This window comes from Ciceribacter sp. L1K22, assembly GCF_017599385.1.
Taxonomy (GTDB): Bacteria; Pseudomonadota; Alphaproteobacteria; order Rhizobiales; family Rhizobiaceae; genus Allorhizobium.
On sequence record NZ_JAGFPK010000002.1, the window covers coordinates 57,672 to 173,014 of the forward strand.

At 61.9% G+C, this 115,343-nt stretch carries 100 protein-coding genes, 1 pseudogene and 1 riboswitch (2 of these 102 cut by a window edge); of the genes and pseudogenes, 56 read left to right on the top strand and 45 right to left on the bottom strand.

Annotated elements, in window-relative coordinates; translation table 11 throughout:
- On the top strand, window positions 1–596 hold the 3' portion of the coding sequence (locus tag J5J09_RS18305) for a FadR/GntR family transcriptional regulator (RefSeq protein WP_208553677.1). 127 nt of this gene lie to the left of the window's left edge; the window shows 596 of its 723 coding nt (coding positions 128–723); its start codon lies off the left edge, out of view; the stop codon is at window positions 594–596.
- A 44-nt stretch (window positions 597–640) separates the two neighbouring features.
- Here the strand turns inward: J5J09_RS18305 and J5J09_RS18310 are convergent, their stop codons facing one another.
- Genes J5J09_RS18310 through J5J09_RS18320 form a run of 3 tightly spaced genes read right to left on the bottom strand, consistent with a single transcriptional unit; the run spans window position 641 to window position 3,907 of the window.
- The gene (locus J5J09_RS18310; RefSeq protein WP_208553678.1) at window positions 641–1,756 is read right to left on the bottom strand and encodes an iron-containing alcohol dehydrogenase; all 1,116 of its coding nucleotides are present in this window, start codon (window positions 1,754–1,756) and stop codon (window positions 641–643) included.
- A 5-nt stretch (window positions 1,757–1,761) separates the two neighbouring features.
- Window positions 1,762–2,718: a 4-hydroxythreonine-4-phosphate dehydrogenase PdxA gene (gene pdxA / locus J5J09_RS18315; RefSeq protein ID WP_208553679.1), complete on the bottom strand. Its 957-nt coding sequence runs from the start codon at window positions 2,716–2,718 to the stop codon at window positions 1,762–1,764.
- A 1-nt stretch (window position 2,719) separates the two neighbouring features.
- On the bottom strand, window positions 2,720–3,907 hold the full coding sequence (locus tag J5J09_RS18320; RefSeq protein WP_208553680.1) for an exo-alpha-sialidase: 1,188 nt from the start codon (window positions 3,905–3,907) through the stop codon (window positions 2,720–2,722).
- A 371-nt stretch (window positions 3,908–4,278) separates the two neighbouring features.
- Here J5J09_RS18320 and J5J09_RS18325 point away from each other — a divergent pair, with 371 nt between their 5' ends.
- The 5 genes from J5J09_RS18325 to J5J09_RS18345 all read left to right on the top strand — a co-directional run bounded on the left by J5J09_RS18325 (window position 4,279) and on the right by J5J09_RS18345 (window position 10,237).
- Entirely contained in the window at window positions 4,279–5,778 is a 1,500-nt protein-coding gene (locus tag J5J09_RS18325; RefSeq protein ID WP_208553681.1) for an ABC transporter substrate-binding protein, read from the top strand.
- Window positions 5,779–5,861: 83 nt separating this feature from the next.
- Window positions 5,862–6,776 (top strand): ABC transporter permease, encoded by a 915-nt coding sequence (locus tag J5J09_RS18330; protein ID WP_208553682.1) that lies wholly within the window; start codon window positions 5,862–5,864, stop codon window positions 6,774–6,776.
- A 9-nt stretch (window positions 6,777–6,785) separates the two neighbouring features.
- Window positions 6,786–7,709 (top strand): ABC transporter permease, encoded by a 924-nt coding sequence (locus J5J09_RS18335; protein WP_208553683.1) that lies wholly within the window; start codon window positions 6,786–6,788, stop codon window positions 7,707–7,709.
- Entirely contained in the window at window positions 7,702–9,321 is a 1,620-nt protein-coding gene (locus J5J09_RS18340; protein ID WP_208553684.1) for an ABC transporter ATP-binding protein, read from the top strand. Before J5J09_RS18335 ends, J5J09_RS18340 begins: the two co-directional genes overlap by 8 nt.
- A 25-nt stretch (window positions 9,322–9,346) precedes the next feature.
- Entirely contained in the window at window positions 9,347–10,237 is an 891-nt protein-coding gene (locus J5J09_RS18345; protein ID WP_208553685.1) for a dihydrodipicolinate synthase family protein, read from the top strand.
- A 40-nt stretch (window positions 10,238–10,277) separates the two neighbouring features.
- Here the strand turns inward: J5J09_RS18345 and J5J09_RS18350 are convergent, their stop codons facing one another.
- From J5J09_RS18350 to J5J09_RS18360, 3 genes are all read right to left on the bottom strand, one after another.
- Window positions 10,278–11,102: a cobalamin-dependent protein gene (locus J5J09_RS18350; RefSeq protein ID WP_246746014.1), complete on the bottom strand. Its 825-nt coding sequence runs from the start codon at window positions 11,100–11,102 to the stop codon at window positions 10,278–10,280.
- A 207-nt stretch (window positions 11,103–11,309) separates the two neighbouring features.
- Window positions 11,310–13,217, bottom strand: a complete 1,908-nt coding sequence (locus tag J5J09_RS18355; RefSeq protein WP_208553686.1) for a 1-deoxy-D-xylulose-5-phosphate synthase — start codon at window positions 13,215–13,217, stop codon at window positions 11,310–11,312.
- Window positions 13,218–13,396: 179 nt separating this feature from the next.
- Window positions 13,397–13,786: a cytochrome c family protein gene (locus J5J09_RS18360; protein ID WP_208553687.1), complete on the bottom strand. Its 390-nt coding sequence runs from the start codon at window positions 13,784–13,786 to the stop codon at window positions 13,397–13,399.
- 163 nt (window positions 13,787–13,949) lie between these two features.
- On the opposite strand from J5J09_RS18360, the gene J5J09_RS18365 reads away from it, so the two are divergent.
- Window positions 13,950–14,411: a TspO/MBR family protein gene (locus J5J09_RS18365; protein WP_208553688.1), complete on the top strand. Its 462-nt coding sequence runs from the start codon at window positions 13,950–13,952 to the stop codon at window positions 14,409–14,411.
- 248 nt (window positions 14,412–14,659) lie between these two features.
- Here J5J09_RS18365 and J5J09_RS18370 read toward each other — a convergent pair whose 3' ends face one another.
- The 5 genes and pseudogenes from J5J09_RS18370 to J5J09_RS18390 form a co-directional block, all read right to left on the bottom strand.
- Entirely contained in the window at window positions 14,660–15,856 is a 1,197-nt protein-coding gene (locus J5J09_RS18370; RefSeq protein WP_246746041.1) for a geranylgeranyl diphosphate reductase, read from the bottom strand.
- A 129-nt stretch (window positions 15,857–15,985) separates the two neighbouring features.
- Window positions 15,986–17,278, bottom strand: a pseudogene (locus tag J5J09_RS18375) (BCD family MFS transporter); the annotation flags it as partial.
- An 11-nt stretch (window positions 17,279–17,289) separates the two neighbouring features.
- Window positions 17,290–18,210, bottom strand: a complete 921-nt coding sequence (chlG, locus tag J5J09_RS18380; RefSeq protein ID WP_208553689.1) for a chlorophyll synthase ChlG — start codon at window positions 18,208–18,210, stop codon at window positions 17,290–17,292.
- Between the two features lie 116 nt (window positions 18,211–18,326).
- Window positions 18,327–19,763, bottom strand: coding sequence for a transcriptional regulator PpsR (gene ppsR, locus J5J09_RS18385; protein WP_208553690.1), 1,437 nt, complete (start codon window positions 19,761–19,763; stop codon window positions 18,327–18,329).
- Window positions 19,760–20,542, bottom strand: a complete 783-nt coding sequence (locus J5J09_RS18390) for a cobalamin-binding protein (RefSeq protein ID WP_208553691.1) — start codon at window positions 20,540–20,542, stop codon at window positions 19,760–19,762. The genes ppsR and J5J09_RS18390 overlap by 4 nt, the downstream gene beginning before the upstream one ends.
- A gap of 396 nt (window positions 20,543–20,938) precedes the next feature.
- Here J5J09_RS18390 and bchF point away from each other — a divergent pair, with 396 nt between their 5' ends.
- The 15 genes from bchF to idi are packed head-to-tail and all read left to right on the top strand — an operon-like array spanning window position 20,939 to window position 37,280.
- Window positions 20,939–21,475, top strand: a complete 537-nt coding sequence (gene bchF, locus J5J09_RS18395) for a 2-vinyl bacteriochlorophyllide hydratase (RefSeq protein ID WP_208553692.1) — start codon at window positions 20,939–20,941, stop codon at window positions 21,473–21,475.
- A complete protein-coding gene (locus J5J09_RS18400; RefSeq protein WP_208553693.1) occupies window positions 21,472–22,773 on the top strand; it encodes a ferredoxin:protochlorophyllide reductase (ATP-dependent) subunit N in 1,302 nt (433 codons plus the stop codon). Before bchF ends, J5J09_RS18400 begins: the two co-directional genes overlap by 4 nt.
- Window positions 22,770–24,320 carry a ferredoxin:protochlorophyllide reductase (ATP-dependent) subunit B gene (bchB, locus tag J5J09_RS18405; RefSeq protein ID WP_208553694.1) on the top strand — a complete coding sequence of 517 codons (1,551 nt, stop codon included), beginning with the start codon at window positions 22,770–22,772 and terminating at the stop codon, window positions 24,318–24,320. The genes J5J09_RS18400 and bchB overlap by 4 nt, the downstream gene beginning before the upstream one ends.
- On the top strand, window positions 24,292–28,065 hold the full coding sequence (locus J5J09_RS18410) for a magnesium chelatase subunit H (protein WP_208553695.1): 3,774 nt from the start codon (window positions 24,292–24,294) through the stop codon (window positions 28,063–28,065). Before bchB ends, J5J09_RS18410 begins: the two co-directional genes overlap by 29 nt.
- Complete coding sequence (gene bchL, locus J5J09_RS18415; RefSeq protein ID WP_246746015.1) at window positions 28,062–28,991, top strand: ferredoxin:protochlorophyllide reductase (ATP-dependent) iron-sulfur ATP-binding protein; 930 nt, start codon at window positions 28,062–28,064, stop codon at window positions 28,989–28,991. The genes J5J09_RS18410 and bchL overlap by 4 nt, the downstream gene beginning before the upstream one ends.
- Before the next feature lie 7 nt (window positions 28,992–28,998).
- The gene (bchM, locus tag J5J09_RS18420) at window positions 28,999–29,715 is read left to right on the top strand and encodes a magnesium protoporphyrin IX methyltransferase (RefSeq protein ID WP_208553696.1); all 717 of its coding nucleotides are present in this window, start codon (window positions 28,999–29,001) and stop codon (window positions 29,713–29,715) included.
- Entirely contained in the window at window positions 29,712–31,154 is a 1,443-nt protein-coding gene (locus J5J09_RS18425; protein ID WP_208553697.1) for a BCD family MFS transporter, read from the top strand. The genes bchM and J5J09_RS18425 overlap by 4 nt, the downstream gene beginning before the upstream one ends.
- A 34-nt stretch (window positions 31,155–31,188) precedes the next feature.
- Complete coding sequence (gene puhA, locus J5J09_RS18430) at window positions 31,189–31,974, top strand: photosynthetic reaction center subunit H (RefSeq protein WP_208553698.1); 786 nt, start codon at window positions 31,189–31,191, stop codon at window positions 31,972–31,974.
- Entirely contained in the window at window positions 31,971–32,642 is a 672-nt protein-coding gene (gene puhB, locus J5J09_RS18435) for a photosynthetic complex putative assembly protein PuhB (protein ID WP_208553699.1), read from the top strand. The genes puhA and puhB overlap by 4 nt, the downstream gene beginning before the upstream one ends.
- 11 nt (window positions 32,643–32,653) lie before the next feature.
- Window positions 32,654–33,148, top strand: coding sequence for a photosynthetic complex assembly protein PuhC (gene puhC, locus J5J09_RS18440; protein ID WP_208553700.1), 495 nt, complete (start codon window positions 32,654–32,656; stop codon window positions 33,146–33,148).
- Window positions 33,145–33,450, top strand: coding sequence for a hypothetical protein (locus J5J09_RS18445; protein ID WP_208553701.1), 306 nt, complete (start codon window positions 33,145–33,147; stop codon window positions 33,448–33,450). Before puhC ends, J5J09_RS18445 begins: the two co-directional genes overlap by 4 nt.
- Window positions 33,451–33,506: 56 nt before the next feature.
- A complete protein-coding gene (gene acsF, locus J5J09_RS18450) occupies window positions 33,507–34,556 on the top strand; it encodes a magnesium-protoporphyrin IX monomethyl ester (oxidative) cyclase (RefSeq protein ID WP_208554438.1) in 1,050 nt (349 codons plus the stop codon).
- A gap of 10 nt (window positions 34,557–34,566) precedes the next feature.
- A complete protein-coding gene (puhE, locus tag J5J09_RS18455) occupies window positions 34,567–35,475 on the top strand; it encodes a putative photosynthetic complex assembly protein PuhE (RefSeq protein ID WP_208553702.1) in 909 nt (302 codons plus the stop codon).
- Window positions 35,475–36,692: a 5-aminolevulinate synthase gene (hemA, locus tag J5J09_RS18460; protein WP_208553703.1), complete on the top strand. Its 1,218-nt coding sequence runs from the start codon at window positions 35,475–35,477 to the stop codon at window positions 36,690–36,692. The genes puhE and hemA overlap by 1 nt, the downstream gene beginning before the upstream one ends.
- Before the next feature lie 54 nt (window positions 36,693–36,746).
- Window positions 36,747–37,280, top strand: coding sequence for an isopentenyl-diphosphate delta-isomerase (gene idi, locus J5J09_RS18465; protein WP_208553704.1), 534 nt, complete (start codon window positions 36,747–36,749; stop codon window positions 37,278–37,280).
- Between the two features lie 81 nt (window positions 37,281–37,361).
- Here idi and pufC read toward each other — a convergent pair whose 3' ends face one another.
- From pufC to J5J09_RS18525, 12 genes are all read right to left on the bottom strand, one after another.
- The gene (gene pufC, locus J5J09_RS18470; RefSeq protein WP_208553705.1) at window positions 37,362–38,531 is read right to left on the bottom strand and encodes a photosynthetic reaction center cytochrome PufC; all 1,170 of its coding nucleotides are present in this window, start codon (window positions 38,529–38,531) and stop codon (window positions 37,362–37,364) included.
- Between the two features lie 12 nt (window positions 38,532–38,543).
- Complete coding sequence (gene pufM / locus J5J09_RS18475) at window positions 38,544–39,446, bottom strand: photosynthetic reaction center subunit M (protein WP_246746042.1); 903 nt, start codon at window positions 39,444–39,446, stop codon at window positions 38,544–38,546.
- 79 nt (window positions 39,447–39,525) lie between these two features.
- Window positions 39,526–40,371 carry a photosynthetic reaction center subunit L gene (gene pufL / locus J5J09_RS18480; RefSeq protein WP_208553707.1) on the bottom strand — a complete coding sequence of 282 codons (846 nt, stop codon included), beginning with the start codon at window positions 40,369–40,371 and terminating at the stop codon, window positions 39,526–39,528.
- 105 nt (window positions 40,372–40,476) lie between these two features.
- Complete coding sequence (gene pufA, locus J5J09_RS18485) at window positions 40,477–40,671, bottom strand: light-harvesting antenna LH1, alpha subunit (protein WP_208553708.1); 195 nt, start codon at window positions 40,669–40,671, stop codon at window positions 40,477–40,479.
- A 12-nt stretch (window positions 40,672–40,683) separates the two neighbouring features.
- A complete protein-coding gene (gene pufB, locus J5J09_RS18490) occupies window positions 40,684–40,905 on the bottom strand; it encodes a light-harvesting antenna LH1, beta subunit (protein WP_208553709.1) in 222 nt (73 codons plus the stop codon).
- A 118-nt stretch (window positions 40,906–41,023) separates the two neighbouring features.
- The gene (locus J5J09_RS18495; protein ID WP_208553710.1) at window positions 41,024–41,257 is read right to left on the bottom strand and encodes a hypothetical protein; all 234 of its coding nucleotides are present in this window, start codon (window positions 41,255–41,257) and stop codon (window positions 41,024–41,026) included.
- 47 nt (window positions 41,258–41,304) lie between these two features.
- On the bottom strand, window positions 41,305–42,759 hold the full coding sequence (bchZ, locus tag J5J09_RS18500; RefSeq protein ID WP_208553711.1) for a chlorophyllide a reductase subunit Z: 1,455 nt from the start codon (window positions 42,757–42,759) through the stop codon (window positions 41,305–41,307).
- Window positions 42,753–44,249: a chlorophyllide a reductase subunit Y gene (bchY, locus tag J5J09_RS18505; RefSeq protein WP_246746043.1), complete on the bottom strand. Its 1,497-nt coding sequence runs from the start codon at window positions 44,247–44,249 to the stop codon at window positions 42,753–42,755. Before bchY ends, bchZ begins: the two co-directional genes overlap by 7 nt.
- 102 nt (window positions 44,250–44,351) lie before the next feature.
- Complete coding sequence (locus J5J09_RS18510; RefSeq protein WP_208553713.1) at window positions 44,352–45,359, bottom strand: chlorophyllide a reductase iron protein subunit X; 1,008 nt, start codon at window positions 45,357–45,359, stop codon at window positions 44,352–44,354.
- Window positions 45,356–46,291, bottom strand: coding sequence for a chlorophyll synthesis pathway protein BchC (gene bchC / locus J5J09_RS18515; protein ID WP_208553714.1), 936 nt, complete (start codon window positions 46,289–46,291; stop codon window positions 45,356–45,358). Before bchC ends, J5J09_RS18510 begins: the two co-directional genes overlap by 4 nt.
- A gap of 110 nt (window positions 46,292–46,401) precedes the next feature.
- Window positions 46,402–47,604, bottom strand: coding sequence for a methyltransferase (locus tag J5J09_RS18520; RefSeq protein ID WP_208553715.1), 1,203 nt, complete (start codon window positions 47,602–47,604; stop codon window positions 46,402–46,404).
- Window positions 47,605–47,612: 8 nt separating this feature from the next.
- Window positions 47,613–48,482 carry a polyprenyl synthetase family protein gene (locus tag J5J09_RS18525; protein ID WP_208553716.1) on the bottom strand — a complete coding sequence of 290 codons (870 nt, stop codon included), beginning with the start codon at window positions 48,480–48,482 and terminating at the stop codon, window positions 47,613–47,615.
- 103 nt (window positions 48,483–48,585) lie between these two features.
- On the opposite strand from J5J09_RS18525, the gene crtD reads away from it, so the two are divergent.
- Entirely contained in the window at window positions 48,586–50,178 is a 1,593-nt protein-coding gene (gene crtD / locus J5J09_RS18530) for a 1-hydroxycarotenoid 3,4-desaturase CrtD (protein WP_208553717.1), read from the top strand.
- Entirely contained in the window at window positions 50,061–51,020 is a 960-nt protein-coding gene (locus J5J09_RS18535) for a carotenoid 1,2-hydratase (protein ID WP_210388086.1), read from the top strand. The genes crtD and J5J09_RS18535 overlap by 118 nt, the downstream gene beginning before the upstream one ends.
- Here J5J09_RS18535 and J5J09_RS18540 read toward each other — a convergent pair.
- From J5J09_RS18540 to bchI, 6 genes are read right to left on the bottom strand one after another with little or no spacing between them, the layout of a single operon-like run.
- Complete coding sequence (locus tag J5J09_RS18540) at window positions 51,017–51,169, bottom strand: hypothetical protein (protein ID WP_208553718.1); 153 nt, start codon at window positions 51,167–51,169, stop codon at window positions 51,017–51,019. The genes J5J09_RS18535 and J5J09_RS18540 overlap by 4 nt on opposite strands.
- Window positions 51,162–52,331: a phytoene/squalene synthase family protein gene (locus tag J5J09_RS18545; RefSeq protein ID WP_246746016.1), complete on the bottom strand. Its 1,170-nt coding sequence runs from the start codon at window positions 52,329–52,331 to the stop codon at window positions 51,162–51,164. The genes J5J09_RS18540 and J5J09_RS18545 overlap by 8 nt, the downstream gene beginning before the upstream one ends.
- The gene (locus J5J09_RS18550; protein WP_208553719.1) at window positions 52,331–53,890 is read right to left on the bottom strand and encodes a phytoene desaturase; all 1,560 of its coding nucleotides are present in this window, start codon (window positions 53,888–53,890) and stop codon (window positions 52,331–52,333) included. The genes J5J09_RS18545 and J5J09_RS18550 overlap by 1 nt, the downstream gene beginning before the upstream one ends.
- Window positions 53,887–54,795 carry an alpha/beta fold hydrolase BchO gene (gene bchO / locus J5J09_RS18555; protein WP_208553720.1) on the bottom strand — a complete coding sequence of 303 codons (909 nt, stop codon included), beginning with the start codon at window positions 54,793–54,795 and terminating at the stop codon, window positions 53,887–53,889. The genes J5J09_RS18550 and bchO overlap by 4 nt, the downstream gene beginning before the upstream one ends.
- On the bottom strand, window positions 54,792–56,648 hold the full coding sequence (locus J5J09_RS18560) for a VWA domain-containing protein (protein WP_208553721.1): 1,857 nt from the start codon (window positions 56,646–56,648) through the stop codon (window positions 54,792–54,794). Before J5J09_RS18560 ends, bchO begins: the two co-directional genes overlap by 4 nt.
- A complete protein-coding gene (bchI, locus tag J5J09_RS18565; RefSeq protein WP_208553722.1) occupies window positions 56,641–57,675 on the bottom strand; it encodes a magnesium chelatase ATPase subunit I in 1,035 nt (344 codons plus the stop codon). The genes J5J09_RS18560 and bchI overlap by 8 nt, the downstream gene beginning before the upstream one ends.
- Window positions 57,676–57,950: 275 nt before the next feature.
- Window positions 57,951–58,059: riboswitch (guanidine-I (ykkC/yxkD leader) on the top strand.
- 73 nt (window positions 58,060–58,132) lie between these two features.
- On the opposite strand from bchI, the gene J5J09_RS18570 reads away from it, so the two are divergent.
- The 9 genes from J5J09_RS18570 to J5J09_RS18610 all read left to right on the top strand — a co-directional run bounded on the left by J5J09_RS18570 (window position 58,133) and on the right by J5J09_RS18610 (window position 69,331).
- A complete protein-coding gene (locus J5J09_RS18570) occupies window positions 58,133–59,206 on the top strand; it encodes a putative urea ABC transporter substrate-binding protein (RefSeq protein ID WP_208553723.1) in 1,074 nt (357 codons plus the stop codon).
- A 65-nt stretch (window positions 59,207–59,271) separates the two neighbouring features.
- Window positions 59,272–60,090, top strand: coding sequence for an ABC transporter permease subunit (locus J5J09_RS18575; protein WP_208553724.1), 819 nt, complete (start codon window positions 59,272–59,274; stop codon window positions 60,088–60,090).
- Window positions 60,087–60,875: an ABC transporter ATP-binding protein gene (locus tag J5J09_RS18580; protein WP_208553725.1), complete on the top strand. Its 789-nt coding sequence runs from the start codon at window positions 60,087–60,089 to the stop codon at window positions 60,873–60,875. The genes J5J09_RS18575 and J5J09_RS18580 overlap by 4 nt, the downstream gene beginning before the upstream one ends.
- 40 nt (window positions 60,876–60,915) lie before the next feature.
- On the top strand, window positions 60,916–61,743 hold the full coding sequence (locus J5J09_RS18585) for an urea amidolyase associated protein UAAP1 (protein WP_208553726.1): 828 nt from the start codon (window positions 60,916–60,918) through the stop codon (window positions 61,741–61,743).
- Between the two features lie 11 nt (window positions 61,744–61,754).
- Window positions 61,755–62,408, top strand: coding sequence for an urea amidolyase associated protein UAAP2 (locus J5J09_RS18590; RefSeq protein WP_208553727.1), 654 nt, complete (start codon window positions 61,755–61,757; stop codon window positions 62,406–62,408).
- Window positions 62,408–65,944 carry an urea carboxylase gene (gene uca / locus J5J09_RS18595; protein ID WP_208553728.1) on the top strand — a complete coding sequence of 1,179 codons (3,537 nt, stop codon included), beginning with the start codon at window positions 62,408–62,410 and terminating at the stop codon, window positions 65,942–65,944. The genes J5J09_RS18590 and uca overlap by 1 nt, the downstream gene beginning before the upstream one ends.
- Window positions 65,944–67,743: an allophanate hydrolase gene (atzF, locus tag J5J09_RS18600; protein WP_208553729.1), complete on the top strand. Its 1,800-nt coding sequence runs from the start codon at window positions 65,944–65,946 to the stop codon at window positions 67,741–67,743. The genes uca and atzF overlap by 1 nt, the downstream gene beginning before the upstream one ends.
- 210 nt (window positions 67,744–67,953) lie before the next feature.
- On the top strand, window positions 67,954–68,520 hold the full coding sequence (locus tag J5J09_RS18605; protein WP_208554441.1) for a cytochrome b: 567 nt from the start codon (window positions 67,954–67,956) through the stop codon (window positions 68,518–68,520).
- Window positions 68,521–68,527: 7 nt separating this feature from the next.
- Window positions 68,528–69,331 carry a RibD family protein gene (locus J5J09_RS18610; RefSeq protein ID WP_208553730.1) on the top strand — a complete coding sequence of 268 codons (804 nt, stop codon included), beginning with the start codon at window positions 68,528–68,530 and terminating at the stop codon, window positions 69,329–69,331.
- Here the strand turns inward: J5J09_RS18610 and J5J09_RS18615 are convergent.
- From J5J09_RS18615 to J5J09_RS18630, 4 genes are read right to left on the bottom strand one after another with little or no spacing between them, the layout of a single operon-like run.
- On the bottom strand, window positions 69,287–70,078 hold the full coding sequence (locus tag J5J09_RS18615) for a class I SAM-dependent methyltransferase (RefSeq protein WP_208553731.1): 792 nt from the start codon (window positions 70,076–70,078) through the stop codon (window positions 69,287–69,289). The two genes, J5J09_RS18610 and J5J09_RS18615, sit on opposite strands and share 45 nt — an antisense overlap.
- Complete coding sequence (locus J5J09_RS18620; RefSeq protein WP_208553732.1) at window positions 70,075–71,118, bottom strand: glycosyltransferase family 4 protein; 1,044 nt, start codon at window positions 71,116–71,118, stop codon at window positions 70,075–70,077. The genes J5J09_RS18615 and J5J09_RS18620 overlap by 4 nt, the downstream gene beginning before the upstream one ends.
- Window positions 71,115–71,513, bottom strand: coding sequence for a 6-carboxytetrahydropterin synthase (locus J5J09_RS18625; protein ID WP_208553733.1), 399 nt, complete (start codon window positions 71,511–71,513; stop codon window positions 71,115–71,117). Before J5J09_RS18625 ends, J5J09_RS18620 begins: the two co-directional genes overlap by 4 nt.
- Window positions 71,514–71,519: 6 nt before the next feature.
- Window positions 71,520–72,425: a zinc-binding alcohol dehydrogenase gene (locus J5J09_RS18630; RefSeq protein WP_246746017.1), complete on the bottom strand. Its 906-nt coding sequence runs from the start codon at window positions 72,423–72,425 to the stop codon at window positions 71,520–71,522.
- A 342-nt stretch (window positions 72,426–72,767) separates the two neighbouring features.
- Here J5J09_RS18630 and ribA point away from each other — a divergent pair, with 342 nt between their 5' ends.
- From ribA to J5J09_RS18645, 3 genes are read left to right on the top strand one after another with little or no spacing between them, the layout of a single operon-like run.
- Entirely contained in the window at window positions 72,768–73,868 is a 1,101-nt protein-coding gene (ribA, locus tag J5J09_RS18635) for a GTP cyclohydrolase II RibA (protein ID WP_208553735.1), read from the top strand.
- 7 nt (window positions 73,869–73,875) lie between these two features.
- Complete coding sequence (locus J5J09_RS18640; protein WP_208553736.1) at window positions 73,876–74,649, top strand: CDP-alcohol phosphatidyltransferase family protein; 774 nt, start codon at window positions 73,876–73,878, stop codon at window positions 74,647–74,649.
- On the top strand, window positions 74,646–75,398 hold the full coding sequence (locus J5J09_RS18645) for an FkbM family methyltransferase (protein WP_208553737.1): 753 nt from the start codon (window positions 74,646–74,648) through the stop codon (window positions 75,396–75,398). Before J5J09_RS18640 ends, J5J09_RS18645 begins: the two co-directional genes overlap by 4 nt.
- 13 nt (window positions 75,399–75,411) lie before the next feature.
- Here J5J09_RS18645 and J5J09_RS18650 read toward each other — a convergent pair whose 3' ends face one another.
- A complete protein-coding gene (locus J5J09_RS18650) occupies window positions 75,412–76,335 on the bottom strand; it encodes a lysylphosphatidylglycerol synthase transmembrane domain-containing protein (protein WP_208553738.1) in 924 nt (307 codons plus the stop codon).
- A gap of 107 nt (window positions 76,336–76,442) precedes the next feature.
- Between J5J09_RS18650 and J5J09_RS18655 the strand changes: the two genes are divergently transcribed.
- Complete coding sequence (locus J5J09_RS18655; RefSeq protein ID WP_208553739.1) at window positions 76,443–78,059, top strand: sulfatase-like hydrolase/transferase; 1,617 nt, start codon at window positions 76,443–76,445, stop codon at window positions 78,057–78,059.
- Between the two features lie 5 nt (window positions 78,060–78,064).
- On the opposite strand, the gene J5J09_RS18660 is transcribed toward J5J09_RS18655, so the two are convergent.
- The gene (locus J5J09_RS18660) at window positions 78,065–79,927 is read right to left on the bottom strand and encodes an adenylate/guanylate cyclase domain-containing protein (RefSeq protein WP_208553740.1); all 1,863 of its coding nucleotides are present in this window, start codon (window positions 79,925–79,927) and stop codon (window positions 78,065–78,067) included.
- The gene (locus J5J09_RS18665) at window positions 79,924–80,442 is read right to left on the bottom strand and encodes a FecR domain-containing protein (RefSeq protein WP_348646490.1); all 519 of its coding nucleotides are present in this window, start codon (window positions 80,440–80,442) and stop codon (window positions 79,924–79,926) included. The genes J5J09_RS18660 and J5J09_RS18665 overlap by 4 nt, the downstream gene beginning before the upstream one ends.
- A gap of 117 nt (window positions 80,443–80,559) precedes the next feature.
- Between J5J09_RS18665 and J5J09_RS18670 the strand changes: the two genes are divergently transcribed.
- The 4 genes from J5J09_RS18670 to J5J09_RS18685 all read left to right on the top strand — a co-directional run bounded on the left by J5J09_RS18670 (window position 80,560) and on the right by J5J09_RS18685 (window position 83,824).
- The gene (locus J5J09_RS18670) at window positions 80,560–81,252 is read left to right on the top strand and encodes a Crp/Fnr family transcriptional regulator (RefSeq protein ID WP_208553741.1); all 693 of its coding nucleotides are present in this window, start codon (window positions 80,560–80,562) and stop codon (window positions 81,250–81,252) included.
- A gap of 124 nt (window positions 81,253–81,376) precedes the next feature.
- Window positions 81,377–81,772: a hypothetical protein gene (locus J5J09_RS18675; RefSeq protein WP_208553742.1), complete on the top strand. Its 396-nt coding sequence runs from the start codon at window positions 81,377–81,379 to the stop codon at window positions 81,770–81,772.
- Window positions 81,769–83,109 carry an MFS transporter gene (locus J5J09_RS18680; RefSeq protein ID WP_208553743.1) on the top strand — a complete coding sequence of 447 codons (1,341 nt, stop codon included), beginning with the start codon at window positions 81,769–81,771 and terminating at the stop codon, window positions 83,107–83,109. The genes J5J09_RS18675 and J5J09_RS18680 overlap by 4 nt, the downstream gene beginning before the upstream one ends.
- Window positions 83,110–83,128: 19 nt before the next feature.
- Window positions 83,129–83,824 (top strand): SDR family NAD(P)-dependent oxidoreductase, encoded by a 696-nt coding sequence (locus J5J09_RS18685; RefSeq protein WP_208553744.1) that lies wholly within the window; start codon window positions 83,129–83,131, stop codon window positions 83,822–83,824.
- An 8-nt stretch (window positions 83,825–83,832) separates the two neighbouring features.
- On the opposite strand, the gene J5J09_RS18690 is transcribed toward J5J09_RS18685, so the two are convergent.
- A complete protein-coding gene (locus J5J09_RS18690; RefSeq protein ID WP_208553745.1) occupies window positions 83,833–84,756 on the bottom strand; it encodes an AraC family transcriptional regulator in 924 nt (307 codons plus the stop codon).
- A 141-nt stretch (window positions 84,757–84,897) separates the two neighbouring features.
- Between J5J09_RS18690 and J5J09_RS18695 the strand changes: the two genes are divergently transcribed.
- The 8 genes from J5J09_RS18695 to J5J09_RS18730 all read left to right on the top strand — a co-directional run bounded on the left by J5J09_RS18695 (window position 84,898) and on the right by J5J09_RS18730 (window position 94,467).
- Window positions 84,898–86,331, top strand: coding sequence for an aldehyde dehydrogenase family protein (locus J5J09_RS18695; RefSeq protein WP_208553746.1), 1,434 nt, complete (start codon window positions 84,898–84,900; stop codon window positions 86,329–86,331).
- A gap of 35 nt (window positions 86,332–86,366) precedes the next feature.
- Complete coding sequence (locus J5J09_RS18700) at window positions 86,367–87,569, top strand: amino acid ABC transporter substrate-binding protein (protein ID WP_208553747.1); 1,203 nt, start codon at window positions 86,367–86,369, stop codon at window positions 87,567–87,569.
- 63 nt (window positions 87,570–87,632) lie between these two features.
- Window positions 87,633–88,499: a branched-chain amino acid ABC transporter permease gene (locus tag J5J09_RS18705; RefSeq protein WP_208553748.1), complete on the top strand. Its 867-nt coding sequence runs from the start codon at window positions 87,633–87,635 to the stop codon at window positions 88,497–88,499.
- The gene (locus tag J5J09_RS18710; protein ID WP_208553749.1) at window positions 88,496–89,437 is read left to right on the top strand and encodes a branched-chain amino acid ABC transporter permease; all 942 of its coding nucleotides are present in this window, start codon (window positions 88,496–88,498) and stop codon (window positions 89,435–89,437) included. Before J5J09_RS18705 ends, J5J09_RS18710 begins: the two co-directional genes overlap by 4 nt.
- A complete protein-coding gene (locus J5J09_RS18715) occupies window positions 89,434–90,162 on the top strand; it encodes an ABC transporter ATP-binding protein (protein WP_208553750.1) in 729 nt (242 codons plus the stop codon). The genes J5J09_RS18710 and J5J09_RS18715 overlap by 4 nt, the downstream gene beginning before the upstream one ends.
- Entirely contained in the window at window positions 90,155–91,396 is a 1,242-nt protein-coding gene (locus J5J09_RS23040; protein WP_208553751.1) for an ABC transporter ATP-binding protein, read from the top strand. Before J5J09_RS18715 ends, J5J09_RS23040 begins: the two co-directional genes overlap by 8 nt.
- Before the next feature lie 12 nt (window positions 91,397–91,408).
- The gene (locus tag J5J09_RS18725) at window positions 91,409–92,887 is read left to right on the top strand and encodes an aldehyde dehydrogenase family protein (protein WP_208553752.1); all 1,479 of its coding nucleotides are present in this window, start codon (window positions 91,409–91,411) and stop codon (window positions 92,885–92,887) included.
- A 23-nt stretch (window positions 92,888–92,910) separates the two neighbouring features.
- Window positions 92,911–94,467: a flotillin domain-containing protein gene (locus tag J5J09_RS18730; protein WP_208553753.1), complete on the top strand. Its 1,557-nt coding sequence runs from the start codon at window positions 92,911–92,913 to the stop codon at window positions 94,465–94,467.
- Between the two features lie 24 nt (window positions 94,468–94,491).
- On the opposite strand, the gene J5J09_RS18735 is transcribed toward J5J09_RS18730, so the two are convergent.
- The 7 genes from J5J09_RS18735 to J5J09_RS18765 all read right to left on the bottom strand — a co-directional run bounded on the left by J5J09_RS18735 (window position 94,492) and on the right by J5J09_RS18765 (window position 105,285).
- Entirely contained in the window at window positions 94,492–95,409 is a 918-nt protein-coding gene (locus J5J09_RS18735) for a phosphotransferase family protein (RefSeq protein WP_208553754.1), read from the bottom strand.
- Complete coding sequence (locus J5J09_RS18740) at window positions 95,406–97,823, bottom strand: FAD-dependent oxidoreductase (protein ID WP_208553755.1); 2,418 nt, start codon at window positions 97,821–97,823, stop codon at window positions 95,406–95,408. The genes J5J09_RS18735 and J5J09_RS18740 overlap by 4 nt, the downstream gene beginning before the upstream one ends.
- An 8-nt stretch (window positions 97,824–97,831) precedes the next feature.
- A complete protein-coding gene (locus J5J09_RS18745) occupies window positions 97,832–100,273 on the bottom strand; it encodes an FAD-dependent oxidoreductase (RefSeq protein WP_208553756.1) in 2,442 nt (813 codons plus the stop codon).
- Complete coding sequence (locus J5J09_RS18750; RefSeq protein ID WP_208553757.1) at window positions 100,270–101,178, bottom strand: choline kinase family protein; 909 nt, start codon at window positions 101,176–101,178, stop codon at window positions 100,270–100,272. The genes J5J09_RS18745 and J5J09_RS18750 overlap by 4 nt, the downstream gene beginning before the upstream one ends.
- The gene (locus J5J09_RS18755; protein ID WP_208553758.1) at window positions 101,175–103,199 is read right to left on the bottom strand and encodes an ABC transporter permease subunit; all 2,025 of its coding nucleotides are present in this window, start codon (window positions 103,197–103,199) and stop codon (window positions 101,175–101,177) included. The genes J5J09_RS18750 and J5J09_RS18755 overlap by 4 nt, the downstream gene beginning before the upstream one ends.
- Window positions 103,200–103,203: 4 nt before the next feature.
- On the bottom strand, window positions 103,204–104,220 hold the full coding sequence (locus tag J5J09_RS18760; RefSeq protein ID WP_208553759.1) for a betaine/proline/choline family ABC transporter ATP-binding protein: 1,017 nt from the start codon (window positions 104,218–104,220) through the stop codon (window positions 103,204–103,206).
- Between the two features lie 99 nt (window positions 104,221–104,319).
- Entirely contained in the window at window positions 104,320–105,285 is a 966-nt protein-coding gene (locus tag J5J09_RS18765; protein WP_208553760.1) for an ABC transporter substrate-binding protein, read from the bottom strand.
- A gap of 247 nt (window positions 105,286–105,532) precedes the next feature.
- On the opposite strand from J5J09_RS18765, the gene J5J09_RS18770 reads away from it, so the two are divergent.
- The gene (locus J5J09_RS18770; protein WP_208553761.1) at window positions 105,533–106,288 is read left to right on the top strand and encodes a DeoR/GlpR family DNA-binding transcription regulator; all 756 of its coding nucleotides are present in this window, start codon (window positions 105,533–105,535) and stop codon (window positions 106,286–106,288) included.
- Window positions 106,289–106,301: 13 nt separating this feature from the next.
- On the opposite strand, the gene J5J09_RS18775 is transcribed toward J5J09_RS18770, so the two are convergent.
- Window positions 106,302–109,904: a hydantoinase B/oxoprolinase family protein gene (locus J5J09_RS18775; protein WP_208553762.1), complete on the bottom strand. Its 3,603-nt coding sequence runs from the start codon at window positions 109,902–109,904 to the stop codon at window positions 106,302–106,304.
- Between the two features lie 194 nt (window positions 109,905–110,098).
- Between J5J09_RS18775 and J5J09_RS18780 the strand changes: the two genes are divergently transcribed.
- The 6 genes from J5J09_RS18780 to J5J09_RS18805 all read left to right on the top strand — a co-directional run.
- The gene (locus J5J09_RS18780) at window positions 110,099–110,686 is read left to right on the top strand and encodes a TRAP transporter small permease (RefSeq protein WP_208553763.1); all 588 of its coding nucleotides are present in this window, start codon (window positions 110,099–110,101) and stop codon (window positions 110,684–110,686) included.
- A gap of 1 nt (window position 110,687) precedes the next feature.
- The gene (locus J5J09_RS18785) at window positions 110,688–112,004 is read left to right on the top strand and encodes a TRAP transporter large permease subunit (RefSeq protein WP_208553764.1); all 1,317 of its coding nucleotides are present in this window, start codon (window positions 110,688–110,690) and stop codon (window positions 112,002–112,004) included.
- A gap of 19 nt (window positions 112,005–112,023) precedes the next feature.
- The gene (locus tag J5J09_RS18790) at window positions 112,024–113,013 is read left to right on the top strand and encodes a TRAP transporter substrate-binding protein (RefSeq protein WP_208553765.1); all 990 of its coding nucleotides are present in this window, start codon (window positions 112,024–112,026) and stop codon (window positions 113,011–113,013) included.
- A gap of 64 nt (window positions 113,014–113,077) precedes the next feature.
- Window positions 113,078–113,599, top strand: coding sequence for a winged helix DNA-binding protein (locus J5J09_RS18795; RefSeq protein WP_208553766.1), 522 nt, complete (start codon window positions 113,078–113,080; stop codon window positions 113,597–113,599).
- A gap of 5 nt (window positions 113,600–113,604) precedes the next feature.
- The gene (locus J5J09_RS18800) at window positions 113,605–114,579 is read left to right on the top strand and encodes a hypothetical protein (RefSeq protein WP_208553767.1); all 975 of its coding nucleotides are present in this window, start codon (window positions 113,605–113,607) and stop codon (window positions 114,577–114,579) included.
- Window positions 114,580–114,865: 286 nt separating this feature from the next.
- Window positions 114,866–115,343 carry the beginning of a murein L,D-transpeptidase family protein gene (locus J5J09_RS18805; protein ID WP_208554443.1) on the top strand. 527 nt of this gene lie beyond the right edge of the window, so the window shows 478 of its 1,005 coding nt (coding positions 1–478); its start codon is at window positions 114,866–114,868; its stop codon lies beyond the right edge, outside the window.

Sequence of the window (115,343 nt, forward strand, 5' to 3'; positions counted from 1 at the left end):
TCGAATTCGAGGTCTCCCGCCCGATCATACGCGAAGCGCTTCGGCGCCTGCGGGAGCAGGGGCTCATCTACTCGAGACGCGGTGCGGGGAGCTTCGTGCGTGCGGTCGGCATGAAGCAGCCGCTCGGCTTCGGGCAACTCGAAAACGTGGCGGACCTGCTCAACTGTTACGAATTCCGTCTGACCCTGGAGCCCGCGGCTGCCGAAGCCGCGGCTGACCGGCACAATACGGCGACGCTGGCGGCGATCCGCGAGGCGCTCGAACTCATGCGGGATGCGACGAATCGACAGGCACACCGCGAAGACGCGGATTTCCAGTTTCATCTCGCGATCGCCCGGGCGGCGCAAAACAGCTATTTTTCAACGGCCATGGAAGCCCTGAAGGACCATATCGCCGTCGGCATGCGGTTCCATGGCGCGTCGGTCAAGCGCGATAGCGCCGGGCTGGCGCGCGTCTTTGCCGAGCATGAGGCGATCGCGGAAGCCATCGCAGCGGGCAATGGGGCTCGGGCAAAGGAGCTGATGTTTTCCCATCTCACCGGATCGAGGGCGCGGCTTTTCCAAGCCAGTGCCTCGGTCTCGGGAGAGGATGCCTGACACCGAGATAACGGGTAGGCGTGCTGTTAGCGACAGTCCGACACTCAGTACGACGCGTTGTAGATTCCGAGAATGTCATCGACCGACATATCGGCGGGGTTGTTGTCCATCAGGCGCCGGTTCGCGTGGGCCTCGCTGGCATAGACAGCAAGATTTTCCTGGCTCGCCCCGTGTTTCGATAGCGCCATCTCGATGTTCAGATCGGCGCAGAAGCGACAGGCGTTATCAAGAAGCTGTTCCGGCGAGCGGATATCGCCGAACCCCAATGCGTCGGCGACTTCGGCCGTCTTCTCTGCGGCGACCGGCTGGTTGAAGGCGAGCACGTGCGGAAAGACGATCGCGTTTGCAAGGCCATGTGGCAAGCCAAGGCGGGTGCCCAGGGGATAGGCTATGGCGTGGCCTGCGGCGGTGTTGACCGGGCCGAGGCAGATGCCGCCGTAGAACGAGGCAAGCATCATGCCTTCACGAGCCTCGGTGTCGCTTCCGTCCTTCACGGCGCGCGCAAGATATCTGCCGACGAGACGGAAGCCCATACGGGCGAAACCATCGATCATCGGATGGGCGCGCTTGTTGGTGAAGGCCTCGACACAATGGGCCATGGCATCGACGCCCGTTGCCGCAGTAACCGCTGGCGGAACGGTGAACGTCAATTCCGGATCGAGCACCGCCACATCGGCGATCATGTGTGGGCTCTCGACCGCAACCTTGGCTCCCTTGACGGGATCGGTAATCAGCGAACGGATGCCAGCCTCCGATCCGGTGCCAGCGGTCGTCGCGATCTGGACAAGTCGAGTATTGCGTCCGGCGACCTTGTTGGGGCCGGCGACGTCGGCGAGCGTCTGTTCGGAGTCCCAGAGCACGGCAACCAGTTTCGCGACGTCGAGCACAGAGCCGCCGCCGAGTCCTATCACGACGTCCGGGCGAGCGCGTCGCGCCGACACAAGCGCTGCGTCAAGGGTCGCCATATCGGGTTCTCCGGGAATGGCATCGAAGACCTCCAGCTTTCCTCTGATCCTCATTCTGTCGATGAAGCCTGCCGTGATCGGCGTTGCGAGAACGAAGACCGACGAGGCGGCGCCGACGAGATCGCCGATCTCGTCGATCGTGCCCGCACCGACAATCAGGCGGCGCGGCTGATGAAGAGTGATGGATGCGGTCATCGGTGTTATCCTTGCTTGCGGCGGCCCGCCACCAGCTTGCGGGCATAGGCGATGGCGGAATTCATGTTGCCGTGGTTGGCGATGCCCTTGCCGGCGATATCGAAGGCCGTGCCGTGATCGACGGACGTGCGGTCGATCGGCAGTTCAACCGAGACGTTGACCGCGGTGTCGAAGGCGACGAGTTTGATCGGGATGTGCCCCTGGTCGTGATACTGCGCGACCACGAGATCGAAGGCGCCGGAATAGGCGCGGTGAAAAACCGTGTCGGCGGAAATCGGTCCTTGGACATCGATGCCTTCGGCGCGAGCAGCGGCGACGGCGGGCGCGATCTGATCGTCATCCTCGGTACCGAAGAGCCCGTTTTCGCCGCAATGTGGGTTGACCCCGGCCACCGCGATGCGCGGTGTATCGTAACCTATGCGCTTCAGATGGTCGTTGCCGGCCCGGATGGTTGCCAAGACCCGTTCCGTCGTTGCGCGGCGGATTGCTTCCTGCAAAGACACATGGGTCGAGACGTGGATGACCTTGAGACGCTCAGACGCGAGCAACATGTAAGCGGCCTTCGCGCCTGTGAGGCTGCGGAGCATGCCGGTGTGGCCATCGTAGTGATGGCCTGCGGCATTGAGCGCTTCCTTGTTGATCGGCGCGGTAACAATGCAGCCGATCTGGCCTGCCTCCGCGTCCCGCACCGCCTTTTCGATGAAGCGGAAGGCCGCGTCGCCTGCCACCGGGCTCAGTTGCCCCCAAGGCAGGGGCGCCCCGTTCACAGCAAGATCGACGACGAACGGAGCTAGCTCCATGTCGAGGCCAATCGCATCGCGAGCGGCCTCGAGCGTCTTCAGGTTTCCGTATATCCGTGTGGCAGCCCGGTCGGCGTCCGACATCTCGGCAAGTGCCTTGACGCAGATCTCGGGACCAACGCCGCACGGATCGCCCATCGTGATGCCAATAATTCCGCTCATATCATTCTCCATTGTCGAGGCGATCCCAGCCGGGTGCCAGCCGAACATATTTGATCGCGCGTCGATGGTAGGTGTAGGCGAGATGCAGGCTTCCGTCGCGTCCTTCCAGTATCCACGGGTAGGACATTTCCTGATTGCGTCCGTCGGCGGAATCGTTGGAGAGGCAAGAGCCCGGACCATCCTCGATCAGGATACGGCGCGGAAAGGTGATCCCGCCGTCGTCGGAAAGGCAGACCGATACGGGCGCACGCGGCACTCCCCAGACAGGCACGATCCCTCCGGCAGGGTCGGCCTCCGGCCTATCGTCATTTTCCCCCAGTTCATCATAGAGGGATGTGCGCCGGTCGGCGGAGTGCTCCGCATTGACCGGGTTGCAGATGATCGCGATGCGTCCATCCTTCAACGTAATGGCCGCGATCGACGAATTGTTGTTGGGAATGTCGGTCGCGGCTGGAGCGACCCAGCTTCGCCCGCCGTCGGTGCTTTCGGTTCTATAGACGAAATCTGCCTGACGTCGCCTGAAGAAGGCTGCATATCTGCCACCGCCGAGCGCGACCGGTGACATGTGAACGCAGCCGGTCGACCCGTCCAGTTCCTCCAGCCGCCATGTCTTTCCGGCGTCTTCGCTGATTCCGAGCGCAGCCGTGTCGTGGCTTCCATTCCATTTTTGCCCGGGGCGTTGGACGCAGCGGAAAATCGGCAGCAACCAGGCGCCGTCATCCCGGATCGTCAGTGGCGCGCGGATGAAGCATCCTCGGGGCAGATCGAGATACGTTTCCGCCGCCGTCGCAAGCTGATGCGGGTCGCCTTGGTCCACGACGACTTCAGCCATCCGGATACGGCATTCATCCTGATTGCCTGAGGGCTGCGACGTGTGAAACAAAAAAAGGCGGCCATCAGGCGCATCGAACAGGACGGGATTCTGTTCGGAGTGGTTGGGATCGGAACTCAAGCGCTGTGGGGCGCCCCAGGTCATGGAGTCGGAAAGAACCGAGGCGTAGATCGAGATATCGGATTTCCCCTCCAGCGATCCGCCAAACCATGCGCAGATCAGCGAACCGTTTCTGGCCCTGTGGAGAAAGGCTGCATGATTCTGAATCATCGGAGACGGCAGGTATGCCTCAACGCGTCCGTCTGCTGCCGTTTCCAATCTGCCGTTCATCCGGCGCGCGATTTCATCAGGTGTCATGGAATGCTCCTCTTGCATTCGAAATCGATCTTTTCCAAAAAGTTGTCAAGTTTTTTTATGTTTCCTTATTTTGAGTTTCTGAATTATTTTCAGTTTAAACATATGATTTTAAATCATAAAATAATCTACCGTCTCCGGGACTTCTTTTTACATCCCGAAAATAATTGACAAAGTTCGTAGGAAATTGGATGGTCTGGTCAGGAGGCGGAGTGTCGGACATAGAGGTGTTCCGGGTGCCCGGTCTTGTCCACCTGCTTTGTAAGGGGCGAGCGTTGGCGCTGTTGCTTTGGCTCGTCGGCACGGTGCCGATGCAATTCTTGCGGCGTGTTGCCGCTGCACATACGAACGAGTTTATCTGGGAGGAGAATGACATGAAGAAAACTGCTCTGCTGTGTGCCTTGGTTATGGGCACTGCTCTGTCGCCGGCCTATGCCGGTTCGGGCCCGATCAAGGTGGTTCTGCCGGAGGAGGCTGATCTGCTCGAGCCTTGCATGGCGACGCGTTCCAATATCGGCCGCATCATCATGGAAAACGTCAGCGAGACGCTGACGGAGCTCGATGTCCGTGGCGACAAGGGCGTCATGCCGCGCCTTGCTGAAAAGTGGGAACAGAACGAAGACGGCAGCTGGCGTTTCCACCTGCGGCAGGGTGTGACATTCTCGGACGGCACGAGCTTCGACGCGAAGGACGTGAAGCACAGTTTCGACCGCATCATGAGCGACAAGAACACCTGCGAGTCTCGCCGTTACTTCGGCGGCATGACTGTCACGCCGACAGTCGTCGACGACTACACCATCGACTTCAACGCAGATCCGGTGCAGCCAATCCTGCCGCTCCTGATGTCGCTGGTGACCATCGTTCCGGAAGAGACGCCGCTCGAATTCATTCGCGAACCGATCGGGACAGGCCCGTACAAGCTCACGAACTGGACACCTGGCCAGCAGATCGTGTTGACGGGCCGCGACGACTATTGGGGTGAGAAGCCGGAGGTAACGGAGGCGACCTATGCTTTCCGTGCGGATCCATCTGTGCGCGCGGCAATGGTTCAGGCGGGTGAGGCTGACCTTTCCCCTTCGATCTCGCAGCTTGAAGCGACAAATCCGGCTACGGACTTCTCCTATCTCGACAGTGAAACCGTCTATCTGCGTATCGATCACAACATCGAACCGCTGAACGACGTCCGTGTTCGCCGCGCTCTCAACCTGGCCGTCGATCGCGAGGCGTTCCTCGGCACGCTGGTGCCGGATGGCGCGTTGCTGGCAACAGCCATCGTTCCTCCACCGACGCTCGGCTGGAACCCTGACGTCAAAGTATTCCCCTATGATCCGGACGCTGCCAAGAAGCTGATCGAGGAGGCCAAAGCCGATGGCGTGAAGGTCGACACGCCGATCACGATCATCGCCCGTTCGGCGAACTTCCCGAACGTCACTGAAATCATGGAGGCGATCCAGCAGCAGTTGCAGGAAGTCGGCTTCAACATCGAGCTGAAGTTCGTCGAGGTCGCCGAGCACGAGCAGTATTATTCGAAGCCCTTCGCGGAAGGTCGTGGTCCTCAGATCGTCGCCGCCATGCACGACAACTCCAAGGGCGACCCCTCGTTCTCCATGTTCTTCAAGTATGCGAGCGACGGAACCCAGTCGGGCTTTTCCGATCCGAAGGTTGACGACCTGATCAAGCGGGCTTCGGCAGCGGTGGGCGACGAACGCGCCAAGCTTTGGTCCGAGCTGATTGCTTATCTGCATGACGACGTGGTCGCCGATGTGCTTCTCTTCCACATGGTCGGCTTCTCCCGGGTTTCCGAGCGCCTGGATTTCAAGCCCACGATGGCGACGAATTCCATGCTCCAATTGTCCGAGATCACGATCAAGTAAGCGCGGGCTACGGAACGTCGCGAACTTTTCAAAGCAATCATGCGGCGGGATGATCCTGCCGCAGCGTTTTCTCCGAGGGTGCGATGCTGAGCTTCATCCGAAAACGTGCCGTGGCCAGTCTGATCTCGCTCATCGGGCTTATTGTCATGGTCTTCTTCCTCTCCCGCCTGACCGGCGATCCGGCGGCGCTTTTCCTGCCGGTCGAGGCCTCCGAGGAGATGAAGAACCAGTTTCGCGAACTGCATGGTCTCAACGATCCGCTGATGGTCCAGTTCGGCCGCTATGTCGGCGATGTTCTGACGGGCGATCTTGGTGAATCGCTGCGCAAGGCGCGGCCGGCGCTCGACGTGGTGCTTGAAGCCTTCGTCTGGACCCTGTGGCTCGCCGTCATCACGATGAGCCTCGTTACCGTCGCCGCGATCGTGGTCGGCTCTCTTGCCGCGTTTCGGGCTGGCGGATTCTTCGACCGTTTCTCGTCAATCGTCTCGCTCGTCGGCGCGTCCGTGCCGGACTTCTGGCTCGCGATCGTTGCGATCGTCGTTTTCGCGGTCAATCTCGCATGGTTGCCGACATCTGGCACCGGCTCGATCTGGCATTGGATCTTGCCGATCGCTGTACTGTTCGTGCGGCCATTCGGTATCATCGTGCAGGTGGTGCGCGGCTCGATGATTACGGCTCTGTCGTCCGCCTATGTGAAGACGGCGCGTGCCAAAGGCGTGAAATCGACCCCAATCATTTTCGTCCATGCGCTGCGCAATGCCATGTTGCCGGTTATCACCGTGATCGGTGACCAAGCCGCGAGCCTGCTCAACGGTGCCGTCATCATCGAGACGATCTTCGGTTTCCCCGGCGTCGGCAAGCTGATGATCGATTCCATCCTGCAGCGCGACTTCAACGTGGTGCTTGCCGCGATCCTCGTGACGGCGCTTGCCATCTTCCTGTTGAACCTGCTGATCGATCTCGCTTATGCAATTCTCGATCCACGAATTCGGCATTGAGGAGGGGCTATGACACTCGAAACCTCCATCGTTGCGATTGCCGATGAACCGCCGTTTTATCGGCGTATGTTCCGCATGCTGCTGGCCGACAAGTTCGCCCTCTGCGCAGCGGTTTTCCTGCTGCTGGTCATATTGATGGCGTTGATGGGGCCCAGCTGGTTAGGGGATATCGCCACCAAGCAGAACCTGCGCGGTCGGAATGCTGCGCCTTTCGACTTTGAGAAGGCCTGGGTTTGGTGGATGGGTGCGGATGCGCTCGGACGCCCGCTGCTTGCACGCATCATCGTCGCGACGCAGAACACGATCATGGTGGCAGCCGGCGCGGTCTTGATCTCCTCTGTAGTGGGAACCGTGCTTGGACTGATTGCCGGCTTTTCTTCGCCGCGCGTCAATCAGGTCATCATGCGTCTAGCTGATGTCATCATGTCCTTCCCGTCGCTGCTGATCGCTGTCATCGTGCTCTACATTCTCGGATCTTCGATCCTAAACCTGATGATGGTACTGGCGATCACCCGCATCCCCGTCTATCTGCGCACAACACGGGCCGAGGTGCTGGAAATTCGCGAGCGCATGTTCGTCCAGGCGGCGCGCGTCATGGGCGCCTCCAGCAAGCGCATCCTGTTCCGCCATATCTTGCCGGTGGTTCTCCCGACGTTGACCACACTCGCCACCCTCGACTTCGCCTATGTAATGCTGGCGGAAAGCGCGCTTTCGTTTCTCGGCATCGGCATCCAGCCACCGGAGATCACGTGGGGTCTCATGATCAGCCAGGGTCGGCAATACCTGACCAATGCATGGTGGCTTTCCTTCTGGCCGGGGCTTGCGATCATCCTGACGACGATGTCGCTGAACCTGCTCTCGAACTGGATGCGGATTGCGCTGGATCCGGTGCAGCGCTGGCGTCTGGAAATGAAAGGGGCCAAGAATGGCTGAGCATCTGCTCGAGGTCCGCAACCTTTCGGTCGAGTTCCACACGGCTGGTGGCGTCGTGAAGGCCGTGCGCGACATGTCCTATCATCTCGACCGGGGCGAGACTCTCGCGATCCTGGGTGAAAGCGGTTCGGGCAAGTCCGTGTCGTCGTCGGCGATCATGAACCTCATCGACATGCCGCCAGGGCGTATCAGTGGCGGCGAAATCCTGCTTGACGGCGTCGATCTGCTGACGATGCCGCTGTCAGAACGTCGAGAGATCAACGGACGCCGCATTGCCATGATCTTCCAGGATCCGCTCAGCCACCTGAACCCGGTCTATACCGTCGGATGGCAGGTTCGCGAGGCGCTGACAACGCACGGAACCGACGCCGCCAGGGCTCAGGCCGAGGCGCTGCGGCTTCTCGGTCGCGTCGGTATTCCGGACCCGGAGCATGCGCTGGCCAAATATCCGCATGAGTTTTCCGGCGGTCAGCGTCAGCGCGTCATGATCGCGATGGCGCTTGCACTTCGGCCCGATCTGCTGATCGCGGATGAGCCGACCACTGCTCTCGATGTCACCGTGCAGGCCGAAGTGCTGGCGCTTCTCAAGGAGTTGCAGCGCGAGACCGGAATGGCCGTCCTTATCATCACGCATGATCTCGGCGTCGTCGCCGAGATCGCGGACCGTGTCGTGGTGATGGAGAAAGGCGTTCTGGTCGAGGCCGGCACGGTGCGCGAGGTCTACAAGAACCCGCAGCATCCCTACACGAAGAAGCTCATCGCGGCGGCCCCTGGCAAGGGCGAGATGCATGAACCGCTAAAAGGCCACGAACCGGTCTTGAGCGTGCGGGACATCCGCAAGAACTACGGTGCGTTTGCAGCTTTGAAGGGTGTTTCCTTCGATCTCCTTGCCGGAGAGACTCTGGCCGTGGTCGGGGAAAGTGGATCGGGCAAGTCGACACTCGCCCGCGTATTGCTGCGGCTTGATGAACCGGATTCCGGTTCTGCGCAGTGGAAGGGCAGGGACCTTTTCCAATTGTCGGCCGCTGAACTCTACAAGCTCAGGCGCGATTTGCAGATGGTCTTCCAGGACCCGACACAATCGCTCAATCCGCGCATGACGGTCTACCAGCTGATTTCGGAAGCATGGGTCATCCATCCCGACATCCTTCCTAAAGCCAGGTGGCGCGAGCGCGTCGCCGAACTGCTGACCCAGGTCGGGCTCGGACCGGAGCATATGGGGCGTTACCCGCACCAATTTTCGGGTGGCCAGCGCCAGCGCATCGCGATTGCCCGGGCACTCGCGCTCGAGCCGCAGCTGATCATCTGCGACGAGGCCGTATCGGCACTCGACGTGTCGGTGCAGGCGCAAGTCATCGCGCTTCTCGACAAACTACGGAAGGAAATGGGCATAGCCTTCATCTTCATCGCGCATGACCTGCCCGTGGTGCGCGACTTTGCCGACCATGTGATGGTCATGCAGAAGGGCGAGGTCGTCGAGCTCGGCACTGTGCGCGAGATATTCGAGACACCGCAGAAGCCCTATACCCAGGCGCTGCTCGCCGCCGGCCTCGATCCGGATCCGGACGTTCAGGCCCAAAACCGTGCGAACCGGTTGAGCCGGGCGTCCTGACAACAAGAATACCGGAGAACATCACATGTCGAAAAAGGCCTTCGTCGCGCTTGTTACCTGCTTCAACGAGGACGAGACGATCAACTACGAGGCGACGCGCGCGCAGGTCCGCCGTCAGGTCGCGGCCGGCAACAACATCATGTGCGCCGGCACCAACGGTGACTTCACCGCGCTGACTTTCGAGGAGAAGGTGAAGCTGGCGGAGGCTGTGGTCGACGAAGTCGGCGGCAAGGTCGACGTGATCGTCAATGCCGGCATGCCGGCGACGTTCGAGACGGTCAAGCTCGCCCGTGAGTTCGACCGGATTGGCGTAACCGCAATTGCCGTCATCACGCCCTTCTTCATCGCTTGCACACAGGACGGTCTCATACGGCATTTCTCGACGGTTGCGGATGCCGTGAAAACGCCGATCTATCTCTACGATATTCCCGCCCGCACGCAGAATCACATCGAGCCGGAAACGGCCCGCAAGCTCGCCGCCCACGGCAATATCGCCGGCATCAAGGATTCCGGTGGGGCGAAGGAAACGTTGGAGGCCTATCTCGCTGTTTCGCGCGAAATGCCCGGATTTCATGTCTACTCCGGCCCCGACCACCTGGTGCTCTGGGCGCTGCAGAATGGAGCGGCCGGCTGCATCTCCGGTCTCGGCAATGCCCTTCCGGATGTCGTGGCTGGCATTCTCAAAGGATACAACAGCGGTGATATACCGGAAGCCGAGCGGCAGCAGGCGATCTTTACGGCGTTCCGCACGGATCTTTATGCGCTCGGCTTCGCACCGGCCATGGTCAAGCGGGCACTTTATCTTCAGGATGTATCAGTAGGTGCAAGTCGCCAGCCCGCCCTGTTGCCTGATCCGGAGCAGGATGCCAGGATTGGCGGTATCCTGCGTCGCTACGGTCTGGTTCCGGTGGTGTGAACGGGTCGCTGGCCTCCCGCTGTCAGTCAGGAGGCCCATTCTAGACGTGGCTTGCAAGCTGCATGACATCCAGCGCCGAACGCGTGACGAAGTCGGCGCCAATACGATTGAAGGCCTTAGGAGAGGCAATTACCGCCGGACCGCCTACAGCGATCTTCATGTTACGGGTTGGGCGACTTGTCTGTACCCGGTGGATCGCTTCGGAACATTCCAGGACTTCGTCAACGCGGCCGACTGAAATGCCAAGAAGATTGTACGGCCTGTTCGATAGCCGCATGTAAAGACTGTCGCCGATCTCGAGGTCGGAGCCGCCGTCGACCGTCCAGCCCATATCGCGGAAGCATGACGCAACGATCGATATACCGATCGTGTGCATGGCGCCCGATGTCCTTGCCAACAGGACACGTCTGTTCTCCTTGGCATCGACCGGCGGATTGATGCCGAGATGGGAGACGTGGTTCACAATCATGCTCAGCCGGGTAGATGCCACCGCGACCTGCATGAAATCGGCTTCGTCGGTGCACCACAGATCACCCAGGCGAGCTGCGACCGGTGCAAACAGGTGGACTGCGAGAGTTGGAACCGGAATCGACGCCTGGAGAAGCTCCTCAATGAAGCTTCTTTGATTGCGGGGGTCAGCGTCGACCAGACAGTTCAACAGGCTGTCGCGATAATCGAGCGCCCGCTCGGTGCCCGGCATCTGCCGGGCAACAGGGTGAAGCTCCGGATTCATGATCAGATCGTGCTCGTGGACGATAGCAACATCACGAGCCCCCGCAGACAGCTCCGCGTGGTTGGAACCAACCTTGTTCGGCACCGAACGACGTATCGCTTTCTCAAGCAAGTTGTGGTCGCTCGAACTCAACTGGGCTCCGGTCCCAGCGCCCGCCGACGACTCAGATCGCCCGTCAGCTTTTTCGCTCAGGGACCGCTTTGGGTCTGCTGTTTCTTTATCGGCCATGTCCCCCTCCCGAAGATAGGCCTAAGGAGCTTTGCCCCTTGTATGACGAACATACTGCATCGTGACGTTTCCGCAAATTCTTTAATATCTGCGGGTGCGCCTAACCGGCTCCTATCGATCCTCCGGTCGTTGTAGCGCCGAAAGGCCCTTCTGCTTTCCACCAAGACCATGGCGTCCATGGCCATGGCGCGCCCTTGGCCGTGGTAATGTTGAAAGAACCAACTGCTCTATGTGACGTGAGGTCAAGCCGGCAGCGTCGTACATTTGTTCGGGCGAGCCCTGGGCGATGAAGATGTCGGGGAGCGTCATGGTGCGTACGCCACACCGACCGTCCAACATTCCTCTGCCTGCGAGATGATGAAGAACGAGCGACCCAAACCCGCCTGTCGCCCCTTCCTCGATCGTGATCAGCAGGTGATGATTTGAACACAGGTCTTCTATAAGCTCGGTGTCGAGCGGTTTGGCAAAGCGCGCGTCGGCTACGGTGGCCGAAATGCCGTGCGCAGCCAATGTCCGGCGAGCGGAAAGACAGTGCGACAGGCGCGTTCCGAACGACAGGAGGGCTACCGTTGTTCCATGTTCGACGATCCGCCCCTTGCCGATCGGGAGGACTACGCCGCGTGGCGGCAAGGCTATGCCAGCGCCTTCGCCGCGCGGATAACGAAATGCGATCGGTCCTTTGTCGTGCGCGGCAGCGGTCGCGATCATATGCACCAGTTCGGCCTCGTCGCTCGCTGCCATCACCGTGAAACCCGGAAGGTTCGCGAGATAGCCTATATCGAACGAACCGGCATGCGTGGGGCCGTCAGCGCCGACCAGGCCCGCCCGGTCTATCGCGAAACGGACGGGGAGGCCCTGCAGCGCCACATCATGGACAATCTGGTCATAGGCCCTTTGCAGGAATGTCGAGTAGATCGCACAGAATGGCTTCAGGCCGCTCGCGGCCAGGCCGGCTGAGAAGGTGACTGCGTGCTGTTCGGCTATTCCCACATCGAAGGAGCGATCAGGGAATACACGCGAGAAAACGTCTATGCCGGTGCCTGCCGCCATCGCTGCGGTAATTGCAACGATACGCGGGTCGCGTTCGGCTTCGGCAACCAGCGCCGTCGCGAAGACCTTTGTGAATGTCGGCGCCTTGGCGACACCCTTTTCCTGGATGCCCGTCGCGATATCGAACCGATTGACGCCGTGGTATTTGTCCTCGGCAGCTTCGGCGTGGACATATCCCGCGCCCTTCCTGGTCACAGCGTGCACGAGGATCGGACCCTGGCCGTCATTCTTCAGGTGGCGCAGCGTTGCAAGCAGACCCTTCAGATCGTGACCGTCAATGGGTCCGTGATAGGTGAAGCCCATCTGCTCGAAGAGGTTCGACACGCTACCGTCGAGATATTCAGTTGCGTCTTCAAGCCGCCCTGAAAGTTTAGCAAGGTGCGAGGACAGCGCTCCGGTCGGAGGGGAGATGGACATGGCGTTGTCGTTGAGGATGACGAAGACCCGTTTCCCCAACGCGCCCGCATTGTTGATCGCCTCGAACGCCATGCCGGCTGACATAGCGCCATCGCCGATCACGCATACCACGTCACCCACATCCGCTCCCAGGTCGCGGCCGACGGCGAAACCGAGGCCGGCGGAGATGGACGTCGACGAATGGGCGGCGCCGAATGTGTCGTAGATGCTCTCGGCGCGGCGCGTGAAACCTGAAGGCCCGTCCTGTTTGCGCAGCGTGCGCATTCTTTCGCGTCGGCCGGTCAAGACCTTATGCGGATAGCATTGATGACTGACGTCCCAGATCAGCTTGTCGCGGGGTGTGTCGAACACCGTGTGAATGGCGATGGTGAGTTCGACCACGCCAAGGCTTGATCCTAGATGACCGCCTGTCTGCGACACAATGCTCAAGGTTTCGGATCGGAGTTCATCGGCCAGATGGACGAGTTCGTCGTCACTCATCGCCCGGAGATCGGATGGATCGCGTATGCCATCGAGAATCGGGGTTGCGACCGACGCGGATATCAAGCCCATGTTTTCCTCCCGCCCTGACGCTTCCCGGTTGTCGCTGCCGGGCTGTCGAATCTATCGACCTGCACCCAGGTGTCGGGAATGGAAAGTCATCTTCCGGCAAATCGGGCGATGTGTAAACTTTTTTTTACACATCGCCCGATCTGTATTATCACGGGTCAAGCTCTTGGCCTTGACCAAGCTCATTGCGGCTCGCTGAACTGCTTCAGGTAGGCAATCACGTCGGCGACCTCCTTGTCGGTCTTCAGGCCGGCAAATGCCATCTTGGTCCCCTTCACGAGGCCGCGCGGGTCGGGCAGATACGCGGTCAGGAGTGCCTCATCCCAAACCTTGCCGGCGCCGAAATCGACCATGGCCTTGGAATACTTGAAGCCCTCCACGGTGCCGGGCTGCCGGCCGATCACGCCCTTCAGAGACGGGCCGACCTTGGCCTTGTCGGTGTCCACGTTGTGACAGGCCATACATTTGTTGAAGACAGTCTTGCCGGCGGCGGCGTCTCCCTCCTGGGCAAGAGTGAGTGTCGGCGCCAATACAACGGCCATGCTGAATGCGAATGCGAAAAACTTCGACATTGGTTACCTCCCGTAACGAAGCTGCGGATAAAGAAGTAGGGCCGCCGAACGGGCGATCAAGAATGTGTTCGAGCACACTGTGCAACGATCTTGTTCCGGCGACGTTGCGCAATAGCCGACGATGTGTAGTGTCGGGCGTCGTTCCCAATCACAGGAGCAGGTCATGGCCGCTGTCGCCTTTATCGTCATTGTTCTTATCGCGGCCTCGAGTGGCGCGGTGTTCAAGCCGGGCCAATGGTACGAAACCTTGCGCAAGCCATCCTGGACGCCGCCAAAATGGGCGTTCCCGGTGGTATGGTCGCTTCTCTACGCTGGCATCGCCTATGCCGGTTGGAGTGTATGGACGCTGGCGGACTGGTCTCTGCCGCTCGCTTTCTGGTGCGCTCAGATCGTGTTCAATGCCATGTGGTCCTGGCTGTTCTTTGGACTTCGCCGTATGGATCTGGCGCTTGCCGATATCGCGCTGCTGTGGATCTCCATCCTCGGGTTCATCATGACCGCGTGGCCGGTTTCCGTCATCAGCGCAATTTTGTTTATTCCCTACATTGCCTGGGTCAGCACCGCTGGCATGTTGAATTACTCCGTGTTGCGGCTGAACACGCAGCCGATCGATGGGCGTGCGTGACAGGATATCGAGGCCGTGCGCGACAAGCGACCCGGCGAGCAAAATGAGTATCGCGCGCGGATCATCGCCACGCAGAGCCAGCCCAACGGCCAGTAGCAGGAAGGTTCCCGAACAGGCGTTGGCGGCGAGAGAGCGGAAGCGACGCCCTGGCTCATGGGAGAGCCATGACAGCACGAGGGTTTCAGCCCACAGGATCGCGACCGCGATCGCGCTGATCCAGCCCGAGGCGAGTAACTCGGTCAACAGTTTCATTGTTGACCCGCCGTGATGCCGAGCAACTGGCCGAGATCCTTGAAAAACACCCTGACATGGGCAAGCGGGTCGCGCCGTACGATCTTCTTGTTGATGTAGGATTCCCAGGTCAACCGCTGGACATCTGGGTCCGCGCACATGGCAACAAATTTTTCCCGCAGCCGGTCACTGCGGTACCAGACCGCTTGCATGATGCCGAGGATCAGGAAAACCCGTCCGTGCGCTCGCATGAAGATGCGGCGGGCCTGCCGCAGGGAAGATGCCTTGCCGGTCCTCAGACAGGTATCGACCGCGTCGGCGCAGAGTTTACCGCACACCATGGCGTAGTGGATGCCTTCGCCCGATGACGGCGCGACCGTCCCGGCCGCGTCTCCGGCCAGAACAACATTTCGGCCATTGTCCCAGCGCCGCATCGGTTTGAGCGGCAGCGGTGCGCCTTCTCGGCGGATGGTCCGGCAACTAGCCAGGCCTGCCGCTCGCCGCAAATCCGCCGTCGCCTGCCGCAGGTTATGACCCTTGACAGCCGAACCGCAGCCGACCGACATCGTGGTGCCGTGCGGAAAGACCCAGCCGTAGAAGTCCGGAGAAATCCGTCCGTCATAGAACACATCGCATTGATCGGTGGCGCAGGGGGTTGTCTCCGTTTCCAGCGGGCTTTCAAGGATTTCGTGATAGGCAAACACATAGGGAGGACGTTTTGCGCGCGGAAACATCAGTCGCCTGACGGCCGAATTTGCGCCGTCCGCGCCGATCAACATTCGGGCGCGAAGTTGCAAATTCTGTGACGATGCATCACCGTCGTTCTGCGAAAATGTCATTTGCAACGTGCCATCTTTGCCGTCTTCGACCGAGATGAGCTTTCCATTTAACCGTCTCGCACCGGCATGTTCGGCTCGTTCACGCAGATAAGGGTCGAACGTGGCGCGATCCACCATTCCGACAAAGCCGATATTGCCGATCCGCATCTCGACTACTCGTCCCGAGGGTGCAATCACGCGCGCTGCATTTGCCTTCGCCACCAACATGTCTTCGGAAATGCCAAAGTCCTTGAGGGTTCTCGACGGAATGGCGCCGCCGCATGGTTTGATGCGGTTGCCGGGATCGACGAGAAGAACACTGCGGCCAACCGTGGCAAGTCTTTCCGCGGCGATTGCGCCGCTTGGACCACCGCCGATCACGGCGACGTCGAACATTTCCGGAAATATCGGTTCTGCCGGACTCTGTTGGTTTCGACGAATTTGCGTTTCCATTCGGTCACTCCGCCGGCTGCAGTAAGGGTGAGCAGGATCGGTCGATGCCGACCGGTTGCCGATAGCCAATGCGAGGCCCGCCGACGCCATGAAAAGGATCGCTTCGAAACCGAATACCGTTGCGAAGGCATGTCCGTCTGTCATCGCGAGACCGCGACCGAGGTCCAAGGCAAAACTTCCGAACAGGCCGCCAAGACCAAATGCAAGGGCCTGAGCCGCGCCCCAGACACCGATCCGCATCCCCGCATTGGCGTGCGCGCCGGCTGCGGCAAGCGACATCATCGTGCCAATGGCAGCGACTGAAAACATACCATTGGCGAGGCCGAGCAAAAACACATTGTAGGGTAGCGGCCAGTTCGTCGCGATTGTTGCGGCGATACAGAGAAATGCAAGCGCGCCGGCAGAGCCCAGACAGCCGATGATGATGAAGAGCCTCGGGAGATTGGCAACTCGTTTGCCAAACACAATGCCTGCCAGACCGAAGGCTGCCATGCCAAGAAGGACGCCCCCATGCTGTAGTCCCGAGAGTTGGGTCGACTGGCCCGGTGTCATGCCGAAGAGCAGGCCGGCAAACGGTTCGAGAATGAGGTCCTGCGTCGAGAAGGCGAACATCGACAGAAAGATGAACAGGGTTAGTATCCGCGCTTGTCGATCGCCCCACACGTCGCGCAGGCTGTCACGGAAGCGCTGGGGCGGCATGGACTGATCCGGAGCGGCTGCCACTATCGGTTTTTGTTCGATGCCTCTGACCGCAAGCCAGGCGACAAATAACGCGATGATTCCCGTCGCGGCAGTCACCGTCACCAGCCGGCCATGGGAATAGGGCTCCAAAGCTATTCCGGTGGCGATCGAAGTGACGATGATACCAAAGATCATCATCATCCAGGTGATCGTTGCCGCCGCCGCGCGACGTTCGGTCGCCGTGCGGGTTGCGAGAAGCGCGAGCAGGGAGGTGCCGCTTGCCCCGATGCCCATGCCGATCATCACATATGCGAGGACGGCGATCACAAAACCCAGGTTTGGATGCTCAGCAAAGAGGTAGGTTGTCGACGAAGCGAGGGTGCCTGCGAGTGCCAATGTGCCCAAGCCAGCGAGAATCCAGACCGTGCGCGAGCCGCCGGTGTCGGACCGGTGCCCCCAAATCGGACGGCTTAGCTGTACCGCGTAGTGTATGCCGACGAGTAAGCCCGGCACGACAGCCGCGAGACCGAGTTCTACGATCATGACACGGTTCAGCGTCGAGTTGGTCAACACCACGATCGATGCAAGGGCTGCCTGTACGATACCAAGGCGTCCAATATCGATCCAGCTCAACCCTGACCGTATCGCTTTGTTCGCTTCGATTGCCGGTCGAGGGTGAGACATCGGAGAGTCCTTCAACCCAGGGAATTGACGAGTGCGAGATGGCGGAGACCGAACGCCGCCACCATCATGCCGCTGACGTAGAGGCCCACTCCGATCGACGAGTACCAGACGGCGCGTCCGACGGGATCGCGAAGGAAGCGGATCATGCACACGACCTGGATCGCCAGAAGGAGACAGAGGCCCGCGGCGTGGTAGGCAAGGTTCTGATGTGCCAGCAAGCCGATCACGCCGATCTGCGGCAGTGCCATGACAATGCAGGCGATCAAGGCTGCATTTCTGGCTCCATGCAGAACCGGAAGTGTGGCGATGTTCATTTCCCGGTCGCCGCGCATGGACTTGAAGTCGTTGAGTGTCAGGATGCCGTGGGCGCCGAGACCGTAAAGCAGGGCAATCGCAAGATTGTCAGCATCCGGAACAAGGCCGGTCATCGCGGTGGTCGCCGTAATCCAGGGAAGTGTTTCGTAGCTCAGGCCTACAACCCCGTTGCCGATCCAGCCGTTCTGCTTGAAGCGGAAAGGCGGTGCGCTGTAGGCCCATGCGAAGACGAGGCCGATCAGGGATGCGATGAGCACAAAAGGGCCAAGCAGCGCCGCGACAAGCGCCGACAATATCGACATCAGAATGGCGATGTACAGACCCCAGCGACCCGGCATGCGTCCCGATGGGATGACGCGGTGCGGCTCGTTGATCGCATCGACATGACGATCGAACCAGTCGTTGACAGCCTGGCTTGTACCGCACAACAGCGGGCCGGCGAGAACGATGCCGGCCACAGCCGCAACGGCGGCTGATCCGAAGCCCTGTCCGGATGCAATCGCCCCACAAGCATAGGCCCACATCGGGGGAAACCATGTGATCGGCTTCAGCAATGCGATCACCGCCGGAAAGCTCGGCCAGTCGTGATGCTGAGTCTCTGCGCGGGTGATCTCCATGTTCCGAATGCTAGGCCCGCTCCTCGCCATGTGTCAACAAAAATTGACACTCCGTTGACGACGCGCGACGTCCCGCGATGAAATTCCGCCGGAAACCTTCGGTGATTTGTCTGGGTTCAGTTTGCCGGACGGTAGTCTTCGAGCCCGTGACGGCGGAGCTTTATGTAAAGGCTCTGGCGGGAAAGGCCGAGAATCTCCGCGGCGGACGCGCGGTTGTTGTTCGTCTGATCCAGGGCGGCCTCGATGCAGATCTTTTCGATCACGTCGAGGGATTCTCTCATCAGTTCCTTCAGCGGAACTTTTCCGACGAGGTTGGCAAAACCATCCGCCTGTTCGGGGGCGCCGGGTGACGGAATCGACAATCGCTCGCCTGCGTTTGCTTGGGCAACGATGACCATTTGCGTCTGGCTGGTATCGGGATTACGCCGCGCTGAAATTAGCACCGGACGTTCTCCGGCCAGATTGTCGGTCAGCGTGGATGAAAAGCCTCGCACGTTCTGTTCTTCCGCAAGGCGGGAATAAAGCACATGGATGTCCAGCGACGACTTGGAGAACCAGGTCGCGATATTGCGTCCCAATACCTGCGCCAGCGATGGGGCGTGAACGAGATCGAGGAAAATCGCGTTGGCTGCAACCACTTGTCCCTGACCATTGGTCTGCACGGCGGCCTCCGGAAATCCCGAAAGGTCCACCGTCGTCGGCTCCATCTTCTCGATATGCTGACGCCGGGTTTCGGCCACATCCGCTGTAGACCAGGCTGAGACGATAAGGTTGGTAACGCCGTTCTCCCTGTAGGAGCGCAAGGTCAATGAGACCGGCTCGCCATTCGCCGTCTTCAGCGTGTCGAGTTGCACCGGGTCGGGGCTGTGGCGTGCTTCTGCGATCGCGTCGCTCAGCAGATCGCGGTCCTGCTTTCTAAAGAGGTCGCGGAAGGGTTTGCTGACCATGCTTGCGTTGCCGGTGCCCAGCAGCGCGATCGCCGCGGCATTGGCATCCAGGACGCTCTTTCGCTCGCCGTCGATCATCAGGTGAGCGATACTGGAAACCCGGAAGGCCGTGCGGTAGCGGGCTTCGGCCTCCTGGAGCTCCCGGTAGTCCGCCTCCAGTGCCATCTGCGTTTCGACCAGCCGCTGCTGGTCGCGCATCTGCTGGCGCAGGTCGCGCCCGACCACCAGTGTGTAGGGGAAATCATCCGAGGAGAAGGCGGAGTAGACAACCGGCAGGTCCGGCCTGCCGTCGCAACTGTGATTGACCTGGTAGCCGCGCGAATGCCGCTCCTGGTCGAGACCCGATAGCATTGAGTCGATCTTCGGCACGGATTCAATGGTGACGATATCCTGCAGGCGTCGCCCGACCGATGTCGCCAAGCCGCAACTTCCAATTTCCGGATCGGATAGATGAATGCTCGCGACCTTGCCGGTTTTGTCGACCAACATCACGATGTCGGCGCCAAGTCCGACGAGGGCACCGATGGATTCGATGTCGAGAGATTTCAGCAGGCTGACTGCTATCTCGAACCCAAGTGTCGCGTTCTTGCCGTTGAGAGGCTTCATCGCGTCAGCCAATCGATTCCACTGGCATTTACAGCAGTCCTCCGAGGCGATCCTGTTGCCTGCCGGCCGATCGCTTCCAACTCGTAGAACCTTTCGCAGATTCTAGCGGCGGAGTAAACGCTGTCACAAATGCAGTCAATCCCCAAACTGACAAGAAAATCAACGGAATCCAGCGCCGCAATGCCTCCGGCGATGATCGGCGGCCGACGATCTCTTTGGGTGGATCGGACGGCAGCCACAAGATCATGGAACTCGCTGCGCAGGCGTTGGTTGCTCCATCCGATGCAGACAATATCTGCATGGTCGAGCGCTGATCGCAGCCTCGGACTCCTCAGGTCCGCGCCTTCCACGATTCGTGTCGACCATCCCATCGCATCAAACAGCAGGCCCAGGAGATACGGCATCAGCGTATGCTGTTCTCCGTAGGGTGTTGCCAGCACCACGAAGGGAAGGTTGGCGTCTCCGTGCAGGCTTCGGAATTCAAAGGATAGTAGCCTGATGATATCCTGCAGGCGCGCGACCGCGACTGTCACGTCGACAAAGTCGCAATCATCCCCTTCCCACCGCCGCCCCAGCTCCCGTGTCACCGCCTCTATGAACAGAACTTTGGCGAAATCGGGCTGGTCGGCAGGAAGTTCCGTTCGCAAAAAATCCAGCAGGATCGGAGTGCGAACCCCCGGGCTGGTGACAAGTGGGCAAAACGCATCGATAGCACGAGCGTAGCGGCTGTCGTGCTCCAGTCCCATGTCGTACCGCGCTGCCAGTCTGTCGGCGGTCATAGGCGCCACCGTTCCCTGAATGAAGCTCTGTAGCGTTTCCCGTTCGCGCGTCAGTAAGTACCCTGCCAAACCTAGCCGGGCAAGTGATCCGTTGGATGTAGGTTTGCTCACTGCGGCCGATGCTGACGGCAGTGGACATGCTGTGTCGTCGCTTAAGGTCGTGTCCATAGTGCCCGCGCGGAACGCCTCCCTCACCGAGCCTGACATATGTGGCGCGCGGTGCTGACGTGGCGAGGCCATGATGCACATGTGCGAGCCTCTATAGCATGCCGGGTCAATGCGATTATGTAAATAAAAATTTACGTCAATCTAGGTTGACACTCTTGCGATCGCGAGACTACTCTTTCACATCCCGATGAGCCCTGCGGGACGACTCCGGGAGAAGGAACGAACGTAATGGGCAATATCTACCAGCCGACCACAGGTAACGTCCTCTACACAAGTGAAGAGCGCACTCGACGCGATCGTAGCGTCTGGACCAAAGTCCAGGCCGTGCTTGCGCCGGTTCAGTTCCTCGTCTTCTTGGTCAGTCTGGCCCTTATTCTCAACTACCTCGCGACAGGCGCCGGGCAATCGGTGGCTGAATTCTCCGTCGTGGCCAAAACACTTACCCTCTATGCGATCATGGTGACTGGCTCGATCTGGGAGAAGGAAGTCTTTGGTCGGTATCTCTTCGCTCGACCGTTCTTCTGGGAAGACGTCTTTTCGATCGTCGTTCTGGTCCTGCATACTTTGTATCTCGTTGCGTTGTATCAGGGCGCACTCACCGGCGGGCAATTGATGGCTCTCGCGCTGGCCGCCTACGCGACCTACGTCATCAACGCCGCGCAGTTCGTGTGGAAGCTGCGGATGGCGCGGCGGGAGGCTGCTTCGCTGCGAACCATCGGAGTTGGCGACGTCCGACGCCTTCCTGTTGCCGGGAGTGCGTCATGAACCGGCCCCTGCCATCGGCCTGCGCGACCCCTGCGACCATCCGCGAACGAGGCCAGCATGAGGTTTTCTGCGGCCTCACGTCCATCATATGGCTGCATCGCAAAGTGCAGGACGCATTCTTCCTGGTGGTCGGATCCCGCACGTGTGCACATCTCATTCAGTCGGCGGCAGGCGTCATGATCTTCGCCGAGCCCAGATTCGCGACCGCCATCATGGAGGAACGCGATCTCGCCGGCATGGCCGACATGCATGATGAACTGGACCAGGTCGTTGCCCGCCTGCTGGAGCGCAGGCCCGATATAAGAATGCTGGTGCTTGTCGGATCCTGCCCGTCGGAGGTGATCAAATTTGATCTGGTTCGGGCCGCCAGCCGACTCAATGCGCAGCACGCACCGCGCCACCGCGTGATCGCCTACTCCGGTAGCGGAATTGAGACGACATTCACACAGGGTGAGGATAATTTTCTGGCGTCGCTTGTCGAAGACCAGAAATTGCAGACGACAGATCGTCCGGCCGCCAAGCTGGTCGTCGCGGGTTCTCTTGCCGATGTCGTCGAGGATCAGTTTTCCCGGATTTTTTCGGAATTAGGCCTGCCGGATGTTGTCTTCCTGCCGGGACGTCACGCGACCGATGGCTTTGCGATCGGAACTGAGACCCACTACGTCCTCGCGCAACCGTATCTTGGCGCAACCGCGGCCGCACTGGAGTCTTGCGGCGCCAAGCGTATCGACGCGATTTTTCCGCTTGGCGGGGAAGGCACGACCGCCTGGCTTTGGGCCGTCGCCTCTGCCTTCGGTGTCGCCCGTGCGCATTTCGATAAGGTGATCGCACAGCCTCGCAAACGCGCCCGGCAAGCTATCGCGCACTACCGTCCGACGCTGGAGGGATCGAGGATTTTCCTGTTTCCCGATTCCCAGCTTGAGCCGTCGCTTGCCCGGTTTCTGCATAGCGAACTCGGGGCGGAGATCGTCGAGGTCGGCAGTCCTTATCTCCACCGGGAGCATGTCGCCGGGGAACTGGCCCTGCTCCCGCCCGGTGTTTCGATCTCGGAAGGCCAGGATGTCGACATCCAGATCGATCGTTGCCGTGCGGCTGAACCTGATCTGATCGTCTGCGGGCTCGGACTTGCCAATCCGTTTGAGGCCGAGGGACGGACCACCAAATGGTCGATTGAGTTCGCGTTCACGCCGATACAGGGGTACGAGCAGGCTGGAGACCTCGCGGAACTTTTCGCCCGTCCCCTCATACGCAGCCAGCTCCTCGCTGGCCGGGCCGCTTTCCCGGAGGCGGCGCAATGAAGCTCTCGATGTGGACCTACGAGGGACCTCCCCATGTTGGTGCGATGCGGATCGCGGCCTCCATGACCGGCGTCCACTACGTTCTGCATGCGCCGCAGGGGGATACCTACGCCGACCTGTTGTTCACGATGATCGAGCGCCGCCAGTCCCGTCCGCCGGTGACATACACAACGTTCCAGGCGCGTGACCTCTCGGGGTCCACGGCCGACATCTTCAAGGCCGCGTGTCGTGACGCGGTGGCCCGGTTCCAACCGGAGGCCCTTCTGGTGGGTGCCTCCTGTACGGCAGAATTGCTGCAGGACGATCCGGCTGGACTGGCGAGAACCCTGGACGTGCCGGTGCCGGTGGTACCGCTCGAATTGCCGTCCTACCAGAAGAAGGAACACTGGGGCGCCGCAGAGACCTTCTATCGGCTCGTTCGTGCCTTTGCCGGGCAAGTCGCACGGCCGAAGGATATTGCCGCGAACACTTGCAACATTCTCGGCCCGACCTCGCTTGGGTTCCGTTGCAGGGACGATGTTACCGAGATCGTGCGGCTGCTCGCGAGCGAGGGACTGGACGTTCGCGTCGTCGCGCCGCTGGGCGCCAGTCCGGCCGACCTTGCAAGGCTGCCTGAGGCCGCGTTCAACATCGTGCTATATCCGGAAATCGCCGACACCGCCGCGCGCTGGCTGAAGAAGCAACACGGCATGCCGTTCGTCTGCACCGTGCCGATCGGCGTCGGTGCGACCGAGGCATTTCTGGCGGAGGTTCGGGACCTGGCGGATATTCGCCCGAAGGTGGTAGCGGGTGAGGGGAGTTCCGGCCGAGACCGACTCACTTGGTATGCCCGTTCGGTGGACAGCAACTACCTCACCAACAAACGCGTTTTCATCTTTGGTGATGCTACGCACGCGATCGCGGCGGCGCGCATCGCGTCCGAAGAGCTGGGCTTCCGCGTCTGCGGTCTCGGCACCTATATGCGCGAATTCGCTCGCGACGTCCGCGAAGCGGCGGAAAAGTACGGGGTCGACCCGCTGATCAGCGATGATCACCTGGAGGTCGAGGCTGCGATTGTGGCTGCGCGTCCCGAACTGGTGCTCGGCACGCAGATGGAGCGTCACATCGCAAAGCGCCTGCGTGTTCCCTGTGCGGTGATTTCGGCGCCGGTCCATGTTCAGGATTTTCCCGCCCGCTATTCGCCGCAGATGGGTTTCGAAGGCGCGAACGTGATCTTCGACAACTGGGTTCATCCGCTGATGATGGGGCTCGAGGAGCATCTGCTGCAGATGTTTCTCGACGATTTCGAATTCAACGACGGCGCCTCTGCCTCGCATCTCCATTCGCATGCGCCAGCTGAGGCCATCGCCCCGGAAGAGACATTACAGCCTGAAACCGCCGACGAACGTCAGGTCTGGACCATCGATGCCGAGAGGGAGCTGAAGAAGGTCCCCTTCTTCGTTCGCGGAAAGGCACGACGCAATACCGAACTCTTTGCCGAGAGCAAAGGCATCCGCCCCATCACCGTGGAGACGCTGTATGACGCGAAAGCCCATTTCGCCCGCTGACAGCACCCCGGTTCGGGTGGTGCTGGTAACGCTCGACAACCATATCGCGGCTGCGGTCGATGACGCCCGCCGCGTGCTCGCTCGCGAGTTGCCGGGACTGACGATGTCCGTCCATGCAGCAACCGACTGGAACGACAATCCTGAAAGTCTCACAGCATGCCGCGCCGCGATCCTGTCGGGCGACATCATCATCGTCTCGATGATCTTCGTCGAAGAGCATGTGAACGCCATTGCCGACGTGCTTGAAGCGCGCCATCGTGAATGCGATGCAATGGTCTGCTGCATGTCGGCCGGCACCATCATGAAATACACGACGATGGGCCGTTTCCGCATGAGCGAGGAGCAGAAGGGTCCGCTTGCGCTCCTGAAGAAATTGCGCGGCTCCAGTTCGCGAAATGGCCGGGACAGCGGAAAGACCGCCGGCGAGCGGCAGCTCGCCATGCTTCGGCGCTTGCCGCAATTGCTGCGCTTTATCCCGGGAACCGCCCAGGATGTGCGCAACTACTTCCTGACCCTCCAGTATCGGATCGCAGCTTCCGATGAAAATATCGCCAACATGGTCCGGTTGCTGGTTGGCAAATATGCCAGAGGCGACCGTCGGGCTCTGCAGGGTAAGATCGCCATTGGAGATCCGGTCGAGTACCCCGATGTCGGGCTCTACCATCCGCGCCTGAAGCCACGTGTCACAACGCAGCTGAAAACCTTGCCGCAAGCGGCAGGATCGCGCGGCACAATCGGCTTTCTCCTGCTTCGGACGTACATCCTCTCCGGCGATACCGGTCATTACGACCGCGTTATCTCGGCGCTCGAAACGCGCGGCTTCTCGGTTGTCCCGGTCTTCTGCAGCGGGCTCGATATGCGCTCGGCGATCTCCCGTTACATGGATCCGGCAGAGGGCGGACTGAAGGTCGATGCGCTCTGCTCGCTGACCGGCTTCTCACTTGTGGGCGGGCCGGCCTACAGCGATGCCAGTGCGGCCGCCCGCACGCTTGAGCATCTCGACGTGCCTTACGTCTCCGCCTTCGTGACGGAATTCCAGTCCAAGGAAGGCTGGCAGTCGTCATCGCAAGGGCTGACGCCGATCGAGACGACGCTGATGGTGGCCATCCCGGAACTTGATGGTGCTACCGGTTCCATGGTCATCGGTGGGCGTTCCGACTGCGGCGGCAAGGCGAAAGCCTGCATCTGCGCCCGCGAGCTTGGCGAATGCCCGTCGGGCCGGGCCTGCATGCAGCCGGATGACGAACGCGTCAACCTGCTGGCGGATCGACTGGCTGCGCTGGTCGACCTGCGTCGCAGCACGCGCCGGGAGCGCCGGGTTGCCATTACGATCTTCAACTATCCGCCAAACAGCGGTAGCATAGGCACCGCGGCATTCCTGTCCGTGTTCGAAAGCCTCCACCAGACCATGCTGCGTCTTTCGTCGGAGGGCTATGACGTCTCCGTGCCGGACACACCCGATCTGTTGCGGGAGATGATTCTGGAAGGGAACTCCGCGCTCTACGGCGCCGAGGCCAATGTTCACGCCGTCATTCCCGCGGACGATCACATCCGTCGCGAACGTCATCTGGGCGAGATCGAGGCGCACTGGGGCATGGCGCCCGGTCGCGTCCTCAGCAATGGCCGTGGCCTCTTCGTCCTTGGTCGCCAGTTCGGAAATGTGTTTGTCGGCATTCAGCCACCCTTCGGCTATGAGGGTGATCCGATGCGGCTGCTGTTTGAGGGTGGGTTCGCGCCGAACCACGCCTTTGCCGCCTACTACAGCTATCTGCGCGAGGTTTTCCGCGCCGACGCCGTTCTGCATTTCGGAACGCATGGTGCGCTGGAATTCATGCCCGGCAAGCAAACGGGTCTCTCCGGCACGTGCTGGCCGGATCGAATCCTTGGAGCCTTGCCGAATTTCTATTTCTATGCGGCCAATAACCCGTCCGAGGGGTCGATTGCCAAACGCCGCTCCGCTGCAACATTGATTTCGTATCTGACGCCGCCGATCACCCAGGCCGGGCTCTACAAGGGTCTGAGCGAACTCAAGGCGAGCCTGGATCGCTATCGCTTGACGCAGCCAGAGTGTGTCGCTGAGCGCGAACGGTTGGTCGCACTCATCCGGATACAGGCCCAGCAACTCGATCTTCTGCCAAAAGGGGTTGGCGACAGCGATTCCGACTTCGTTCGCGACCTTGCCGGTGCGGTGACGGAACTCGAATACGCTTTGATCCCGCATGGCCTGCATGTCGCCGGCAAAGCAATGTCGCGCCAGGAACGGCTTGAGTTGCTCTGTCACGTCGCTGCCGGGATGGACGATGCGCGTTCGTTTGCGGAAAACGCTACTCTTATGGCTGCGCTTGTCGACGGCGACCTAAAGGCTGTAGCGACCGCAGTTCCGGGGGCAACCGAGAGCCAGCAAGCGGCCATCTCTATGCTATCGGACATGAATACAGGCCTCATGGAAAATTGCGAACTGGACGGCATCCTCAGGGCGCTGGATGGACGATTCGTCTCGCCATCGCCGTCCGGCGATCTGTTGCGCACGCCCGAACTTCTGCCGACCGGCCGAAATATCCATGGGTTTGACCCCTTCGGCATACCGAGTGCCTTCGCCGTGCAGGACGGCGAGCGGCAGGCGGCGCGGGTGCTGGAACGCTACATGAAGATCGACGGGCGCCTGCCGGAGACCGTGGCTATCGTGCTCTGGGGCACGGACAATCTCAAGACCGGCGGCGCCCCGCTGGCCCAGGCCATGGCGCTTATGGGCGCGCGGCCCAGGCTCGATTCCTACAATCGCGTTTGCGGTGCCGTGCTCATTCCGCTTGAGGAACTGAAGCGCCCCCGCATCGATGCGGTGATGACGCTCTCTGGAATTTTCCGCGACCTGCTGCCGATCCAGGCAAGCATGCTGGCCGAGGCCAGCTATCTCGCGGCCGTCGCTGACGAGCCGGTGGAGATGAACTTCATCCGCAAACACGCGCTCGCCTATTGCGAAAGTCATGGCTGCGACATCGAGGCGGCAGCCTATCGGGTCTTTTCGAACGCTGACGGTGCCTATGGCGCCAACGTCAACATGCTGATCGGATCGTCGTCCTGGACGGATGACCAGGAGATCGCGGAAACCTATACCAACCGGAAGAGCTTCGCGATCAACCGCAAGGGCAAGACGAGCAATCAAGCCGAGGTTCTCGATGCCATGCTCGGTGAGGTCGACATGGCCTACCAGAACCTCGACTCGATCGAGATCGGGGTGACCACCATCGAAAACTATTTCGATACGCTGGGCGGTCTTACCAAAGCCGTCAATCGCGCCAAGGGCGGCGCTTCTTTGCCCGTGTTCATTTCGGACCAGACCCAGGGCGAGGGCAAGGTGCGCACCTTGGGCGAGCAGGTCGCGCTCGAAACCAGGACGCGGACACTCAATCCGAAATGGTTCGAAGGCATGCTGAAGCATGGCTATGAAGGCGTGCGGAACATCGAGACACAGGTGACCAACACGCTTGGCTGGTCCGCGACGGTGGGCGATGTCGATCCTTGGGTCTACCAGCAGATGACCGAGACCTTCATGCTGGATCCGGCAATGCGCGACCGGCTCTCGACACTCAATCCCGCCTCAACGTCGCGGCTCGCCGCCCGTCTGATGGAGGCGCACGAACGCAATTACTGGCAGCCCGACGCAGAAACCCTCGCCGCCCTCAAGCTGGCCGGTGAGGAACTGGAAGACCGTCTGGAAGGCCTATTCAGGGAGGCTGCCCAATGAATATCTTTACCCATGCCAAGACAGCGGAACGCGAGGCGCGCCTCGCCGAAAAGCTGCGTGAACGGGCTGATGGAGAAGGAAGTGTTCAGGTCCATCTCGACCCGACCATGGAAATCGACGGTGCAAAGGTCTTCGCCGTCTACGGCAAGGGCGGCATCGGCAAGTCGACCACATCCTCCAACCTTTCGGTGGCGTTCTCCAAGATCGGCAAGCGGGTGCTGCAGATCGGCTGCGACCCCAAGCATGACTCCACGTTCACGTTGACCAAGAGCCTGATCCCCACTGTCATTGACGTGCTCGAGACCGTGAATTTCCACACCGAGGAGATGCGGCCTGAGGACTACATGGTCGAAGGCTATAACGGCGTGCAGTGTATCGAGGCGGGCGGGCCGCCGGCCGGGACAGGGTGCGGTGGCTATGTTGTCGGCCAGACCGTCAAGCTGCTGAAAGAACACCACCTTCTTGACGATACCGATGTCGTGATCTTCGACGTTCTCGGCGACGTCGTCTGCGGCGGGTTTGCTTCACCGCTGCAGCATGCCGAACGCGCCGTGGTCGTGGCTGCAAACGACTTCGATTCCATCTTTGCGATGAACCGGATCGTGGCGGCGATCAAGGCCAAGGCGAAGAACTATGATGTGCGCCTCGGAGGCGTCATTGCAAACCGTTCGCGCGAGACGGACCAGATCGACCGCTACAACGAGGCGATCGGCCTGAAACGTCTGGCTCATATCCCGGATAGCGATCAGGTCCGTCTCAGCCGGTTGAAAAAGAGCACGCTGTTCGAAATGGGCGACAGCCCGGAGATCGTGGCGATGCAGAATGAATACCTGCAACTGGCCGAGCGGCTCTGGGCGGGTACGCCGGCGCTCGAGGCCGAACCGATGAAGGACCGGGAAATTTTCGAATTTCTCGGTTTCGAGTGAGGTTCCGATGAGCCAGACAGAGTACATGAGGCGGACCGGTGAAATCGAACATTACTTCGATCGCACGGCGCTCGATGCGTGGAAGAGGTTGACCGGGGACCAGCCTGTCAGCGGAATTCGCGCGACGGTTCGCAAGGGTCGCGACGCGATGCGCGCAACGCTGGTCAGCTGGTTGCCGCAGGATCTTTCCGGCTGGCGCATCCTCGATGCCGGCTGCGGATCCGGTGTGCTTTCGATGGAGCTCATGGACCGGGGCGCCGACGTGCTCGGGATTGATCTCTCAGCGCAGATGGTCGCGTTTGCCCGGCAGCGTGCCCTTGATCGCCATCCTTCGGGCAACCGCCCAACTGGCTCGGTTCGCTTTGAAAGTGGCGACATGCTCGATGCGCGCCACGGACATTTCGATGCGATCGTGGCGATGGATGTCCTCATCCACTACCAGCCTGCGGATGCGATGCGCGTGCTCGAAAAGATGGCATCGCGCACATCGCGCAAGCTCGTCTTTACCCTTGCTCCCGGCTCCCGCTTCCTTCGCACCATGCTTGCAGCAGGTCGCGTCTTTCCGCGCGGCAATCGTTCGCCCTCGATCTATCCTGTGGATGCCCGGGCGCTGGTCAGCAATCTCGTGGCAAAGCCGGCGATGTCCTCGTGGTCGGTCGGTCGCTTCGAACGGATTGCCGTCGGTTTCTACACCTCCCAGGCCATGGAGGTAAGCAACTCATGAGGATCAGCGCTGCAAACCGCAAGATGATCGGGCTCTGGCAGAAGCTGGGGACGCGGTTCATGCCGTTTGCGGATGCGGCCAGCATTGACATGCCGCTGTCGCGTCTTCTGCGGCTGTCGCTTTTCCAGATCTCCGTGGGCTTCGTTCTGGTGCTGCTCAATGGCACGCTGAACCGCGTTCTGATCGTCGAGCTCGGAGTGCGGGTGGATCTGGTGGCGGCGGTCATTGCCATTCCGGTGCTGGCGGCTCCGCTTCGGCTCTTTTTCGGCTACCGTTCGGACACATACAGGTCCGTGCTGGGCTGGCGGCGCGTCCCCTATGTATGGCTGGGAAGCCTGCTGCAGTTCGGTGGCCTTGCGATCATGCCTTTCGCGCTCCTGCTTCTGCAGTCGCAGACGGTGGGACCCGAGTGGGCGGGTGCCGTAGGCGCCTGTCTCGCCTTCCTGCTCACAGGGTTTGGCATGCACATGTCGCAGACGGCGGGTCTTGCGCTCGCCAGCGATCTCGTTCCGGCGGACAAGCGGCCGCGTGTGGTTGCCTTGCTTTATGTCATGCTGCTTTTCGGCATGATCGGGGCCTCGGCTTTCTACAGCGTCGCGCTTTCGGACTTCTCCGCCAAGCATCTCATTCAGGTGATCCAGGGGACCGCCGTTTTCACGATCGCCCTCAATGTGGTTGCGATCTGGAAGCAGGAGGCCCGCAACCCAAAACTGACAACGGTCGACCGTGCGTCTGTCGTCGGCTTCCTTGCCGCTCTCGAAACCTATCGCCGCGATCCCGGCACGATGCGCCTGCTGCTCGCCGTCGCGGTCGGCTCGGCCGCCTTTTCGATGCAGGATGTTCTGCTGGAACCCTATGGCGGGGAAATCCTCGGCATGTCCGTCGATCGTACCACGTCGCTGACCGGACTGTGGGCGACGGGTGCCATGATCGGTTTCGCTTGGGCCGCGCACAGCTTGCAACGTGGCGGAGACATGTACCGGATCGCAGCACGCGGACTTTTGATCGGCATCGCCGCGTTCTCGGCGGTTATTCTCGCCGAACCGCTGGAGATGCACGGCCTGTTCTATGCCGGGGCGGGAGGCATCGGCCTCGGTGGCGGATTGTTCGCCGTCGGCACGATGCTGGGCGCCATGGCGATCTCCGGGCGCTCCGACAGCGGTGTCGTCGTCGGCGCCTGGAGTGCCGCGCAAGCAACCGCGATTGGTTGTAGTCTGGTCGTTGCGGGCGTTCTCAAGAACGGCATCAATACGCTGGCTCTCAACGGAAGCCTTGGAGAGGCCATGGTCAGTAGGGCTTCCGGATATATCGTCGTCTATTCGTTCGAAATCATTCTTCTGTTCGCCTGCCTTGCGGTGATCGGTCCTCTTACGGGACCTCGTTACCGAGGCAACGACCAGGAGGAGATGCGCTTTGGTCTGGCGGAGTTGCCCGGCTGATCGCCGGCACGCGCCACAAATTGGAGGGACAAACATGATCGGATCTCTCGGAGGCAATCTCGATGTAGCCCAGGTGGTGCTCTACGCCTTCTGGATCTTCTTCGCCGGCCTCATCTGGTATCTGAGGCAGGAAGACCGTCGCGAGGGTTATCCCCTCGAGGAGGACGTCACGGGGCGTTTCAACAAAAGTCCCTTCCTGTTCGTCCCTCCCAAGAAGACCTTCGTCTTGCCGCACGGGCAGGGGACGAAACAGGTGCCCGATTTCGTGCGCGATACGCGGCCGCTCGCCGCCAGGCGCGTCGCTCCGGCCGCGGGCTATCCGATCGAGCCAGTCGGCAACCCTCTTCTGGCGGGCGTCGGGCCGGGATCGTGGGCCGAACGTGCAGAAAAGCCCGACATGACGGCTCATGGCGATGCGCGCATCGTGCCATTGCGCGTGGCGGAGGGATTTGCGATCGCCGAAGGGGAAACCGATCCCCGTGGACTGGCGGTTGTCGCATGCGACCGCCGGCAGGCGGGAACGGTGACGGACGTCTGGGTCGACCGGTCGGAACATCTGATCCGATACTATGAAGTCCAGACCGGCACCGGGGAGGGCGCCCGCACGGTGCTTGTGCCAAACAATTTCGTCGTGGTCCAGGGCGCCAGGGGCGGGGGCCGCCAACTCTACCTGCATGCGATAACCTCCGACCAATTCGCGGATGTGCCAGCAACGGCCAAGCCCGATACCATTACCCTGCGCGAGGAAGACCAGGTCGCCGCGTATTATGGCGCCGGCCTGCTTTACGCTTTGCGTGAACGGCAGGAGTCGGTGCTGTGAAACAGTTCGTCACACGCGAGCACGAGATCGAGCCCGTACCCGGCCTCCCGGGCGAACTGCCGGAGGGCGAACAAATCCTCTGGCAGGGCCTGCCCTCGGCGGGGCTCGTGGCACGCCATGGCCTGAAGAGCCGCTGGATCGGCGCCTATTTCCTGATCCTCGCCGTCTGGGCCGCGGCATCGGGACTTTCCGATGGCCAGCCAATCGGCGGGATCGTCTTTTCCGTTGCCGTGTTGACGATGCTGGCAGCAATCGTGCTTGGCATGATCGAGTTCTTCGCCTGGGCAGTGGAGCGGACGACGCTTTACACGATCACGAACGAGCGCGTCGTCATGCGCTTTGGCGTGGCGCTGTCCATGAGCCTCAACCTGCCTTTCAACCAAATCAACGCGGTCTCGCTCGGGAAGCTCGGCGGCAAGGCGGGTACGATCGCGATCGGGCTTCGTCCCGGCCAGCGTCTGTCCTGGCTTGTGCAATGGCCGCATGTCCGGGGGTGGCGTTTCGCGGCTCCGGAACCGAGCCTGATCTGCCTGCCGGATGCCGATGCCGTCTGCGACATTCTCGCGGTTGCCTATGCCCGCTATGCCAGTGCTCATTCGGGACATCCTCGGCTTGTCGTCACCAACGAACCGATCGAAGCGAGCGGTCACGTCGCGGCGGCGGAATAGGGAGAACGATCATGCGATCCGCGCTCAGCCTCGGCTATCTCGATGGACGGAGAGCAAAGGGCACGAACAGTCTGCCCACTTGGTTGTTTATCTCGGTCGTCGTGCTCCTCGTCTTCTCGGCCGGCGCGGTCCTGTTTGGCCAGGCGACGGGTCTTGGACTGGTGAAACAGGAGGCGGGGCGTCCGGTTGCCGTCCGCGACGTCATCATCAGCCGCGGGTCCGGCGATATCGTCGTTGTCACGGATGCGGTGAGTGGCGAGATGATCGCATCCTATCCGCAGGATGCCGGTGGCTTCGTTCGGGGATCGCTACGGGCTTTCGAGCGGATGCGTCAGGTGGCGGCGATGCCGGCCGATGCCGCCTATCGCATCATCAAATGGGACACCGGTCGCATCAGCCTTTCCGACACCGCAACCGGAGAACGCATCTATCTCGAGGCATTCGGTCGGGACAACGCCGCCGCATTTGCTGCACTGCTTGATACCCAAGGAGGCACACGGCCATGAATCCGTTATTCTCTCTGATGCGCCGGCGCGAAGTCGTCGACTGCACTGTCGAGATCAACAATACCTTCGAGGCGCTCGGCGCGCATCTGCGCTTCGACAACGGCATCGTCGTCCATCCGGGCGACGAGGTGCTGGTGCACGGGGCGCCGGTCTCGATCCCCTACGGTTCGACACAGAATTTCCGCCGCAAGGCGACGATCACGCGTGCCGGCGCACTCGAACGCGCCTGGATTCGCGCCACCGGCGATCTCGACATGATGGAATTGTGCGAGTTCAGCTTCACCGAGAGGGCACTGTCATGAACAATCATGTTTCCCCCGGCGATCTTGCCGATCACGAGCAGACGGTCGAGGAGCGGATGGCCGGCGTCAATGACACGACGCGCAGCGCGTTGGTCTCGACCATGCTCGCCCCCCGATTCTACACGACGGATTTCGAGGAGATGGACCGGATCAATGTCGAGCCGGTGCGGGCAGAATGGGACGTGTTGATCGCGCAGATGAAAAGCGATCCGAACCGTGGCCACTTCAAGCGCAACGAGGCGTGGGAAGACATCGATATCGATGCGCTGCCTGATGATCTGCGCGAAGAGTTCATCGATTTTCTCGTCTCCTCGCTCACCTCGGAGTTCTCGGGCTGCGTTCTCTACAAGGAGATGAAGCGGCGCGGCAAAAACCAGGAGATTTGCGAGCTCTTCGGCTACATGAGCCGCGATGAATCCCGCCATGCCGGCTTCATCAACGATGCGCTGAAGGATTTCGGAATCGGCGTGAACATGGGCTTCCTGGCGAAGGCGAAGAAGTACACCTTCTTCAAGCCCAAGTTCATCTACTATGCCACCTATCTCTCCGAAAAGATCGGCTATGCCCGCTACATCACAATCTTCCGGCATCTCGAAAAACACCCCGAGAAGCGATTCCATCCGATTTTCAAGTGGTTCCGCGAGTGGTGCAATGACGAGTTCTCGCATGGAGAAGCCTTCTCGCTGATCATCCGTTCCGACAAGCGGTTGATGGAGGGTGTGAACAAATACTGGATCAAGTTCTTCCTGCTAGCCGTCTTCGCGACCATGTATGTGCGCGATCACATGCGGCCGGCCTTCCACAAGGGGCTCGGCGTCGACATCGACGACTACGACATGAAGGTCTTCCGCCTCACCTCCGAAATCTCGCGGCAGTGCTTTCCCCTCGTCCTGGATCTCGACAATCCCGCGATGCGTGAGGGCTTCCGCCGCATGGAGCGGATCAACAGGAAAATGCAAGCCGCCGGTGCGCGCGGGGGTCTAGCGGGGCGGGTCGGCAAGGCCTTCTGGTCAGGCGCCGCTGCTGTGAATTTCGTCAGGATGTACATGATCCCGACGAAATCGAACGCCATTCCGGCGACGTCTCGCCTGCAACCGGTCTGGTAAGGGGCGTTCCATGACACTGACGCACCCGCTCGCCGTCGTTCTCGTCGCCATATCCGTGTGGTGGCTTTCGACCGGGCTGGTGCTTGCTCTGGTGAACCGCTCCGGCACGACCGGCCGGTATTTCGCCATGATGTCGATGATGACCGTGGTCGGCCTTGGTGGTTTTGCGTTGATGGTCCATGGCAGCGGCGAACAGACGCCGCTCGGTTCCTATGCCGGGTTCTTTGGCGCGCTGTTGGTGTGGGCCTGGCACGAGGCTGCTTTTCTGACTGGGTTGGTGACCGGGCGTCGGCGGGAGTGCCCGCCAGGCGTTTCCGGGGTCGCGCGGTTCAAGGCCGCGTGGGACGCCGTGCGTGACCACGAGATCGCCATATTGCTCACGGCGCTCTTGCTCTGGACAGTCCTGGCTGATGCTCCCAACCAATTCGGCCTTGCCTCGTTCGGTCTCCTCTGGGGCATGCGCATTTCCGCCAAGCTGGTCATCTTTCTCGGTGCCCCACATGCGGTCAGCGACCTGATGCCGAAGGGGATCGTGCATCTGAAGAGCTACTTCAAGACGGACCGGTTGACCCCGCTGTTTCCATTGTTTCTGGCGGTCGCCGGCAGTCTTTTCGTCATGCTCGTCGTCGGCGCGTCGCGGGCCACGCAGGGCCATTCGATCGTGGGTCATACGCTGCTCGCAACATTCATGGCGCTGGCGATCGTCGAACATCTGGTCCTGGTGCTGCCTGTCTCCGACACAGCGCTCTGGCGATGGGCCATGGCCAGGCAGGATCGGGCAAAATTGGCGGTTTGTACGCCGGTGGATGGTACCGCCGCCTTCGGGGTGCCGGGAATGAAGGAGGGGGTACCGGTATCCATGCAACACCCCTCCTGGACAACAATTGGACATGACACGATCGGGAAGAGGAAAGACTGATGGATGTTCTTCAGCACATGCAAGAGGCGCTGACGGGCCTGCATAATGCCGGCAATTATCGCGTCTTCGCGGATCTCGAACGCCATTGCGCGGCCTTCCCAAAAGCGTCCTTCCATCATGACGATGGCACAAAGCGGGACGTGACCGTCTGGTGCTCCAACGACTATCTCGGCATGGGCCAGAACCCGCTTGTCACCGATCGCATGGTTGAAGTGATCCGCAAGTGCGGTGCCGGCGCTGGCGGCACGCGCAACATCTCCGGCACCAATCACTATCATGTGCTTCTCGAGAAGGAACTCGCGGACCTGCACGGCAAGGAAGGTGCGCTGATCTTCACCTCAGGTTATGTGTCGAATTGGGCAGCGCTCGGCACGCTGCTATCGAAGATCCCTGGTATCATCTGCTACTCCGACGCCCTCAATCATGCCTCCATGATCGAAGGGATTCGCCATTCACGATGCACCAAGCGGCAGTTCCGCCACAACGACTGGAGGCATCTGCGCGAACTGATGGCGGCCGACGATCCGGCAGCGCCAAAGCTCGTCGCCTTCGAAAGCGTCTACTCGATGGACGGCGATATTTCGCCGATCCGGGAGATTTGCGACGTCGCGGACCAGTTCGGGGCGATGACCTATCTCGATGAGGTGCATGCGGTCGGCATGTACGGGCCGCGCGGCGGGGGTGTCGCGGAGCGGGAAGGTTTGATGGACCGGCTGACGGTTATCGAGGGGACCCTGGGCAAGGCTTTCGGCGTGATGGGTGGCTACATCACCGGACCTGCCGTCCTCGTCGACTTCGTCCGCTCGTTTGCATCAGGTTTCATCTTCACGACCGCGATCCCGCCTGCGCTTGCAGCTGGAGCGACTGCGTCGATCCGCCACCTGAAGGAAAGCAGCCTCGAGCGCCATATGCATCAGGTGGCCGTTGCGAAGGTGCGGCGGGCGCTCGACGTTCGCGGCATCCCGCATATGCACAATCCGAGCCACATCGTGCCGGTGATGGTGGGCAACGCGGCCAAATGCAAATGGATATCGGATGTCCTGCTCGACGACTTCGGCATTTACGTGCAGCCGATCAATTATCCGACCGTTGCTGTCGGCAAGGAAAGGCTGCGCATCACGCCCACGCCGCTGCACAGCGACGGTGATATCGAACACCTGGCCGAGGCGCTCTGTTCACTCTGGTCCAAGTGCGCGCTGGCTCGGGCCGTTGCCTGACAGGCTTTCAGGCGTTATGCGCTCGGACCGCAGGAGCAGTATGGAACACGTGAGATGAGCGACAACACCCTAATACCGGCGATTGCGGGCGACGGCTCGCTGTATCCGATCGACAAGATGAAGGCTCACGTCGACGGGCTGCTGCATCTTGCCGTTTCGGCGTTCGTATTCGATGGCGACCTTTTGCTCATCCAGAAACGTGCCGCCACCAAATACCATTGTCCGGGACAGTGGGCCAACACCTGCTGCACGCATCCGCATTGGAACGAGACGCTTGAACATTGCGTGGAACGTCGTCTCGTCGAAGAGCTCGGTTTCACCACTCCACTCATCCGTCACCAGACCGTCGAGTACGCGGCGGAGGTCGGGTCGGGGCTTCGGGAGCATGAGCGCGTGACGCTCTTCAGTGCCCAGGTCGACCGCAAGACTTTGCGGGTTGAGCCGGTTGCAAGCGAGGTGGAGGCAGTCCGCTGGATCTCGCAGACGCAGTTACTGAGGGAGGTTTATGAGCAACCCTCTTTATTCACGCCCTGGTTCCGGATCTACCTCCAGCGATTTCCCGGGCTCAGCTTTGCGCAGGCGGCCTAAAACGCTTCCCCACATATCCTGGTAAAAAGAAAGGGGAGCCCGAGAGCTCCCCTTCCTCGTGCGGCCTGCCTTGGGAGGCCGTCAGTTGTTCGCCGGGTCGGTGGTGGCCGGCAGGTCGGCTGCGGCCTGCTGGTTGGGAGCTGCCGCCGGCACTGCGCTGCTTTGCTGCGCCGGCGCCATCCGCTGTGTCGTTCCCGGCTGGTATGTCGTGAAATCGGGAACGTCCGTCGGCCCCTTCTTCGCAAGCGAGTCCACATAGTCCTTCAGCATGGACACGCCATAGAGCGGTTTCTGCACACCGGCATGGCAGGTAGCGCAACCGACCTTGAAGACATCCCCTTGAGGTCCCTTGCGGATATCCGGGAAGACCGGCGTCAGTCCGACCATGTAGTTGGCGTTGATGTCGCGCGCCATGCGGATACCGTGCCATGCGGTGACGCGCTGGGGCGGGCTCTGGTCCCAGTCATTGAAGGCACGGGAATTGTGGCAGGTGACGCAATTCACACCGAGAGATTCCGACATGTGCATCATCAGCGACCACGTGGCTTCCGTTTCCTTCGTGCCGGCGAGATTGGTTCCGGTGGGAAGGGCGGTCGTGGAGTGAACACGGATCTGAGCGTCCCCGAGCAGATAGTCCTTGAGGACATTTTGCGGCAGCGATGAATTGCCGCCGAAGCGAGCGACCACATTCTGTCCCTGACGGTTCTGGGTCATGTTGCCGGCCGGCTTCGGTTCCTGGTCTTCGTACCAATAGTTGGCGGGAATCCCTTGGCCGCGGTGGCATGTATAGCACGTGACGCCGACCTGACCGACATGGGCATTCCAGTCGACGTTGACCGCCTGGGTCATTTGTATCATGCGGCGGGCGACGACCTTCTGGTAGACTTCATCGGACGCCAGGTTCTCGGGGTTGTGACAGTAGTTGCATCCCGCTTCAGGCGCGATCCATTCGGTGATCGAGGCCATGAACTGGTTGAACTGGTCATCGGACAGATCCCGCAGGACCTGTACGTTCTCATAGATATCGCCGGCCCTGTCACCGGCTGGATCAGCTTCCCATGGCGCTGCGGGGACGACATTCGCAAGCTTCAGCGCCTCCTGCGTTTCCATGTCGCTATGATGGTTCATGCCGGTGCCGCGATAACCGATCTGCACGGTTTCAACCGGCGGCGCGTCCCAGCCGGCGCCGACGAAGCTCGCGATCGTCAGCAAGGCTCCTGCGGAGGCGGCAAATGGAATCCAGAGTCTCATTGTCCTTCTCCCTTATAGCGCCGGATCGACCACATCCGGCCACAAGGTCGGAAGTGGGGATACGAGCCCATGGTTGACGCCCCAGAGGTACCAGTTGTCGACGACCGTGCCGGTGAGCAGGATGCCGATGCCACCTGTCAGCGGGGTCAGGATGGCGAACCACCAGGCCCAGCGATGGACGGATTCCATGGTGGCGTTAAAGCCCATGGTCCAGCGCCAGAAGAGGGCCGCGCGTTCCGATGCCGTGCCGCGGTCGGTGATCTGCTCCAGCTCCCGCTCGCCGCCGTATTTGCCAACGGCGAGGATCGTTGCGCCATGCATGGCGAACAACAGTACGGAGCCGTAGAGAAAGACGATCGAGAGGCAGTGGAACGGGTTGTAGTAGAGGTTGCCGTAGCGGATCGACAGCGCCGCCGTCCAATCGAGGTGCGGGAAGATGCCAAATGGCACGGCTTCGGAAAAATTACCCATCAGCAGCGGCCGGATGAAGCCGAGCACAAGGAAGAGCCAGATTGCCGATGCAAACGCCCAAGCGACGTGCGTGCCGAGTTCGAGCTGCCGCGCGCGACGATAGACGCGCACCCACCAGAGAAGAACCGACAGGGTCAGGAAGAAGCCGGCCATCAGCCACCAGCCGCCTTCGGCCAGTGGCGGAAGAACCTTCAGTCCATATTTTGCCGGTGGTGGTTCCAGCCCGAGCCAGAAGAGCTGCCTTACGAACTGGATCGGATCCCAGCCGACGGACGCCAACATGTTGAGGCCGATGATCTCGAAGCCGATGAAGCCGAAAACCAGCGACAGCGTACCGAGATAACCGAGATAGATCGGGCCGATCTGCGCGTTGCCGATCATCCCGAACAAGCGGACAAAGAATGGCTCTCCCGTCCGCGGGCTGTCGCCACGCGGTAGCGGCATGCCTTCTTCGGCCGGTCCGCTGATCTGTATCGGCGTGATGATGTTTTGATACTGTGCAAAGAACATTGTCCGGTCCCCCTCAGTTCCAGATCGGTAGCTCGAGCCACCAGTTCCACCACTGGGGCCAGCCTTTGTTCCAGAAGGGACCGCTGATCACGATACAGACGGCGCTCCAGAACCCGGCGTTGAGCGCAAGGATCAGGCCCAGCCGATGGATGCCGAGCGTGCCGATCGAGTAACCGATGATGTCGCGGAAGAAGGTGTCTTCATACTCCGGCGTCTTGACCTCCGCCTGCTTGCCGGCTTCGTCGATCGACGCGCCCGGGTTCGCCGCCGAGAGAATGAGGCCGCCGTGCAGCGCCAGCGCCAGCGTCGTCGTGAAGAAGAACGACACGGCAATCATGTGGGCCGGGTTATAGTGGAAGTGGAGATACTGGTAGCCGACATTCGACACCCAGTCGAGGTGACTGAAAATGCCGTAGGGAAAGCCGTTGCCCCAGGCGCCAAGCAACAGGGGGCGTATGACCACAAGGGTGGTGTAGGCGAGGATCGCGAAGGAGAACGCGAAAGGCACGTGATAGCCGATACCCAGTTTGCGGCATATCTCCACCTCTCTCAGGGCCCAGGAGATGAAGGCCCCCAGCGCACAGACCGTGATGATCTGCCAGAGCCCGCCTTCCTTCAGGGGCGCGAGCGCGAGACCGTAGGACAAGTCAGGCGGAGCAATCGAGATCTGCCAGATGTTCCATGTTGGGCCAATCGCCGCGCCGTATATGATGAGCGCCGTGCCAAGAGAGGCAAAGAAGGCGGTCGTTACGCCGAAGAAGCCGACATAGAAGGGACCGACCCAGAAGTCGAACAGATCGCCGCCGATCAGCGTTCCGCCTCGCACGCGATATTTGCGTTCAAAACTCAGCAGCGCCATTTTCGTATCCTCCAGGGGTGGTCAGCCGGTTGGCGATGTCCGTGCGTAAGAGATTGGCGGCGGGCGGGATCGTTGAACCGATCGCGCCCGCTGCCGGTTCGAGCTTCAGCCGACAAGCTGATCCGCGTCCCATGAGATGGAGTGCTCGATCGCACTGGTCCGGAGGGGTTTGCCCTCGAGCCAGTTGAACCGCTCCGTGCTCAACAGGATGAAGTGGATCAGGATTGCGAGCGTGAACAGGAATACAGACAGTGCGACCAGCGCCTTGCGCGGATCGAACATGAGCCAGATTCTCCACATGTTGCGCTCTCCTTATGCCAGCATCGGCAGAAGCGCTTGGGCCGTCTGGTTGATGCTCTCCAGGGAGACATAACCTTCCGGCCCTGGAATCCAGGGACGCCACATCCAAACCAGGATATGCGCGACGATCGCAATCGCCGTGAATATCATGAAGCCTTGGATGAAGAACCCATGGACCTCCCGAGCTTCGCTTTCGGTCAGACCCGAAAGTGAAACATTTGATGTTTCAGCCATCAAACTCACCTCCTAGTCTCGAACGCCGCGGCACCCCCGCGGCGGGGTTCCGGCAAAGCCGCCCGAACGGCATCACCGGGTTTTTTGCCGGTGTCGAGAACACCGGCAAACCAGGAGGTCACGCGTGGAACGCGTAACCGACAGCCGCGTAGGCGGCCGAGCGGGCTTCAGCAAAGACCGACTGCTCCGGCCGTGTGGATCCCGCCGTGAAATGGAGAGCGATCCGGTGGCTCGTCGCCGCGATCAGGCAAAGCGGATATGAGATCAGGAACAGTTGCCGCATCAGCGCGCGCTCCGACTGCCTGTCTCTCAGCGCGTGCGATGGCGCCGAATACTTATTGGTGGGAAGCATGCTGTCACCTCCTTGCCGTCCCCCGGACGGGCCTGTGAATGTCGTCTTCATGCGTATGCTCCCGTCGCCGTTCGCGACGCGTGTTCCAGATGCCGGGTTTCGACCTCGGACGCGTTCTCACGGCGCGCCTCACGCTCCGCGGCATCGCGAAGGCGTTTGGCGGCGGAAATGCGGACCAGTACGGGTTCGTCGTTGATGCGCCGATCCAGCAGTGACTGGGCGTCCAGCGACCACGGCAGTTCGCCGGCTCGACGCGTCGTCGTAGGCTCTATTGCATCGAGCTCGCCTGCCTTCGGCAGGATCTCGAAAAGCATATCGAAGAGTGCGTTGCAGACTTCCTGTATGAGCCAGGCGGCGCCCGAATAGCCCATGACCGGCGTTCCGATATGGCGGCGCACGATGGCGCCGGGGTAGGACAACTGGACAAACTTGCCGCGGGCACCGCGCTCGGCCATGTACATGCGTTCGTTGAACGAGCCGAACATGATCATCGGCGGCTTGTTGCCGACAAGGTCGATGACCGCTGCGTTGTCGGTCTTCGTGCCTGGCTTGCGGGGCACCGCGAAGGTGCAGGGAAGCCCCATTTCCTCCTCAAGGAAATTGCGCACGCCGCGCACATAAGTCTCGTTGGCGACGATGGCGAAGCTCGCGGTCGCGAAGAAGTCCTGGGTAACGGAGCGCCAGAGATCCCAGAGCGGCTTCAGCGTCGTGTGCTTTTCTCTGGTGATGAAGGGTTCCGGATCGAGCCCCAGCATACCCCCGAGCTCGCGCAGGAACGCGGTCGTCGAATGGATGCCGATTGGTGCCTGCAAGTAGGGGCGATCCAGCGTCTCGCAGAGCAGGCGGCCAAATTCGCGGTAGAGGCAGATGTTTACATCTGCGTCGGCGAGCTTGCGCACGTCCTCAATATGACTTCCCAACGGGAAGATCATGTTGATCTCGGCACCGATGCCTTCCACCAGGCGGCGAATCTCCGCGAGGTCGGAGGGCATGTTGTAGGTGCCGTAGATCGGGCCGATGATGTTGACTCGGGGCTTTGCGCCCTCGGCGCGCCGGCGCGGCGCCGGAACCTTGCCACCCTTCGGTCCAAATTCGGTCCAGAGCCACTTCAGCGCGCGGTCCGCGCTCTGCCACTGGTCTTCGTCGATGGTGCGCGGCAGGAAGCGGACGATGTTGGAGCCCTCAGGCGTCACGCCGCCACCGATCATTTCGGCGATCGAACCGGTGACGACGACCGCCGGCAGGTCCGGATCGAGGGCCAGGCGGGCCCGTTTCATCGCGCCTTCGGTTCCATGCTGGCCGAGTTCATCCTCTGACAGGCCGGAAACGACGATCGGCAGTTCGTGTGGCGGAAGCGCGTCGGTGTAATGCAGCACCGAGGTGACCGGGAGGTTTTCACAGCCGACCGGGCCATCGATGATGACCTGCAGGCCCTTGATCGCCGTGAAGGCATAGACGCTGCCCCAGTAGCCGCCGGCTCTATCGTGGTCGAGGATCAGCATCCGACACTATCTCCGTTATCGACGGCGTTGCGGGACTGCTTAACCTTGGCTGCATACTTCTTGCGGTAGGCGCTGCGATCCTGGGGAACCTCCTGCCAGACACCGGCGGTGTCTCCGCTGCCGACACCCTCGAAGAATGCGTTCATCGCGATGAACCGGTCCTTGTTTGCAATGGCGGCATTGATGACCGAGGGCAGCGAGCCCGGACCGGCCGGTCCCATGAGCGGGCGAGCGGAAATCAGGTTGGTGAAGTAGAGCGCCGGTGTCGCGGCCTCCTTGGCCTTCTGCACGACCGGCGTCGTGCCGATCGCCAGATCGGGGCGGAATTCCTCAAAGGCGGCGATGTCCTGCTCGAGCGAGGCGCGGAAGCAGAGGGTTACGCCACGGGCTTCGAGCCAGTCGGCGTCCTCACCGTTGTAGGGGGTCCGGGGACAGGCGGTGCCGACATAGCGCAGATCGGCGCCAAGCTCGACCAGCAGTCGTCCAACAATGAGCTCGGAGCCTTCGTAGCCGGAGAGAGTAATGCGCCCTTTGATGCGGTTTGCGGCAAGCCCGGCGGAGATTGCGGCGCGCATGGCGTTGCGGGTGGCGTCGATGCGGGCCTGCGGCACGGAACAGTTCCGTCCTATGGCGGAGAGCCAGGCGTCCGTGCCGTCCAGGCCGATCGGGGCCGAGCCGACGATGCTGCGGCCGGCGGCAGTAAACTCGCGGAAGGTCGCCGTGTAGAACGGGTGGATCGCGGCCACCGTCGCGCAGTCGAGGGCCGCATAAAGATCGCGCCACTCACGCACGGGAACCGTCGGCCCAACCGCCAGTCCCATCGGCTCCAGCATGCCCCCGATGACGATCGGGTCCGCCGGGAACATCTCGCCGACAAGGGTCACAGTCGGCTTGTCCTTCAGACCGCCACGGGGGCGCTGCACGGGCCCGGCTTCCGCTTCCTGCCGGGCATAGGCCAGCATGGCGGCCGACAGCACATCCTTGGCCTCCGCATGGGTGGGCACGCCGAAGCCCGGTACGTCGATGCCAACGATACGCACGCCATCGATTTCGCGCGGCAGCATCTTCAGGGGGACGCCCGATGCTGTCGGAACACAGAGGTTGGTTACGATTACCGCATCATATTTTTCCGGGTCGGCCATCTGATGCACGGCCTCCACGATGTCCTCGTAGAGCTTGCCGGTGACCAGCGTCTCCGAGCTGAACGGAACGTAGCCGACCGAGCGCTTTGCACCATAGAAATGCGAGGTGAAGGTCAGGCCGTAGACGCAGCAGGCTGAACCCGACAGGATGGTGCCGACGCGGCGCATGCGCAGACCGACGCGCAAGGAACCAAATGCCGGGCACATCGATTGCGGCTGGTCGTGCGGTCCCTTGGGATAGTCCGCCTCGAAGCGATCCATCAAGTCGCCCTGGCCGGCCGCTCGCGCAGCGGCTTTGGACAGTTCGACGCCGCCATGGCAGCCGATGCCGGACGCATCGGCTGCCATGGCGTCTGCAAAGAACGCGGTGTCAGTTCCGGCGGTGGCGGACCGGCCGGTTTCTTCTGCCTCGAATTCCTTGCGAAGATCGTCCATCTGTTCGTCTCGCTCTCACACGTTGTCGTAGACGACTTCCAGCGACGGCCGGGTCAGGGCGCCCGCGGCGCACATGTCTTCCGGCAGGGCTGGCTGGAGCTTGTAGTCGGCGCCGGTTTCGCTTGCGTCGAAGAGGCCAAGAAGGCCGTCTTGATCGAGCGGTCGGGGGAGAACTGGCGGGGCTTCAGCGAGATTGATGGAGAGCGCCTCGAACAGGGGGCCCCATTGGCTGTCGTGGGTTCCGATGATCTGGTAGTTGGCGCTTTTGCGTCTGATATCCTCGTGCTGCGGGATCGAGGCCAATACCGGGATGCCGACGGCTTCCGCGAAGGCCTGCGCCTCTCCGGTGCCGTCGTCCTTGTTGATGACGAGGCCGGCGACGCCGACATTGCCGCCGAGGTTACGGAAGTATTTGACCGCCGAGCAGACATTGTTGGCGACATAAAGCGATTGCAGATCGTTGGAGCCGACGACGACCACCTTCTGGCACATGTCGCGGGCGATCGGCAGGCCGAAGCCACCGCAGACGACATCACCGAGGAAGTCCAAGAGGACGTAGTCGAAGTCCCAGTCGTGGAAGCCAAGCTTCTCGAGCGTCTCGAAGCCGTGGATAATGCCGCGGCCACCACAGCCACGGCCGACTTCAGGTCCACCGAGTTCCATCGCGAAGACGCCGTCGCGCTTGAAGCAGACGTCGGAGATCGAGACCTCCTGGCCTGCTTCCTTGCGGCGCGAGGCCGTCTGGATGATCGTCGGGCAGGCGCGGCCGCCGAAAAGCAGCGATGTCGTGTCGCTCTTCGGATCACAGCCGATCAGCAACACCTTTTTGCCCAGCTGGGCCAGCATGTAGGAGAGATTAGCGAGCGTGAAGCTCTTGCCGATGCCGCCCTTGCCGTAGATCGCGATGATCTGCGTTTCCTTGGTGACCTTGCCAGTTGCCGGCGCATCGGGTTCGATGGCGGCTTCTTCGCGAAGGTTCTCCTGCAGGCGCTCCAGTCCGTCCTGTGCGAGGTCGAGGCTCATGCGGCTTTCCTCCAGTCGATGATCATTTTCAGGCAATTTGGATCGTTGAACGCGGTCCGATAGGCGAGCGGCACTTGGCCCGGAGATGCTCGATGGGTCACAAGACCCTTGAGCGAGAGACGACCCGAGTTGGCGAGATCGATCACGGCAACAACGTCTTCTGGTCGAAATTCGGCGGCTATGGATAGCGTGAGTTCCCGCATGAAAGCCGGAGCGAATGCGCAGCTGATCCGGTCTCCGTAAAATCCTGCGAGGACGAGTTCGGCCGGCCGGTTGAGCCGGGCGACAACCCGGTCGATCACTGCGGGGTCGCCGCTGGCATCGATAGCCGTATCATAGCGTGTTTCGGTGTCGTCAGCCGGATCGACGACCGCGTAGCCGTCGCTGCAATCCCTGCGCGATGCCGCAATCTCCCAGACGACCGGTGACGGATGACCGAGGGCCATTACAACCCGCGCGATCAGACGTCCCAGGACGCCATGACCGATGACCAGGCCCACCGCACCCTTCGCGCGGCGGACGGCATGATGCGCCGTTGCTGCCAGCGCCAGAAGAACGGCGTCCTCATCAAGTGCGCCCACATCGTAGACCCGGTTTGCCGGCACCACCAGGCGGGAAGCCGTGGCGCCGAACAGGCCTGCCGCGTCGGGAAAACAGCTTGAGCCGGGGACAAACACCTTCGTGCCAATCTTGAGCCGCGACCCGGCGCCAGCCTCAACGACGCGGGCAACCGATTCATAGCCCGGCACCAGCGGGTAACCCATCCCGGGGAAGGCTGGCATCGTGCCTTCGAAAAGCATCTTTTCGGTGCCGGTGGATACGCCGCTGACCAGTGTTTCGACCACCACGTCATCTTGGGCCGGCGCACAGAGTGTCAGCTGCCGCAAGGCTACTTCTCCGGGTCTTTCGAAAACGACGGCTGACGCGTCCATGGCGTGCCTCCCAGCACAGGATCGCCTGATCCCTAATGTGTCATCTTAATTTGACATATCTGACTGTCAATTAATATTTACACTCTTCGACAGGTTAGGCCCGTATCGTGTTACCGCACAGCGGTCACAAGCGTTGCGATCAAAGGGTTTGGTGATGAAATTGTCCGTATCGCCGCAAACCCGGCCTTTGCCAGCAATTTGGAAATCTCCTGGTCGCTACGGCATCGCCCGGACCCCATGGCGAGAAAATAGATGCTGAAATAGGCAGAGGAGAGTCGGGCCCCCTCCGAGGAACCCGCCATCGCTTCGGCAACGATCACTCTGGTGTTCGGCCGCAGCGACCGGTGCAGATTTCCCAGGATGGCAGCGACGCGCGCGTCATCGTGATCGCACAGCACGCGAATGAGCGTGACGCAATCCGCCTCGGCGGGAATGTCGTCCTTCACAAAGTCGCCGCCATGAACACGGCTTCGCGCTGCCAGCCCCAAGGTCGCAAGATGATGGCGCGCGCGCTCGGCGACCGACGGCAGATCGAAAAGCCTGAGATCGAGCTCAGGGTGCGCGGCGGCAGCCGCCGCCAGGAAAGCGCCATCCCCGCCGCCAATGTCGAGCAGGATGCGGACCTGGCCAAAATCGTAACTGGCCAGGATGCAATCCGACATCATCGTCTGGCTTTCGCGCATCAAGGTCGAATAGTCGGCAGTCGAGGCGGCGTCGAGATTGCCCGGTTCGGCGCCCCGCACATAGGCCCAATAGCGCCGCAGTTCCGTCTCCTCGTGGTCCGGGGTCAGCAATTGCTGGGGCTCGATCAGGTCGCGGTAAAGCATCTCGTGATGAAGGATCATGGCGGCAAGGCCACGGTCGGCCGCGACGACGACGCCGGCATCGTCTAGAATCCAAAGATCGGTTGCGACCTCCCTGACAATGCCGAGATCGGCATTGACTCGCAGCAGGGTGCGAAGTCGGTCGTGAGGCAGGTTCATGGCGGTGGCGAGGCTTTCGCTCGTGAGGGCCTTGTCCACCAGCCTGTCATAGAGGCCGGTCCTCACGCCGGTCAGCAGAACCTGCGAAAAGATGAAGCCGCCTGTCAGCCGGAACAGCGCGTTTGCTTTGCGATTGGATATCTGACGCAGTATCGGAAGACGCGCGATATTTCGTCTGAAGGCGCGTGAGGCGATTAGCCGATTACGCCACAGGCGAAGGCGGGCGCCGAACGGCAGTGCTTCGTGCTGATGCGTCGAGGCCGCCTCCTGATTACGCGTTCGCCACCTTTGCGAGATGCTGGTTTTATCCTGTCCGGCGGGGTTTGCCATCGGCGCGCCTAGGCGGCGCTTGCGGCAAGTTTCTTCGGCATCAATCGCGTCGCCTCATTGCGGATCATCGCCCGGAATGCATCGCGTCCGGGGCAGTCCGGGACGCTGTCTGCAGCGGAGTCGACCATTGTGCGCAGATGCTTCAAGGCGCCCTCGATTCCGAGGCGAATGGCGATGTTCGGCTTTGCGTTTCTGGCATCCTGGCCAACCGGCTTGCCCATGCTGCCGCCCTCGCCGATCACATCATAGAGGTCGTCGGCCACCTGATACGCAGAGCCCAGTGCGTCGGCCAATGGCAGCCAATCCTGGGGGCTTCCGCCAGATGCCAAGGCTCCTGTCGAAACGGCACCAGCGAAGAGCGAGGCCGTCTTGGCACGATGATACTGATCGATATTGATCTCGGCTTCGCTTTCCCAGGCCTGCCCGGCGACCAGTCCGTAAGGCGACCCAACCGCTTTGGCAATCGTGGCGATGAGGGGCGCGGTCAGTCGGGGTGCGTGCATGGTCTCGCGCGCGACCGTTTCGAAGGCCGCCACGATCAGACCGTCGCCGACCAGAAGTGCGATTTCTTCCCCGAATTCCGCATGCACCGAGGCTTGTCCGCGTCGGGTGGCGGCGTTGTCGAAGCAGGGCATGTCGTCGTGAACCAGGGATGCGCAGTGCAGAAGCTCGATCGCGGTGGCGGCGGCGTCGGCCGCTTGCGGATCGCTGTCGCCGCAGGCGGTAGCAACAGCGAGGCAGAGCTTTGGCCTGATGCGAGCGCCTCCCGGAAAGACCGCGTGGCGAATGGCTTTGGCAAAAAGCGGCGGGCATCCATTCGCCGTGGCAAAGCGAAGCGACAATTGCATTCCGGCTTCAATACGCTCGGGCAAATCCATGGGAAACCTCCTCCCAAACTGGATCGTCAATGAAAGTTGACTATCCTATGTGTAAAGATAAATTGACACATGAATTTCGAATGTCAATCTGGAAGGACAGTTCGTGCCCGACCATGCAGAGGAGACGGTTGTCATCGTCGGCGCCGGCATCGGCGGACTTTCCGCCGCGCTGGTCCTTGCCTGCGCCGGCCTTCGCGTGGTGGTGGTCGAGACTTCCGATGCGCCGGGCGGGAAGTTGCGGCAGGTGAAAACATCCGGGAGGACATTTGACGCTGGCCCCACCGTTCTGACGATGAAATGGGTTTTTGACGATCTACTTTCCCGCTGCGACACGTCGCTCGGCGATGAACTTGACCTTGCGCGTGCCGACGTCATTGCGCGCCACTTCTGGCAGGGAGGGGAGTGCCTCGATCTCTTTTCCGATCGCGCGGAATGCCGTCGCGCCATCGCAGATTTCGCGGGCATGCGCGAGGCGGAGGGGTTCAGCCGTTTCGCTGATGACAGCGCCCGTGTCTATCAGTTGCTGGAGCGAAGCTTTATCGATGCGACACGTCCAAACCCGCTGTCGCTTTCGAGCCGTATCGGCCTTCATCGGCCAGCGTCGCTTTTGGCGCTGAAACCGTTTTCGTCTCTCTGGGCCGCACTGGGAGGCTACTTCAACGACATTCGCCTCAGGCAATTGTTTGCCCGCTACGCCACCTACTGTGGCTCCTCGCCTTTCCTGTCGCCGGCCACACTCATGCTGGTGGCGCATGTCGAACAGGCGGGGGTCTGGATCGTCAATGGCGGGATACATGCCTTAGCGCTTTGTCTCATGCGGATCGCGAGCGATCTGGGCGTGGCGTTTCATTTCGGGGAAAGCGTCGCGCGAATAGAGAGGGATGCATCTGGGCGGGCGGTGACTGGCGTTATAACCGATCGCCAACGGCATCTGGCATCTCATCACGTCATCTATAACGGCGATGTGGCGGCGCTCCCGCAGCTGACGGGCGGCATAGGAAAGCCTCGCACTCCGCCCGAGCGCTCGCTTTCGGCGCTGGTGGCTTGCGGCGCGCTCGTGCCGCAAGGCGTGCCGCTCCGCCACCACACCGTTTTCTTCGCAGATGACTACGAGCAGGAATTCAACGCGATCTTCCGGCACCAAAGGCGGCCGGCCGATCCTACGGTCTACGTCTGTGCCCAGGACCGATCCGCCGACGGGAGGCATGATCCGCGCGTCGACAACGGTCCGGAGCGTCTCTACTTCCTCATGAACATGCCGGCGGATGGCGATCGCCGACGTTACGACGAAAGAGAGGTTGAACAATGCCTGACGTCGATGGAACGTCGCCTGGCCCGGAACGGGCTACAGATAGATCTCGACCCGGCGAAGCTCTCGACGACGGCGCCGGATCAGTTCAATCGGCTCTATCCCGCAACCGGCGGAGCACTCTACGGCATGGCATCGCACGGGTGGATGGCTTCCTTTCAGCGCCCGACGGCGAATACGCCCCTGAAGGGGCTGTACCTGGCGGGCGGCAGCGTGCATCCCGGGCCGGGGGTGCCGATGGCCGCCCTTTCGGGCAAGATCGCGGCGGAATGCCTGCTGGCGGACAGGGTTTCGCACGGCCGGTCCCGCCCGGTGGCTATCACTGGTGGTATGCCGACGCGATCAGCGATTGCGGCCGCTTCGCCTTCACGGTCATCGCCTTCGTAGGCTCGGTGTTTTCGCCTTACTACCACTGGTCCGGCCGCCGCCGCCCGGAGAACCATGTCGCTTTCAACATCGCGCTCTATGCGCCCGGACGAAATTTCTGGGCGATGACGGAACGTGGTGTGACGAGCCTGACTCGGGACGCGAAGCGCCTGACAATCGGCGACAGCAGCATGGAGATGGCAGATGGGCGGCTGTCGATCCGCTTCAACGAGACGGCCCTGCCATGGCCGGGGCAGCGGGCTTGGCCAACGCCGATCTCCGGCTCGATCGACATCATGTCCAAAAGCGTATGTGGGGAGGTATTCTCGCTCGACGAGGCCGGGCATCATTTCTGGTCGCCGCGCATGGCCAAGGCGTCCGCGTCCATTGCCTGTTCCGCTCTGCCTGGCGGTGGATGGCGGGGCAGGGCTTATCATGACATGAACTTCGGCGATCGGCCTGTCGAAGAGGATTTCATTGGCTGGGACTGGGCGCGCGGCAGCGAAAGCCCAGAGGACGACACCGTCATTCTCTATGATGCGCTGTTGCGCGGCGGCGGACGGAAGCGACTTGCGCTTCAAACGGACGGGCAGGAACTGCGCCGGATCGGGATGCCGCACCGCCGCAATCTGCCGAGGGGATTCTGGGGCGTGCGTTGCGGTGTTCCATGCGATGATGACAGGAGTGCCGTGATCACACGTCGACTTGAAGATTCGCCGTTTTACATGCGGTCGATCGTCGACACGGTGGTGAATGGCAGGAGGCTGCACATGGTGCATGAAACGCTCGATTGCGTGAGGCTTGGAAATCCCCTGGTCCGGCTGATGCTGCCGTTCCGCATGCCGCGCCGGACAGGGCGCTAGGCGCCTTCATCCTTGCCGGGGTCTTTTCCTTGAGGTGTCTTGTCCTCGCGATCGTATTTGCGAAGGTCGCGCATCTGCCAGATGTAGAAGGCGATGGCCAGGCCGAAGACGAAGGCCGCTTCGACGAGGCCGTAATGATTCTCAAGCAAGTCGACCCGCCCTTTCCCATCGCTCAAGACGGCGCAATCTGCGATCCTCGCGACTTCGTCTCTGGAGCTCGATCATGATCGAGGTGAACCGTTCCACTCTCGCTGAGGCATTTGGCGATGACCTCTGCCCCCCTTGGGACGGAGCGGCTGCATCGGCGGCCATAGCGACGAGCCGCGCGACGCTCGCATCGATTGTCGACGCGTTCGTGTCCGTAGCGGCAAGCGCTATCGGTCTTGCAGCTTTCATCATCAGGATGAGCTTGCGCGGCAGCGTTGTCCGTGCCCGAGACGAGACCGTGTCATAGCCGTTTGCCACGATGGTGCGGCCGATGTCCTGATAGATCAGGGCGGCAGTCCGGATCGCGTGGCGGCAGTCAACGGGCAGGTGCTCGATTCCTGCGTGGGCAAGGGCATAGTGGCGGTCGGCTTCGGCGAGCAATCGCTTTATAACCTCGGCCAGTTGGCGAGAAAAACAGGGTGCGCGCAAGAAGGCATCGGCATGCAGACCCACCTCGTCCAGCCATTCCAGCGGCAGGTAGAGCCGGCCGTTGCGGGCATCCTCGCCAACATCGCGGGCAATGTTGGTCAGTTGCATGGCAAGGCCCAGATCGGCCGCCCTTGCCAATGTCCAACTATCCTTGGCGCCCATGACGAGCGACATCATCAGTCCGACGGTCGCGGCGACGCCAGCCGCATAGTCCTTCACCTCTTCGATCGTTCGGTAATGCCGGTCCTCTACATCCATGGCAAACCCGTCCAGGAGCGCCGCCGGTATGCCCTTCGGGATGCGATGGTCGTGCACGAGGCGGGCAAAGGCCCGATCGCAGGCGTGATCAGAGGGCCTACCCTCATAGATGTGGTCAAGCCGCTGACGCAGCCGCTTCAGCGCATCGGGCCTGCGCCCCGTGTCGTCGATGATGTCGTCCGAATGACGACAGAAGGCGTAGAGCGCATGCGCAGCCCGCCGCGTCTGGCGCGGCAAGATGAGCGAGGCGATATGGAATGATTTCGACCCGCGCCGGATCGACGCGGTGCACGACTGCAGATCGGTCTCGTCGCCTGTGAAGCCATAATTCAGAATGGCTGATCGACTGCGGAAAGGCCGCGCCAAGGCCTCATCATCGCGCTCGGTCGCCGCCATTCCAAATGCCGTCTCGGTCATCAGCTTATCCTCGAGGGGGCTCGGCCAACGTATGCGGATGGATCCGGCACAAGCTCGGACACGATGCGGGCCGACGAGACAACGCCGGGCAGGCCAGCGCCGGGATGGGTGCCGGCACCGCAGAGATAGAGGTTGTCGAGTTCCTCACTGCGGTTGTGCGGCCTGAACCACGCGCTCTGAAGAAGCTTGGGCTCGAGAGCGAAGGCAGCGCCCTGCCATGACTGCAGCCTGTCACGGAAATCAATCGGCGTGGCTATCCGCGACGTGACGATGTGCTTGCTCAGGTTTGGCAGCACCGTGTTTTCCAGACGCTTCTCGATCCGCCTCCGGTATACTTCGGCCATCTCGTCCCAGTTGGTCGAACCGCCAAGATTGGGAACGGGGCTGAGCACATAGAACGCATCGCATCCATCGGGCGCGACCGTCGGATCGACCGCGCTCGGCCGGTGCAGGTAGAGGCTGAAGTCTTCGGCAAGGTGCTGGCGGTGGAATATGTCGCTCAGCAGCGGGCGATAGCGCGGCCCGAACAGCATCGTATGGTGATAGACATCATCGTAACGCCTGTCGGTTCCGAAATACCAGACGAAAAGGCCCATGGAGTAATCTCCGCGGCCGATCTTGGCGTCGGTCCAGCGGCGGCGCGGATGATCCTTGAGCATCTTGGCGTAGAGGGTGGCCGGGTCCGCGTTGGAGACCACGATATCCGCCGCCACGGTTTCGCCGGAGGAAAGCCGGACTGCGGTCGCCCGCCGTCCCTCGGTCACAATCGTCTCGACACTTTCGCCGAGCCGGATCGTACCTCCGTTTCGCCGCACGAGATTGGCTATGCCGTCGACCAGGGCATTGGTCCCGCTCATGGCATAGTGCACGCCATAGCGGCTCTCCAGATGGGCAATCAGGCAGTAGAAGGAGGTGGCCGAAAAGGGATTGCCGCCGATCAGCAATGGATGAAAGGAGAAGATCGTCCTGAGCTTTTCGTTGCGGAAATGCCGGGCGACAACCGAGTAGACCGAACGATACCCGCCCAGCCTCACGAGACCCGCAAGCGTTCGCGCCGTAAAGGCGAGGCTGTGGAAAGGCTGGTCGGCCAATTGTTCGAAGGCGACCTCGTAGATCCTGCGGCTTTCGTCCATGAAGCCACGATAGCCGGCAACATCGCGAGGTTCGAAGCGGGCTACCTCCGCTTCCATCGCGGCCTTGTCGCCGGAATAGTCAAACCAGGTGCCGTCGTCGAACCGGATTCGGTAGAATGGATCGCAGGCCCTGAGTTCGACATCGTCCTGCATCCGGCCGCCGCAATCGCGCCAAAGCTCTTCGAACAGCCAGGGTGCTGTAATGATCGTGGGCCCGGCATCAAAGACGAAGCCATCCTGACGGTGGGCGTAGGCGCGTCCGCCGGGTGCGTCGAGCGGATCGAAGATCGTGACGCGGTAGCCGCGCGCGGCCAGAAGCGCGCCAGACGAAAGACCGCCGACCCCGGCGCCTATTACCACCGCGTGCGGCCGCGACGGGTCGTGGTTTATTGAGTCCGGTCGTGGAAAGCGTTCTGCGACATTCATGCTGCATCGACCCCTTGGCATCGTCGCGGTTCCACGGCATCCAAGATCACCTGGCATACGAAGCCGGGATCGCGCTCATGCAGCAGATGACCGCCATGATCCGATATGGCGAGCCGCGCGTTTCTTGCGATTTTGGCCGCATGCTCCGAATTGCGGATCGGAACCATCGGGTCGTCCCTGCTGGCAATCAACGTCGCCGGTGCCGAGAGCTCTTGCAGCATTCCGTCAAAACGGGTCAGGTCCCATGCGGCCATCATGCCGAGTGCTCCGCGTACATGGCCAGGGGATGCGAGAAGCCGCCGGTAGAGTGCGGCGCCGAAGGCGTCTATCTGGGAACCCGTTGCCGACAGAAGGTTGCCGCCGAGGGGCGTGCTGCGTGCGAGCAGCGAGAACATCGAGGCTGAAAACGGATTGGCAAATAGCAGTTTTGCCATGGGGGAAAACAACCGGTCGCCGCGGATGGGAAGGAAGGCGCCGTTGATCCCGACGACAGTTGGCTGTGTGTCGGACCGCGTCGTCGTTGCGAGCGACACGGCTATCGCTGCGCCCGCGGAATGGCCGATAACCGCGGCGGGTTTAAAGGCGAGAGTGGTGAGCAGCGCTGTGAGCGAGCGCGTCATGCCGGGAAGGGAAAGATCGGCGGTGGCGTAAGGACGGGTAAAGCCATGGCAGGGCAGATCGACCGCAACGACACGATAACGCTCTGCCAGGCGTGGCAAGACGTGCCGCCAGGAATGGGTCGATGCGCCGGTGCCATGCAGGAGGAGAAGGCCGGGATTTTCCGTCGGACCCATCATCTGTACGTGCCACCTGAAGCCAGCAGCCTCGACGAACCGGCTGGCCGAGTGGTTCGGCCAGTCCCGTCCGTCCCGCTCCCAGTCCAGCCATGTCTCACTGATCGTCATGTCCGTGCCGCCTCCATCGAGGCATTCACGAGACCGGACATCCGGGCCGAATCCGCCTGGCGTAGAATATGCAATTCGGCACCGAGCTGTCCCGCCAGAAGCGTGACGCTTTCACGCGGTCGTCGAGCGATGTCGATACAGATCGACGGTATTCCCTCCGTCCGGCAAAGACCTGCGAGGTGCCCGGTCTGCCGCGAAGCGAGCAATCTGTCGGGCGTGCCGTCAAGCGCGACGTTACCGCTGCCGTCGGTCATGACGACCAGTACAGGCGTGTTGCCCCGCCGTCGTTCCGCGAGAGCAAGCCCCAACCCCTTTTCAAGACCGGAGGCAAGCGGCGTAGGACCGCCGCCTGGCAGGGCCGCGAGCTTGCGCTTGGCGGCAACCAGCGAGCGTGTCGGTGGCATGACGATCTCCGCGCTTGTTCCACGAAAGGCGATCAGCGCCACCTCGTCGCGTCGGATGTAGCATCTGGCGAGCAGCTGCTCGATCGCCCCCTTTGTTTCGCCCAGCCGTTCAAGCGCCGTCGAGCCCGAGGCGTCGACGACGAAGATCGCTGTCGAGGGGTTATGGTGTTGCCGCCGCCGGTAGCGAAAATCCTCCTTGCGGATCAGCAATCTCCTGGGCAGCCCTGCGTCTTTCAGCTCGGCCCCGTCCTCATGTCTTGATCCTTGGTTCAGAAGATGAGCCCGGATCACCTGCCAAGGCGCTGCTGCCCTCAGCGTGCCGACGATATCAGGTCTTGCATCCGGATAGGGCTGGTTGCGGCTTTCCCCGTAAGGTCGGCCGCGCCGCGCATTCTTCGATCGGCTTCCGGCCTTGCCGGCGCGATTGCCATTTCGGGTCGGGCGCGCGACACTGGCAAGAGACAGGCCCTCGATCGTTCCGCGTTCCACCGCCGCCAGCACTTCCGTCAGGCTATCGAGTGCGGCCGCCGGAGGTTCGCGCTCGGTCTCATGAGGTGCTGTCGAATCGGCATTGCCTGCCGCCTGATCTGGCGTGTGCTCGCTGCCTGGGGGTTCGATCTCGCTGCGTCCTTCGCTCTCAACCAGTCGGATACCGAGGCAAAGCCTCAATGCAACCAGTCCATCCTTGGCATTGACCTCGTTGCGCCCGGCTTTCGCGGCGAGGATGCGGCTGGTCTTCAGCAGGTGCAGGAGCGTTCGTAACGAGGCGTGGCCGGCGGAAACGGCGATCGCGGAAAGTTGCCCCGCCAGATCATCGCTGACCGTCACGACTCGCCAATCGTCGGACAGCCAGTTTCCGTCGATCGGCGGCGTCTCCAAAACGGTCCGCCAGGTTATGCCGTCGAGGTTCACATGCAGGCCAAGACGATCAGCCAACGCCGCGGGTGGCCGCTCTTCCGGTTCCGCCGCTTCATCGAGCGCCACAATCGCGAACGATGCAGGAACCGGTGCATCATTGTCATGGGTCACGCGAAGGGTCGGGCAAAACCCGGTGTCCATCGCTTCGGCAATGATCGCGGCTGGCCCGGCCTCCAGGCGTTCAGCCATCGGAACGATCAGAACACCGTCGTTGGCCGCGGCCAGGATGCCGCGATCCCAGACCAGTCGGCCCTGTCTCGTCGTTGCAGCAAGATCGAGGTGGCCGCACAGCATGCTTGCGGAAGCGCCAACGGGAAGGCGCAGGAACGGGATGCTATCCCGCATGAGCGATCGCAAGTGATCGAGAAAGCGATCGCGGACACCGCCGGCGCGCGCCGTCAGCCATAGGCCGCCAAGATCGTGACCGCCGACCGCAAAAATCTCGGCCGCCAGAAGGGCGTCGCGCCATCGGTCTTCGCTATGCCGAAGCATGGCTTCATGAAGACCGTCCTCGGCGCCGACGTCACGCATGAGCGTATCCGCTTTCGAGGGAGGCCAGTGCCCGCTCAATTCTCGGCGTGCTTCCTGCGTCGTCCAATGGATCGCGGCGCAATCGGTGGCAGAGAACCATCGGTGCGATCGCCTCGACATCCGCCCAGGTGATCGCCGAGCGGCCGTCCAGCGCTGCGGCAGCGCGACCGGCGCGCATCAAGGTCAGTTCACCGCGCATTCCATCGATGCCGAGCCGCATGCACAGCTGCGACATCCGCGACAGGACAGCTTCCGGGATTTCTACCTGCCGAAGCATCTTTCTGGCCGCGACGACGCGATTTCGGATCGCGGCTTCGCGTTTCCCCCATTCCGCGGCAAAGGCGGCGGGGTCTGTTTCATAGGCGTCGCGGCGTCGGATGACTTCGATGCGCATCGAAAGGTCGTTGATGGTTCGGACATCGACGGCGAGGCCGAAGCGATCCAGCAGCTGTGGCCTGAGGTCACCCTCTTCAGGATTGCCGCTCCCGACGAGAACGAAACGGGCGGAATGGCGAACGCTCAGTCCCTCACGCTCGACGACATTGACACCCGACGCTGCCGCATCGAGCAGGAGGTCCACGAGGTGATCCTCGAGAAGGTTGATTTCATCGATATAGAGAAAGCCGCGATTGGCAGCGGCGAGCAGACCGGGCTCGAAGGCCTTTTCCCCGGCAACGAGGGCCTTCTCTATGTCCAGCGAACCACACACCCTGTCCTCGGTCGCACCGAGCGGCAGGTCGACCATCGGTGTGCGGATCTTGATGGAGGGCGGCTTGTGTTTTCCTTCGCCTCGGCAATGGCGACAGGCTTCCTGTGGCTCTCCCGGCAGGCAGTTGTAGCGGCAGCCCTGGCGCGTTTCGATTTTCGGAAGAAGCTCTGCCAGCGCGCGTACGGCGGTCGACTTGCCCGTGCCGCGGTCGCCAAAAATCAGCACGCCGCCAAGCATCGGCTCAACTGCCGCCATCAACAGAGCGTTCTTCATATCCTCCTGGCCAACGATGGCTGCAAATGGAAACGGCAGTGTCATGGAAACCGTCCTCTCTTGGAGTGTCAATTTATATTGACACTTATCGGGCCATGTTTGAAGGGGTTTATTGACACTTTGTGTGGAGCTGCTGCGATTAGGCCGCCCGACATGCCTGGAGCGCCCGGCGGGATGAAGACACCATGGCCATGATCGGCGGTGCCCGTTGACGTGCAAACCTGCTGCAAAACTGTGCAGCTCTGGGCCTGCCGGTACCGCAAAACACTAGAGTTCACTGCCTTCCTCAGTTTGGCATGAGGCTTGCTTCCTAGTGAGGCAGAGTTAGCCGCTAGGGTTCCGGCGCCGTCAGGCGTGGCTGGTCCGAGAGCGGCTACCGGCCGGGGAGATATCCGGCCGGGTGCACGGCGGGACAAAAGCCCGGGAGACCTCGTAAGCCAAGGGATTGGCACGATGGTCCATGCCGATCCCTTTTTGAGAAGAGCAAAAAGGGGAATTTCATATGCAGACTTTCAAGCGTTTTCTGTCGATCAGTATCCTTTCGGCCGGGATAGCCCTGGGGATGTCGACCGTTGCCCAGGCGGAGGCCAAGAAGGATTTCAAGGTCGCCTGGTCGATCTATGTCGGCTGGATGCCATGGGGTTACGCAGCCGAGCATGGCATCGTCAAGAAGTGGGCCGACAAGTACGGCATCACGATCGAGGTCACCCAGTTCAACGACTATGTGGAGTCGATGAACCAGTATACCGCTGGCGCCTTCGACGCGGTGACCCTCACCAACATGGACGGGCTTTCGATCCCGGCGGCCGGTGGTGTCGATACCACTGCTGTGATCGTCGGCGATTTCTCGAACGGCAACGATGCGCTGATCCTTAAAGACAAGGACAAGCTTGAGGACGTCAAGGGACAGACCGTCAATCTGGTCGAGTTCTCGGTGTCCCACTATCTGCTGGCGCGGGCTCTCGAGAGCATCGGCTCGAGCGAGCGGGACGTGACAGTGGTCAATACATCGGATGCGGACATGGTGGCTGCCTACGAGACAAGTGACGTCACCGCCGTCGTCACCTGGAATCCGCTTGTTTCGACAATTCTTGAAAACCCGACGGCCAAAAAAGTGTTCGACAGCTCGCAGATACCGGGCGAGATCATCGACCTTATGGTCGCGAACAGCGACGTGCTGAAGGATAATCCGGACTTCGGAAAGGCCCTGGCCGGCATCTGGTACGACACGATGGCCGTCATGACCGCCGACAGCGCCGAAGGAAAGACCGCACGGGAAGAGATGGGCAAGGCTTCCGGCACCGATCTCGCGGGCTTCGAGGCGCAGATGTCGGCGACCAAACTTTTCGACAAGCCGGCGGATGCCGTTGCCTTCACCGCTTCGCAGGATCTTCCGAAAACAATGGATCTGGTCCGGTCCTTCCTGTTCGAGAAGGGACTGCTGGGCAGCGGAGCCCCTTCCGCTGACGTCATCGGGATCGAGATGTCGGACGGTTCTGTTCTCGGCGACAAGGCCAACGTGAAGTTCCGCTTTACGACGACCTACATGGACGCGGCGGCCAAGGGCACGCTCTGATCTTCCCGGACGCCGGACACAAAAGGGTTCCGGCGTCCCCACCCCCTCACTGACCGGAGCCGCATATGCGCTGGATCAATGCACGCCCGAGCAATGGCGCCCGGCTGGCGCTGATCGTCACGCCGTTTGTGCTGACGCTGATCGCCTATGCAATGGGATCGGCCGCGCGCCTGGCGGAGAACCCAGCCGACAAGCTTCTCCCAAGTCTCGACGGTTTCCTCGACGCCATCGATAGAATGGCCTTCACCGCGGATATCAGGACCGGCGACTATCTCCTGTGGGTCGATACGGCAGCGAGCCTGATGCGGCTGTTCTCCGGTCTTGGCATCGCCACCGTGATCGCGCTTCTGCTGGGTATGCTCATCGGGATGCTCCCATATCTCCGGTCGCTTCTGGCACCCTATGTGGCTGCCGTTTCCATGGTTCCGCCGCTCGCGCTGCTGCCGATCCTCTTCATCATCGCCGGTCTCGGGGAAGCGTCGAAGATCGCCCTGATCGTTATCGGCGTCACACCCATCATGGTCCGCGATCTGGCAATGACCGCCACTGGCCTGCCGCGAGAATTGATCATCAAGGCCGAGACACTCGGTGGCTCGTCCTGGCAGATCGCCTTGCGCGTCGTCCTGCCCCAGATCCTGCCGAGGCTCATCACCACGCTCCGGCTGCAACTCGGGCCAGCCTGGCTGTTCCTCATCGCGGCGGAAGCAATCTCCTCGGACAGCGGCCTCGGCTACCGCATCTTCCTCGTCCGTCGCTACCTCTCGATGGATGTCATCTTCCCCTACGTGCTCTGGATCACGCTCCTCGCCGTGCTCGCCGATTGGCTGCTCGACCGGCTGCGTGTCTCCCTCTTCCCGTGGTCCGAGCTGGAGGCGCAGAAATGAGCGCACTGGCGGTGAAACGGGTCTGGAAGGAATATGGCGACCAGATCGTTCTGGAGGATGTCTCGATCGACATCGAATCCCGTGCCTTCGTTGCGCTGGTGGGACCATCGGGCTGCGGAAAGACGACGTTCCTGCGCATGCTGTTAGGCCAGGAACGTCCGACGCGCGGCGAGATCACGATCGATGGCCTGCCCCTTCCGCAGGAGCCGGGCCCCGATCGAGGCGTCGTCTTTCAGCGCTATTCCGTCTTTCCGCACCTGACGGTGCTCGGAAACGTGGTGCTCGGCAGGGAGATGCTCTCGGCACCCCTGACCGGGAGGCTGTTTGGCGCCGCGAGAAAGGCAGCCATCGATGAAGCGCGGGAAATGATCGCGGCCGTTGGCCTGTCCGGGTCGGAAAGCAAGTATCCCGCCCAGCTTTCCGGCGGCATGCAACAGCGCCTCGCTCTTGCCCAGGCGCTCATCATGAAGCCGAAGGTCTTGCTGCTCGACGAGCCGTTCGGTGCGCTTGACCCCGGCATTCGGGCGGAAATCCACACGCTTATGCGCTCCCTCTGGCATGCCAATCCGATGACGGTCGTCATGGTAACCCACGACATGCGTGAGGCGTTCACCCTCGCCACCCGGGTTGTCGCCTTCGAGCGCCCGCGCGACCGTCCGGAGGAAAAGCTTCGGTATGGGGCCACCATCACCCGCGACATCGCCATCTGGCCACCCCGCACGGCCGGCCAGGCATCCCTCATCAGACCCGACCGGGACGGCCCGGTTTCCCACAAGGGTCAGTAGCCGGGACGACCCGGGCAAGACGTCCAATGGAGATACAGAAATGCATATCCGCCGCTCAGCCGAGGAAATCGCCGCGAACCGCGCGCGCTACGAGGAGCATCAGAAAAAAGGCCTGGAATTTGCGCCCAAGTCACTTCCGGGCAGAAGCGCAAAGCCTGCGCCTGCCGTTGCCGATCATAAGATCGTGCATCAGGAGAGAATCCCTGGCGGCTGGTACTGGTGGACTCGAGTGAAGGCCAACGAAGTGCTGCGGGTCTCGCTGGACGAGGGATTTTCAACCGTTTCGCTGGTTGCGTGGAATGCGCTCGACCCGAGCGAACGGATGAACCTCCCGGATACGGTCAAGGTGCAGTGGACCACGGGTCTCGGAAAAGGCCGTGTGATCTTCTCCGATATGGGGAAAGTGATGTTCTCCATCGTCGAGGACAGCTCGGGGGCCCATGACTGCCTGATGGGTGGGTCGACCGCCGCGTCGAACGCAAAGAAGTATGCCGGAGCCAATGGCGCGACGCTGCGCAATACACGGGAGAATTTCGTGCTCGTTGCCACCAAGGCGGGGCTGGACAAGCGCGATATTCCGGCAGCACTCGCGCTCTTCGCGCCGGTTCGCGTCGATGCGGATGGCAAGTTCGAGTGGAAGGCTGATCTGGTCGGCGATGGCGACTACGTCGATCTTCGGGCCGAGATGGACATGATCGTCGGCTTCTCCAATTGCCCGCACCCGCTGGATCCGAACCCGGTCTATGGCCCCCGTTCCGTCACCGTAACGCGGATCGCGGCGAGCAAACCCGCTCTCGACGACCTGTGCCGGACCGCGACCGCCGAAGCCGTCCGCGGCTTCGAAAACAACGCGTTCGCGGCACTCTGAGGGAGGCAATCATGACCACATTCGTCCAGACTTCTCCCGCGCGCACGCTGCAGAACACAGTTCAGGATCACTACATCGCCGCAGAGGCGCCGTTTTCGACCTTCGTGAACAAGGGACAGGTGATCCGCATCGAGGATACCTATGGCCAGCAGGCCGTCGACACGCTGTTCTACAACGCCCACGACTTCTCCGAACGCTATTCCAGCCAGGATACGATGCGCGAGCAGGGGGCGGCCTACATCTCCACCGGTACAAAGGTGATCTCCAACGAAGGTCGGGTGATGCTGACGATGACGGCTGACAGTTGCGGCCGCCACGACACCTCCGCCGGCGCCTGCTCGTGCGAGAGCAACACGGTGCGTTTCGGCCACTACACCAAATACCTGCATGCCTGCCGCGACAACTTTGTCATCGAAGTCTCCAAGCACGGCATGAGCAAGCGCGACGTGGTGCCGAACATCAACTTCTTCATGAACGTGCCGATCGAACCATCAGGCGAAATGACGATCGTCGATGGCATTTCCGCGCCTGGCGACTATGTTGAGCTAAAGGCGGAAATGGACGTGCTTCTCGTCATTTCCAACTGCCCGCAGATCAACAACCCCTGCAACGGCTTCGATCCGACGCCGATCCGCGTTCTCGTCTGGGATGACGAGGCGATCTGATGTTCAGGAAAGTCCTGATCGCCAATCGCGGCGAAATTGCCGTGCGCGTCATCAAGACGCTGAAGAAAATGGAGATCGCGAGCGTCGCGGTCTATTCCGATGCCGACCGGTTCACAAAAGCCCCGATGATGGCGGACGAGGCAGTTCGCCTCGGCCCCGCAGCGGCCTCGGAGAGTTATCTGAACGTCGATGCCGTCATTGCTGCCTGCAACGAGACCGGGGCTGAGGCCGTACATCCGGGCTACGGCTTCCTGTCCGAGAACATCGGATTTGCCGAACGGCTAAGACAGGAGGGCATTGCCTTCATCGGGCCGACGCCGGAAAACATTTCGGTCTTCGGCCTCAAGCATACGGCGCGCGAACTTGCTGAAGCAAGCGGCGTCCCGCTGTTGCCCGGCTCCGGGCTTCTGGACACGGTGGACGCAGCGCTCACGGAAGCCGAGCGGATCGGCTATCCGGTCATGTTGAAATCCACGGCCGGTGGCGGCGGTATCGGAATGCAGCTTTGCGAGACGCCCGAGGCGCTTGCCGCCGCGTTCGACAGCGTCCAGCGCACCGCCACGGCAAGTTTCGGTGATGCACGGGTCTACCTGGAACGTTTCGTTGCAAAAGCCCGGCATGTCGAGGTGCAGATCTTCGGCGACGGCAGGGGACGGGTGATCGCGCTCGGCGAACGCGATTGTTCTTTGCAGCGCCGCAATCAAAAGGTCATCGAGGAAACCCCCGCGCCGGGCTTGCCCGATACGGTTCGCCAGCGCCTGCATTCCGCAGCCGTCGCGCTCGGTCGCCAGGTTCGTTACGCCTCGGCCGGGACGGTCGAGTTTATCTATGATCCGGCGCGAGAGGAATTCTACTTCCTTGAGGTCAATACGCGGCTCCAGGTCGAGCATCCGGTCACGGAAGCGGTGTTCGGCGTGGATCTCGTCGAATGGATGATCCGTCAGGCGGCTGGCGAGGACGTTCTGACGGGTAACGAGAACCTTGCACCCAAGGGCGCCGCTATCGAGGCGCGCGTCTATGCGGAGATGCCGCATGCCGGTTTCCGTCCGAGTGCCGGCCTTCTGACAGAAGTCATCTTCCCGGAGAATGTCCGCATAGACGGTTGGATCGAAACCGGCACGGAGGTGACGCCATTTTACGATCCGATGCTGGCGAAGGTCATTGTCTCAGGCGAGGATCGTGCCGCGGCCATCGCAGCCCTCTCGTCCGCGCTGGCAGGGACATCGATCTGTGGTATCGAAACCAATCTCGAATACCTTAAGGCGATTGCGGATTCCGATCTTTTCGCCAGCGGCGACGTGGCGACGACGGCGCTCAAGGATTTCCATTTCGTTCCGGACATTGTCGAGGTCATCGCCCCCGGCGCCCAGTCCAGCCTTCAGGAACTGCCGGGCCGGCTCGGCCTTTGGCACGTCGGTGTGCCTCCGTCAGGTCCGATGGACGACCGTTCGTTTCGCCATGCGAACCGGCTGGTTGGCAACCACGACGATACAGCCGCGCTCGAGCTCACGGTCAATGGACCGGTCCTGAAGTTCTTCTCTGACAGTGTCGTCGCGCTAGCCGGGGCCGAGATGCCGATGAAGCTCGACGGCGTTCCCGTTCCGCATGGCGCGCCTGTCAGGATATCTGCCGGACGGACGCTTTCCATCGGCGCCATCAACGGCCCTGGACAGCGCGCCTATCTGGCCGTCGCGGGTGGCTTCGATGCACCGGTTGTCCTCGGGTCGCGCGCGACTTTCGGGCTTGGGCAGTTCGGCGGCAATGCCACAGGGACCTTGCGGGCGGGGGATGTGCTTCGGCTTGCGCGAGCGACGCAGGCGGATGTGAAGCCGGCCGACGAACCGGCTTCACTTGCTCGCGAATGGTCGGTGGGGGTTTTCTATGGCCCCCATGGCGCTCCGGATTTCTTTGTCGATGACGATATCGAAACCCTATTCTCCACCGACTACGAAGTACACTTCAACTCGGCCCGCACCGGTGTGAGGCTGATCGGTCCAGCGCCGAAATGGGCGCGGCGGGATGGCGGGGAGGCGGGTCTGCACCCCTCCAACCTCCACGACAATGCCTATGCGATCGGCGCGATCGATTTCACCGGCGACATGCCGATCATTCTCGGCCCCGATGGTCCCAGCCTCGGCGGTTTCGTGTGTCCGGCGGTGATCGCGCGCGACGAGCAATGGAAGATGGGGCAGTTCAAGCCGGGCGACAAAATTCGGTTCCGTCCGGTCAGGCGGATCGGCGATCCGCTGGCCGGACCCGTGGTCGCGAGGCTCGCCGAGGAAGTCGGTTCCGCGGTGGTCGGATCGAGTGACGATGGTCCCGTCCCCGTGGTCTATCGTCGGCAAGGCGATGACAACCTGCTGGTCGAATATGGTCCGATGCAGCTCGACATCGGCATCCGCATGCGGGTTCACCTGCTGATGCAGGCGGTTCATGCGGCCAAGCTGCCGGGTCTGATCGACCTGACACCCGGTATCCGCTCGCTGCAGATCCACTATGACGGTGCCGTGCTTTCGCGGACAAGACTGATCGCGCTGCTCGCCGATCTCGAACGCAACCTGCCGGATGTCGCGGATGTCAGGGTGCCGAGCCGCACCGTGTGGCTGCCGCTGTCGTGGAACGATCCGCAGGCCGAGCTGGCCATGAGGAAGTATCAGGAGCTGGTACGACCCAATGCGCCTTGGTGCCCCTCCAATATCGAGTTCATCCGCCGCATCAACGGCCTTGCCGACGAGCAGGCCGTCAAGGATACGATCTTTGATGCCTCCTACCTCGTGATGGGCTTGGGAGACGTCTATCTCGGCGCGCCAGTTGCGACACCCATCGATCCCAGACATCGTCTGGTGACGACCAAGTACAATCCGGCACGGACGTGGACGCCCGAAAATGCCGTCGGCATCGGCGGGGCCTACATGTGCATCTACGGAATGGAAGGGCCGGGGGGATACCAGCTCTTCGGGCGGACGATCCAGATGTGGAACACATGGCGGCAGACCCCGGTTTTCGGACCGGGCAAACCTTGGCTGCTCGACTTCTTCGACCAGATCCGCTTCTTTCCCGTCTCGCATGAGGAATTGACAGAGGCGCGCGCCGCGTTTCCGCACGGAGGCTACCCTGTCCGCATCGAGGACGGCACATTCTCGTACGCGGACTACCAGACGGAAATCACCAACAATGCCGCCGGTATCGCGGCCTTTAAACAGAGCCAGCAGACGGCTTTCGAGGCCGAGCGGCGGCGATGGAAGGAGCAGGGGCTCGACAGTTTTCAAGTCGACGACGGTTCCGGACCGGGGCTCGCCAGCGATGTTCCGGAGGGTTGCTTCGGGGTCGAAAGCGCCGTTCCCGGAAATGTCTGGAAACTGTTGGTCGAGGAAGGCCAGACCGTGCAGGCTGGCGAAACGCTTGCCATAATCGAGTCTATGAAGATGGAAATTGCCGTAACCGCCCATGCATCCGGACGTGTCCGGAACCTGAGGGCGGGACCGGGCAGGACTGTAAAGGCCGGCGATGTCCTGGTCATATTGGAGGATATTTGATGCTACCAGCCATACTCGATCTCACCGCTGTCAAAGCGGCATACGCCACGGGCCTGACGCCCCTGCTGATGGCCGAGGAGATCATAGCCAGGCGCAATGCCTCCGACGATCCGGCGGTCTTCATCACCGCGACGTCTGACGACGATCTACGCTCTGCTGCAAGGGCTCTGATGGAACTGGCTCCTGAGCCGAACAGTCTTCCCCTCTGGGGAGTCCCGTTCGCGGTCAAGGACAACATCGATGTTGCGGGTCTCCCGACAACAGCGGGGTGCCCCGCATATGCCTACACGCCGGAGACGGACGCGACCGTCGTTGCCCGTTTGAAGGCGGCAGGTGCGATCGTCATCGGCAAGACCAATCTCGACCAGTTCGCCACCGGTCTCAACGGTACCCGGTCCCCGTATGGCGCACCGCGCTCCGTATTCAACAAGGACTATGTTTCGGGCGGGTCTTCCTCGGGCTCCGCGGTCACGGTCGCGTCGGGCATGGCGAGCTTCGCGCTCGGCACCGACACCGCCGGCTCCGGTCGTGTGCCGGCTGCCTTCAACAACCTCGTCGGCATCAAGCCCACGCCGGGTCTCGTCCCCAATGTCGGCGTCGTTCCTGCCTGCCGCAGCGTCGACGTGGTCACGGTGTTCGCCGCCACTGTCGGCGATGGCGTGGCAATCCGCAAGGTGATGGATGGGGTCGACGCCGGCGACCCCTATTCACGCCCGGCTTTGCCCGCAAGCCTGCCTGCTTCGGGGCTGCGTATCGGCGTTCTCGACGAGGCCGAGCGGGAATTTTTCGGCAATACGGATTACGAGGCGATCTATGACGCGGCGATCGAGCGGGCAAGATCGCTGGGTGCCACCATCGTCCCGTTCGACTATGCGCCATTCCGTCAGGCCGCGGAACTTCTCTACAACGGTCCCTGGGTTGCCGAACGCCTTGCCGCGGTGAAGGATTTCATCGCAACCAACGCGGACGACTTCGATCCGACCGTTCGCACGATCATCGAGGGCGCGCGGGGTTATGACGCCGTCGCAGCCTTCGAGGGCCAGTACAGGCTCGGCCATCTGCGCCAGAAGACGCTCGGAGAATGGGCCAAGGTCGACGTGCTGATGCTGCCCACCTCGCCGACGACCTACACCGTCGAAGCGATGATGGCCGATCCGATCGTCAAGAACAGTCATTTCGGCCGTTACACCAACTTCGCCAACCTCTTCGGCTACGCGGCGATCGCCATCCCCGCAGGTTTTGGTAGCAACGGCCTTCCTGCCGGCGTGACGCTCTTCGGCCCTTCCTTCTCCGATGACGCCTTGGCGCCTTTCGCCGATGCGATGCATCGCGCGGTCGCCTGTGGCATGGGCAAGGACCGTGCGGCGGTGCTTCCTGAAAGTGCCAAGGTGTCCGAGGCCGAGGACGGGCTTGTCACGATCATGGTGGTCGGCGCGCATCTCACAGGCATGCCACTCAATCACGAGCTTACCGGTCCCGGAGGCAAACTGGTGAAGTCCTGCCGCACTGCTGGCGACTACCGTCTCTTCGTGCTGCCCAATACCACGCCGCCAAAGCCGGGACTGATCCGCGAACCGGGATTTGCCGGCAAGGGGCTCGAGGTCGAAGTGTGGAAGGTGCCGGCTGATGTCTTCGGCCGCTTCGTGCAGAACATTCCTGCTCCGCTCGGCATCGGCAAGGTGACCCTCGATGACGGCAGCCAGGTTTCCGGTTTTCTCTGTGAGCCCTACGCTATCCAGGGGGCGCAGGAAGTCACCGAACTCGGCGGTTGGCGCGCCTACATCGCCTCGCGCAAGTAGATGGTCGGGGCGGAGAGACTTCTCTCCGCCTCCCTTCCATGGTTGACGCTCAAACGCCTTAGCGCTTGCCACCTGTGCTCTTCGTCACATGCACGGGCGATCCAGACGGATTATCTTGCGTAGAACTGATAATTAACTGCGCAACCAGCTTTGGCTTCTCCCGTTCAGCGGAGATGCGAGGGCGCTCCTGTGGAGAAGATCGTGACCAAGATGACCGACAATCTTTCGCTGTCCGGCGTCGTTTCACCTACCGATGCTGTCATCAACGTTCAGCGGTATCCGGCGACGTCCCGTATTCTTCACTGGATCGTCGCTGCGCTGGTGCTGGCCACCTGGCCTCTCGGCTTCTTCATTCAGTTCACGAAGCAGCAGGTGACGCTCGACTTCTACATGATCCATGAGAGCTTCGGTTTTCTGGCCTTGTGGTTGATGCTGCTGCGCGTCGGCAACAAGCTGATCGCCCGGCCGCCCCATCCGGAGGGTCCGGCCGTCGAGCGGATTGCGGCTGCCACGGTCCACGGACTTCTCTACGCGTTCCTGATCATCATGCCCGTCAGCGGGTTCCTGGCGACCAACGCCCATGGGTTTCCGCTTGTCTGGTTCGGGCTGCTGCCCGTGTGGAGTCCGATTGGCAAGACACCGGACATCGCCTGGACGCTGTCTGCGATCCACGCATGGAGTGCATGGATCCTTTTGCTTCTCTTTGCGTTGCATATCGGTGCCGTGCTGCTTCATCATGTGATCAAGCGCGACAATACGCTCTACAGGATACTCTAGGCTTTTCATGCGCAGCATCGACATGACAGAAGCGACGTGGAACCGGCTGCTTGCATTGCGGCAGGGGAAAGTTGCGGCCATGCCGGCAGACGATGCCTATCGACTTTACGCTCCGATCGCCGGCGCACGGCGGCAGTTCGTCCTCGCGCAGGTCGGGCAGTCGCTGGACGGACGCGTGGCAACACCGGCAGGCGACGCCCGAGATGTGTCCGGTCCGGATGGCCTTGCACATCTTCATCGCTGTCGCGCTCTGGTCGACGCCGTCATCGTCGGCATTGGAACGGTAAAGGCCGATGATCCGAAGCTTTCCGTTCGGATGGTCTCCGGACCGGCACCTGTGCGGGTGGTCATCGACTGCCATGCCGATCTCAGTGGTGACGAGGGCCTTTTCCATGACGGTGGTGCGCCGGTGATTGTTTTCCGCAGCTCGACTGTGAAAGCTCATTCGCTACCCGCTTCAGAGGTCATCAGCCTGCCGCAGACGAGTTCGGGACTGGATCCCTATGACATCCTTGATGCGCTGGCGCGCCGCAATCTGCTGCGCGTGCTTGTCGAAGGCGGAGCCAGAACGATCGCTCGGTTCATCGACGCCGGGCTTGTTGACCGCCTGCATGTCGCCATCTCACCAATCATCATCGGATCCGGACCGTGCGGCATCATGTTGCCGCCGATCGAGCGTCTCAGCGGCGCGCATCGCCCCAAGGCCGATGTCTACAGCCTTGGCAGCGACATTCTGTTCGATTGCCATTTCGAACGTGACAATCTCTCAGGCCGGCAAAGCGAGCAGATCCTTGTGGCCAACCCGGGATGAGCTGCCGGGTTCCGTGATGGCATCCATCCGATAGGCCAGCCACTCGTCTACACGATCCTCAGCCGTTCCGGAGATTTCGAGGATTGGTTGACGCAGGCCCTTCAGCAATTCGCGTTGAAGATCGCCGAAGGTCGCGTCGAGAACCCAGGGGCTGTCTTCAACCTTCACGTCGAAACCTTTTGCCTTGAACACGCGGACGAGGCAATCCGTAGCATCAGGTCCAAGCGCCCGCCCGAAGCCCTTGTCGGTGCGCTGGTGATCATTGAAAAAGCCTACCATCTGTTCGTCGAGCGGATGGGTAACGGACCAGCGCATGATGCCGTCGTAGTTGAGTGCCGCGTATAACCCGGTGCCTGACGCCGCCAGCCTGTCGGCAACGGTACGACAGAAATCTTCCGAGCAGAGGTCAAACACGGCGGATGCGGTCATCACGCCGATACCCTCCAGTGGCAGGCCGTCCAGGTCGTTGAGATCGTGCTGACGGAACCGCACGCGATTATCGGTTCCGATCCGCCGGGATGCTTCTTTCAAGAGGGTCTCGTCATAATCGAGCAGAAGCCAGTCGATTCCGGGCAGGCGGGAATTGAGGCCGCGCCAGGTCGAGCCCGTTCCGCAGCCGATGTCCATGATGCTGCGGGTTTGTCTTTTCGCCAGATGCGTTGCAAGACTGCCTACGAGCCCAGCATGGCGCGCGGCGTGGTCGGCGGGTTCGCGGAGCGCCAGCCAGTCCTTGTCGAATCCGCTCATGGCACCATCCTCAATGTGTTCGATATAATCTCTGCGGTCGTGTCCCATCCCGGTAGTTGAGCTCCAGCGCGCCTGGATGCTTCCGCCTTCTGCTTCCTTAACGGAATATCGGCAATGAGGCTCCGCAGTGCTTCGGCGAATGCATCGACATCGTCGACAGGCACGAGGAGTCCTGCCTCGTCGGGCACAACGTCCGGCACGGCACCGGTTCTGCAGGCAACGATCGGAAGCCCCTGCGAAAGCGCTTCGGCGAAGACCATCCCATACCCCTCGTAGCGGCTTGCGAGGGCGAATATATCGGCCTTGGCCAGTTGCTCCCGCGTGTCGGCGCATTCACCGGCGAGCGTTATCCGTTCCGCGAGACCGGAGACGTCCAGCTGACGCTTCAGGCGCTCGGTCGTCGAAGGATTGAGCGTGGGACTGCCGATGATCGTGGCGCGCCAGTCGAGATTCTCAAGCTGCCTCAGGGCGGCGATGAGGATATCGTGGCCCTTTCGAGGCGTAAGCGTACCAATCGAGAGAATATGCGGGGGGCTACCGTCGCCGCGCGCGGCGGGCGCCGGGGCCGTCCCGGGAAGGGCAACGGTTATCCGTGCACTTTCGACGCCATAGGATGCGTTCAGCTCCCGCGCTGTCATCTCGGACGTCACGAGCACGTGGCGAACCACGGCGAGAGCCCTCCGCTCACTCTCGCGAAGCAAAGCCTGCTCGCGTTCGTGGATACCCGTCTCCAGCGCGAGAGGGTGATGAACGAGGGCAACGATCCTCAGCCGCCGTGCCTCTCGGACCGCCCAGTCGTCGAGCACCCCAAAGGCCAGTCCGTCGATCATCACGAGCGTGTCGTCCGGCAGGTTCGACAGGCGCCGTTCGGCGTCCGCTTTGACCACCGCCGATGGCGCAGGAAAACCCTCGCCAAGCGGAAGGGGTGCCACGGACCAGCCTATCTTTCCCAAGCCGTCGATCACCCGCCTGTCGTAGGCATAGCCCCCCGTGTTGAGTGCCAGGTTGCCGGGGTAGGCGAAGACGAGGCTTTGGCTCAAAGGTCCGCCTCGTACCAGCCTCGCGCGGCGTGCGATTCATGCAGAGTGACTCTAAGCCGGCAGATCCGGTGACTGCCGGGTCCCAGCCGCTTGTCTGCCACGGCGCGAGCGAGCTCGTCGAAGATGTGCTTGGCGATCACCTCTGTCGTGGAGACCTTGCCGGCGAACACCGGCAGCTCGTCCAGATTCTGGTAGTTGAGTGGCTTCAGCACCTCGCCGAGAACGGTTGTCGCGGCGCCGATATCGACCGCCAGGCCATCCTCGTCGACGTCGCGCGTGAAGAACGCAGCGTCAACGACGAAGGTCGCGCCATGCATACCCTGTGCGGGACCAAAGACGGGGCGGGGGAGGCTGTGGGCGATCATGATGTGATCGCGGACTTCAACTGCAAACATGGGGTCTCACTCTTCGTAACAGATACGGTGGCAAAGGGTATTTGGATCGGCAATGATCCTCGGATAGTCGGCTTCAAGGTCGGCGAAGCGGGTTTCGCCTGACACCAGAACGTCGAGACGGTCGTCCCGAAGAAGATCGAGCGCCTTGCCCAGCCGGCGCGCATAGCTCCAGCGGACGCGCCGGTCTGGCGGCACCGAACCAACCTGGGAGCTGGCGATCGTCAGCCTGCGCGCGTGGAAGGCGCCGCCCAGCGGCAGGCTGACCGGCTTGTCGCCATGCCAGCTCGCCTCGACGATCCGCGCCTCCTGGCCGGCGAGTTCGATCGCTTGAGCGAGAGCTTCCCCGGAACCGGAGGCGTTTACCAGGACGTCGAACTTTCCCGAAGCGTCTTGGCTGCGAGCGAAATCGAGGTCCAGTCCCGCAGCCAGCCGCCGGCGTTCCGGATTGCTGTCGATGAGCAGGACCTCCGTGCCGACGATGCGGGAAGCGATATGGGCGACCAGTGTTCCCACCACACCGGCACCGAACACCGCGACGCGGTCGCCCGGCAGTATGGTGGCGTCCCAGACGATGTTCAGTGCCGTTTCCATGTTGGCTGCCAGAACGGCCCTGGCGGTCGGCACACCCTCGGGGATGACGATCACGGACGCGGCATCGGCCACGAACATGTCCTGATGCGGGTGAAGACAGAAGACCGCCTTTCCAACCAGCGATGCCGGGCCTTGCTCCACCCTGCCAACCGCCGAATATCCATACTTCACCGGAAACGGAAAACTCCCCGCCATGTGTGGGCCGCGCATCCGATCGTATTCGCTCTCAGGGACCTTCCCTGCGAAGACGAGGCTTTCAGTGCCCCGGCTGATGCCAGAGAACATCGTCCGTACAACAACCTCGTGCGGAGCCGGCGCCAAGACCTGTTCCTCGCGTAATACGCATTCACCTTTCGCCGGGAACCACAAGGCTCGGCTGTTCGCGCGCGGATCGATCTGCCGCTTTGTCTCCAATGTGGTGCTTCTCCTGAGGCCAATCCGCGAATGGGTGACGAGAGTATCGTCCCGGCACTGGTCATTGTCATTGCAAAACGCCAGATAGGGCGTCTGATGCTTTGTGCAAATCATCGAGCGATATTTACATCAACGTGTTGCCTTTGGTGTGTCGTCCGTCACCTCGCCGGATCAAGTTGAAGGCCTAGAGTGATCCGACGATGCGCTCCGCACGTAGGGGCTATCGTGAAAAATTTCGGAGAATTTCAAATGTCTGACAGCGTCGGTTTTGAGTTTGTCTCGTCTGAGGTGAAGGTCGAGCGCGCGGTCGCCGAACTCCGGTTCGGCCGGCCTGTGGTTCTCAGCGACGGCGATCGGCGGATCGCGGTCCTTGCTCTGGACAGCGCCAGCCCATCACTCTTCGAGCAGTTCGCTGTCGCCGCCGAAGGGCGGCATTCCCTGTTCCTCACATCGCATCGGGCAACGCGGCTTTTCTCCAAAGTATCAGGGGACGTTTCCATCCCGCTTGACGGCGTATCCTTCGATGATGCCTCGCGGTTGGCCTACGGTCTCGACGCGAAAGCCCCGCAAATCTGGCATCCGGCGCCTGAATTGATGGGCGCTGCCGCAGAGATCGCGCGGCTCGCGCTGCTGCTGCCGCCGATGGTTTGCGCTGACATCAACGGGTTGGAGCAGCGCTTTGCGGGCTGCTGCTCGCTGCACACTGCCGACTTCCTCCGAGCCGCCCCGGCCCGGCAACGTTTCGACACGGTCGTGCGCACGCGTGTGCCGTTGCGCGACCTTGGCGATTCAGAGTTCGTCGTCTTCCGCGGCGGGCTGGCGCAGAAGGACCAGGTGGCCATCATTGTTGGCAAACCCGATCTTGCTGCGCCCGTTCCGATCCGCATTCATTCGTCTTGCATCACCGGCGATCTCTGCGGCTCACTGAAATGTGACTGCGGCGACCAGCTGCGAAACGGTCTTCATTCGCTGAAGGCGATGGGCGGTGGCGTGCTGCTCTATCTCGACCAGGAAGGTCGCGGCACCGGCATTGGCGCCAAGATGCGGGCCTACGGCTATCAGCATCTTGGGCTGGACACGATCGATGCCGATGCAGAACTGGGTTTCGGCAGCGATCATCGCCGCTATGAAGCCGCCATCGCCATGCTTGAACTGCTCGGCATCTCGAAGGTAGTCGTTTTCACAAACAATCCGACAAAGATCGCGGCTCTGTCCCAGGGCGGGATCGAGGTGCACAATCGGTTCGCGGTCACGGGCGAGGTCACGGCGGAAAACGAAGGTTATCTCCGGACCAAGCGTGCGCGTGCCGGTCACATGCTTGATATCGAAACGCTGATCGCCGCGGAGTAAGGCAAACATGCCGTCGTCAAGGAAGTCGTCATCATCCCATTCGGCGATTGCCGGCGATCACTCGCCGGCACTGCGAAACAGCGCGCTCACCGTCCTGGGGTCGATTTTTGTCGTGGCCATGCCCGGCTATGTGCTGACTGCTTCCCACTTGTCGCTCGGCATCCTCACTATCGCGGGTGCAGCCATCCTGTTGCTGATCATATTCGCCCTGGTCGTGGCCGGACTCAGATATCACCGGTTTGAGCGGTTCGGCTTCGCCAACACGGTGACAGCAATTCGGGCAGCCCTTGTCAGCATGGTCGCCGCGGTGGTGTTGTTCTCCGACATTCCCCGCGGCGCGATGCTCTGGTCGCTTGTCGTCATCGTTCTCGCGGCATTGGCTCTGGATGGTGTCGATGGATATCTTGCCCGTCGCTATCGACAGGAATCGGAACTCGGTGCGCGGTTCGACATGGAGATCGATGCACTGCTGATCTTCTGTCTCGCCGTTGCGGCTTTCCTTCTCGGAAAGGCGGGCCTTTGGGTGCTGCTCATCGGTGTCATGCGGTATGCCTTCGTGCTGGCGCAGTATCCCCTGCCGCGCCTCAAGGATCCGCTGCCGCCTTCGTACCGGCGTAAACTCGTCTGCGTGATCCAGGTTTCCGTGCTGTGCATCATTCTCGTGCCCGGTATCGATCCGCCTGTCTCGTCTTGGCTTGCCGCAGCCGCACTCCTCCTGCTGACCTACTCGTTCGCGGTTGACAGCTATTATCTACTGCGCCCTCGGGAGCATAACGCATGAACGCGATGCAGCGGCTTGACGTGGCTGCCGGTGTCGCCCGCTCCTTGTTGATCTACTATGGGCAACCATGGCGCCGCTTGCAGTTGAGGCGCCACTACGGCGAACTCATTTCTTCTGGCGATCTCGTGTTCGATATCGGCGCCCATGTGGGCAGTCGTACCCAAACGCTCCTGTCACTGGGTGCGCACGTGGTCGCGGTCGAACCTCAGCCGGTTTTTGCCGATTTGTTGAGCCGGACGCTGGGGACCCGCCTGAGAGGTCTCGAGCGCATCGCCGTCGGCGCCGAGGAGGGTGAGGTCACCCTTCGCATATCGAGCCGGCACCCGACGGTAACGACCATCTCCGATCGCTTTGTTGACCGCGTCAGCAATGCGACCGGTTTCAGGGGCGTCGTGTGGGATCGGGAGATAAGAATGCCGATGACCACGCTTGATCATCTGATCGAGAAATACGGGCTTCCGGCATTCTGTAAGATTGATGTCGAGGGCGCGGAAAGCGATATCCTCCATGGTCTGTCTCAACCGATCCGTCTCATTGCCTTCGAGTACATCCCGGCGCTGCCGGACGTCGCCCGCGAAGCGATCGATCGTCTGCTGCAACTCGGCAACTACCGGTTCAGACGGGTCGTCGGCGAACAGCACCGTTTTGTAACCGAGACCTGGGTCGATCGCGCAACGTTGTTGCGGGATGTCGAAAGACTTCGTGCGGAAGACCCGTCAGGCGATATCTATGCTCGCCTCGAAGCGTGATGGACTGGACGTCTTAGTTTCCGCGCCGCGTCCCCGGAAGCAGGGTCGCACCGGCCGCGAGAAGGCCGGGAAGCGCAGTGCCCGCAAGCGAGAAGACCCCATAGAGGAGGCTTGCGGCAAGGCCTTCCGCACCCGTGAAGCCAAACAGTGGCCAGAGCGCGGCTGCCGCCGCCTCCCGTGTTCCCCATCCGCCAATGCCGATGGGGACGAGCATGGTCAGCAGGCAGAGCGGAATGATGGTGACCGCGGCGATCGGCGGCAGAGTGGCGCCGACGGCGTCGGAAGCCAGCAGGAATGTGGCCACGTAGGTTCCGACGATCAGGGAGCTGAGGCCTACCTGCACCACCATCGCCCCCCCGCTCCAGAAAACCGCCGACAGGTCAGGGCCGAAGCGCCTGAGCCTTCTTCCTATCGATCTCCTGAAAACAACGGTCGCCACGGACACGACTGCGGCTGCGGTCAGAAGAAACCATATAATCTTGGAGGCCTCGAGCGGCAGTTGCTCGGGGATCAATATCAGCCATGCTACCAGCCCGATGAAGGACAGCAGGAAAAACGCCAATTGTCCGGACAGGCGTTCCAGCGCGACGGCGGCAGCGGCGCGTTTCCACGCGCCGGTTTCCTCACCTTTGACGCGATAGACCCTCGCGGCATCACCCGCTATGCCGCCCGGCAGGATCTGGTTCATCACGCTGCCGAGATAGTATTCCCTGATGGCGAGACCAATCGGGATGGGGTGGCCAAGACGGGCGGCAGTAAAGCGCCAGCGCAAGGCGGATGCCACGATCTGGATCTGGACGATCACGAGGGCGGTGACAACATGGCCCACTGGCACATTGGCAAGCGCGTTGATCACGCCTGCAGGATCGACAATGAGGAACACGCCTGCGACAAGCGCGAGGCCGGCGATGATAGAGACGACTTTCAGCCTGTGCATGGCTTGTTCCGGGCAGGCGGGGCGTTCAACGTGCGAGTTCCCTCGGGCTGTCGTTGGGGAGAATGAGGTACATGCATTTATACGCATCCGCCAATCGATCGGATACCATGCGGAGACAACGCGCGTTCCTCGCTTGTGTCGTATTCATCGTGATCGGCTTTTTCGCCTGTGTGATGCCTGATTATCCGCAAGGTGTGCGGTTCGACGCATTTATTCGCTTTCCGCTCGAGGTTCCGTTGGTGGCGCTTGCCCTACTTCTGGCGCCAAGACGTCTGGCGCAGGTCTTGGCGGTTCTTGCCACGATCGCCGTCTTTTGTCTGCTGTTTCTGAAAATCGCCGATATCGGTGTGCTCTCCGCCTTCCAACGTCGTTTCAATCCCTATCTCGACATCAAGATGATGGCGGACGGGTGGAACCTGCTTTCCGGGTCCGTGGGACGTCCTGGCGCGCTGGCTGTGGTCGGTCTTGTCGCTTTCGGCATCGGCTTGCTGCTTTGGGCGTTCTGGTGGGCTTCCACGATGCTAGGGCGTTTTCACGGTGGATTGAGGACCGTGTCGATCGTCGCGTTCGGGGTGATCACGGGGCTGGGCGTCGCCTTGATCGCTGCCGGCCCACGCGCTGGTGCAGCCAATATCGCAGAGCTGCGTCAGGTCGGCTATCTCGGCGACCGTCTGTCCCTGGTGGCCCGTTCCGTGGAAGACATCCGCGTTTTCGAGACCAGCCTCGCGACCGGGGTCGGGCGTTCCGATGCGGCAGACCTCTTCGGCTCCATCGAGGGCCGCGACGTGGTTCTCGTCTTCATCGAATCCTATGGACGGAGCGCGATAGACGACGCTCGGTACGGCACACTCATCCGCCCCCGACTCGATGCGATCGGGCGTCAGCTCGAAGCCGCCGGTTTCGCTTCGGCAAGTGGTTGGGCGCTTTCACCGACGGTCGGGGGACTGAGCTGGCTCGCTCACGGAACCTTGCTGTCCGGGCTCTGGGTCGATAGCCAGGCGCGTTACGACCTGCTGATGCGTAGCGACCGACCTAGCCTCAACCGCCTGTTTCGCGATGCCGGATGGCATACCGTGGCGGTAATGCCGGCGATCACCATGGACTGGCCCGAGGCGGCCTATTATGGCTACGACGAGGTCCTAGCCGCCAAGGATCTCGGATATCGGGGGAAGCCTTTCAACTGGGTGACCATGCCGGACCAGTTTACGCTCTCGGCTTTCGAGCGCCTTGCGCGGCGTCCGGGGGAGGAAAACCGGAAGCCGGTCATGGCCGAGATCGCGCTGATCTCAAGCCATGCGCCCTGGACACCGGTGCCGCGGTTGATCGACTGGTCCCAAGTCGGCGACGGTACCGTCTTCAACCAGCAGGCAGAATCCGGGGACAGCCCGCCGGTTGTCTGGTCCGATCACGAGCGGGTCCGGCGCCAGTATGTCGAGACGATCGACTATGCTCTTGAAACGCTGGGCGACTACATCGCCCGCTTCGGGAAGGATGCCGTTTTCATCGTTCTTGGGGATCACCAGCCGGCATCGCTCGTGACCGGGCCGGATGCATCGAGAGCCGTTCCGGTCCATGTGATCAGTCGGGACGCGGATCTCGTGAAGCGGTTTCTGCCCGAGGGTTTTTCACCCGGCATGATCCCGCAGGCGCATGCCACGGAGGGGAGCATGGATCGGTTGCGCGAGCGGCTGATCAGGAATTTCAGCGCGCCACCGGCTCCCTGATCCGATCACAGTACGAGACGTTCCGCCTGCCGTTCGGCTTCCGCGACCGACCACAGGGCCACGTCGACCGGCTGCCTGCGCCCTCTGATGGCGATGGTGTCCAACGGGGGTTGGGGAGAGAGTATCACCCCCCCGGACACCGCTGCTCTCACGACGTCCGCCGAAAGGGCGACAGCTGCTTCCCGTGACCGAGCGATGTCCAGCAGTCGGCTTGCGACATTGACGCAGTCGCCGGTGGTGGCGATTTGCTGGTGACCCTCGTGACCCAGACGGGAGAGAACGACGGCGCCGTAGTGAACGCCGACGCGGACCGCCTCGATCCCCCGGACCACATCATCGGTGACAAGCCGATGTCGAACCGCGCTCAGCATCGTGAACGCCGCCGCCACCGCATTGGCTGCATCTCCGGGATTCCCGTCGGGAATGCCGAAACCGACCATGACGCCGTCACCCATGAAATCCATCACGAGGCCGTTTCTCCGTTCGGCTTCTTCGACGACGATGGTGTGGAATGACTTCAGCAGATCGCGGGTAGAGCGTGCTCCGATCCTTTCGCTCAACCCCGTATAACCGGCGAGATCGATGAACAGGATGGCGGCTTGCTGCTCCCGCGGCTCCAGCAGGAACCCCGGATCTTCAGCGATGCGCCGTGATATTTTCGCGGATTGAAACCGCCCGAGCGCATCCTGCGCCATCGCCATGCGGCGCATGGATCTGCGGTCGAAGACCTGGCGGAGAACAGTCAGCGCCGCCACGGCCGGCACGCTCGCCACGATCGGCAAGGCGCCGTTCAGCCAGAAGACGTGTGAGAAAGCCATGCTGATGACGGCCAGCCAGGCGAACAGGAGGATAGCTGCGACGGCCGATCCCACCGCGAGAGGCAGAAACGCTACGGCAGCCATGCCCGCAAGGGTAATGACAACGGCTGCTGTCACGTCGATCCGGCGGATGGTTTCGTTTCGTCTCAACGAGGACCCGTCGAGGAGATTGGCGACGCCGGTGGCAAGCACCTCGACGCCTGGCAAGATCGGATCGAACGGCGTGGTGAAGCGATCGCCGACGCCGGTCGCGGTGACGCCAAGCATTACGAGCTTTCCCGACAGACCTTCCACCGGCGCAGGTTCCCTCAAGATCTCGAGGGCGCTTATCGTCGTGATCGTTTTGCCAGGGCCATAGTAGTTAAGCGGCAGGTGCCAGCCGATGTCCAGAGGCAATTCACCGGAGCCAAGTCGAAGGCCGGAGGCAGTCAGTGGCGGCATTTCTCCGGTGTACAATCCGTAGGCCCTGAGCACGATGGAGGGCATAGGTCCGCTACTAGTGTCGAAAACCATGGGGACATGTCGCGGAGTGCCGCCTGCATCTGCTGCGACGTTCACCAGTGCGGTGTTGGCCGCGGCGGCCAGTTTCGAAAGTGGGGTGAGCGTATCTCCTGGCGCCGGAACCGCGCCGGCCGCGCCCTCGCCAATTTCGAACTGCGCGGCGGCGGCAATTACCGCCGGAAACCGCGCAAGAGCATCAGCCAAAGCCGCGTCGGCCTCTGGGTCCGTTTCCCCGACCAGCAGCATGTCGATCGCAAGCGCCCGCGCGCCGGACAGCCTTATCCTGTCAACGATATCCGCTAGTGTTCCACGGTCCAGGGGGTAGCGGCCGACAGCGGTGATGGTGGGGTCGTCGATCACGACGATGGCGACATCGTCCGGAGGCGGGCGGCGTCCCACCCAGCCGATCCTGGCGTCCAGAAGCGTCGTTTCCAGCCTGTCGATCGGACTGGCGGCGCCTGCCAGATGTATAGCCCCAAGCACCCCTGCCCATGCCGCGCCGACGATAAGGGCCGCGGCGATGACACCAAGCGGCAGGCTCGTCTTCATCGCGCGAAGCGTGCGAGGAGGTCGTCCACCCGTTGCTGACCCCAGGTCCGGACGACCAGCGGCTGACCGTCAGAGACGTCGACACCCTCGCCGGGCGCGAGCGTTACCGGGTCGGACCCGTCACGGCGGGATACGACGACTTCGCCCCTGATGACGAAGACGGCGGTCTTTTCCGCCGTCACGTCGACGGCGTAGGCAGTGCCTCGTACCGCGGCGATTGCGTGCGGCGTCAATATCTGGAACGGTCCGCTGCCAGGCTCCACCTCGATGAGTGTTGCCTTGTCCGACAGGTTGGCTGCGGCGGGTCGTGTGGCGCCGTTCTCGTCCGTCAGTTCAAGTCCGGCGGCGGCTTCCGCCTCCAGAACCAGCCCGTTGGCGCAACGGTAGATGACACGCGGGGGATCGCTTACATCCTCGCGTTCGCAGCCATTGTTCTCTTGCGCGACGGCTTGCGGTATTGCCGGTGAAAGAAGGGCAAAAGTCATCAGCAAAAGTGCGTAAATCGAATTTTTCACGGGCGTCTCGCAAAGTTGCTTGTCAATATTTCCCTTTATCGATTTGCAATTCGGGAATGTCAATTTACCAGTAGGCGGAGGTTAATCCGGCGGGCGAGCGAGAGCAGGACATTCGGCATGGCTGACATCGACAAGGAAAAGCTTCTCGCCAAAAGTTTCGTCTTCAAGGCGCTCGACGATGAAGGGCGGCGCGATCTTGCGGCGTCCACTCACGTCAAAAAGTTCTCAACCGGCGAGATCATCTTCAATGCCGGAGCCCCGGGACAGAGCATGATGGCGATCGCCGAAGGCATCGTGCGCGTCGAGCTGGTCACGCCGACTGGCCGGGACGTCATTCTCAACGAGTTGCGGAGCGGCGATGTCTTTGGCGAAATCGCCTTGCTCGATGGTGGCGAACGATCCGCCACCGTCCGGGCCGTGAGCAATACCACACTGGTGGTGCTGGAACGCCGCGCGCTTATGGATGTCCTGCAGCGGAAGCCGCAGCTTTCGATCCGGTTGATCGAACTTCTGTGCGAGAGGGTCAGGCGGTCCGACGAGCGTATGGTCGAAATCGCGTTCATGGATTTGCCGACCCGGCTGGCGCGCCTGCTGCTGCGCCTGTCGGTCACGCATCCCGCAAGCGAGCAGTCTCCGGCATCTCGGCTTTCGCTATCCCAATCGGATATGGCGAAGATGATTGGCAACACCCGGGAGAACGTGAACCGTTGTCTGCGCAAATGGCAGGAGAAAGGCCTTGTCGATCTCAAGGATGGCTGGCTTATCCTGCACGATCGGCAAAGGCTCGTTGCCCTTGCTGAAGATGAATAGGCGACGTTTCGAGGCGGCCGGCCATTGCAGCGGGAACATCCGATAGCCGCACGGCAGCACTTCCATTGATCCACTCACCGTCGAGCGGCGTTACATCCTTGGCAAGCAACCAAGGAGCAGGATCATGAAAGCAGCAAAGATATTGTTGGCATCCGTTATCGCTGTGCTTCCTCTACAGACTGCGGTCGCGTCCGAGCTTTCGGGGGGTGAGGTCAAGGAATTGATCGCCGGAAAGACGGTCCGTCTCGATACGCCTCTCGGCATCAAGCTCCCGCTGCGATACCGCACCGACGGTGCGGTGGCTGGCGATATCTCCGGCTTTTCCATGGCAAGCATGTTCGCTCCGAAGGAGGAGGGACGCTGGTGGGTGGACGGGCAGCGTCTCTGCCAGCAGTGGCCGACCTGGTACAAAGGCCGCACCTTCTGCTTCACCATCAAAAAGCTGGATGGAAACCGGATCTCCTGGCAACGTGACGACGGAGCGACGGGCACGGCGGTGATCTCCGGCGCAGCCCAATGACGAGACCGAGCAGGGTCTCGCTGTTTTTCTACGCGCTTCCCGCCATCCCTCTCGCAGCGATGGCGCTTCCCTTCTACGTGATCGCGCCGACGTTTTATGCGGAGCAACTCGGCGTATCGGCCGCCGGACTCGGGGTCGTCTTGCTGCTGATCCGGCTTTTCGACGCCATCAGCGACCCACTTGTCGGCTATATGGCGGATCGGGTTTCATCCGCCTATGGTCGCAGGCGCGCGGTCTTTCTTGTTTTCGCGCCTGCCGCGGCATTGGCATCCTTCATGCTTTTCTGGCCGCCCGTCGATGCAGGCCTCGGCTATCTAGCTCTGTGGGGCCTGTTGCTTTCCCTCTGTTACACCGGTGTTACGCTGCCCTACACTGCCTGGGGAGCGGAACTCTCCACAGAGTATGCGGGGAGGACCGTCGTGTCCGCCTTCCGGGAAGGCGCGACACTGATCGGCACTCTCATCGCCGTCGTTCTGCCCTTCGTTGTGGGCGTCGATCAAGCCGAGGGTCTGCATGGGCTGGCGGTCCTCGCGATCGTGCTGGCAATCTTCACCCCGTTGCTCGCCGGGCTGGCGGTGTGGAAAACGCCGGAGCCTGAAAATCTGTCCCGACGATCACTGGGGTTGTGGGAAGGGCTACAGTTTCTGGGCGCGAACAAGGCTTTCCTCAGGCTGATCGGCGCCTTTTTTCTCAACGGTTTTGCCAACGCAATCCCCGCGACGCTGTTTCTGCTTTTCGTTTCGGAAAGGCTCGGTGTCGCCGAATTGCGGGGACCGCTTCTGCTGCTCTACTTCCTGTGTGGCGTTATCGGCGTCCCGGTCGCCGTGGCGACGGCGGCGCGGTTTGGAAAGCATCGCAGCTGGTGCGGGGCCATGACGCTTGCCTGCGTCATCTTCGCCTTTTCCGGCCTTTTGCAGGAGGGTGACGTGCTGGCTTTCGCCGTTATCTGTGCGGCGACGGGGTTGCTGCTGGGCTTCGACCTGACGCTTCCACCGGCCATACAGGCCGATGTGATAGACCTCGATACGCTCCGCTCAGGCGAACAAAGGACGGGGATCTACTTTGCCGCCTGGGGGCTTGCGACCAAGCTTTCACTCGCTCTGAGTGCCGGTGTCGTTTTCCCGATCCTGGAATGGTCCGGTCTCGATCCGGGGAGCAGCAATCCCCAGATACCCACCGCGCTGTTTGCCCTCTCGTCGCTCTACGCATGGCTGCCGATCCTCCCGAAGCTCGCGGCGATCGCGCTGATGTGGAATTTCCCGATCGCCATCGACGATCAGCGCGGCCTGCGCGAGGCGCTGGAAAATGCGCGGCGCCAGGAAAATTCGGCGATGTGACTCTAACCCGGAGCTTTACATGCAGCTTGAATCTTTACCTGACGGCTATCGTGCACTCGTGATCGGGGCAAGCGGCGGGATTGGCAGCGCCATCGCTGATGCCATCGCCGGCGATTCCCGTTGCGGTTCGCTCACCCGTCTCTCCCGCCGCGTTGATGGCCTGGACGTCACCGATGAGAACAGCGTTGCTGCCGCGGCGGCAGCGCTTGAAGGAGAATGGCATCTGATTTTCTGTGCGACCGGCGCGCTGACGATTGACGGCCGCGGTCCGGAAAAATCGATCAGGCAGATCACAGCCGAGGCCATGATGGCGCAATTTGCCCTGAACGCTGTCGGAACCGCGCTCTTGATCAAGCACTTCTCTCCCAGGCTCTCACGCCGGGAGCGAAGCCTGATGGCGTTCCTGTCGGCCCGGGTCGGCTCGATAGGCGACAATAGACTCGGCGGCTGGATGTCCTACCGCGCCTCGAAGGCGGCGCTGAACCAGATCGTCCGCACCGCGTCGGTCGAGATCGGTCGCACGCATCCCCAATCTGTCATCGCGGCCTTGCATCCGGGAACGGTGGCAACGAGCCTGACCGAGGCCTATGCCGGCGGACACGAGCGGATGGCGCCGGAGCGGAGCGCGCATGCCTTGCTGTCGGTGCTCGATGGATTGCAGCCGGACCAATCGGGCTGCTTCTTCGCTTATGACGGGAGCGTCATCGAATGGTAGCCGTTCGCTCAAGGCCAGGCATGCAGCGCGCCCTGCTTGGCCCGCTCTGACTGAGCGGCATGATGCGGGGAGAGGCGGTATCGGGCCGGCGATTGACCCTGAAGCGACTTGAAGAAACGGCTGAATTGCGACGCTCCGCCAAAGCCGAGAATGCCTGCGATCTGTCCGAGTGCGAGCGTGGAGGTGGACAGGTAGATTCGCGCCTCCACCAGCAGCCGTTCACGGATGAGACGTGCGGGCGGTCGCCCATAGGCCCGCAGACAAAGGTCGTTCAGCCGATCCCTAGATACCCCAAGTTCACGGGCATAGCGCTCCACGCGCCAATGCTCCCGGAAATGGCTTTCGACGAGAGCCGTGAAGCGTCCGGCTAGCGCCTTGGTCGAGCCGGTCTGCGTCCCGTCACCCTGGCTTGCGGGTTGGTTTCGATGCAGGTGGACGAGAAGGACGTGCAGGAGTGACTCCACGACCGCCGCCGACATCGGGCCGGGATTGAGCGTCTCCGAGAGGATACCGGTAAAGCAGCCCGCGACCGCTTCGCCGGCGCTGTTGTCCGGACCAAGTCGCATGAAGGATGACCGAGCGACCAGGAAGCGCAGTTCGGCGGCTTCGGCCCGGCGCTGCAACACGCGGTCCAGAGTCGAGTCACCGAGAAAAAGATGGGTTCCCTGCGCCCCCGACGACAATTCGAGCCGCATTCCTTCCTTCCAGGGCATCCAGCCCATGACGGGGCCTGTCAGCGGCAGGATGACATCGTCGCCGGTTCGTAAGACCGCATCTCCCTTTTCCAGAAGCAGCGCCCGAAAATTGCCGGTGTCACCCAGGCCGGCCCGACCGAGAACGCGGGTCTGGAGTGCGGCGCGAAACCGCTCGGCCCGTACAGGGGCTTCCGGGCGTGCTGTCGCTGGTATCGGCAGTGATCCGCGGTGTGGCATGGGAAACCCCGCAAAAGGCAAATATATTCCCACAAAACGTCATTTACTCTCGCCGTATGTCAATCAAAATGCGGTCGGTCACCCTCAAAAACAAGAAAACGGGTGCGAGGAGGATCAGCGAACAGCCGTTTGGGAGGACGCATGTTCGTAGCCAGAGGTATCGTCGGTGGTGTGCCCGTTTCCGCGCAGGATGAGCGCAGATACGAACGCCGCGACCTGACCACGGGAGCGGTGCTGACGCTGGCGTCGGCATTCGGCCGAACCGAGGCGGAAGCTGCGGCGGACGCGGCTGCCGGTGCGTTCGCCGCCTGGTCTTCTACCACGCCAGAGGAGCGCTCGACGCTGCTGCGGCGGGGCGCGGATTTACTGGCTGAGAATGTCGACGAGCTTTGCAGAATTGCCCAGGTCGAAGTGGGCGCGACGCCGGAGTGGATCCGGTTCAATGTGGAGGTTGCCCGGGCAACGCTTCACCAGGCCGCAGGGCTGGCGGATGCCATCGGCGACGAGAAGGTGGAGGGTGCGCCGACAGGCGTCCGCTATCACCTCATCCGACGGCCCGCCGGTGTCGTGCTCGGCCTGGCCCCGTGGAATGCGCCCGTCGCCCTTGCCGTGAGAGCGCTTGCCGCACCGCTGGCGCTTGGCAATACCGTCGTTCTGAAGGGCTCGGAGCTTTGCCCGAAGGTCCACGAGACCGTGGCGCAACTGCTGATCGATGCAGGGCTTCCGGACGGAGTGCTGAACTATGTGAGCAGTGCGCCCGAGGACGCGCATGACGTGGTGGATGCACTCATCGCGCACCCTGCGGTGCGCCGTGTCAATTTCACCGGCTCGACCCGTGTCGGCAGGCATATCGCGGAGCTGGCGGCACGGCACCTCAAGCGGTGTTTGCTCGAACTGTCCGGCAAGGCATCCGCGGTTATCCTGTCGGATGCCGATCTAGCCAGCGCCGCCAAATCCGTCGCGCACGGCGCTTTCTTCAATCAGGGACAGGTGTGCATGTCCACGGACCGGATCATCATCGAAGAGAGGATCGCGGACGAATTCATTTCGCTTCTGAGGCGCGAGACAGAGCGGCTTGGTGGCGAGTTCGGTCACGTGATTGGGCCGGAGGCGGTGGCACGGCTGCAGGGGCTCGCCGCAGACGCGGCTGCCAAGGGTGCCGTGCTCGTGACCGGCGGGCAAAATGTGGGGACGCTGATGCAGCCCACAATCGTCGATCACGTTGCCTACGGAATGCGGATCTACGAGGAGGAAATCTTCGGGCCGATGGTCGGCGTCATAAGGGTAGAGGATGCCGACGAGGCGGTAACGGTTGCCAACGATACCGAATACGGCCTGTCGGCGGCCGTGTTCGGACGTGATCTTCCCCGTGCACGCGCCATCGCGCGGCGCATAGAGGCGGGCGCGGTGCATATCAACGGCACCACCGTCTGCGACGATCCGGCGATGCCCTATGGCGGCATGAAGGCGAGCGGCTATGGGCGCTTCGGGGGAAGGGCAGTGATCGAGGAATTCACCGAGATACAATGGATGACGGAACGGGATGCACCCGGAGGAGAGGACCGCACACCCTGACCTGATTACGCATGCAACAACGGGAGGAGAACGACATGAAACGCAGGACATTTACAAGACTTGCCATGCTCGCTTTGGCTGCGGGCGTCGCGGGAGCGCCGGCCATGGCGCAGGACGTGCTCAAGGTCGGGGCGGTCGCGCCGAAGACCGGACCATTGGCGGGCGGTGCCGCTGTCAGCTACTGGCCGAACGTCAAACTCTGGATCAGTGACGTGAATGCGCGCGGGGGCCTCAAGGTTGGCGACAAGACCTACACGCTGGAAGCCATCGAGTACGATGACCAGACAAACCCAGGCGAAACGATCAAGGCCGTGCAGCGTCTTGTCGACCAGGACAAGGCCCAGATCGTGCTGCCGCCATACTCGACCGGTCTGAACCTCGCCGCGGCGCCGATCTATGCGCGCTACGGCCTGCCGATGGTCACCTCGACGACGACCACCGATAAGGCCGAGGAACTGTCCGACCAGTTTCCCAATGTCTTCATCACGCTCGGCGGGGCCAAGCCCGTGGTGCAGGGCGTCGTCGAAACCATGGTCAAGTTGCGGGATCGCGGCGACATTGGAACCAAGATCGCGATGGTCAACGTCGCCGACGCCTTCGGTATCGAGTTGATGAACGAAGCCAAGCCGGCTTTCCAGGAGGCTGGGTTCGAACTGGTCTACGAAACGTCCTACCCGCTCGGCACGCAGGATCTGTCGCCGGTGATGAAGGCGGCGAAAGCGGCCCAACCCGATGCCTTCATCGCGTGGTCCTATCCGCCAGATACCTTCGCTCTCACAGAACAGGCGATCGTTGAAGACCTTCAGGTCGGTGCCTTCTTCACGGCTGTCGCCACCGCCTTTCCCGCCTATGTCGGCCGCTTCGGCTCGGCCGTCGAAGGGGTTCTTGGCATCGGCGGCGTCAATGCCGACGGCGATGCCTTCAAGGAATACGCCAAGCGTCACGAAGAAGTGACGGGAGCCAAGCCAGACTATTGGGCAAGTGCCATGGTCTACTCGTCGTTCCAGGTTCTGGAGAAGTCCATCGAGGCCGTCGGGTCCTTCGACAATGCGGCGATCATCCAGCACATCAAGGACAACAGCTTCGACACGGTCATCGGTCCGATCAAGTTCGACGAGCACAACAATAATCCGGCCTTCTGGACCGTCGGCCAGTGGCAGGGCGGCGTGTTCAAGGGCGTGAGCTCGACCGGCCGCGAGGGTGCCGTTGAAGTCCAGAAGAAGGGCGCCTGGAAGTAACCTAGCCAGTGTTCCGGGGGCGGGAAGAGCCGCTCCCGGATAAACTTCGAACCGGGGATGGGCATGGATGTCATCGTCACCGGGCTGCTGTTGGGCGGAGCCTATGCGCTGATCGCAATGGGTCTCAACCTGCAATACGGCATGGCCCGCATCATGAATCTCGCGAACGGCGAAATGCTGGTCGCCGGAGGCTTCGTGGCCTTCTGGCTCTGGACCGGCAGCCAGATCAGTCCGCTGCTGTCGGTGTTTCTGGTGGCGCCGGTGGCGTTTGTGGTGAACTGGCTGATTTATATGGTTTTCCTGAGGCCGCTGGTGAAGCGCGCCAAGTCGCGCGGCCAACTGGAAGTGGACGCGATCCTCACGACATTCGGGCTTTCCTTCGTTGCGGTCGGTCTGATGCTGGCCGTCTTCGGCGGCGATTATTTCAGCTACTCCTATCTTTCGACGCCGGTCCACATCCTGGGCGATACCTATGGCGCAAACCGGCTCACCGCCTTCGTGGCCGCCGTGCTGATCTGTGGCACGCTCTGGCTCTGGCTTGCCCGCAGCCGCGCCGGCATGACGATCCGGGCTATTTCCGTTGCGCCTGAGAGTGCGCGGCTCGTTGGCATCGATGTTGGGCGTACCGCGGCGCTGGCCTTTGCACTCGGCGGGGCGGTGACTGCGACCGGCGGCACGCTCATTTCGACCTTCCTGACTTTGGATGCCTCCACGGGCGTGATCTTCACGCTGAAGGCTCTCGTGATCGTCATCATGGGCGGCGTCGGCGACGTGCGCGGCACCATCGTTGCCGCACTGTTGCTCGGACTTCTGGAAACCTTCGTGGCGCGGGTGATCGATCCGGGCCTCACCCTGGCCGCTGCCTATCTGCTGTTTGTGGTCATTCTCCTGTTTCGCCCGCAGGGGCTGTTCGGGAGGCCGACGACATGAGCACGCTGACACCGCGGGACTGGAAGAACCTCATTGCCTGCGCGATCGCACTTGCGGTCGCCGCCTGCCTTCCGTGGACTTCGGGCGCCTATGCGCTCAGCATCGGCGTGACCATTGCGATGTACACCGTGCTGGCAACGAGCTGGGCGCTGTTTTCCGGACCGACGCATTACATCTCGCTCGCGAGCGCGGCGTTCTTCGGGGTCGGCGCCTATGTCACTGGTATCGGCATCGAGTATTTGCCCTATTGGACGTTGCCGCCGATCGCGGCCGTTTTCGGCGCTGTCATGGCGGCGCTCGTCGGTCTCGCGACACTGCGCCTCTCCGGAGTCTATTTCGTCATTTTCACCCTGGGGCTGGCCGAGTTCGTTCGGCAGATCATCACCTGGAGCCAGAATATTTCCGGCACCAAGGGCATCTATGTCCTGACCTCGATCGGTGAGAAGCATATCTACTGGCAACTCCTCGCTTTGGCCGCGCTGGTGTGGCTGATCGGCTGGCTGATCGCCCGGTCGCGACTCGGCTTCGCGCTGCGCATCATCGGCGATGACGAAGTGGTGGCGCGCCACTCCGGCATCGACACCGCACGGGCCAAGATCCTGCTATTCATGCTGCCCGGCGCGGTGGCGGCGATGACGGGCGCTATTCTCGCGCCGCGCTACGTCTATATCGAGCCGGCGCTCGCCTTCTCGCCCATGCTGTCCTTCCAGGTGGTGATCATGGCGCTTCTCGGCGGAACAGGACGCCTCTGGGGTCCGCTCGTCGGTGTGATCCCGTTCACCTTCCTGTGGGAGGCGATCTCTGTCTCGTTCCCCAACCAGACGACGCTGCTGCTCGGGGTGTGTTTCCTGGTGATTGTCTATGTTCTGCCCAAGGGCTTCGTCGGCCTTATCGATGCCGGTCGCAAGAGGATGCAGGCAGGCGAGGTTACGACATGAACACGCTGTTGTCGCTTCGCGGCGTAACGAAACGTTTTGGCGGCCTGGTGGCTGTCAATCGGATGGATTTCGACGTCGCCCAACATCAGGTCCTCGGACTGATCGGCCCCAACGGGTCCGGCAAATCGACGACGATGAACCTCATCTCAGGCGCCTTTCCCGTCAGCTCGGGGGTGATCACCCTGCGCGGGCAACCCATAACAAGCCTGGCGGCCCAGGACATCGCACGGCGTGGCATTTCGCGGACATTCCAGTTGGTCAGGCTGCTGCCCTCCATGTCCGTGCTGGAAAACGTCAAGGCGGGCGCGGTATTCGGTCACCGCCGCCACTGGGGCCCCGACGCGGACGCGATCGCCGAAACCATGCTTGAGAAAGTGGGCCTTGCCGGGCGAGGGCACATGATGGTGGGGCAGTTAACCTATATCGACACCAAGCGCGTCGAGCTCGCCCGAGTGCTTGCGGCCGAGCCAAAGGTGCTGCTTCTCGACGAGTGGCTGGCCGGCCTCAATCCGACCGAGCTGGAGGAAGGTATCCGCCTGATCCGTGGACTGCGCGACGAAGGACGCACCATCCTGCTGGTGGAGCACGTCATGGACGCAATCCGCTCGCTTTGCGACCGGTGCGTGGTCATGGCGGCCGGTACCAAGATCGCCGAGGGAACGCCGGCCGAGGTTCTCTCCGATCCGACCGTCATCCGCGCCTATCTGGGAGACGATGATGCTTGAGGTGAAGGGACTGAGTGTCGCCTACGGCCAGCACCGCGCGCTGGAGAACGTGTCGCTGAAGGTCGGGCGTGGCGAAATCGTCGTGATCCTCGGCGCCAACGGCGCCGGAAAGTCGACGCTGCTCAAGGCCGTTTCGGGCATCTGCGAAGGCAAGGTCGCGGGCACGGTCACGATGCAGGGGGCGGATATCCTCGGTCTCGCCGCCAACCGGATCGTTGATGAGGGCATCGCACTCGTTCCGGAGGGGCGCGGGGTGTTCGGCGATCTGACCGTTGCCGAGAACCTGAGGCTTGGCGCGCATGCCATGCGTGCCCGCGAGGACGAAGCCGGAAACCTGGACCGCTTGCTGCGCCTCTTTCCAAAGCTGCACGAACGTCGCAACCAGGTGGTCCGCACCATGTCCGGCGGCGAGCAGCAGATGGTGGCGATCGGCCGGGCAATGATGTCCAGCCCCGCGCTGCTCATGCTGGACGAACCCTCGCTTGGGCTTTCGCCGCTGTTGTGCAAGGAGCTGTTCCTGGCGCTCAAAAACGTGCGCGATATGGGCATCGGCATCCTGCTTGTGGAGCAGAACGCACGGCAGAGTCTTGCGATCGCCGACCGGGGTTACCTCCTGGAAAACGGGCACATCATTCATGAGGGCAGGGCGCAGGACCTGCGCAACGACCCCGCCGTGCAGGCCGCCTACCTCGGCGGCGGGGTCGCGGCTGCAACGCGCAAGGAAGAGCAACTCGTGGCGACACCGGTTGCGGTGGCTTCGCCTCTTCAGCGCACGAGTGAACCGACACCCGACCGCATCGCGGCCGCGGCGCTCGCTGCTGTGCAAAAGCAATCGCAACCATCCGCTATCGCGCCGCCACCGCCGAAGCGTGCGTCCGAGACGACGACGACTGTGCCACCGCCTCCACCGCTGGCCGCTTCGCGTACGCCGCAGCCTGCACCATCGCCGTCACCGGCCATGCGTGGAACAGCCGATGCGCTGCTGAACGGCGTGTCGATCAGCGACCTGGTCGCCGAGGCGAGCCGAAAGAGCCGGGCCGAGCATGGGCATGCCGTCCCGACCACCCCGGCCCGAGTCGCTACCTATCGCACAGCCCCTACGCCCTACACCGGCGGTTCCCCTGCACTCGACGCCGGGGGCGCCAGCGATGATCGGCTGAAGGCCGTGTTGAAAGAAATCGAGGAGGCTGCCGCCCATGCCCGGGCGTGGCGCTCCGGTGCAAACCGAAACTGAGGAGACCACATCATGCTCGACGTCGTCACGTCCCCCACGCCCGCGGTCAGAGGCATGTTCATCGGCGGCCAATGGGTTCCGGCTGCCCGCACCTTCGAGGATCTCAATCCGTCGGACAACTCGGTCTACGCGCGTGTCCCGGACGGCTCCGCTGCTGACATGCGGCGCGCCATCGACGCCGCCCAGGCGGCCTTCGCCGACTGGTCCGGCCGGGCCTTCCACGAACGGGCCCATCTGCTCCTGAAAATCGCCGATGTGTGGGATCAGCGCAAAGCCGACTTCTGCGCTGCCGCGATGGCGGAAGGCGGCGGGTGGAAGGGCAAAGGGTTGTTCGAGGCGGGTTACGTGGCTGAAGTCTTCCGCTCGGCCGCAGCGCTCTGCTACCAGTCGATCGGTGACGTGCTGCCGTCCGAACACCACAAGTTCATGATGGCGACCCGGTTTCCGCTCGGCGTGGTCGGCGTCATCAGCCCCTGGAACATGCCGGGCATCCTCACATCGCGCGGCTTCGCCGCGGCGCTCGCCGTCGGCAATACCATCGTTCTGAAACCTTCGGAGGATACGCCCTATTCCGGCGGCCTCTACTTCGCGGAAATCCTGGAGGAAGCCGGGATTCCGGCGGGTGTTTTCAATGTGGTGACCTGCTCGCGCGACAGTGTCGGCGAGGTGGGCGACGAAATGATCGGCAATCCGAAGGTCAAGGCGATCAGCTTCACCGGTTCAACCGCGGTCGGACGCCAGATCGCCGCCAAATGCGGTGCCTATCTCAAGAAGGTCTGCGTTGAACTCGGTGGCAAGGATTCGATGATCCTACTTGAAGACGCCGATCTCGATGCGGCCGCACGGGCCGCGAATTTCGGCAGCTTCATGCATCAGGGGCAGGTTTGCATGTCGACCGAAAAGCTTCTCGTGCACGAGAAGGTCTACCAACCCTTCATGGAACGTTTCCTGGCACGGGCGCGCAAGCTCAAGACCGGACACACCAACGACCCGTCCAATGTCATCGGTCCGCTGGTCAATTCCCGCCAGGCCCAGCGCGTCAAGGCGCTGATCGACGATGCCGTCGCCAAGGGGGCGAAGGTCGAGCTCGGCGGCCGCGCCTGGGACAACTTCATCGAGCCGACCGTGCTGACCCACGTCAACAGCTCGATGAACATCTGGCACGACGAAACCTTCGGGCCCGTCGTTGTTGTCTGCCCTTTCCGGAATGACGGCGAGGCTGCGGCGCTCAACAACGACACGGAGTATGGGCTGACGGCGGCCGTCTGGTCGAAGGACGAGGCGCGGGCGCTCAGGTTGGCCGAGCGGCTGGAAACCGGCATCTGCCATGTGAATTGCCAGAACATCAACGACGAGCCGCACGTGCCCTTCGGCGGAACGAAGGCTAGCGGTGTGGGACGGTATGGCGGACGCTGGTCGCTCGACGCCTTCACCGAGCTCCGCTGGATCACGCTCGATCGCGGCGGGCGCCATTTTCCGCCCCAGTTCTGACCGGCAGGCGAAAGGACAACACCATGAACGCTTTGGGCTGGATCATTCTTCTTCTTGTTGTCGCGGCTGTCATCATCGTGCTCGCGGCTTCGTTCTACCAGCGTGCCTCTAACGAGGTTAGCCTTGTCCGAACGGGTATCGGTGGTCGAAAGGTGGTGATCGATGGCGGAACGCTGGCGATCCCGTATTTTCACGAGGTTGGCCGCGTCAACATGCAGACGCTCAGGATGGACGTATCGCGCACCGGCGAGAGCGCCCTGATCACCAAGGATCGGATGCGCATCGATGTCGGCGCCGAATTCTATACCTCGGTCATTCCCGAGGAGGCCGCTGTGGTGCGAGCCTCCCAGACGCTGGGTCGGCGGACCTTCCAGGCAGACCAGCTGAAGTCGTTGATCGAGGGGATGATGGTGGATGCGCTGCGTTCGGTGGCGGCGCTGATGAGCATGGACGAGCTTCACGAAAACCGGGGCGAGTTCGTCCGACAGGTACATGAATCTCTTTCCGGCACGCTCTCGAAATACGGGCTCCAGCTCGACAGCGTCTCGCTGACATCGCTCGACCAGACGCCATTCTCCGCGCTTGACGAGAACAATGCGTTCAACGCGGTCGGAATGCGAAAGCTGGCGGAGGTGATCGCCAAGTCCAAGAAGGAGCGGGCGGAGATCGAGGGCGAAAGCCAGGTCAGCGTGCGGCGTGCGGAGGTCGATTCCAACCGGCGCAAGCTGGAGATCGAGCTCGAGCAGCGCCGGGCCGAAATTCAGCAGACGCAGGAAATCGAGCTGCTGCTCGCCCAGCAACTGGCCGAGGTGGCACGCCGCAAGGCCGAGGCTGAAGCCGCGGCGGCCGAAGCAAGGATCAACATGGAACGGGCGATCCAGACCGCGTCGCTGGCGCGCGAGCAGGTCGTTCGCGAGGCCGAGATCAACCAGGCGCGCGCGCTGCAAATCGCCGAGCAGGAGCAAGCCATCCTGATCGCGGCCAAGAGCCAGGAGGAAAGCCGCGCCAAGGCGGATGCCACGGAAGCGCGCGCTGCCGTGATCACGGCTGAAGAAAACCTGGCGACGCTGAGCCAGGTCGCGGAAGCCGAGCGCCGCAAGCGGCTGGCCATGATCGCCGCCGAGCAGGAGGCGGAGGCGCAGGCGGTCCGCGTCAGGATCACGTCCGAGAGCGATCAGGTCGCGGCCAAGGTCCGTGGTCTCATCCGCCGCGAGGAAGCCGAGACGCTCCGCGTCATGAAGACGGCGGAGGCCGACGGAGAGGCCGCACGGATCAAGGCCGAAAACAGTCGCTCACCGGAACTCGCTGCCATGGAGATGGAGAAGGCGCGTCTTGCCGCGCTGCCCGCGATCATCGGCGAGATGGTCAAGCCGGCGGAGAAAATCAAGGGCATCTCGATCAACCACATCAGCGGCCTCGGACGGACCGGGGAGGGCGCAGACCGACTGCCTTCTCCCGTCGACCAGACGGTTGGCTCGATACTCGACATGGCGGTGAGCCTTCCCGTGATGAAGAAGCTCGGCGAGACGCTGGGCGTCAACCTGGATGGTGTCATTCCGGACGAGCGCGGCAAGATCTGAGGCGAAGGCCTGCCGTCGCGAACGTCAAGCGCCTTTCGCGACGGCCGCGACCGACCTGGCAAAGTCCGGTGTCGCCATCAGCGCGCGGCAGCGGGCGAACCGGCCATCGGCATAGGCACGAAAGTCATCGGCCGGATTGTCGTTGGCGAGCTGGATGAGGCCCCAGAGGGTCCAGAGCAGGTCGCACATCGCCTTGTAGATCACGATGCGGCCGCGTTCGGCGGCCGAGGGTTCGCCGCCGAAATAAGCGCTGATCATCTCCTCTTCCTGCTCCGGGCCGAAGCCGCCCTCGACGCAGAGGTCGCCAAGATCCCACATCGGGTCGTTCATGCCGGAATACTCCCAGTCGACGATCCACATGCGCTCGCCCGTGTCGAGAAAGTTCTCGCAAAGCGGATCGCAGTGGCAGGCAACGTTCGGCAGAGGGTGGGCGGCCAGCGCTGCACGGACGCTTTCCGCCTCCTTGAGGACATCGTGGTAGCCCTCGGGCAGGTCGACGTTCTTGGTGGACAAAACGCTGAGATAGCTGTCGATCATTGAAAACAGTTCGAAGCGGGCGGGAAAGACGGCGCCGCTGTCGTGCAATTTGCGGAATGCCCTGCCGGCTCTGGCTGGAGCGCCCTTGATCGATTGGAAGCGTTCCGGCGTCATGGTAATCGCACCATCCACGAAGCGGGAGACGAAGATACCGTTCGATGCGTCGGCGTACAGGATTTCCGGGCCGACCCCCGCACGGGCGACCGCTTCCGTCGCCATCATCTCGTTGACGCGGTCGATGTACTCTTCGGTCCCCTTGCCGGGAATGCGCAGGCAATAGTCGCCGATCCGGAAGACAAGATTTGTAAGGCCGCCAAGCCGCTCGATGGATCCGTCATGGTTCGCCAGCGGTGGGATGGTCTTCAGCGTCTCCCGCGCCAATGCAATCTCGGCGTTCTCGCTCATGCCTTCAGCCTCTCCATCTTGGGGTCGTAGAGGGTACGTGCGCCCCGGCGGGCCTGGTAGGTCCTGCCGAAGGCTTCGATCTGGAACTCCGTTTCACCGGCAATCTCCGTCGGCAGGTAGCCGAAGGCGATCGTCTTGCCGAGCGTGTAGCCGTAACCGGTGCTGGCCGTGGAACCGACAACCTTGCCGTCAAGCATCACCGCTTCGCCGCCGTGGAAGGGTGCGAAGCCGTCGACGGTGTAGGAGACAAGCTTGCGCTTCACACCCTCCGCCTTGATAGCCGCCAATGCATCGCGGCCTATGAATTCCCCCTTATTCAGGGCTACGCAGAACCCAAGCCCTGCCTCGTAGGGGTTGTAGTCCGGCGTGATATCGCCGGACCAATAGAGATAGCCCTTTTCCATTCGGGCTGCGTCGATGGCGCGGTAGCCGGCGTCCGCGATGCCGAAGGGTTCGCCGGCAGCCTTCAGCGTGTCGTAGACGTGGGCGGCGTATTCCTGGTCGATGTAGAGTTCGTAGCCGAGTTCGCCGACATAGCCGATGCGCACGGCCAGCGCGCTCGCCCCGCCGATCTCGATCCGCCGGGCTGCGAGGAAGGGAAAGGCCTCGTTGGAAAGATCGTCGTCCGAAACGCTCTGCAGGATGTCCCGGGCGCTGGGACCGCAGATGTTCAGCGTAGCGAAACGGTTCGTCACGTCACGAAGATCGATGCCCGGTGGCAGGTGACTGGCTACCCAGTTGCCGTCGCGGACGCCGAAACCTGAGCCGGTGATCAGGTACAGGAGGTCATCGGCAATATGGACGATGGTGACATCAGCCTCGATGCCGCCGCGCTTATTGCACAGCTGGGTATAGACTGCCTTTCCGCCCGGCCCCGAGAGATCATTGGCGGCTATCCTCTGCATAGCCTGCAGTGCGCCAGGACCGCTGATCTCGAACTTGGAGAAGGAGGACTGGTCGATGAGCGCTGCGCGTTCGCGGATCGCCTTGACTTCTTCTCCGACAGTATCGAACCAGTTCGGCTTACCCTCGAAAGACGGAACATCGTTCCCATCCGAGCCAGCGGGCGCGAACCAGTTGGGGCGCTCCCAGCCGAACTTGGAGCCGAAGACAGCGCGGTTCTTTTCGAGCGTATCATGAAGAGGTGAACGCCGTAGTCCACGCAGGGCATGGGCTTCCTCGCCCGGCCAGTGAACCTTGTAGTATGCGCCGTAGGCCTCGATGGCGCGCTCCTCCAGATAGCGGCCCTGCGCGTGAACAGCGCCAAACCGGCGAACGTCGAACGGCCAGAGGTCCATGCCGGCGTCGCCGTGAAGGATGAGATTCGAGAGTGCCAGGCCCGCGCCTCCCGACGCCGCGATACCCGCGGTAAAGCCGCAGGCGACGTAGAAGTTGTCGAGCTCGGGAGCGAGGCCCATGATCGGCTCGCCGTCGAAAGAGACCGGGATCGGGCCGTTGATCACGGTCTGGATGCCGATTTCGTTGAGGGCCGGGATACGCGTTGCCGTCGGCAAAGCGAAGAGCTCCAGCCGTTCCCAGTTCGGCTCGAAGAGTTCGCGCCCGAAATCGAGCGGCGGCTTTCCGCGCCAGCAACCTTTGGTGCCGTCTTCCCAACCGCCGATGGCGAAAGAACCGGTGTCCGGTTTCAGATAAAAATTGTTGTCCGGATCGCGCAGCGTTGTGAGGTCCGGCGGCAGGGTCAGCTTCTTCTCGGTGAGGAAATACTGGTGTTCCACCACGCCCGCCGCCAGCGGCACGCCGGCCATCTCGCCGACGCGCTTGGCCCAAAGACCTGCACAGTTGACGAGAATATCGCAGGATATGGTTCCGCCATTCGTCACGACGCCGACGGCGCGACGGTTCTCGATCACGATTTCCTCGACGGTCACGCCTTCCTCGATTTTCGCGCCGTTCAGTCTGGCGCCCTTGGCATAGGCCATGGTCAAAGAATAAGGATCGATATATCCGTCGCCAGGGATGAAGGCGGCACCCTCGATACCGTCCTTGACGATGAAAGGGAAACGGCTCGCGGCCTCGTCGGCGGAGAGGGAGTAGCATTCGACGCCGAAGCTTTTTGCCTGGGTCATCGAGCGGCGTATCTCGCTCCAACGGTCCGGGCTGCCGGCGAGCCTCAGCGAGCCGACCTTCTTCCAGGCGATGTGCTGACCCGTTTCCTCTTCCAGCCGGTCGAAGACGGCGACGGAGTTCTGCATCAGGCGGGTCAGGTTGCGCTTGCCCCGGAGCTGGCCCACGAGGCCGGCCGCATGCCAGGTGCAGCCGTGTGTAAGCATGGCCTTTTCGACCAGCAGCACGTCTTTTGCCCCGTCGCGGGCGAGGTGGTAGGCGACGGAGGTGCCGATGGCACCGCCGCCGATGATCAGGATGTGGACGTGACGATCCGCGCGGAATGACATGTCGAACCTCAGGCCTTGATCTTGTCCATGGCCGGGTCGAACATCGGCCCGAAGTGAATGGTCGCCGGCGTCCTTTCCGCCGCGACGACGAGTTCGTAGCTGCCGGTCGACAGATAATCGTCGCTTACACCGTCCGGATTGCGGACATAGCCGTAACCGATGTTCTTGCCGAGCGTGTAGCCATAGCCGCCGCTTGTGAGGTAGCCGACCGGCTCGCCATTTCTGAGGATGGTTTCGCGACCTGCGAGCACGATCGACGGATCGTCGACGGTAAAGCCCATCAGGCGTTTCTTCAGCGGCTGTCCGGCAAGAGTTTCGAGGGCGCGGCGGCCGAGGAAATCGGTGTTCTTGCGGAGCTTCACGGCCCAACCGAGGCCCGCCTCGAATGGTGTGTCGTTGGGGGTGATGTCCGAGCTCCAGGCGCGGTAGCCTTTTTCGAGGCGCAGGGATTCAAGAGCGCGGTAACCGATGGGGCGGATGTCGTGGATTCTGCCTGCTGCCCTAAGCGCATCGTAGACCTCGCCGAGCGCAGCGATCGGGATGTGCAGTTCCCAGCCGAGTTCGCCGACGTAGGTGACGCGTAGCGCCCGCACGGTGGCGCCGGCGATCGGGATTTCACGAACATGGCCGAAGGGGAAGGCGGTATTCGATACATCCGCCGAGGTGACGGCGGCGAGAACGTCGCGGGCTTTTGGTCCCATCAGCGAGAGCGTGCCCCACTGCTCGGTAATGTCGGTCAGAGTGCAGTCAAGGCCGTCTGGAATATGGTCGGCTATCCATCCGAAATCGTGCGTGCGGAAGCCCGTGCCGGTGACGATGTAGAAGGTCTCGTCAGCGATGCGCGCAACGGTGAGATCGGCCTCGATGCCGCCGCGGGTGTTTAGAAGCTGAGTGTATGTAAGCCGTCCGACCGGCTTGGAGACATCGTTGGCGCAGATCCAGTCTAGCGCCTTCATGGCGTCGGGACCGGTCAGTTCGTATTTCGAGAAGGACGACTGGTCGAAGACGCCAACCGCCTCACGTACATGGCGGTGTTCGTCGCCGACCGGTTCGAACCAGTTCTGCCGGCCCATGGAGTAGATGTCCTTCGGCTCCATGCCCGTGGGCGCGAACCAATTGGGGCGCTCCCAGCCGAGCTTGGAACCGAAAACGGCACCAGACGCCTTCAGGCGGTCGTAGAGGGGCGAGACGAGACGGGGGCGGCCGCTTTCGTATTCCTCGTGCGGGAAGCCGATGGTGTAGTGCTTACCATAAGCCTCCACCGTGCGGTCGCAGACCCATTGGCGGTCACGGTGCATGCCGGCGAAGCGCCTGATATCGACGACCCAGAGATCGAGTGGTGCCTCGCCGTCGATCACCCATTGCGCCAATACCCAGCCCGCCCCACCACCGGAGGCGATGCCAAAGGCGTTGAACCCGGCGCCGACGAACATGTTCTTGCATTCGGGCGCGACGCCCAGGATGAAATTGCCATCCGGTGTGAAGCTCTCGGGGCCGTTGATCATCTGCTTGACGCCGACATTCTCCAGCGCCGGCACGCGCTCGATCGCCTGCATCATGTGCTGTTCGAAATGGTCGAAATCGTCATCGAACAGGCGGAAGGCCCAGTCGTTCGGCAGGTCGCCGGTGAGCCAGGGCTGCGGATTGGGCTCGTAACCGCCCATGACAAGGCCGCCGACCTCCTCCTTGAAATAGGTGCGTCGGTCCGGGTCGCGGATCGTCGGGGCGTCGGTGGAGAGGCCGTCGATCTTCTCTGTGATGATGTACTGGTGCTTGACCGCCTGAAGCGGCACGTTGATGCCGGCCATGTCGCCGACCTGGCGGGCCCATTGGCCGGCGCAGTTGACGACCTTTTCGCAGGGCACGTCGCCTTCGCTGGTCTTCACAGCCGTGATGCGTCCGTCCTTCATCTCGAAACCGGTTACTCGGACGTTCTCGACGATCTTCGCGCCGTGCATGCGGGCGCCCTTGGCAAGCGATTGCGTGATGTCGGAGGGGCTCGCCTGTCCGTCTGTCGGCAGCCAGTTGGCGCCGACGAGATCGTCGACGTTCATCAGCGGCCACATCCTCTTCACTTCTTCCGGCGAGACGAGATGCATGTCCATGCCGAAGCTGCCGGCGGTGGTGGCCAGCCGCTTGAACTCCGTCCAGCGGTCCTGATTGGTGGCAAGCCGCAGGCAGCCGGTCATCTTCCAGCCGGTCGCCAGTCCGGTCTCCGCCTCGAGACCCTTGTACAGCTCGACGGAGTATTTCAGCACGCGCGTGATCGAAGCGGAGGAACGGAGCTGGCCAACGAGACCGGCCGCGTGCCAGGTGGAGCCTGATGTCAGCGTGCCCTGCTCGATCAGCAGCACGTCTGCCTTGTGGTCCTTCGCCAAGTGATAGGCTGTCGAGCAGCCGATGATGCCGCCGCCGATGACGACGATCTGGGCATGAGAGGGCAGGGTCATGACGAGTGTTTCCCGTAGACTGAGTAGTAGTGGTCGAGCGCTTCTTGGAGGCGCGTGAGGTTTTCGTCCGTGTAGCCGACATAGTCGGCGCCCGGCGCGTTGAGGTAGAGTTCGGATGTCATGCTCCACATCGCCTCGCGCAGCAGCGAGGCGCATTGCATGGCGGCAAGCGAGCGGCGGATCTCGGGCGAGGGTTCGCCACCGAAGTAGGCTTCCAGAAATTCCTCCGACTGTCCCGGCGTCAGTCCGGCATTGGACGTGGCGCCGGCGAGGTCGAACATGGCCGTCGAGAAGCCGGCGTACTCGAAATCGATCAGCCACAGTCTTTCACCGTCATCCAGAATGTTCGATGGTAAAAGGTCATTGTGGGCGAAGACGATCGGCAGTGGCGCCTGCACGGCTTCAAGCTCCTCGGCGAGAACCAGGTAGCGGGCGAGTTCCGGGATCATGCGGCTGCGTCCGGCCTGTAGCGTGCGGGCGTAGTCACGCACGACGTGAAACGGCCAGAACATGAAACCGGCGCCGGATACGTGGCGCGGCATCTCCTTGTGAAACCGCCGTAGCAGAATGGCCACGCGCTGACGCTCGGCAGCCACATCATCGCCGGCAAAGGTCCTCGCCGGGACGAAAGCCGAGACCATGATCCCGGGTTCCGCATACTCCACCTTCGGGGCAAAGCCGGCCTCGTGGGCGGCCCGGGCGGTCATCAGTTCACGATCGCGATAGACCTGGTGAAACGGATAGTCGGTGCCGAAACGAACGACATGACGGCCCGAGGCATCATCGACGATGAAGCTCTCGTTGCTGAGGCCGCCCTTGAGGACGGCAATCTCGATCGCGCCATTCCAGCAGGGCAGGGCGGCGATGCGATCCTCCAGACCAGGGTTGGGTACATGGTTGCTCATGCGATCCGCTCCCTGACCCGCGCCGCGCCGGCTGAAATCAGCCGGTCGGCAATGATTGCGATGAAAGCGACGGCAAGCCCGGCGACCAGGCCACGGCCCGTGTCGGCTTTCGTTAGCGCTATATAGACTTCCTGGCCGAGATCTCGGGTGCCGACGAGCGCGGTGATCACCAGCATCGACAGGGCGAACATGATTGTCTGGTTCAAGCCGAGCATGATTTCGGGAAGCGCGAGTTTCAGCTTGATCTTGGTAAGGATCTGCCAGGGCGTGCAGCCCATGGCGCGACCGGCCTCCACGACCTTCGGGTCGACACGCTGGATGCCCAGCACGGTATAGCGTATGGCCGGCGCGACGGCGTATGCGACGATGGCGATCAGCGCGGTGAAGTCGCCGACCCGGAAAAGCATCACGGCCGGCATCAGGTAGACGAAAGATGGCAAGGTCTGGAGCGTGTCGATCACCACCTGCAACCAGCGCCAGAGCCGGTCGCGTTCGGCCGCCAGGATACCGATAGGAATGCCGATGAGGCTGGCAAAGACGACCGCGATGCCGCAGAGGTAGACGGTCACCATCGCTTTTTCCCATTGACCGGTCGCGGCGATGAGAAAAGACAGGAGGCCGGTCAGGAGTGCCAGCCGAATGCCACCGAGCCGGTAACCGGCAAGCGCCAGCATGGCGACCACGCCGACCCAGGGCAGTTCGGCGAGAAAGCGTTTGAACGGCACCAGCAGGTGCAGCAGCAGTGTCGTGCGGATCGCCTCGAGCGCATCGAAGAAGTTGACATTGATCCACTTGACGACCTCGTTCCAGAAGGAGCCGGTCGAGAGCGTGAGGCTATCGGGCAGTGTCGCCAGTGCGGGGGAGATCAGGCTTCCCAGCAGGCCGAGACCGATGATGGCAAGCGACGCGGACAGGTAGGGATGGCGCTGAACGAGGCCTTGGTCGGTTGCGGAAGTCGTCGCAGGAACAGAGGCTTTCCTGGCGCAAGCCTGACTCAGCCGGTCGAGGGCGACGGCAAGTGCAACAATCGCGAAGCCTGCCTCGAAACCCGCACCGATATCGAGGCGGCGGAGGGCGGCGAGCACGTCGAAGCCGAGGCCGCCGGCGCCGATCATCGAGGCGATGATCACCATGTTGAGCGATAGCATGATGACCTGGTTGACGCCGACCATCAGCGCATCGGCTGCCGAGGGGACCATCACTTTCCAAGTCATCTGGCGGCGCGAGCAGCCGACCATGTGGCCGAGGTCACGAATTTCGGACGGCACGGCGCGCAACCCGAGGATGGTGATCCGGACCATGGGAGGCATGGCGTAGATGAGCGTGCCGACGATGGCTGCCGTCGGGCCGAAGCCGAAGAAGAAGAGGATCGGCACGAGATAGGCGAAGATCGGGATGGTCTGCATCAGGTCGAGCAGCGGTGTGATGGCCCGTTCGAAGAGCGGCCAGCGATAACCGGCAAGGCCGAGCAGCAGGCCGAGGATCACCCCGATCGGCACGGCGACGAGGATCGACGCCAGCGTGACCATGGCACTCGTCCATTGTCCGAAGAGGGCGAGGAATCCGAAGCAGATCACCACCAGCGCTGCCAGATTGCGGCCGCCGGCGTAATATCCGAGGAGACCAACGATAACGATGACACCGAGGAACGAGATTGGGGGCACGATCTGGACTGCGGCCGATCCTTGTCCCGACAGGAAGCCGGTCGAGAGCAGACTGAGAGCGAGGGTGTAGGGAATATCGATCAGTGCCGCGATGAAACGGGTGAAATCGGTGAAAGTGAAAAGGCCGAAGCTTGCTTCGTTCACCAGCCATTTCATCCACTGGCTGATATGGCGGGCGGCGGGGATCTGCCATGCGCGCGGGTAGTCGAAGGCCCATTTGCCGAGGGTTGGGCCAATCCACCAGGCAAGCGCGACAAGGATGCCGGTGATGGTCAGGACAATCGTCGAGGCGCGACCGGACCTCGGTGATCTGGAGATTGGGACCGGATCGAGAACGTGGGCTGACAGTTCGCTCATCAGCTCAGCCCTGCATCATCACGTCGATAACGTCGGCGCGTCGCAGAAGACCAACCGGTTGGTCTGTTGCATCGACCACTCCCACGACCTCACCTGCATTTGCGAAGAGGGGAGCAGCTTCCGATACGGACGCAGTCTGGCTGATGGTGATCGCCGGCAATGAAGTTGCAAGGGCGTGCATCAGGGACGAGACCTTGATCACCTTTGAACGGGCGACGTTTCGGGTGAATTCGGCGACGTAGTCGGTCGCCGGCGCGAGAACCAGCTCTTCCGGCGTGCCGGCCTGGACGATCTCGCCGTCCTTCATGATCGCGATGCGGTCGGCAAGACGGATCGCCTCGTCGAAATCGTGGGTGATGAAGACGATGGTCTTCTTGAGCACCGATTGCAGCCGCATGAACTCGTCCTGCATTTCGCGGCGGATCAACGGGTCGAGGGCCGAGAAGGGCTCATCCAGGAACCAGAGCTCCGGCTCCACCGCAAGCGAGCGGGCGATGCCGACGCGCTGTTGCTGGCCGCCCGAGAGTTGGCGCGGAAAGACATCTTCCTTGCCCGCAAGTCCGACGAGTTCGATCATGCGACGCGCGCGCTCTTCACGCTTTGCCCGGTCGATGCCCTGAACCTCGAGCGGGAAGGCCACATTGTCGAGGACGGTCAGGTGCGGCAGCAGCGCGAAGTGCTGGAAGACCATGCCCATCTGGTGGCGGCGGATTTCGATCATCCGCGCTTCCCTCGCGGCGAGCAGGTTTTCGCCGTTGAAAAGGATTTCACCTGATGTCGGCTCGATCAGCCGAGACAGACAACGGACGAGGGTGGACTTGCCGGAGCCGGACAGTCCCATGATGACGAAGATCTCGCCGGTTCTGACCTCCAGATTGACATCCCTGACGGCGCCGACAAGGCCGGCGCGGGCCAGTTCCTCAGGATTCGGCTTGCCGCCGGCGGCGCCCACGGCTTCCCGTGCGCCTGCGCCGAATATCTTCCAGACATTGCGGCAGACGAGTTTGGCTTCAGTCGACATGACGTTTCCGCTGGATGGCAGGACGATTGGCCCGTCGGGGCCGCAGGAAAAGACGATCACCCGCGCCGAGGGAGTGCGCGGGTGACCGCAACCAGCTTGTTACTTCTTGATCCACTCCGACCAGCGGGCCTCATTGGCGCCCATCCATTCGGCGGCAACATCCTCGACCTTCTTGCCGTCGAGATCGACCTCGGTGATCATCGCGCCCATTTCGTCGTTGTTGATGTTGAACGCCTTGATGGCCTCGTAGGCGCCTGGCCACTTGTCCTTTACGCCGGACCAGCCGACCTTCCAGATCGGGCCGAAGGGCTTCCCGCAATCATAGGCCATGTCCGCGTTCGATCCCCAAGCCGGATCCTCGTAGCATTCCTTCGTGTATTCGGGGAATTCCACCCACTCGCCCTTGTACTTGGCGGGAGCCCAGTGCGGCGCATAGATCCAGAGCAGGATGGGCGCCTGGCGCTGATAGGCGCTTTCCAGTTCCGCGAACAGGGCTGCGTCGGTTCCGGCGTGGACGACCTCGAAGGGCAGATCGAGCGCTTCCACGCGTTCGTCATCGAACCCGCCCCAGGTGACAGGACCGCCGAGATAGCGGCCCTTGGGGGCGGTTTCAGCCGTCGAGAAGGCTTCGGCGCAGGCTTCTTCCTTCAGTGCTTCCCAGTTCGGCAGACCGGGGCACTTTTCCTTCATGTATTCCGGGAACCACCATTCTTCCTTGGCCTGCATGCCTGTTTCGCCAAGGTTCTCCACCTTGCCGGTTGCGGTGGCGGCATCCATGGCCTCGCGGCCCGTCGTTTCCCAGATTTCCATGGCGACGTGGAGGTCGCCGGACTCGAGCCCGGCGAATTGCGCGAGGTAGTCGGCCTGTACATATTCGACGGAATAGCCCGCCTTTTTCAGCACCTCACCCATGATCTGAGTGGTGATCAGCTGACCGGTCCAGTCGTGCAGCGTCAGTTTGATCGGATCGGTGGATTCCTGAGCAAAGGCCGGACCGGTCAGGGCGACGCCTGATAGGAAGAGGGCTGTTGCGGCAATTCTCGGCAGGCGGACAAGATCAAGCATTCGAGTTCTCCCAGTAGAGCCCGTTGAAGATGTTGGATCTGGCAAGACACCCGCTCGTCGTTCCCCGTACTTTTCGTATCTCGTGGACGAGGGTGCATGTAGGCAGTCTCGTGCGAGAGCGCTTGGCTTGTCAATCGCATTTTGTGGTTTTTTGTGTTTTTGTGCCCGAATATGCCGCTATTGGTTGCGACGTGCTTCGGGCTTGAGTATTGAGAGCAAGACAAACACCCTGCGGAGCATGACAGGAATGGGCCCCTCGAAACGCCACAGAGACATTCTCCGGCTGCTGGAGCAGGATGGGACGGTTGCCATCGCGGAGCTCGCCCGAAAACTCAACGTGTCGCTTGAAACCGTTCGCCGCGATATCCGGCCGCTCGCCGGCAATGGCAGTGTGGTCAAGATGCACGGCGCCGTCAGCCTGCCGTCCATCGTTGGCGAGGCGCCGTTCGAAAAACGCATGCGCGAAAACAGCGAGGCGAAGAAGGCGATTGCCGCTGCGGTGGCGCGGACCATCCGCGATGGCGATTCCATCATGATGGACACCGGCACGACGACGAGCTTCCTGGCGCGCGAACTGCTTGGCCATCGCCGTCTCACGGTCGTCACCAATTCCTCCGACGTTGCCCGGACGCTGGCGACGGTCAACGACAACCGGGTCTACATGGCCGGTGGCGAGCTGCGCAGCGACAATGGTGCGGCGTTCGGCACCACCGCCATCGATTTCGTTGGCCGCTTCACGGTCACCCATGCGGTGATCTCAACGGGTGCGGTAAACGCCGACGGCATGATGGACTACGACCTCGAGGAGGCCGAGTTCGCCCGCATGGTCCTGACGCGGGGGCAGCGGGCGCTGGTTGTCACCGACCACAGCAAGTTTGGCCGTCAGGGGCTTGTGAAGGTGGCCGGCTTTGACGCCGTCACCGAACTGGCGACAGACAAGGCTCCGCCGTCCGACATCGCCGAGGCTTTGCGGACAGCGGGAGCCGAGCTTTTGCTCGCCTGAGAGCTGACAGCCATCAGGTCTTGCCGAACCCGCCGCCTGTCGGTGTGATAACGGTTACGGCTTCGCCGGGCTTCAGGATCGTCTGGGCACAGCCGGGCAGTTCCTCGATCGTACCGTCGAGGCGTCGGATTTCGGTCCTGCCTAATTCCCCCGGTTCGCCGCCTAGGAGGCCATGCGGCGGGATGGTGCGATGCGAAGAGAGGATGGCGCAGTCCATTTCCTCGCGGAAGCGTATCGTGCGCTTCGTGCCGCCGCCGGACGAGAACCGTCCCTTGCCACCCGAGCCGCGCCGGACGTGGAAGTCTTCCAGCACGACGGGAAAGCGGAATTCCAGGATTTCCGGGTCGGTAAGGCGGGAGTTCGTCATGTGCACATGCACACCGTCGGTGCCATCGAAGCCGCTGCCGTCGTTGAGAACGCCAGCCGGAGAACCGGAGCAGATCGTCTCGTAATACTGGTAGGTCTGGTTGCCGAAGGTGAGGTTGTTCATCGTGCCCTGAGATGCGGCCATCGCCCCCAGTGCTCCGAAGAGAGCGTTGGTGACATGCTGGCTGGTCTCGACATTGCCGGCGACCACCGCCGCCGGATAGACCGGCTTCAGCATGGACCCGTCCGGCACCACGATACGGATCGGCTTCAGGCAGCCGGCGTTCATCGGGATGTCCTGCTCCACCATGACCCGGAAGACATAGAGAACGGCTGCACGGGTCACCGGTTCCGGCGCATTGAAGTTGTTCGGTTGTTGCGGACTAGTGCCCGTGAAATCCACCGTGGCTTCACGATTGTCACGATCAACCGTTATCTTGACCTTGATAACGGAACCCTGATCCGTCGGATAAGTAAATTCGCTGTCCGACAGTTTCTCGATGACCCGGCGAACGCTTTCCTCGGCGTTGTCCTGGACGTGCCGCATGTAGGCCTGGACCACGTCGAGGCCGAAATGGGAGACCATCTTTCTGAGCTCCTGAACGCCCTTCGTATTCGCGGCGATCTGGGCCTTGAGGTCGGCGATGTTCTGGGCCGGATTGCGCGCCGGCCAGGCATGGTCGAGCAGCATCGCCTCGAGTTCCTTTTCGCGGAACCTGCCCTTTTCGACGACGAGGAAGTTGTCAAAGAGAACACCTTCTTCATCCACCACCGTCGCGAGAGGCGTCATCGACCCGGGGGCCTTGCCGCCGACATCGGCGTGATGGCCACGCGAGGCGACGTAGAAGAGGATGTTCTCCTCCCTGTCGTCGAACACGGGCGTGACAGCGGTGATGTCGGGCAGGTGCGTGCCGCCATTGTAGGGAGCGTTCAGGGCAAAGACATCGCCCGGCCGGATATTGCCTTCATTGAGACGGATGACGGTTTCCACCGACCGGTCCATAGAGCCGAGATGCACCGGCATGTGCGGGGCATTGGCAACGAGGGCGCCGCTGGCGTCGAAGACCGCGCAGGAGAAGTCGAGGCGTTCCTTGATGTTGACCGAATGTGCGGTGTTCTGCAGCGTTACGCCCATCTGCTCGGCGATCGACATGAAGAGGTTGTTGAAAACCTCCAGCATGACAGGATCGGCCGTGGTGCCGATCGCGGCGCGACGGGCGAGCGCCTCGATGCGCGTCAGCACGATGTGATCGCGGCTGTTGATCTTCGCCTGCCAGCCAGGCTCGACGACGATGGTCTGGTGCGGTTCGATGATGAGGGCCGGCCCCTTGACCACCGCGCCGGGCGTCAAGGTCTTGCGCGGGTAGATGCCGGCCTCGTGCCAGCCGCCACCGGAAAAGAAGCGCGTCTTACTGTTCGCGTCCGCACCCCATTCCGCCGTCTCGTCGACCGGCTCGGACAGTCCTGCGCCACCACCGATCGCCTCGACCTCAAGCGAGTCCACCATGATCGGCCGGTCCTCGAAGATGAAGCCGAACTGTTTGCGGTGTGCGTCCTCGAACGCGGCAATCATTTCGGGTTCCGGACCGAAGGGGATGGGCAGCGCGGTGTCGGTGCCCTTGTAGTTCAGGTGAAGGCGAGTGACGGTCTTGGCATCCGCCACACCCTGTCCAATCAGTTCGTTCAGGACCTGCCGTTCCAGGTCTCCGCGAGTCTCGGTGATCGCCGAATCCGCATCCGCAAGTTCCGTAAGGATAGCGTGCTGGCGAACCGCCCTGATATCGGCAAGGCCCATGCCGTAGGCCGAGAGGATGCCGGAGAAGGGATGGATCAGCACGGTCTTCATGCCTAGGCTGTCGGCGACAAGGCAGGCATGCTGGCCGCCGGCGCCGCCGAAGCACGTGAGGCAATAATCTGAGATGTCGTAGCCGCGCTGGACCGAAATCTTCTTGATGGCGTTCGCCATATTCTCGACAGCGATGGCGAGGAAGCCGTCGGCGACTTCTTCAGGCGACCGCCCGTCACCGACCTCGGCCGCCATGTTGGCGAATGCCTTGCGCACAGCATCCGCGTCCAGTGGCTGATCCTGCTGCGGGCCGAAGATGGAGGGGAAGAACTCCGGCTTCAGTTTGCCGACCATGACGTTGGCGTCGGTCACGGCGAGTGGGCCGCCGCGGCGATAGGCCGTCGGCCCAGGATTGGCGCCGGCCGAATCCGGGCCAGCACGGAACCGCGAACCGTCATAGGTCAGGATCGAGCCGCCGCCGGCGGCGACGGTGTGGATCTTCATCATCGGCGCGCGCATCCGGACGCCCGCGACTTCGGTCTCGAAGGCCCGCTCCAGTTCGCCATCGTAGTGAGACACGTCGGTGGACGTACCGCCCATGTCGAAGCCGATCATCTTGTCGAAGCCGGCCAGTTTTGTGGTCTCGACAGCGCCGACGACCCCGCCGGCGGGACCGGACAGGATGGCGTCCTTGCCCTGGAACAGGCTCGCCGCGGTCAGTCCGCCCGAGGATTGCATGAACATCAGGCGGGGGCCGTCGTCAGCACTCAGTTGCAGCTCGGAGGCCACCTGTTCGACATAGCGGCGCAGGACCGGAGAGAGATAAGCATCGACGACAGCGGTGTCGCCGCGGCCGACCAGCTTGATGAGCGGCGACACTTCGTGGGACACCGAAATCTGCGTGAAACCGATATTGCGGGCGATGTCGGCGGCCTGCTTCTCGTGTTCGGGAAAGCGGTAGGAATGCATGAAAACGATGGCGACAGCGCGGATGCCCTTGTCGAATTCCGCCTTCAAGGCAGTTTCGAGCGCCGTCCTGTCCAGCTCCCGTTCGACCGTACCGTCCGCCAGAACTCGTTCCGCCGCTTCGATGACGGATGAGTAGAGAAGTTCCGGCTTGACGATATTTTTGGCAAAGATATCCGGACGCGCCTGGTAACCGATCTCCAGCGCATCGCGGAAGCCGCGGGTGGTAACAAGGACGAGGCGTTCGCCCTTGCGCTCCAGAAGCGCGTTGGTTGCAACGGTCGTGCCCATCTTGATGGCGCCGATCCTGTCGACCGGTACGCTGTCACCCTTTTCGAGGCCCAGAAGGTCGCGAATTCCCTGGACCGCCGGGTCGCGATAGGCCTCGGGATTTTCGGAGAGGAGCTTGTGGGCAACGAGCGTGCCGTCCGGCTTGCGTGCGACGATATCGGTGAAGGTGCCGCCGCGATCGATCCAGAAATCCCAGAGCCGAGACATATTCGTTCCCCTTGTCTTTATGCTGATTTCGGAAAACGAAAACATTTTATCGATAAATCGTCAATATGCTGTTGACAGAAAATTGCCTGCTAATGCATCATGCCCTCACAACAGGCAAAAACACCGCAGAGTGTTGCCGGAACAAGGGGAACCAGTCGCAATGACCCACGCAATTGCTGCGCGGAGGGCTTTCGATGTCCGCCGCTGATCTGCCCACACCACCTGGCAAACCCACCGTTGTCCGTCGGCTTCTGGACGGGCTTTACATGGGCGCCGGCCTGCTCGCCGGAGCCTTTCTCGTAGCGATCTTCGCGCTGATGCTGGGCCTCTCCGCGGGCCGGCCTCTCGGGATCGACATTCCATCGGGCGATGATTTTACCGCCTGGTGCATGGCAGCCTGCGCGTTTCTCGGGCTAGCCCATACGTTCCGGTCGGGCGAACTGATCCGGATGGGGCTGCTGGTCGACAGGTTCGGCGGCAGGCTGCGGCAGGTGATTGAAATCAGCTGCACGACCCTGGGGCTTGCGGCAGTCTCCTATTTCGCGTGGTACGCGATCGACATGGTCAGGATGTCCTGGCGTTTCAATGACATCTCGCAAGGGGTCGTGGCGGTCCCGCTCTGGATTCCGCAACTCGGCGTCGCCTGCGGTCTGGCGATCCTGGTGATCGCATTCGTCGACGAACTCTTCAGTCTTCTGCGTGGAAATCCGCCCCGTTACGAAAAGCCGAAGCCGAAGAGCAATGACGAAGTCATCGAGCGCGTCCTGCAGGGAGGAGCATGACATGGAGGCCATGCACCTCGTCGAAACCTCCGGCATCATTCTGGCCTCGCTTTTCCTGCTGCTGCTCGGCGGTCTTTGGATCGGCCTCGCGCTGCTCGTCTGCGGTTTCATCGCCATGCAGTTCGCTCCGGCAGGTATCCAGATCGGTCCGGCGCTCGCCACCAGCGCCTGGGCCGGAAGCGCATCCTGGAGCCTTGCAGCGCTTCCCCTGTTCATCTGGATGGGTGAGATTCTCTACAGGACGCGATTGTCGGATGAGATGTTTCGTGGTCTTTCACCCTGGCTCAACTGGCTGCCGGGGCGCCTGATCCATGTGAACGTTTTCGGTTGCGGGCTGTTCGGCGCGGTTTCGGGTTCGTCTGCCGCGACGACGGCGATGGTCGCGAAGATAACGCTGCCGGAACTGAAGAAGCGCGGCTACAACGAAATGCTCAGTCTGGGATCGCTGGCGGGCGCCGGGACGCTCGGGTTTCTCATTCCGCCCTCCATCATCATGATCGTCTATGCGGTCGCGGCGAATGTCTCGATCCTGCAGATGTTCCTGGCGGGCCTGCTGCCTGCCTTGCTGGTGATGGTGCTTTATACGGGCATGATCGTGGTGTGGTCGCTGATGAGCCCCGGAACATCGCCGCCGCCGGCTCCGAAAATGAGCTTCCGGCAGAAGGTGAGGGAGTCGATCAACCTCATCCCCATTCTGTTGCTTATCATCCTGGTCTTCTCCTCCCTCATGCTGGGATGGGCGACCGCCACGGAATCCGCCGCATGGGGCGTGCTCGGCTCACTGGTGATCGCCGGCTACCAGCGCAGCCTGACGTGGCAGACCTTCCGCGAGAGCGTCATGGGCGCCACCCGCATGACCAGCATGATCATGCTCATTCTCGTCGGTGCGGGTTACATGTCGATCGCCATGGGTTACACCGGGATACCGAATGCGCTTGCTACATGGGTCGAAGGCTTCAATCTCAGCCCGTATGCGCTGATCGCCGTTTTGACGATCCTTTACGTGCTGCTCGGTTGCGCTATCGACGGACTCTCGATGATCGTCCTGACGACTGTCGTCGTCCTACCCATGATCCAGCAGGCCGGTTTTGACCTGATATGGTTCGGCGTATTTCTCGTCCTGATGGTCGAGATGGCGCAGATCACCCCGCCCGTCGGCTTCAATCTCTTTGTGCTGCAGACCATGAGCGGGCGTGACAGCCTGACCGTGGCAAAGGCCGCCCTGCCGTTCTTCGGCCTGCTGCTGTTGACCGTCGCAATCCTCACGATCTTCCCGGGCATCGTGATGCTTCTGCCGAAAATGGCATTCCCGGGCTAATAAAGAAGGGAACTGAAACATGACCATAAAATCATCTTTTCTTACGCGTTTCGCTGCGACGGGTGCGATTTTCGCCCTGCTTTCGGCCACAGCCCATGCCCAGACCGAATGGGTGCTGCCGTCGGCTTATCCGCAGACGAATTACCATGTCGAAAATCTCAACCAGTTCGCGGCCGATGTCGACAAGGCGACGAACGGCGAACTGAAGATCACCGTCCATCCGAATGCCTCTCTGTTCAAGGCTCCCGATATCAAGCGCGCCGTCCAGACCGGTCAGGCTCAGGCCGGCGAAGTGCTGCTGTCGCTGCACGAGAACGAGAACCCGGTCTTCGGTATCGACGTCATTCCGTTCCTTGCCACCTCCTTCGAGCAGTCCAAGAAGTTGTGGGACGCGTCCAAGGAAACAGTCGCTGCGGCACTCGACGAGCAAGGCGTCAAGCTTCTCTACGCAACGCCGTGGCCGCCGCAGGGCATCTACGCGAAGAAGGAGATCAACAGCGCCGCCGACCTGAAGGGGCTGAAATGGCGTGCCTACAATGTCGGCACCTCGCGCATCGCAGAAATCGTCGGCGCGCAGCCGGTGACGGTTCAGGCGGCCGAACTGCCGCAGGCTCTGGCGACGGGGGTCGTCGAGGCCCTCATGACGTCATCGGCGACCGGTGTGGACAGCAAGATCTGGGAGTCGCTGACCCACTACTACGACACCCAGGCCTGGCTGCCGAAAAACGTCATCTTCGTGAACAAGGGTGCCTTCGAGGCGCTTGATCCCGCCATGCAGAAGGCTGTCGAGGAGGCTGCCGCCGCGGCCGAAACCCGCGGTTGGGCGTTGGCTGAGGAAAAGACCAAAGGCTACATGGCTGCTCTGACAGAGAACGGCATGACGGTGGCTCCGCCGAGCGACCAGTTGAAGAGCGACATGGATGCGGTCGGCGCGACGCTGACCGAGGCATGGCTCGAAAAGGCAGGCGATGACGGAAAGGCGATCATCGACGCCTACAAGAAGATGTAATAGGCATGCGGAAACGCCGCCGGGCATCGAGTCGCTGGCGGCGTTTCATCATCGAGGAGGGGTCATGACTGAGGTGCAGCAGGATTTCGGGCCGATAGTTTCGTCAGGCCATCTGGCGAGTGGCGCATTGCCCGCGTTGTCCGAGATCGAGTTCGGATTGATCATGCTCAACCATGCCTTCAGCCGCTGGATGGTGCGCTGCATGGCGGCGGCCGGTGTTCCCGATCTTTCGCCGATGGACATCCTGATCCTCCACAACATTCGCAGCCGCAGCAAACCGAGAACAATTGCCGACATCGGCCTCATCCTCAACATCGAGGATACGCATGTCGTGACCTATGCCATCAAGAAACTGGAGCGTCTCAAGCTCATCCGGTCCGGCAAGCGTGGCAAGGAAAAGATCGTGTCGATGACGTCGGCGGGCGAAGAAGCCTGTGATCGCTACTTCCAGATTCGCGAGACCCTTCTCGTCAAGTCCGTGCTGTCGACGGAAATGTCGTCGGAGAGCCTCTCATCGATAGCCGGACGGCTTCGTGCCTTGTCCGGACACTACGATCAGGCCGCCCGCTCGGCGGCATCCATGTGACGCGCATGGTATTCGCGGGTCTGGCTTATCCGATCAGGCTCGCCGGGCGTCACGGACGGATAATCCTGATCGCCGGTATCGTCGCCGGCGTCGCCCTGCCATCCCTTGCCGAACAATTGGCTCCTTATATCGGGCCACTGGTGGCGATTCTTCTGTTTCTCGCTGTTTTGCGTGTCGGACCGAAGGCCGCCACTGGGGCGTTGGGCAGTGCACGCAGATCCCTTCTGATCGTCCTGCTGCTGCAATGTTTTCTGCCGGTATGTCTGGCCCTCATTCTCAAAGGCGCAGGCTTGCTCTCCGAGCCGCTGGCGGTTGCCACTCTGTTGATGATGGCGGCCGCGCCGTTGTCTGGCGGTCCGCACATCGTTGCCATGACGGGCCACGACTCCGCGCCAGCGCTGCGATTGATGGTGCTGGGTGTGGCCGTCCTGCCCTTTACCGTCGTTCCCGTCTTCTATTTTCTGCCGGCGTATGGAAGCCCGTTGTTGGTGCTTAGCGCATCCTTCAAGCTGCTTGCGGTCATTGCGCTCGCAGCGCTTGCGGCCACAATGGTCCGCAAGGCCATTCCGACACGGCTTGAGCGGGATGCGTCCGAGGTCATTGATGGCGTATCGGCGATCGCCATGGCCGTGGTTGTCGTGGGGTTGATGTCAGAGGTGGGGGCCGTCCTCGTCCACGAGCCCCTCCGCTTCGTCATCATGCTCGCCTATGTCTTCCTCCTCAACTTCGGCCTGCAGATGGCGGTGGCTCTTCTGGCTCGCGCATCCGGTCACCCGAACGCCGCTCCGGCTATCGGCGTCGTGGCCGGAAACCGCAACATGGCGTTATTCCTCACGGTCTTGCCGCCGGAGCTGACGGACAATCTTCTCTTCTTCCTTGGCTGTGCCCAGATCCCGATCTATCTGACCGCCGTCGCGCTCAACGGCTTCTACGGGCGCGTGGCGCCGATAGGGAAAACCAGCTCAACATCGCCTCCATGAGCGCGACAGCTGTCAAAAGCTGATCAGCGCGGGGCATAATGTCGTCACTGTTGTCGTGCATGCGAGCCTGATTGGCCCGCTTGATAACCCGTTTCAGAGCAGTGTGCCGAGCGCTTCGGCAGCCGACTGACGCAATCGTGAGCGCATCGTGACTGTCAACCTTAACAGAGTTCTCATAAATCGGCGGGACTCTCTGACGAACAAAGCGACTCACTTTCGTCCGAACCCGCAGAACAAAACCATGCGTATGCTGACAACATTCCTCTCCTCTCTGCCAGCTCTCACGATGTTATCCCCTGTTCGGAAGGCCGTGGGCGTGATTGCGGTCGGCGCGCTGCTGTCCGGCTGCGTCGGCATGGGTCTGGATGATCTGGCGAGCGTGCCGCAACTCTCCCGCAAGGTGACGACGGAGATGTCGAAGAAGGGCATGAAACCGGAAAGCCCGGTGCTTGTGCGTATCTTCAAACAGGAGAGCGAGCTTGAGGTCTGGAAGGTCGACAAGAGCGGCACTTATGCGCTGTTCAAGACCTATCCGATGTGTCGCTGGTCCGGGAAGCTCGGTCCGAAGAAGAAGAGCGGCGACCGGCAGGCGCCCGAGGGTTTTTATCATGTCAACGCGGGCATGCTGAACCCGAAATCGCAGTACTACGTGTCCTTCAATCTCGGTTATCCGAACCGGCTTGAATCCGCGCTGGGATACACGGGCGAAGCCCTGATGGTGCATGGCGCCTGCTCGTCCTCCGGCTGCTATGCCATGACCGACC

Coding starts and splice junctions, on each gene's coding strand:
- J5J09_RS18310 (WP_208553678.1), bottom strand. CDS start 1,756: ATGACCGCATCCATCACTCTTCATCAGCCGCGCCGCCTGATTGTCGGT.
- pdxA (WP_208553679.1), bottom strand. CDS start 2,718: ATGAGCGGAATTATTGGCATCACGATGGGCGATCCGTGCGGCGTTGGT.
- J5J09_RS18320 (WP_208553680.1), bottom strand. CDS start 3,907: ATGACACCTGATGAAATCGCGCGCCGGATGAACGGCAGATTGGAAACG.
- J5J09_RS18325 (WP_208553681.1), top strand. CDS start 4,279: ATGAAGAAAACTGCTCTGCTGTGTGCCTTGGTTATGGGCACTGCTCTG.
- J5J09_RS18330 (WP_208553682.1), top strand. CDS start 5,862: ATGCTGAGCTTCATCCGAAAACGTGCCGTGGCCAGTCTGATCTCGCTC.
- J5J09_RS18335 (WP_208553683.1), top strand. CDS start 6,786: ATGACACTCGAAACCTCCATCGTTGCGATTGCCGATGAACCGCCGTTT.
- J5J09_RS18340 (WP_208553684.1), top strand. CDS start 7,702: ATGGCTGAGCATCTGCTCGAGGTCCGCAACCTTTCGGTCGAGTTCCAC.
- J5J09_RS18345 (WP_208553685.1), top strand. CDS start 9,347: ATGTCGAAAAAGGCCTTCGTCGCGCTTGTTACCTGCTTCAACGAGGAC.
- J5J09_RS18355 (WP_208553686.1), bottom strand. CDS start 13,217: ATGGGCTTGATATCCGCGTCGGTCGCAACCCCGATTCTCGATGGCATA.
- J5J09_RS18360 (WP_208553687.1), bottom strand. CDS start 13,786: ATGTCGAAGTTTTTCGCATTCGCATTCAGCATGGCCGTTGTATTGGCG.
- J5J09_RS18365 (WP_208553688.1), top strand. CDS start 13,950: ATGGCCGCTGTCGCCTTTATCGTCATTGTTCTTATCGCGGCCTCGAGT.
- J5J09_RS18370 (WP_246746041.1), bottom strand. CDS start 15,856: ATGTTCGACGTCGCCGTGATCGGCGGTGGTCCAAGCGGCGCAATCGCC.
- chlG (WP_208553689.1), bottom strand. CDS start 18,210: ATGGAGATCACCCGCGCAGAGACTCAGCATCACGACTGGCCGAGCTTT.
- ppsR (WP_208553690.1), bottom strand. CDS start 19,763: ATGAAGCCTCTCAACGGCAAGAACGCGACACTTGGGTTCGAGATAGCA.
- J5J09_RS18390 (WP_208553691.1), bottom strand. CDS start 20,542: ATGACCGCCGACAGACTGGCAGCGCGGTACGACATGGGACTGGAGCAC.
- bchF (WP_208553692.1), top strand. CDS start 20,939: ATGGGCAATATCTACCAGCCGACCACAGGTAACGTCCTCTACACAAGT.
- J5J09_RS18400 (WP_208553693.1), top strand. CDS start 21,472: ATGAACCGGCCCCTGCCATCGGCCTGCGCGACCCCTGCGACCATCCGC.
- bchB (WP_208553694.1), top strand. CDS start 22,770: ATGAAGCTCTCGATGTGGACCTACGAGGGACCTCCCCATGTTGGTGCG.
- J5J09_RS18410 (WP_208553695.1), top strand. CDS start 24,292: ATGACGCGAAAGCCCATTTCGCCCGCTGACAGCACCCCGGTTCGGGTG.
- bchL (WP_246746015.1), top strand. CDS start 28,062: ATGAATATCTTTACCCATGCCAAGACAGCGGAACGCGAGGCGCGCCTC.
- bchM (WP_208553696.1), top strand. CDS start 28,999: ATGAGCCAGACAGAGTACATGAGGCGGACCGGTGAAATCGAACATTAC.
- J5J09_RS18425 (WP_208553697.1), top strand. CDS start 29,712: ATGAGGATCAGCGCTGCAAACCGCAAGATGATCGGGCTCTGGCAGAAG.
- puhA (WP_208553698.1), top strand. CDS start 31,189: ATGATCGGATCTCTCGGAGGCAATCTCGATGTAGCCCAGGTGGTGCTC.
- puhC (WP_208553700.1), top strand. CDS start 32,654: ATGCGATCCGCGCTCAGCCTCGGCTATCTCGATGGACGGAGAGCAAAG.
- J5J09_RS18445 (WP_208553701.1), top strand. CDS start 33,145: ATGAATCCGTTATTCTCTCTGATGCGCCGGCGCGAAGTCGTCGACTGC.
- acsF (WP_208554438.1), top strand. CDS start 33,507: ATGGCCGGCGTCAATGACACGACGCGCAGCGCGTTGGTCTCGACCATG.
- puhE (WP_208553702.1), top strand. CDS start 34,567: ATGACACTGACGCACCCGCTCGCCGTCGTTCTCGTCGCCATATCCGTG.
- hemA (WP_208553703.1), top strand. CDS start 35,475: ATGGATGTTCTTCAGCACATGCAAGAGGCGCTGACGGGCCTGCATAAT.
- idi (WP_208553704.1), top strand. CDS start 36,747: ATGAGCGACAACACCCTAATACCGGCGATTGCGGGCGACGGCTCGCTG.
- pufC (WP_208553705.1), bottom strand. CDS start 38,531: ATGAGACTCTGGATTCCATTTGCCGCCTCCGCAGGAGCCTTGCTGACG.
- pufM (WP_246746042.1), bottom strand. CDS start 39,446: ATGCCGCTACCGCGTGGCGACAGCCCGCGGACGGGAGAGCCATTCTTT.
- pufL (WP_208553707.1), bottom strand. CDS start 40,371: ATGGCGCTGCTGAGTTTTGAACGCAAATATCGCGTGCGAGGCGGAACG.
- pufA (WP_208553708.1), bottom strand. CDS start 40,671: ATGTGGAGAATCTGGCTCATGTTCGATCCGCGCAAGGCGCTGGTCGCA.
- pufB (WP_208553709.1), bottom strand. CDS start 40,905: ATGGCTGAAACATCAAATGTTTCACTTTCGGGTCTGACCGAAAGCGAA.
- J5J09_RS18495 (WP_208553710.1), bottom strand. CDS start 41,257: ATGCTTCCCACCAATAAGTATTCGGCGCCATCGCACGCGCTGAGAGAC.
- bchZ (WP_208553711.1), bottom strand. CDS start 42,759: ATGCTGATCCTCGACCACGATAGAGCCGGCGGCTACTGGGGCAGCGTC.
- bchY (WP_246746043.1), bottom strand. CDS start 44,249: ATGGCAGCCGATGCGTCCGGCATCGGCTGCCATGGCGGCGTCGAACTG.
- J5J09_RS18510 (WP_208553713.1), bottom strand. CDS start 45,359: ATGAGCCTCGACCTCGCACAGGACGGACTGGAGCGCCTGCAGGAGAAC.
- bchC (WP_208553714.1), bottom strand. CDS start 46,291: ATGGACGCGTCAGCCGTCGTTTTCGAAAGACCCGGAGAAGTAGCCTTG.
- J5J09_RS18520 (WP_208553715.1), bottom strand. CDS start 47,604: ATGGCAAACCCCGCCGGACAGGATAAAACCAGCATCTCGCAAAGGTGG.
- J5J09_RS18525 (WP_208553716.1), bottom strand. CDS start 48,482: ATGGATTTGCCCGAGCGTATTGAAGCCGGAATGCAATTGTCGCTTCGC.
- J5J09_RS18535 (WP_210388086.1), top strand. CDS start 50,061: ATGCCTGCTGGCGGACAGGGTTTCGCACGGCCGGTCCCGCCCGGTGGC.
- J5J09_RS18545 (WP_246746016.1), bottom strand. CDS start 52,331: ATGACCGAGACGGCATTTGGAATGGCGGCGACCGAGCGCGATGATGAG.
- J5J09_RS18550 (WP_208553719.1), bottom strand. CDS start 53,890: ATGAATGTCGCAGAACGCTTTCCACGACCGGACTCAATAAACCACGAC.
- bchO (WP_208553720.1), bottom strand. CDS start 54,795: ATGACGATCAGTGAGACATGGCTGGACTGGGAGCGGGACGGACGGGAC.
- J5J09_RS18560 (WP_208553721.1), bottom strand. CDS start 56,648: ATGCGTGACGTCGGCGCCGAGGACGGTCTTCATGAAGCCATGCTTCGG.
- bchI (WP_208553722.1), bottom strand. CDS start 57,675: ATGACACTGCCGTTTCCATTTGCAGCCATCGTTGGCCAGGAGGATATG.
- J5J09_RS18570 (WP_208553723.1), top strand. CDS start 58,133: ATGCAGACTTTCAAGCGTTTTCTGTCGATCAGTATCCTTTCGGCCGGG.
- J5J09_RS18575 (WP_208553724.1), top strand. CDS start 59,272: ATGCGCTGGATCAATGCACGCCCGAGCAATGGCGCCCGGCTGGCGCTG.
- J5J09_RS18580 (WP_208553725.1), top strand. CDS start 60,087: ATGAGCGCACTGGCGGTGAAACGGGTCTGGAAGGAATATGGCGACCAG.
- J5J09_RS18585 (WP_208553726.1), top strand. CDS start 60,916: ATGCATATCCGCCGCTCAGCCGAGGAAATCGCCGCGAACCGCGCGCGC.
- J5J09_RS18590 (WP_208553727.1), top strand. CDS start 61,755: ATGACCACATTCGTCCAGACTTCTCCCGCGCGCACGCTGCAGAACACA.
- uca (WP_208553728.1), top strand. CDS start 62,408: ATGTTCAGGAAAGTCCTGATCGCCAATCGCGGCGAAATTGCCGTGCGC.
- atzF (WP_208553729.1), top strand. CDS start 65,944: ATGCTACCAGCCATACTCGATCTCACCGCTGTCAAAGCGGCATACGCC.
- J5J09_RS18605 (WP_208554441.1), top strand. CDS start 67,954: ATGACCGACAATCTTTCGCTGTCCGGCGTCGTTTCACCTACCGATGCT.
- J5J09_RS18610 (WP_208553730.1), top strand. CDS start 68,528: ATGCGCAGCATCGACATGACAGAAGCGACGTGGAACCGGCTGCTTGCA.
- J5J09_RS18615 (WP_208553731.1), bottom strand. CDS start 70,078: ATGAGCGGATTCGACAAGGACTGGCTGGCGCTCCGCGAACCCGCCGAC.
- J5J09_RS18625 (WP_208553733.1), bottom strand. CDS start 71,513: ATGTTTGCAGTTGAAGTCCGCGATCACATCATGATCGCCCACAGCCTC.
- ribA (WP_208553735.1), top strand. CDS start 72,768: ATGTCTGACAGCGTCGGTTTTGAGTTTGTCTCGTCTGAGGTGAAGGTC.
- J5J09_RS18640 (WP_208553736.1), top strand. CDS start 73,876: ATGCCGTCGTCAAGGAAGTCGTCATCATCCCATTCGGCGATTGCCGGC.
- J5J09_RS18645 (WP_208553737.1), top strand. CDS start 74,646: ATGAACGCGATGCAGCGGCTTGACGTGGCTGCCGGTGTCGCCCGCTCC.
- J5J09_RS18650 (WP_208553738.1), bottom strand. CDS start 76,335: ATGCACAGGCTGAAAGTCGTCTCTATCATCGCCGGCCTCGCGCTTGTC.
- J5J09_RS18655 (WP_208553739.1), top strand. CDS start 76,443: ATGCGGAGACAACGCGCGTTCCTCGCTTGTGTCGTATTCATCGTGATC.
- J5J09_RS18660 (WP_208553740.1), bottom strand. CDS start 79,927: ATGAAGACGAGCCTGCCGCTTGGTGTCATCGCCGCGGCCCTTATCGTC.
- J5J09_RS18670 (WP_208553741.1), top strand. CDS start 80,560: ATGGCTGACATCGACAAGGAAAAGCTTCTCGCCAAAAGTTTCGTCTTC.
- J5J09_RS18675 (WP_208553742.1), top strand. CDS start 81,377: ATGAAAGCAGCAAAGATATTGTTGGCATCCGTTATCGCTGTGCTTCCT.
- J5J09_RS18680 (WP_208553743.1), top strand. CDS start 81,769: ATGACGAGACCGAGCAGGGTCTCGCTGTTTTTCTACGCGCTTCCCGCC.
- J5J09_RS18685 (WP_208553744.1), top strand. CDS start 83,129: ATGCAGCTTGAATCTTTACCTGACGGCTATCGTGCACTCGTGATCGGG.
- J5J09_RS18690 (WP_208553745.1), bottom strand. CDS start 84,756: ATGCCACACCGCGGATCACTGCCGATACCAGCGACAGCACGCCCGGAA.
- J5J09_RS18695 (WP_208553746.1), top strand. CDS start 84,898: ATGTTCGTAGCCAGAGGTATCGTCGGTGGTGTGCCCGTTTCCGCGCAG.
- J5J09_RS18700 (WP_208553747.1), top strand. CDS start 86,367: ATGAAACGCAGGACATTTACAAGACTTGCCATGCTCGCTTTGGCTGCG.
- J5J09_RS18705 (WP_208553748.1), top strand. CDS start 87,633: ATGGATGTCATCGTCACCGGGCTGCTGTTGGGCGGAGCCTATGCGCTG.
- J5J09_RS18710 (WP_208553749.1), top strand. CDS start 88,496: ATGAGCACGCTGACACCGCGGGACTGGAAGAACCTCATTGCCTGCGCG.
- J5J09_RS18715 (WP_208553750.1), top strand. CDS start 89,434: ATGAACACGCTGTTGTCGCTTCGCGGCGTAACGAAACGTTTTGGCGGC.
- J5J09_RS23040 (WP_208553751.1), top strand. CDS start 90,155: ATGCTTGAGGTGAAGGGACTGAGTGTCGCCTACGGCCAGCACCGCGCG.
- J5J09_RS18725 (WP_208553752.1), top strand. CDS start 91,409: ATGCTCGACGTCGTCACGTCCCCCACGCCCGCGGTCAGAGGCATGTTC.
- J5J09_RS18730 (WP_208553753.1), top strand. CDS start 92,911: ATGAACGCTTTGGGCTGGATCATTCTTCTTCTTGTTGTCGCGGCTGTC.
- J5J09_RS18735 (WP_208553754.1), bottom strand. CDS start 95,409: ATGAGCGAGAACGCCGAGATTGCATTGGCGCGGGAGACGCTGAAGACC.
- J5J09_RS18740 (WP_208553755.1), bottom strand. CDS start 97,823: ATGTCATTCCGCGCGGATCGTCACGTCCACATCCTGATCATCGGCGGC.
- J5J09_RS18745 (WP_208553756.1), bottom strand. CDS start 100,273: ATGACCCTGCCCTCTCATGCCCAGATCGTCGTCATCGGCGGCGGCATC.
- J5J09_RS18750 (WP_208553757.1), bottom strand. CDS start 101,178: ATGAGCAACCATGTACCCAACCCTGGTCTGGAGGATCGCATCGCCGCC.
- J5J09_RS18755 (WP_208553758.1), bottom strand. CDS start 103,199: ATGAGCGAACTGTCAGCCCACGTTCTCGATCCGGTCCCAATCTCCAGA.
- J5J09_RS18760 (WP_208553759.1), bottom strand. CDS start 104,220: ATGTCGACTGAAGCCAAACTCGTCTGCCGCAATGTCTGGAAGATATTC.
- J5J09_RS18765 (WP_208553760.1), bottom strand. CDS start 105,285: ATGCTTGATCTTGTCCGCCTGCCGAGAATTGCCGCAACAGCCCTCTTC.
- J5J09_RS18770 (WP_208553761.1), top strand. CDS start 105,533: ATGGGCCCCTCGAAACGCCACAGAGACATTCTCCGGCTGCTGGAGCAG.
- J5J09_RS18775 (WP_208553762.1), bottom strand. CDS start 109,904: ATGTCTCGGCTCTGGGATTTCTGGATCGATCGCGGCGGCACCTTCACC.
- J5J09_RS18780 (WP_208553763.1), top strand. CDS start 110,099: ATGTCCGCCGCTGATCTGCCCACACCACCTGGCAAACCCACCGTTGTC.
- J5J09_RS18785 (WP_208553764.1), top strand. CDS start 110,688: ATGGAGGCCATGCACCTCGTCGAAACCTCCGGCATCATTCTGGCCTCG.
- J5J09_RS18790 (WP_208553765.1), top strand. CDS start 112,024: ATGACCATAAAATCATCTTTTCTTACGCGTTTCGCTGCGACGGGTGCG.
- J5J09_RS18795 (WP_208553766.1), top strand. CDS start 113,078: ATGACTGAGGTGCAGCAGGATTTCGGGCCGATAGTTTCGTCAGGCCAT.
- J5J09_RS18800 (WP_208553767.1), top strand. CDS start 113,605: ATGGTATTCGCGGGTCTGGCTTATCCGATCAGGCTCGCCGGGCGTCAC.